The sequence below is a fragment of the Sulfuricaulis sp. genome (assembly GCF_024653915.1).
Classification (GTDB): domain Bacteria; phylum Pseudomonadota; class Gammaproteobacteria; order Acidiferrobacterales; family Sulfurifustaceae; genus Sulfuricaulis.
The window spans coordinates 1-94393 of sequence record NZ_JANLGY010000003.1 but is presented as its reverse complement, the minus strand read 5'-3'; the positions used below and the strand labels follow the sequence as shown (position 1 = coordinate 94393).

90 protein-coding genes, 1 tRNA gene, 1 other RNA gene, 1 pseudogene and 1 riboswitch are annotated in these 94393 nt (G+C 58.9%); of the genes and pseudogenes, 64 read left to right on the top strand and 29 right to left on the bottom strand.

Annotated elements, in window-relative coordinates; all coding sequences use genetic code 11:
- A pseudogene (locus NUV55_RS01090) lies at positions 1-781 on the top strand (hypothetical protein); the annotation flags it as partial.
- 102 nt (positions 782-883) lie between these two features.
- Here NUV55_RS01090 and NUV55_RS01085 read toward each other — a convergent pair.
- The 3 genes from NUV55_RS01085 to speA all read right to left on the bottom strand — a co-directional run bounded on the left by NUV55_RS01085 (position 884) and on the right by speA (position 4189).
- On the bottom strand, positions 884-1165 hold the full coding sequence (locus tag NUV55_RS01085) for a hypothetical protein (RefSeq protein ID WP_296669618.1): 282 nt from the start codon (positions 1163-1165) through the stop codon (positions 884-886).
- A gap of 36 nt (positions 1166-1201) precedes the next feature.
- Positions 1202-1990, bottom strand: coding sequence for a hypothetical protein (locus tag NUV55_RS01080; protein WP_296669616.1), 789 nt, complete (start codon positions 1988-1990; stop codon positions 1202-1204).
- Between the two features lie 306 nt (positions 1991-2296).
- Complete coding sequence (speA, locus tag NUV55_RS01075) at positions 2297-4189, bottom strand: biosynthetic arginine decarboxylase (RefSeq protein ID WP_296669615.1); 1893 nt, start codon at positions 4187-4189, stop codon at positions 2297-2299.
- Between the two features lie 100 nt (positions 4190-4289).
- On the opposite strand from speA, the gene speE reads away from it, so the two are divergent.
- From speE to NUV55_RS01060, 3 genes are all read left to right on the top strand, one after another.
- Positions 4290-5135 (top strand): polyamine aminopropyltransferase, encoded by an 846-nt coding sequence (gene speE, locus NUV55_RS01070; RefSeq protein WP_296669613.1) that lies wholly within the window; start codon positions 4290-4292, stop codon positions 5133-5135.
- 115 nt (positions 5136-5250) lie between these two features.
- Positions 5251-5484, top strand: a complete 234-nt coding sequence (locus NUV55_RS01065; protein WP_296669611.1) for a CDGSH iron-sulfur domain-containing protein — start codon at positions 5251-5253, stop codon at positions 5482-5484.
- A gap of 76 nt (positions 5485-5560) precedes the next feature.
- Positions 5561-6976, top strand: coding sequence for a YdgA family protein (locus tag NUV55_RS01060; protein WP_296669609.1), 1416 nt, complete (start codon positions 5561-5563; stop codon positions 6974-6976).
- 50 nt (positions 6977-7026) lie between these two features.
- Here the strand turns inward: NUV55_RS01060 and NUV55_RS01055 are convergent, their stop codons facing one another.
- Genes NUV55_RS01055 through NUV55_RS01045 form a run of 3 tightly spaced genes read right to left on the bottom strand, consistent with a single transcriptional unit; the run spans position 7027 to position 9924 of the window.
- Positions 7027-8403 (bottom strand): ammonium transporter, encoded by a 1377-nt coding sequence (locus NUV55_RS01055; protein WP_296669607.1) that lies wholly within the window; start codon positions 8401-8403, stop codon positions 7027-7029.
- 17 nt (positions 8404-8420) lie between these two features.
- A complete protein-coding gene (glnK, locus tag NUV55_RS01050) occupies positions 8421-8759 on the bottom strand; it encodes a P-II family nitrogen regulator (RefSeq protein WP_296669605.1) in 339 nt (112 codons plus the stop codon).
- A gap of 58 nt (positions 8760-8817) precedes the next feature.
- Positions 8818-9924, bottom strand: coding sequence for a DUF3138 family protein (locus NUV55_RS01045; RefSeq protein WP_296669603.1), 1107 nt, complete (start codon positions 9922-9924; stop codon positions 8818-8820).
- A gap of 261 nt (positions 9925-10185) precedes the next feature.
- Between NUV55_RS01045 and NUV55_RS01040 the strand changes: the two genes are divergently transcribed.
- Entirely contained in the window at positions 10186-10425 is a 240-nt protein-coding gene (locus NUV55_RS01040; protein ID WP_296669601.1) for an accessory factor UbiK family protein, read from the top strand.
- Positions 10426-10497: 72 nt separating this feature from the next.
- On the top strand, positions 10498-12012 hold the full coding sequence (locus tag NUV55_RS01035) for a YifB family Mg chelatase-like AAA ATPase (protein ID WP_296669599.1): 1515 nt from the start codon (positions 10498-10500) through the stop codon (positions 12010-12012).
- A gap of 63 nt (positions 12013-12075) precedes the next feature.
- Here NUV55_RS01035 and NUV55_RS01030 read toward each other — a convergent pair whose 3' ends face one another.
- The gene (locus NUV55_RS01030; RefSeq protein ID WP_296669598.1) at positions 12076-12594 is read right to left on the bottom strand and encodes a c-type cytochrome; all 519 of its coding nucleotides are present in this window, start codon (positions 12592-12594) and stop codon (positions 12076-12078) included.
- 298 nt (positions 12595-12892) lie between these two features.
- On the opposite strand from NUV55_RS01030, the gene NUV55_RS01025 reads away from it, so the two are divergent.
- The 3 genes from NUV55_RS01025 to NUV55_RS01015 all read left to right on the top strand — a co-directional run bounded on the left by NUV55_RS01025 (position 12893) and on the right by NUV55_RS01015 (position 17294).
- A tRNA-Arg gene (locus NUV55_RS01025) sits at positions 12893-12969 on the top strand.
- Between the two features lie 566 nt (positions 12970-13535).
- Positions 13536-15242, top strand: coding sequence for a PAS domain S-box protein (locus NUV55_RS01020; protein ID WP_296669596.1), 1707 nt, complete (start codon positions 13536-13538; stop codon positions 15240-15242).
- Positions 15243-15257: 15 nt separating this feature from the next.
- The gene (locus NUV55_RS01015) at positions 15258-17294 is read left to right on the top strand and encodes a GGDEF and EAL domain-containing protein (RefSeq protein ID WP_296669622.1); all 2037 of its coding nucleotides are present in this window, start codon (positions 15258-15260) and stop codon (positions 17292-17294) included.
- 35 nt (positions 17295-17329) lie between these two features.
- On the opposite strand, the gene lpdA is transcribed toward NUV55_RS01015, so the two are convergent.
- From lpdA to NUV55_RS00980, 7 genes are all read right to left on the bottom strand, one after another.
- Positions 17330-18766 (bottom strand): dihydrolipoyl dehydrogenase, encoded by a 1437-nt coding sequence (lpdA, locus tag NUV55_RS01010; RefSeq protein WP_296669594.1) that lies wholly within the window; start codon positions 18764-18766, stop codon positions 17330-17332.
- Positions 18767-18768: 2 nt separating this feature from the next.
- Complete coding sequence (gene odhB / locus NUV55_RS01005) at positions 18769-19986, bottom strand: 2-oxoglutarate dehydrogenase complex dihydrolipoyllysine-residue succinyltransferase (protein WP_296669592.1); 1218 nt, start codon at positions 19984-19986, stop codon at positions 18769-18771.
- Positions 19987-20004: 18 nt separating this feature from the next.
- The gene (locus NUV55_RS01000) at positions 20005-22872 is read right to left on the bottom strand and encodes a 2-oxoglutarate dehydrogenase E1 component (RefSeq protein ID WP_296669590.1); all 2868 of its coding nucleotides are present in this window, start codon (positions 22870-22872) and stop codon (positions 20005-20007) included.
- A gap of 172 nt (positions 22873-23044) precedes the next feature.
- On the bottom strand, positions 23045-23686 hold the full coding sequence (locus NUV55_RS00995; protein ID WP_296669588.1) for a thiol:disulfide interchange protein DsbA/DsbL: 642 nt from the start codon (positions 23684-23686) through the stop codon (positions 23045-23047).
- Positions 23687-23754: 68 nt separating this feature from the next.
- A complete protein-coding gene (gene mpl, locus NUV55_RS00990) occupies positions 23755-25113 on the bottom strand; it encodes a UDP-N-acetylmuramate:L-alanyl-gamma-D-glutamyl-meso-diaminopimelate ligase (protein WP_296669586.1) in 1359 nt (452 codons plus the stop codon).
- Entirely contained in the window at positions 25113-25610 is a 498-nt protein-coding gene (locus NUV55_RS00985; protein ID WP_296669585.1) for a hypothetical protein, read from the bottom strand. The genes mpl and NUV55_RS00985 overlap by 1 nt, the downstream gene beginning before the upstream one ends.
- A gap of 64 nt (positions 25611-25674) precedes the next feature.
- Positions 25675-26130 carry a hypothetical protein gene (locus NUV55_RS00980; RefSeq protein ID WP_296669583.1) on the bottom strand — a complete coding sequence of 152 codons (456 nt, stop codon included), beginning with the start codon at positions 26128-26130 and terminating at the stop codon, positions 25675-25677.
- A gap of 75 nt (positions 26131-26205) precedes the next feature.
- On the opposite strand from NUV55_RS00980, the gene rnd reads away from it, so the two are divergent.
- Positions 26206-27324, top strand: coding sequence for a ribonuclease D (gene rnd / locus NUV55_RS00975; protein ID WP_296669581.1), 1119 nt, complete (start codon positions 26206-26208; stop codon positions 27322-27324).
- A 6-nt stretch (positions 27325-27330) separates the two neighbouring features.
- The gene (locus NUV55_RS00970) at positions 27331-28194 is read left to right on the top strand and encodes a hypothetical protein (protein WP_296669580.1); all 864 of its coding nucleotides are present in this window, start codon (positions 27331-27333) and stop codon (positions 28192-28194) included.
- Here the strand turns inward: NUV55_RS00970 and NUV55_RS00965 are convergent.
- A complete protein-coding gene (locus NUV55_RS00965; protein WP_296669577.1) occupies positions 28191-29363 on the bottom strand; it encodes a murein transglycosylase A in 1173 nt (390 codons plus the stop codon). The two genes, NUV55_RS00970 and NUV55_RS00965, sit on opposite strands and share 4 nt — an antisense overlap.
- On the opposite strand from NUV55_RS00965, the gene NUV55_RS00960 reads away from it, so the two are divergent.
- Complete coding sequence (locus tag NUV55_RS00960) at positions 29351-30160, top strand: sulfite exporter TauE/SafE family protein (RefSeq protein ID WP_296669575.1); 810 nt, start codon at positions 29351-29353, stop codon at positions 30158-30160. The two genes, NUV55_RS00965 and NUV55_RS00960, sit on opposite strands and share 13 nt — an antisense overlap.
- A gap of 128 nt (positions 30161-30288) precedes the next feature.
- On the opposite strand, the gene topA is transcribed toward NUV55_RS00960, so the two are convergent.
- The 4 genes from topA to NUV55_RS00940 form a co-directional block, all read right to left on the bottom strand.
- Positions 30289-32640, bottom strand: coding sequence for a type I DNA topoisomerase (gene topA / locus NUV55_RS00955; RefSeq protein ID WP_296669573.1), 2352 nt, complete (start codon positions 32638-32640; stop codon positions 30289-30291).
- 180 nt (positions 32641-32820) lie between these two features.
- The gene (locus NUV55_RS00950; RefSeq protein ID WP_296669572.1) at positions 32821-33312 is read right to left on the bottom strand and encodes a DUF494 family protein; all 492 of its coding nucleotides are present in this window, start codon (positions 33310-33312) and stop codon (positions 32821-32823) included.
- Between the two features lie 28 nt (positions 33313-33340).
- On the bottom strand, positions 33341-34468 hold the full coding sequence (gene dprA, locus NUV55_RS00945) for a DNA-processing protein DprA (protein WP_296669570.1): 1128 nt from the start codon (positions 34466-34468) through the stop codon (positions 33341-33343).
- Between the two features lie 40 nt (positions 34469-34508).
- Positions 34509-35570 carry a LysM peptidoglycan-binding domain-containing protein gene (locus NUV55_RS00940; RefSeq protein ID WP_296669568.1) on the bottom strand — a complete coding sequence of 354 codons (1062 nt, stop codon included), beginning with the start codon at positions 35568-35570 and terminating at the stop codon, positions 34509-34511.
- A gap of 215 nt (positions 35571-35785) precedes the next feature.
- Here NUV55_RS00940 and def point away from each other — a divergent pair, with 215 nt between their 5' ends.
- The 7 genes from def (at position 35786) to NUV55_RS00905 (ending at position 43300) form a co-directional block, all read left to right on the top strand.
- Positions 35786-36367 carry a peptide deformylase gene (gene def, locus NUV55_RS00935; RefSeq protein WP_296669566.1) on the top strand — a complete coding sequence of 194 codons (582 nt, stop codon included), beginning with the start codon at positions 35786-35788 and terminating at the stop codon, positions 36365-36367.
- Positions 36368-36443: 76 nt separating this feature from the next.
- A complete protein-coding gene (gene fmt, locus NUV55_RS00930) occupies positions 36444-37397 on the top strand; it encodes a methionyl-tRNA formyltransferase (RefSeq protein ID WP_296669564.1) in 954 nt (317 codons plus the stop codon).
- A 16-nt stretch (positions 37398-37413) separates the two neighbouring features.
- The gene (rsmB, locus tag NUV55_RS00925) at positions 37414-38718 is read left to right on the top strand and encodes a 16S rRNA (cytosine(967)-C(5))-methyltransferase RsmB (protein WP_367280311.1); all 1305 of its coding nucleotides are present in this window, start codon (positions 37414-37416) and stop codon (positions 38716-38718) included.
- 28 nt (positions 38719-38746) lie between these two features.
- Positions 38747-39304 carry a DUF4390 domain-containing protein gene (locus NUV55_RS00920; RefSeq protein WP_296669554.1) on the top strand — a complete coding sequence of 186 codons (558 nt, stop codon included), beginning with the start codon at positions 38747-38749 and terminating at the stop codon, positions 39302-39304.
- On the top strand, positions 39286-41622 hold the full coding sequence (locus NUV55_RS00915) for an ATP-binding protein (RefSeq protein WP_296669551.1): 2337 nt from the start codon (positions 39286-39288) through the stop codon (positions 41620-41622). The genes NUV55_RS00920 and NUV55_RS00915 overlap by 19 nt, the downstream gene beginning before the upstream one ends.
- Positions 41619-42986, top strand: a complete 1368-nt coding sequence (locus tag NUV55_RS00910; RefSeq protein ID WP_296669549.1) for a sigma-54 dependent transcriptional regulator — start codon at positions 41619-41621, stop codon at positions 42984-42986. The genes NUV55_RS00915 and NUV55_RS00910 overlap by 4 nt, the downstream gene beginning before the upstream one ends.
- A gap of 2 nt (positions 42987-42988) precedes the next feature.
- On the top strand, positions 42989-43300 hold the full coding sequence (locus tag NUV55_RS00905) for a tetratricopeptide repeat protein (RefSeq protein ID WP_296669547.1): 312 nt from the start codon (positions 42989-42991) through the stop codon (positions 43298-43300).
- Between the two features lie 27 nt (positions 43301-43327).
- Here NUV55_RS00905 and NUV55_RS00900 read toward each other — a convergent pair whose 3' ends face one another.
- Both NUV55_RS00900 and NUV55_RS00895 read right to left on the bottom strand, forming a co-directional pair.
- Positions 43328-44251, bottom strand: coding sequence for a lysophospholipid acyltransferase family protein (locus tag NUV55_RS00900; RefSeq protein ID WP_296669545.1), 924 nt, complete (start codon positions 44249-44251; stop codon positions 43328-43330).
- On the bottom strand, positions 44244-45152 hold the full coding sequence (locus NUV55_RS00895) for a hypothetical protein (RefSeq protein ID WP_296669543.1): 909 nt from the start codon (positions 45150-45152) through the stop codon (positions 44244-44246). The genes NUV55_RS00900 and NUV55_RS00895 overlap by 8 nt, the downstream gene beginning before the upstream one ends.
- Positions 45153-45362: 210 nt before the next feature.
- Here NUV55_RS00895 and NUV55_RS00890 point away from each other — a divergent pair, with 210 nt between their 5' ends.
- Genes NUV55_RS00890 through NUV55_RS00880 form a run of 3 tightly spaced genes read left to right on the top strand, consistent with a single transcriptional unit; the run spans position 45363 to position 48673 of the window.
- Positions 45363-47174 (top strand): CHASE2 domain-containing protein, encoded by a 1812-nt coding sequence (locus NUV55_RS00890; RefSeq protein ID WP_296669541.1) that lies wholly within the window; start codon positions 45363-45365, stop codon positions 47172-47174.
- A complete protein-coding gene (locus tag NUV55_RS00885; protein WP_296669540.1) occupies positions 47171-47797 on the top strand; it encodes an SH3 domain-containing protein in 627 nt (208 codons plus the stop codon). The genes NUV55_RS00890 and NUV55_RS00885 overlap by 4 nt, the downstream gene beginning before the upstream one ends.
- A gap of 12 nt (positions 47798-47809) precedes the next feature.
- A complete protein-coding gene (locus NUV55_RS00880; RefSeq protein ID WP_296669538.1) occupies positions 47810-48673 on the top strand; it encodes a M48 family metallopeptidase in 864 nt (287 codons plus the stop codon).
- Between the two features lie 65 nt (positions 48674-48738).
- Here NUV55_RS00880 and NUV55_RS00875 read toward each other — a convergent pair whose 3' ends face one another.
- Positions 48739-49443: an ATP-binding protein gene (locus NUV55_RS00875; RefSeq protein ID WP_296669536.1), complete on the bottom strand. Its 705-nt coding sequence runs from the start codon at positions 49441-49443 to the stop codon at positions 48739-48741.
- Between the two features lie 117 nt (positions 49444-49560).
- Here NUV55_RS00875 and NUV55_RS00870 point away from each other — a divergent pair, with 117 nt between their 5' ends.
- The 9 genes from NUV55_RS00870 (at position 49561) to apaG (ending at position 57226) form a co-directional block, all read left to right on the top strand.
- Positions 49561-49971, top strand: a complete 411-nt coding sequence (locus NUV55_RS00870; protein ID WP_296669535.1) for a rhodanese-like domain-containing protein — start codon at positions 49561-49563, stop codon at positions 49969-49971.
- Between the two features lie 90 nt (positions 49972-50061).
- The gene (metK, locus tag NUV55_RS00865) at positions 50062-51246 is read left to right on the top strand and encodes a methionine adenosyltransferase (RefSeq protein ID WP_296669533.1); all 1185 of its coding nucleotides are present in this window, start codon (positions 50062-50064) and stop codon (positions 51244-51246) included.
- A 39-nt stretch (positions 51247-51285) separates the two neighbouring features.
- Positions 51286-51370, top strand: a riboswitch (S-adenosyl-L-homocysteine riboswitch).
- A gap of 19 nt (positions 51371-51389) precedes the next feature.
- Positions 51390-52808, top strand: a complete 1419-nt coding sequence (ahcY, locus tag NUV55_RS00860) for an adenosylhomocysteinase (RefSeq protein WP_296669531.1) — start codon at positions 51390-51392, stop codon at positions 52806-52808.
- A 75-nt stretch (positions 52809-52883) separates the two neighbouring features.
- On the top strand, positions 52884-53732 hold the full coding sequence (gene metF / locus NUV55_RS00855) for a methylenetetrahydrofolate reductase [NAD(P)H] (protein WP_296669529.1): 849 nt from the start codon (positions 52884-52886) through the stop codon (positions 53730-53732).
- A 79-nt stretch (positions 53733-53811) separates the two neighbouring features.
- Entirely contained in the window at positions 53812-54570 is a 759-nt protein-coding gene (locus NUV55_RS00850) for an RMD1 family protein (RefSeq protein ID WP_296669527.1), read from the top strand.
- A gap of 6 nt (positions 54571-54576) precedes the next feature.
- Positions 54577-55545 (top strand): prolyl aminopeptidase, encoded by a 969-nt coding sequence (gene pip / locus NUV55_RS00845; RefSeq protein WP_296669525.1) that lies wholly within the window; start codon positions 54577-54579, stop codon positions 55543-55545.
- Complete coding sequence (locus NUV55_RS00840; protein ID WP_296669523.1) at positions 55545-56381, top strand: symmetrical bis(5'-nucleosyl)-tetraphosphatase; 837 nt, start codon at positions 55545-55547, stop codon at positions 56379-56381. Before pip ends, NUV55_RS00840 begins: the two co-directional genes overlap by 1 nt.
- On the top strand, positions 56371-56775 hold the full coding sequence (locus tag NUV55_RS00835) for a DUF2784 domain-containing protein (protein ID WP_296669522.1): 405 nt from the start codon (positions 56371-56373) through the stop codon (positions 56773-56775). Before NUV55_RS00840 ends, NUV55_RS00835 begins: the two co-directional genes overlap by 11 nt.
- A gap of 67 nt (positions 56776-56842) precedes the next feature.
- The gene (gene apaG, locus NUV55_RS00830; RefSeq protein WP_296669520.1) at positions 56843-57226 is read left to right on the top strand and encodes a Co2+/Mg2+ efflux protein ApaG; all 384 of its coding nucleotides are present in this window, start codon (positions 56843-56845) and stop codon (positions 57224-57226) included.
- A gap of 26 nt (positions 57227-57252) precedes the next feature.
- Here apaG and gyrB read toward each other — a convergent pair whose 3' ends face one another.
- The 3 genes from gyrB to dnaA form a co-directional block, all read right to left on the bottom strand.
- Positions 57253-59682: a DNA topoisomerase (ATP-hydrolyzing) subunit B gene (gyrB, locus tag NUV55_RS00825; RefSeq protein WP_296669518.1), complete on the bottom strand. Its 2430-nt coding sequence runs from the start codon at positions 59680-59682 to the stop codon at positions 57253-57255.
- 72 nt (positions 59683-59754) lie between these two features.
- On the bottom strand, positions 59755-60855 hold the full coding sequence (dnaN, locus tag NUV55_RS00820; protein ID WP_296669517.1) for a DNA polymerase III subunit beta: 1101 nt from the start codon (positions 60853-60855) through the stop codon (positions 59755-59757).
- Between the two features lie 217 nt (positions 60856-61072).
- Complete coding sequence (gene dnaA / locus NUV55_RS00815; protein WP_367280310.1) at positions 61073-62410, bottom strand: chromosomal replication initiator protein DnaA; 1338 nt, start codon at positions 62408-62410, stop codon at positions 61073-61075.
- A gap of 196 nt (positions 62411-62606) precedes the next feature.
- Between dnaA and rpmH the strand changes: the two genes are divergently transcribed.
- The 10 genes from rpmH to NUV55_RS00765 all read left to right on the top strand — a co-directional run bounded on the left by rpmH (position 62607) and on the right by NUV55_RS00765 (position 69764).
- The gene (gene rpmH, locus NUV55_RS00810; RefSeq protein WP_296669513.1) at positions 62607-62741 is read left to right on the top strand and encodes a 50S ribosomal protein L34; all 135 of its coding nucleotides are present in this window, start codon (positions 62607-62609) and stop codon (positions 62739-62741) included.
- Position 62742: 1 nt separating this feature from the next.
- Positions 62743-63108 (top strand): ribonuclease P protein component, encoded by a 366-nt coding sequence (gene rnpA / locus NUV55_RS00805; RefSeq protein ID WP_296669512.1) that lies wholly within the window; start codon positions 62743-62745, stop codon positions 63106-63108.
- Positions 63093-63344: a membrane protein insertion efficiency factor YidD gene (gene yidD, locus NUV55_RS00800; protein WP_296669511.1), complete on the top strand. Its 252-nt coding sequence runs from the start codon at positions 63093-63095 to the stop codon at positions 63342-63344. Before rnpA ends, yidD begins: the two co-directional genes overlap by 16 nt.
- Entirely contained in the window at positions 63337-64983 is a 1647-nt protein-coding gene (gene yidC / locus NUV55_RS00795) for a membrane protein insertase YidC (RefSeq protein WP_296669509.1), read from the top strand. Before yidD ends, yidC begins: the two co-directional genes overlap by 8 nt.
- Positions 64984-64993: 10 nt before the next feature.
- Positions 64994-66340 carry a tRNA uridine-5-carboxymethylaminomethyl(34) synthesis GTPase MnmE gene (gene mnmE / locus NUV55_RS00790; protein ID WP_296669507.1) on the top strand — a complete coding sequence of 449 codons (1347 nt, stop codon included), beginning with the start codon at positions 64994-64996 and terminating at the stop codon, positions 66338-66340.
- 183 nt (positions 66341-66523) lie between these two features.
- Positions 66524-67006, top strand: a complete 483-nt coding sequence (locus NUV55_RS00785) for a MerR family transcriptional regulator (RefSeq protein ID WP_296669506.1) — start codon at positions 66524-66526, stop codon at positions 67004-67006.
- Positions 67007-67056: 50 nt separating this feature from the next.
- Complete coding sequence (locus NUV55_RS00780) at positions 67057-67677, top strand: BglII/BstYI family type II restriction endonuclease (protein ID WP_296669504.1); 621 nt, start codon at positions 67057-67059, stop codon at positions 67675-67677.
- Positions 67678-67681: 4 nt separating this feature from the next.
- On the top strand, positions 67682-68332 hold the full coding sequence (locus NUV55_RS00775; protein ID WP_296669502.1) for an MT-A70 family methyltransferase: 651 nt from the start codon (positions 67682-67684) through the stop codon (positions 68330-68332).
- Positions 68333-68400: 68 nt separating this feature from the next.
- Positions 68401-69480 (top strand): hypothetical protein, encoded by a 1080-nt coding sequence (locus tag NUV55_RS00770; RefSeq protein WP_296669501.1) that lies wholly within the window; start codon positions 68401-68403, stop codon positions 69478-69480.
- A 50-nt stretch (positions 69481-69530) separates the two neighbouring features.
- Complete coding sequence (locus NUV55_RS00765; RefSeq protein WP_296669500.1) at positions 69531-69764, top strand: hypothetical protein; 234 nt, start codon at positions 69531-69533, stop codon at positions 69762-69764.
- Positions 69765-69922: 158 nt separating this feature from the next.
- On the opposite strand, the gene NUV55_RS00760 is transcribed toward NUV55_RS00765, so the two are convergent.
- The 3 genes from NUV55_RS00760 to NUV55_RS00750 are packed head-to-tail and all read right to left on the bottom strand — an operon-like array spanning position 69923 to position 73757.
- On the bottom strand, positions 69923-71905 hold the full coding sequence (locus tag NUV55_RS00760; RefSeq protein WP_296669498.1) for a DUF3488 and transglutaminase-like domain-containing protein: 1983 nt from the start codon (positions 71903-71905) through the stop codon (positions 69923-69925).
- Positions 71902-72807, bottom strand: a complete 906-nt coding sequence (locus NUV55_RS00755; protein WP_296669496.1) for a DUF58 domain-containing protein — start codon at positions 72805-72807, stop codon at positions 71902-71904. Before NUV55_RS00755 ends, NUV55_RS00760 begins: the two co-directional genes overlap by 4 nt.
- Positions 72807-73757 (bottom strand): AAA family ATPase, encoded by a 951-nt coding sequence (locus NUV55_RS00750; protein WP_296669495.1) that lies wholly within the window; start codon positions 73755-73757, stop codon positions 72807-72809. Before NUV55_RS00750 ends, NUV55_RS00755 begins: the two co-directional genes overlap by 1 nt.
- A 201-nt stretch (positions 73758-73958) precedes the next feature.
- Here NUV55_RS00750 and NUV55_RS00745 point away from each other — a divergent pair, with 201 nt between their 5' ends.
- The 6 genes from NUV55_RS00745 (at position 73959) to NUV55_RS00725 (ending at position 79727) form a co-directional block, all read left to right on the top strand.
- Positions 73959-74357, top strand: coding sequence for a PAS domain S-box protein (locus NUV55_RS00745; protein WP_296669493.1), 399 nt, complete (start codon positions 73959-73961; stop codon positions 74355-74357).
- A complete protein-coding gene (locus NUV55_RS13735; protein ID WP_367280309.1) occupies positions 74326-74466 on the top strand; it encodes an ATP-binding protein in 141 nt (46 codons plus the stop codon). Before NUV55_RS00745 ends, NUV55_RS13735 begins: the two co-directional genes overlap by 32 nt.
- A 3-nt stretch (positions 74467-74469) precedes the next feature.
- The gene (locus NUV55_RS00740; protein WP_296669491.1) at positions 74470-76584 is read left to right on the top strand and encodes a transporter substrate-binding domain-containing protein; all 2115 of its coding nucleotides are present in this window, start codon (positions 74470-74472) and stop codon (positions 76582-76584) included.
- 35 nt (positions 76585-76619) lie between these two features.
- Complete coding sequence (locus tag NUV55_RS00735; RefSeq protein ID WP_296669490.1) at positions 76620-77099, top strand: response regulator; 480 nt, start codon at positions 76620-76622, stop codon at positions 77097-77099.
- Positions 77100-77139: 40 nt separating this feature from the next.
- Positions 77140-79014 (top strand): tRNA uridine-5-carboxymethylaminomethyl(34) synthesis enzyme MnmG, encoded by a 1875-nt coding sequence (mnmG, locus tag NUV55_RS00730; protein WP_296669488.1) that lies wholly within the window; start codon positions 77140-77142, stop codon positions 79012-79014.
- A gap of 77 nt (positions 79015-79091) precedes the next feature.
- Complete coding sequence (locus NUV55_RS00725; protein WP_296669487.1) at positions 79092-79727, top strand: hypothetical protein; 636 nt, start codon at positions 79092-79094, stop codon at positions 79725-79727.
- A 33-nt stretch (positions 79728-79760) separates the two neighbouring features.
- On the opposite strand, the gene NUV55_RS00720 is transcribed toward NUV55_RS00725, so the two are convergent.
- On the bottom strand, positions 79761-80237 hold the full coding sequence (locus tag NUV55_RS00720; RefSeq protein ID WP_296669486.1) for a DUF2914 domain-containing protein: 477 nt from the start codon (positions 80235-80237) through the stop codon (positions 79761-79763).
- Positions 80238-80372: 135 nt separating this feature from the next.
- Here NUV55_RS00720 and rsmG point away from each other — a divergent pair, with 135 nt between their 5' ends.
- The 17 genes from rsmG to glmS form a co-directional block, all read left to right on the top strand.
- Positions 80373-80996: a 16S rRNA (guanine(527)-N(7))-methyltransferase RsmG gene (gene rsmG, locus NUV55_RS00715; RefSeq protein WP_296669484.1), complete on the top strand. Its 624-nt coding sequence runs from the start codon at positions 80373-80375 to the stop codon at positions 80994-80996.
- Between the two features lie 21 nt (positions 80997-81017).
- Positions 81018-81794, top strand: coding sequence for a ParA family protein (locus NUV55_RS00710; RefSeq protein ID WP_296669483.1), 777 nt, complete (start codon positions 81018-81020; stop codon positions 81792-81794).
- 72 nt (positions 81795-81866) lie between these two features.
- Positions 81867-82730, top strand: a complete 864-nt coding sequence (locus NUV55_RS00705; RefSeq protein WP_296669481.1) for a ParB/RepB/Spo0J family partition protein — start codon at positions 81867-81869, stop codon at positions 82728-82730.
- Positions 82731-82871: 141 nt separating this feature from the next.
- Positions 82872-82947, top strand: a non-coding RNA gene (locus tag NUV55_RS00700) — sX9 sRNA.
- Positions 82948-83047: 100 nt separating this feature from the next.
- A complete protein-coding gene (locus NUV55_RS00695) occupies positions 83048-83488 on the top strand; it encodes a tetratricopeptide repeat protein (protein WP_296669480.1) in 441 nt (146 codons plus the stop codon).
- Between the two features lie 181 nt (positions 83489-83669).
- On the top strand, positions 83670-84020 hold the full coding sequence (locus NUV55_RS00690; RefSeq protein ID WP_296669478.1) for a hypothetical protein: 351 nt from the start codon (positions 83670-83672) through the stop codon (positions 84018-84020).
- A gap of 51 nt (positions 84021-84071) precedes the next feature.
- Positions 84072-84935: a F0F1 ATP synthase subunit A gene (gene atpB / locus NUV55_RS00685; protein ID WP_296669477.1), complete on the top strand. Its 864-nt coding sequence runs from the start codon at positions 84072-84074 to the stop codon at positions 84933-84935.
- Between the two features lie 71 nt (positions 84936-85006).
- The gene (gene atpE, locus NUV55_RS00680) at positions 85007-85243 is read left to right on the top strand and encodes a F0F1 ATP synthase subunit C (protein ID WP_296669475.1); all 237 of its coding nucleotides are present in this window, start codon (positions 85007-85009) and stop codon (positions 85241-85243) included.
- Positions 85244-85267: 24 nt separating this feature from the next.
- A complete protein-coding gene (locus NUV55_RS00675; protein WP_296669473.1) occupies positions 85268-85738 on the top strand; it encodes a F0F1 ATP synthase subunit B in 471 nt (156 codons plus the stop codon).
- A 13-nt stretch (positions 85739-85751) separates the two neighbouring features.
- Positions 85752-86288, top strand: a complete 537-nt coding sequence (locus tag NUV55_RS00670) for a F0F1 ATP synthase subunit delta (protein WP_296669471.1) — start codon at positions 85752-85754, stop codon at positions 86286-86288.
- 128 nt (positions 86289-86416) lie between these two features.
- Positions 86417-87958, top strand: coding sequence for a F0F1 ATP synthase subunit alpha (gene atpA / locus NUV55_RS00665; protein WP_296669470.1), 1542 nt, complete (start codon positions 86417-86419; stop codon positions 87956-87958).
- Positions 87959-88064: 106 nt separating this feature from the next.
- A complete protein-coding gene (gene atpG / locus NUV55_RS00660; RefSeq protein ID WP_296669468.1) occupies positions 88065-88931 on the top strand; it encodes a F0F1 ATP synthase subunit gamma in 867 nt (288 codons plus the stop codon).
- Positions 88932-88957: 26 nt separating this feature from the next.
- Positions 88958-90334 carry a F0F1 ATP synthase subunit beta gene (gene atpD / locus NUV55_RS00655; protein ID WP_296669466.1) on the top strand — a complete coding sequence of 459 codons (1377 nt, stop codon included), beginning with the start codon at positions 88958-88960 and terminating at the stop codon, positions 90332-90334.
- A gap of 101 nt (positions 90335-90435) precedes the next feature.
- The gene (locus tag NUV55_RS00650) at positions 90436-90858 is read left to right on the top strand and encodes a F0F1 ATP synthase subunit epsilon (protein ID WP_367280308.1); all 423 of its coding nucleotides are present in this window, start codon (positions 90436-90438) and stop codon (positions 90856-90858) included.
- A gap of 28 nt (positions 90859-90886) precedes the next feature.
- Complete coding sequence (locus tag NUV55_RS00645) at positions 90887-91372, top strand: hypothetical protein (protein ID WP_296669463.1); 486 nt, start codon at positions 90887-90889, stop codon at positions 91370-91372.
- A gap of 59 nt (positions 91373-91431) precedes the next feature.
- A complete protein-coding gene (gene glmU, locus NUV55_RS00640) occupies positions 91432-92811 on the top strand; it encodes a bifunctional UDP-N-acetylglucosamine diphosphorylase/glucosamine-1-phosphate N-acetyltransferase GlmU (RefSeq protein ID WP_296669461.1) in 1380 nt (459 codons plus the stop codon).
- A gap of 73 nt (positions 92812-92884) precedes the next feature.
- The coding region (glmS, locus tag NUV55_RS00635) for a glutamine--fructose-6-phosphate transaminase (isomerizing) (protein ID WP_296669460.1) at positions 92885-94393 on the top strand (1509 nt) is incomplete at its 3' end.

Here is a 94393-nt window from a genome sequence, read left to right as displayed (position 1 = left end):
CTTCGTCGAAGGACAGATTGACAAAATGCTCGCGAGCGCCGGACCGTGCGGCTTGCCGATCGCCGGCCCCGGCGCGGGCGGGTTAGCCGGCATGTTGGGCGGACGCGGGGCAATGCCCGGCCTTCGATCGATACCGGGTGGAGGCAAGATGCCTCGCTCGGGTGTTGCCGGCGCGGCCAAAGGCGCGCTCCCCTCCATGCCCGGTATGGGCGGCGGCATGGCGATTCCGCCGGGCATGGAAGGGATGATGAAAGACCAGATGGCGCAGGCTCAGGCGATGATGGCAAAAGAACAGGCCCAGCACGGCGCCGACGTTCAGGACAAGGAAGGCCGCGAGTCTCCGGGCGCCATGCCGGACATGACGAAAACCATGCAGGCCATGCAGGAGGGCGAGCCACTGACCCATGTTGAAGTCGATGAGTTGGCCACGCTGCTGGAACGCATGTCGACCGCGATGCCCTCGGCCGCGCCCCAGTGCAAACCGGGAGAACTAAAGAAAGTGCTGCAGCAGGCCTCTGACTCGCCCATGACCGGCGGGATGCTGCGCATGATGCTGGAACCGATGCGCGACATGCAGAAAAATCTCGACGAGGCGCGCGTCACGTTCGCGAAGATGCCTGAAGCGCAGCGCAGCGAATACGTGGAAATCATGGCCGCCGAGTTTCGCGGCTGGGACAAGGAAAACAAGCAGGCCTTGCTCGGTATGGTAGAGACCAATTTTCTCGGCATGCCCGATACGATGAAGACGCAGTTACTCGCGCGCCTGAAGCAGGCGAAATAACGCGCCGGTTTCGTGCAGGGTAGTCATATAAAAATGAAGCGGCGAAGAGGAACGGATAAGGCCTGATTCATTGGCACGCCAGCACAAGGACAATCTTATAATTCAAGACCTGACCCTCTTATTCCCCTCAGATGGGAGGCCCGTGACTAATGGGATGTTGCCGTTCAGCCAGTCGGAGATACTAGTGAAATCTGTGCCAGCGAAGGAAATAACAATTTCGTTGCCACGTCGGAAGGAGATGGCTTCGAAGCCGGAGGAGGTTAAATTCGCATAGGAGCCCAGAACTTCCTCCCAACCAAGGGGAACAGGAATCTTGTTAATGTCATCACGAGTCGAAATATAAGCTGCGCCAGCCATTAATGCGTATTCGTGAGTAGAGGCCATGTTTTGATTCCTTAATGTGCGTAAACAATTACCAAATTATTTCGAAATTGAATCCACAAACTTTCTTCCAAAATCACCTTCTGAGCTGATCCATGCATCCTTGTAGTACATCATTTTCGGACAAGTCGTCTTAGCTGTAGTAACTTCTGCACGAGTAAGAGCTCGGCTCCCCGAATCCCTATTCAACTTCTTGATATTTTCAACCGAGACAAAACCATCCTGTGCGATCATGTTCTGGATTTTTCTCTTTTTATGTTCATTGGAATCTGGAGCCAGAATCACATTTAATTCTTTAAACTCTGCTGGGAATTGCTCCAGAAGAATACGCTTCCATTCATTTTCGTATTTAAAGAATACATAAGGTGGGTTCGGTCGGCCCCATTTGTTATACGCCATACAGCCGCCGGGTGTAGTGACTATGTACGGTATGTTGTTCAGGATATCGATCATGTACAAAACAAGATTGTCTTGATACGCCCTTCCAAAATCACTCTTCCACGTCACAGTCTGTTTCGTCCCCGGAACCGTAAACGTGAGCGTGGACTCCTTCAGCGGATCGGGTTGTCCAAGTTCACGGAGGCCTTTGGGATCGTAAGTATTCGTGCGGGTGACGATGATTTTATTGCCGTCGTGAAGTAGCACTTCTTCCTTCCAGGTCATGGAAGAACAGGCGCTTAGCGTGGCTCCCAGCGTTAATATAAAAACAATAGACTGCGCCACACGTAACAGTGACTTTGTAATTTTTATGGTTTTCATATCGCGGCCCTCAAAATCATGATTTTCTTCCATGCAGATAGTCGAGGCTTTGGTAGCGTCATGTTTCACGGCATCCTAGCGCAGGAAGCGATAACTCGCATTGTCGGTTATAGATGTGTCCCCGTTTAAAAAGAGGGACACATCTGTGGGAACATCTCGTATATAACCGCCGGATTCCGTGCTGATTAAATTGCATGGGGGGCCATAGCTTGCGCTTCATGCTCACCATTATTGACCGGCAGTATACCAGTGAAGGTACCCGTTTGAATCGCGTGGCGTATGGCCGCCCATTCCTGGTGAGGAACCTTTTGGGTCAAGAGAAATAGAGTCAAGTCTTGAAATATAAATTTTCTCTCATTAGTGGTTTGTAAATCACTAATCCTCTAAATAGGTATACCCCTTCAACCCTTCCGACAACTCAGCAAGATAGGTCTCGCGGTTTTGCGCGCTGAGTGATTTCGCGCGTTCGATCTTCGCGCGGTAGGCCGCGAGCAGATCGTCGGCGTTGAAGTGCACATAACGCAACACTGAATCCACAGTGTCGCCTTGCTGCGCTTGTGACAATTGATGGCCGCCGTCGGGCTTCAGTTCGACGTGAATCGAATCGGTGTCGCCGAACAGATTGTGCATGTCACCAAGAATCTCCTGATAGGCGCCGATCAGAAAAATCCCGAGCAGATAAGGCTCATTCTCACGCAGCGGGTGCAGCGGCAGCGTGGAGTCGATACCTTCGCCGTCCACATACAGGTCGATGCTGCCGTCGGAATCGCAGGTGATGTCCTGCATCACGCCGCGGCGCGTGGGTGGCTCGTTCAGGCGATTCAGCGGCACCACCGGAAAAATCTGGTCGATGGCCCAGTGGTCGGGCATGGACTGGAACAGTGAGAAATTGCAGAAATACTTGTCCGCCAGTTTTTCATTCAGTTCATCCAGTATCTCGCGATGCGTGCGGCTGCCCGGCTGCAGCAGCTCGCGTACCTTCCAGCAGATGGCGAAGTAAATCTGCTCGGCGCGGGCGCGCTGCGCCAGTGTCAGCACCCCGTGGCTGAACATGCCCTGGGCCTCGGTCAGGCGGTAAGCGGCGTCGTGATAGGCCTCGACCACGGAGCGGTCTGATAGTGTGGCGAGCGTCTGCCACAGGTCGCGGATGATCGCGGGTTCGCTGTCGGTCGCCTTCGGTACCGAATCCGCGCCCGGGGCGGATTCGGTGTCCACGACATTCGTGATGAGCACGGCGTGGTGCGCGGTCATGGCGCGGCCAGATTCGGTCACGATGTCGGGATGCGGTAGTTTCTTTTCGGCGCAGATTTCGGTAATGGCATGCACGATGTTGTGGGCGTACTCATCGACCGAGTAGTTCATGGAGCAGAAGCTGCGCGAGCGCGTGCCTTCGTAGTCCACACCGAGCCCGCCACCGACGTTGAGCACCTTGATGTCGGCGCCGTTGGCGCGGAATTCGGCGTAGTAGCGCGCTGCCTCGCGCATGCCGAGTTGGATGTCCTGGATGTTGGCGATCTGCGAGCCCATGTGGAAGTGCATCATTTGCAAGCTGGGCAACAGCTTGGTTGCGCGCAGACGCGCGATCGCGTCCAGCACTTGGCTGGCAGAGAGACCAAATTTGGATTTGTCGCCACCGGTGTTCTGCCACTTGCCGGCGCCGATCGACGCCAAGCGCATGCGTAGGCCGATCAGTGGCGTGATGCCCAACGCGCTGGATTCCTTGATGACCAGCTCAAGCTCCGTGGGCTTCTCGACGACGATGTACACACGATGCCCCAGCTCCTTGCCGATCAGCGCGAGACGAATGTATTCGCGGTCCTTATAGCCGTTGCACACCACCACGCCGCCGTCCTGGCGCGACAGCGCCAGTACCGCCAGCAGCTCGGGTTTGGACCCGGCCTCGAGCCCGACGCGGCCGTCGTCGCGCGCGAGGATTTTCTCGACCACGCTTTTCTGCTGGTTGACCTTGATGGGGTAAACCGAGGTGTAATGGCCGCTATAACCATCAGCCTTCATGGCGCGGTCGAAGGCGCGGCACAGGGTCTCGACGCGGTGGCGCAGGATGTCGGAGAAGCGTACCAGCACCGGCAGCGACAAACCCGCGGCCTTGATCTCGCGGGAAAGTTCGAACATATCGATACCGGGATGCTCGGCGCGGGCGTCCGGGCGGCACACGAGGTGGCCCTTGGCGTTGATGTCGAAGTAGCCGCCGCTCCAGTGGGCGATGTTATAGGTGTCGCGCGCTTTTTGGATGGACCAGTCGATCATGGAATGAAGTATCAAGTAGCGGTTCGCAAGTATCAAGTAGCCGGCCACGCGTGCGGCGTATAAAATCGCATGACTTCTCACTCACCTATCACAAAAAAACATGGCGCTCGACAAAACCTGGTACACCGAAGAATGGGCCGGACAGGGCTCGGCCATCTCGCTCAAGATCAAGGACAAGGTCCACGACGAGAAGTCGCCCTACCAGCGCATCGAGATTTACGAAACCGAAACCTTCGGCACGCTCATGACGCTCGATGGGCTGGTGATGGTCACCGACCGCGACAACTTCGTGTACCACGAGATGATGTCGCACCCGGCGCTGTTCACCCATCCCGATCCGAAGCAGGTGCTGGTCATCGGCGGCGGCGATTGCGGCACGCTGCACGAAGTCCTGAAGCATAAATCCGTGGAACTGGTCGAACAGGTAGAGCTCGACGAACGTGTTACGCGCGTGTCGGAAAAATTCTTTCCCGAGTTGTGTGAATCCAATAACGATCCGCGCGCGAAACTGCACTTCGCAGATGGAATTAAATGGGTGGCGGAAGCCAAACCCGGAACCTACGACGTCATCATCATTGACTCGACCGACCCGGTGGGCCCGGCGGCGGGCCTTTTCTCCGAGGCCTTTTATAAAAACTGTTTCCGGGCGCTGCGGCCACAGGGCGTGGTGGTCGGCCAGAGCGAATCGCCGCTGTTTCACGCCGAGCTGATTCGCTCCGTGCAAAAATCTTTCAAGGCCGCGGGTTTCCGCGATGTCGCCACGCTGTTCTTTCCTCAGTGCACTTATCCCTCCGGCTGGTGGAGCGCCACGATGGCGAGCAAGAGCGAATCGGTGACGACATTCCGCGCCAAGGCCTCCGCCACGAAAACCTTTGCCACGCGTTATTACAATCACGACATTCACGCCGCGGCTTTCGCCAGTCCTGAATTCCTGCGGACACGCTGAATAGCAAAAAAATAATCCGCCCACTCTGGAATTGAACCCAAACACCGTTCGGCGTATAAACACACCCGCAGACACATCCCCAAAAAATATTCATTCCACCCGGAACAGGATTACCATGGAACCTAATATCGCGCAGAAGGGCCCTTACGTGCTCGACCTCAAGCCCGGCACCTACTGGTGGTGCGCCTGCGGCAAGTCGAAAACCCAGCCTTTTTGCGACGGATCGCACAAGGGCAGCGGCTTCGAACCGGTCAAACTGGAGTTGACCGAGCCCACCAAGATTGCCTTGTGCGGTTGCAAGCACTCCGCCAATAAACCCCGCTGCGACGGCACCCACAAAAAATTCTGACGCTGCCAGACCGTCTCAGTCTCGTGAGGGCGCCCGTACCGCCATGCACTGACTGCCATGGCCAGAAGGCTCACCGATGAAGAAAATTGTTCTCGCCACCGTTCTAAGCATCGCGGCGACGCTGGTGCTGATTGCCCTGGCGCTGCCCTTCTGGTTTGGGCTGGAGACTGAAAAAACCTACGCGGCTATGCTCGACCAGTTGTCGCGCAGCAGCGGGCTGCAATTCACGGGCAAAAACTACGAGCGCGGCTGGCTGAGTTCCACCGCCGAGAGCGTCATCCGTCGCCCGGAAGCCTCCTTCGAAATCGTTGCGCGTCATCACATCAGTCACGGACCACTCCCGCTGGACCGGGTGCTGGAGGGAAAATGGCTCCCTGCACAGGCGCATATCACCAGTCAAATCCAGCTTGATCCCCCCGGCAATAAGGATACTTTCACCCTGCCGCCACTGACCGCTACTACCACCTTTCATTTCAACGGCGCCAGCAGCGTGCACGCCGAGCTATCCCCCGTCAAAAAAGCCGGCGCACAGGGTCAAATCATCGACTGGCGCGGCATGGACGCTGATATGACGTTCGATCGTGAATGGAAAAAAATCCGTCTCGATGTGCGAATGCCGGCATTGGCCTTGGCCACGCCGGGGAAACAGGGTGAGTTCTCTTTGTCCAAAGCAGTGCTGCATTCCGACATGCATGAGGGAACGGCGGGTTATTTCTTCGGCGATGGCGCGCTAACCATCGGGCAGATTGAATTTGGCGGCGCCACCGAGCGCGTCAGTCTGAAAGGTCTGGAAATATCCACCTCGGCGCAGCCCGTGGGCGAGAACGTTACCCTGATCATCCGTTATCAGATCGGTGAAATACGCGCGGGGGACGAACGTTTCGGGCCCGGCCAGCTGGTCATGGAATTGCGCCATCTCGATGCCGCCGCGCTGGTGAAATTCAAGAACGAAATGGACGGTCTCTACCGCGGGAATCTGCCACCACCGCAGGCCGCCATGATGCTGGCAGGCAAAGGGCTGGAACTGATTGGCTCGCTCTCCAAAAAAGCACCGGAGCTGGAAATCACGCGCCTGAGTTTCAAAACCCGGGACGGCGAGATCAGCGGTCGAGCCAAGTTCGTGCTCGACGGACGCAAGACCAACCTCACCCAAAATCCCATGAAGCTGCTGACATCGCTGGTGGGCGACGTGGAGGTTTCCATCCCGTCACCGGTGGTGAAACAAATGCTTGCTCCCCAGATTCGACGGGACATTGAAACCCACTACCGAAACGGTTCGCTGAACGAGCAGGAAATCGCCAAACTCGATCCGGCTAAAATGGCGGCAATCGTCGACCAGGTATTTCCCCAGTACCTCGCACGTAACGAATTCACGCGCAGTCTTGTAGAGGAAAATGGAGCCTATAAATTGACCCTGACCCTCCGGCAGGGTCAGATGCTGCTCAACGGCAAGCCCATCCACCTGCCGACCCGGGCAGCCGTTACTTTGTAAAAAAAAACGGGCGCCCGAGGCGCCCGTCAATATAACTACCCAGGAAAGATTTACAGGTTGTATCCGCGCTCGTCGTGCGACGCAATATCGAGGCCTTCGACTTCCTGCTCCTCGCTTACGCGCAGGCCGACAATCATATCCACGATCTTGAGAATGATATAACTCGCCACGGCCACGAAGCCGATGGTAATCAGCACGCTCTTGATCTGTATCCAAACCTGCGCGCCCATGGCCAGATCGGTCTTCAACCCGTCCATGCTGGTGGCAAAGACACCCGTCAGGATGGCACCGATGATGCCGCCCACGGCATGCACACCGAAGACATCGAGCGAATCGTCGTATCCCAGTGCGCGCTTGATTTTGGCTGAGGCAATGAAGCAGCCCACGCCCGCCACCAGGCCGATGATCAGCGCCCCCATGGGGCCGACAAAGCCGGACGCCGGGGTGATCGCGACCAGTCCTGCGACCGCGCCGGAGGCGATGCCGAGGACGGATGGCTTGCCGTGACTGATCCACTCCGCGAACATCCAGGCCAGCGCCGCGCCGGCCGTGGCGATCTGCGTCACTGCCATGGCCATGCCAGCCGAGCCGTTGGCCGCGACCGCGCTGCCGGCGTTGAAGCCGAACCAGCCAAACCACAGCATCGAGGCACCCATCAGGGTGTAACCGAGGTTATGCGGCATCATCGCGACCTTGGGATAGCCCTTGCGCGGCCCGAGCACCAGCGCCGCCACCAGACCGGCAATACCGGCGTTGATGTGCACCACGGTCCCGCCCGCAAAATCGAGTACGCCCATGTCCCACAAGAAACCGCCGTCACCGCTCCACACCATGTGCGTCATGGCGGTGTAGACGACCGTGAACCACAGCCCCATGAACAGCATCAGCGCCGAAAACTTCATGCGCTCGGCGAAGGCGCCGACAATCAGCGCCGGGGTGATGATGGCAAAGGTCATTTGGAACGTCATGAACACCGATTCCGGGATGGTCCCTTGCAGACTGTCAACTTTCAGGCTCTTAAGGAAAGCCTTGTCGAACCCACCGTAGAACGACGCAAAATTAGTCACGCCTTTGGCCATGCCGGCAGTCGAAAATGCCATACTGTAGCCGTACAGCGCCCATAACACGGTAACCAGCGCCGTGATCGCAAAGCACTGCATCATCACTGACAGCACGTTCTTGGACCGCACCATGCCGGCGTAAAACAGCGCCAAACCCGGGATGGTCATGAACAGTACCAGCGCGGTGGACGTCAGCATCCAGGCAGTGTCACCAGAGTTGAGGGTTGGCGCTGCCGGGGCGGGAGCCGCAATCGCCGCCACCGCCGGAGACGGTGCTTCCTCGCCGAAGGCCAGCATGGGCAAGGCCGTCAACAACACAACGCCCAGAATGCCGAGCAGCTTTTTCAGATCAGAATGCGTAAACATGGATATTTTCTCCTGTATCAAAGCGCATCTTTGCCGGATTCACCGGTGCGGATACGAACGACCTGTTCGAGGTCATAGACAAAAATTTTGCCGTCGCCGATCTTGTCGGTGCGTGCCGACTTGGTGATCGCCTCGACCACCCGGTCGAGCTGCTTGGCATCGATCGCGACTTCAATTTTCACCTTCGGCAGAAAATCCACGACATATTCAGCGCCACGGTAAAGCTCAGTGTGGCCCTTCTGCCGGCCGAAGCCCTTGACCTCGGTGACGGTAATGCCCTGCACCCCGACTTCCGCGAGCGCATCGCGGACGTCGTCGAGCTTGAAAGGTTTGATAATGGCAGTAACGAGTTTCATGTTGTCTCCTCTCGGGCTCCCGGGGCGGCATTTTCCGCCCCGGTCACCGTGACTAAAACTAGAACTTGTAGATGGCCTGAAGACCCAGAGAATCCTGGCTCTTCTTCAACTGACCGTCCTCCGTGAACACGCTCTGGTCAGACTTGTCCTTGCGATACTCGGCACGCATCTCGACGTTTTTCGCCGGCATATACGCCAGCGTCAGCGTGGTTTCCTTTAGCTTCTGCGTGGTGCCCGTGCGATAGCCCTGCTTGTCCTTGAACGACTCGGTGCGCAGCGACAGACGATACTGATCGCTCAACGAGTAGTTCACGTAGCCAGCAAGACCGTCCCACTTGGCGTTGGTCCCAGCAACTTGTTCCTGCTCACCCTTGTCATAATTGAGCACGAAGCTCAAGGCATCCGTCGCGGTGATGGTGGCCACTACGTCAAGCACGTTGCGGTCAGCCGGTGTGGTGGTACCGGTCGATTCCTTGCCTGTGTAATAAGAAGCTGCCAAGGACAGCATCTTGGCCGGCGCAGCGATGACGCCGAGTTCAACAGTCTTGCTCATGGCACGCTGGCCATCGGCCGCCGCGGTTTGCTGTGTTTCGCGCATGACGTCCCAACCGTTATTGATGCCGGCGATCACTTTGAACGCGTCGGTGACAGCATAGGTGGCGCGCATGCCGGTATGGGTAAAGGGAATCGCATAACCGAACAAGATCGAACGCGAAAAGTTGGTGTTACTCGGGCTCTCGATCAGTTCCGCGCCCGCGAGCGTGGCGAATTTACCGGCAATCACGCTGAGGCCACCGTTGGCGTACTGCATGTAAGCCTCCTGCACCTCGAAATCGTCAGCGTTGCTGGTCCCGGACGAGGCAATCGCGCGCGCATCCGACCCGGCGTTAAGCTGGGCAAAGCCGCCGAAGCCGCTGGCCGGCAAATAGCCTATCGACAGGTCCAGCATCTGCAGATTGAAACCGCGGTTCTCGGTGTCGAATACACGGTAGGTGTTTGAGCCGACATCGGTGGACAGATTGTTGTGCGAAAAGTCCACGTAACCATTGACGGTAATACCCGACGCCTTAAGCACTTCACCCAGTGTCGGTACTTTCTCGGCCGCGACCGCGGCGGCGGCGCAAGCGGACAGGCTGACTGCCAGAATTGTTTTACGGAAATTCATGTTTATCTCCTCAAGTAACGGCTCACGGTATCCACACCGCTGCCGGATGTTAAAAATAGAAACTACCCACACGTTTCCCCAAATGACGTGGGCTTAAAAGCAGTTTCTGTGCCATAGTGTTTTCTATTTAAATAACAGTGAGTTAACTGATATTTGAGTAAAGAGCAGGGTGGTTTATGCACCAATATAGAAGTCAATTTTCATGCGATGCACTATTTGAGTGCATCAGAACTATGTCGGAGAGCCTTATAATTCCGCACCATGATCGACACCAAAATCATCGACCAGTTCGTCTCGGCAATAACCCGCGTCCTGCCGGAAGGCCCGAAGGGTTTCGAAAAAAATGTGCGCGCGGCCATGCAGGGAGTTTTCGACCGCATGAATCTGGTCAGCCGCGAGGAACTCGAAGTGCAGGAGGCAGTATTGGCGCGCACCCGTGCGCGTCTGCAAGAGCTGGAAAAGCGTATCACCGAGCTGGAAGAAAAACTGAAGAAAAAATAGACTGGTTTAAAGAAATATAAAAAACGATTTTTATAATTCTTCCCCTTTTAACTGCAATTATCGAGAACACGCATGTCGCTTGCCGTCGTCCACAGCCGCGCCCAAATCGGGCTAGAGGCACCGCCGGTCACGGTCGAGGTGCACCTGGCCAACGGCCTGCCGAGCCTTTCCATCGTCGGTCTGCCGGAGGCGGCGGTGAAGGAAAGCAAAGACCGCGTGCGCGCGGCATTGCAGAATGCACGTTTTGAATTTCCGGCGCGGCGCATCACCGTCAACCTAGCGCCGGCCGATCTGCCCAAGGAAGGCGGGCGTTTCGATCTCCCCATTGCCATCGGCATCCTCGCCGCTTCGGGTCAGATATCGAACCGGGATCTTGAGAAATATGAACTGATTGGTGAGCTGGCACTGACGGGGCAGCTGCGACCGGTGCTCGGCGCGTTGTCCGTGGCACTGGAAACACGCCGCATCAACCGGGCGCTGATCCTGCCGGAACCCAACGCCCCGGAGGCGGCACTGGCCAACGGGGCAGACATTCGCGGCGCGAAACATCTGCTTGAAGTCACCGCCCATTTCAACAGCGAGAGATTCCTGGCGCGACACGAGCCGGTGCTGCCTGTACGGGAGGAATCCGGCGTGCCGAATTTGCGCGATGTCAGGGGACAGCACCAAGCCCGACGCGCGCTGGAGATTGCCGCCGCCGGCGGGCACAGCCTGCTCATGATCGGCCCGCCGGGGGCAGGCAAAACCATGCTGGCCTCACGCCTGCCCGGAATCCTGCCGACTCTCGAAGACGACGAGGCGCTCGAGGCCGCCGCCATCCAGTCATTGCACAAACCGTTCTCCCTCAAACACTGGAAACAGCGTCCGTTTCGCGCGCCGCATCACACCGCCTCCGCCGTGGCTCTGGTCGGCGGCAGCAGCCTACCGCGTCCGGGCGAGATTTCGCTGGCGCATCATGGCGTTCTGTTTCTGGACGAACTGCCGGAATTCGACCGCCACGTGCTCGAAGTGCTGCGCGAACCGCTGGAATCGGGTTGCATCACGATTTCGCGCGCGGCGCGTCAGGCGGAATTCCCGGCGCGGTTTCAACTGGTGGCGGCCATGAATCCCTGTCCCTGCGGTTACTACGGTGATGCTTCCGGACGCTGTCGTTGCTCGCCAGATAAAATTCTGAATTACCGTGCGCGCCTTTCCGGACCCTTGCTGGATCGCATCGACATGCACGTGGAAGTTCCGGCAGTTCCGCGCAAGGTGTTGCTGGATCAGACATCGCACAATGGCGAATCCTCGGAAGCAGTCAGGCCAAGAGTGGAGAAGGCGCGTGAACGCCAACGTAATCGCAGCGGTTGCTACAACGCCCAGCTCAATAATCAGCAGATCGAAAACGTCTGTCAGGTGGATAAATCAGGTCGGCAATTGCTCGAACAGGCCATCGACCGGCTCGGACTTTCAGCGCGCGCGTATCATCGTGTATTGAAAGTTGCGCGCACCATCGCCGATCTGGCACAAGAAAACGCCATACGTCCGGCGCACCTGGCGGAGGCGGTGCAGTATCGCTGCCTGGATCGCGGCGCAGCACTCACCTAAACAAAAAAGCGGCCTTGCGGCCGCTTTTTACAAACATCTTTTTACAAACACTAAATACGAATATTACTTCGCTGCGCCAACCATGTAGTCCACGGCCGCCTTCACGTCTTCGTCCTTGAGGCTCATGTTGCCACCCTTGGGAGGCATCATGCCGGCTTTGCCCTGGTAGCCCTTGATGGCATGTGTGTGCAGCGTGTCGGCACCCTGTGCAATGCGTGGGCCCCAATTCGCCTTGTCACCCAGCTTCGGCGCGCCGGCAACACCGGCCGCATGGCATGCCATGCAGGAAGCATCATAGATTTTCTTGCCCTTGTCCTCCGCACCTGCCGCATTCGCGGAAGGAATGATGGCGTCCATCACCCGATTCGAAGAGCTGGCAACTTTTTCCGTCGGCGCCGTACCAACGGTCAACTCACCCACCGGCTTGATACGCTCGGCGACGGCCTTGGCATCGGCCGTGGCTTCAACCGGCTTAGCCGGCCTGCCGCCAACCATCTGCGCAAGAATAAAAATAACGACCGTCAACGCCACCAGGGCGGCGATCAGGCCCGAAAAAGATTTCCAGAATGCACGATCAGTCATGATTTACCTTTACTCACGTTTGGTATGTTGAAGTTTCTACCCGCCGAACGGCGGAACCCAGAATTTAGCCGTATTAGTATAGCCTAATATTCGTTTTGAAAAAATCCCCTCATTACTCAGGATAGACGCTGTCTACTGCGACAGGTATTCTTGCCTCTCCGCTGCGCCCGGGAAATGATCAAGATCAAATCCTTATCAACACCCTTAGCTCAGCTGGGTAAATCGGAGGTTCCCGGAAGCCCGTTGACGCATGCACTCCGGGGACTGGATGATTCGAGTGTTACCATTGTCAAAATAAGCGCCCTTAGCTCAGCTGGATAGAGCGTCAGCCTCCGACGCTGAAGGTCAGAGGTTCGAATCCTCTAGGGCGCGCCATCAAAGCAAAAAAAGCCCCCACGCGGGGGCTTTTTTTGCTTTGGGTTACGGTCGTTGATGGTTTCGAACCACTGACCGATTTTTCATAAATCCAGAGGTTCGGCAAATCCGCCGAGGGTGAGGAGCGGCGCAGGGATGCACCGATTGCGGAGTCGAGGATGCAATTTGGACAGCGGAGCGCAGCGACACTGGCCCCGAAGGGGCGAAGCCCGTAACGGCCGAGTAATCCTCTCGGGCGCCCCATATAAAACATAAGCCCCCTTGCGGGGCTTATGTTTTATATGGAGTTCCTCGAAGGTATTCGAAGGCTCTGACCAACTTCAACGCTGTTATTCCCCTAAATCAGGGATGTTCCCAATACCCTTTTTGCACAGGCGGAGCCATATGAAACTGGTCTAAAGTTTGCATATACCCATACAAATTTTTTAGGGGAAAGCCACTGGAACAGGGTGACACAAAACCAGAAACCGGCATCGGTACCGGAGTCAATTCCACTTGACCGGGGAAAACAGCGGAACCCCGCACCGTACGGTGCGGCGTAGCCCATAGGTAACAGTAAGACGCACATGAGCCCACATTCAAGCGACATCATATTGCGCGAGATCGCGCAGGCGATTTCGATGGCGAGCGGAGAAGAATTCTTCCGCCACCTCGTGGCGGCTCTGTGCCAGACGCTGGAAGCGGATTTTGCTTTTATCGGCCGGCTGGATGCCGACGACCCCAATCGCATCCATGTCATGGCCGTGTGCGTCCGCGGCGAGATCGGGCAGAACTTCAGCTACCAACTCCACGGCACCCCGTGCGAAAACGTCGTCGGCAGGGAGCCCTGCCACTATCCCCGCGATATTCGCAACCTGTTCCCCGAAGACCACATGCTGGTGGAGATGGGGATCGAGAGCTACATCGGCCATCCGCTGTTCGGCTCGGCCCAGCAGCCGCTCGGGCTGCTCGCGGTGATGCACAGCCAGGCCATGCCCGACGAGGAGCCGGTGAAATCCGTCCTGCGGATCTGCACCTCGCGTGCCGCGGCGGAGATCGAGCGCATACAGGCGGAAGAGATGCTGCGTGCGAGCGAGACAAACCTGAGATCACTCGCGGAAAACGCCGATGAAGGCATTCTGGTCAATCGGGCCGGCCGACATGTCTTTGCCAACCGGCGGATCGCGGAGATGCTGGGGTACCGCATCGATGAACTGCTGCAGACCACGATCAAGGACATTGTTCACCCTGACGAGCAGGAGCGGGTGACCGAGTTGTTCCGCAAGCGCATGACAGGCCATCACGTCCCCAACCAGTATGAAACGGTATTCGTGGCCAAAGATGGCAAGCGCGTTCCGATGGAAATCAGCGCCGCCGCCACCGTCTGGCAGGGAAAGCCCGCGGGCCTGGTGTTCTTGCGCGATATCACCGAACGCAAGCAAGCGGAAGCCGAGACGCGGAAGCTCTCAAGCGCCATCGAGCAGACAGCAGACTCCGTGATCATCACCGACCGCGACGGCATCATCCAGTACGTGAACCCGGCCTACGAAGAAACCACGGGTTTCAGCCGGGAAGAGACGCTGGGCAAAAAATCGAATATCGTCAAGTCCGGGAAACACGAGCCGGCGTTTTATCAGCACCTGTGGGAGACCGTCCGGAGCGGCCAGACGTTCCGCGACGTGTTCATCAACCGCCGGAAAAACGGCGAGCTGTTCTACGAGCAGAAAACCATCACGCCGCTTAAGGACGAAAATGGAAACATCACGCATTTCGTTTCCACCGGCAAGGACATCACCGCGCACGTGCTGGCCGAAAACGAAAACCGACGCATGCAGACATTCCTCAATTCCGTGGTCGAGAATCTCCCCAACATGCTGTTCGTCAAGGATGCAAAAGACCTGCGGTTCGTGCGCTTCAACAAGGCCGCCGAGGAATTGCTCGGCTATTCCCGCGACGAGATGCTCGGCAAGAGCGATTACGACTTCTTCACCAAGGAAGAGGCGGATTTTTTCACCGCCAAGGACAAGCAGGTTCTAAATAGCGGCCAGTTCCATGATGTCCCCGAGGAATCCATTCACACCCGCCACAAAGGCGTGCGCATCCTGCACACCAAAAAAATCCCGATTCTGGATGAGGCGGGAAAGCCGCTTTACCTGCTCGGCATCTCCGAGGACATCACCGACCGCAAAAAAACCGAAGACACCGTGTTGCGCCTGGGCCGCATTCTCGACAAATCTTCCAATGAAATCTACGTGATCAACGCCGAAACCCTGCGCTTTGTACAGGTCAACTAGGGGGCGCGACGCAATCTGGGGTACAGCGCGGAAGAACTCGCGCACATGACACCGCTGGACATCAAGCCGGACTTTACGCGCGAGAAATTCGATTCCCTGATCGCGCCGCTGTGGCGGGACGACACCGGCCGGGTGGTGTTCGAGACCGTGCACCAGTGCAAGGACGGCTCGCTTTACCCGGTGGAGGTGCAACTGCACCTCTCGCGCGCCGAGTCACCGCCCGTGTTTGTCGCCATCATCCAGGACATCACCGAGCGCATGCAGACAATGGAGACGTTGCGCGAGAGCGAGGCGAGCCTGGCACGCGCCCAGCGCATCGCGCATCTCGGCAACTGGGATTGGAACATCGTCACCAACGAGCTGCACTGGTCCGACGAAATCTACCGCATTTTCGGCCTCACACCGCAACAGTTCGACGCGACCTATGAGGCATTCCTGAGTTTCGTGCATCCGGACAACCGGCAATCCGTCATCGACGCGGTCAACAAGGCCATGCACGAGAAGGAACCCTACAGCATCGACCACCGCATCGTGCGGCCCGACGGCACGGAGCGCATCGTGCACGAACAGGCCGAGGTCACTTTCGATGAAAACGGCAAACCGATCCGCATGATCGGGACGGTTCAGGACGTTACCGAACACCGACAGGTGCAGGAGCGCCTGCACAATCTCGCCTTTTACGATTCGCTCACCGGCCTGCCCAATCGCCAGCAGATCAACGACAGTCTTTCCCGTGCCATGCTGGAGGCCGAAAGCCGCGACCGCCTGGTCGCCGTCATGTTTCTCGATCTCGACCGCTTCAAGAACATCAACGACACCCTCGGGCATGACGTGGGTGACGCGCTGCTGAAAGAAGTCGCTGTGCGCCTGAAGGCCAGCTTGCGTCCCGGCGATTCCATCTCACGACTGGGCGGGGACGAATTCATCCTGATACTGGGCAATATTGCGCATATTAACGACGTGACACGCGTGGCGCAGAAAATTCTGGATCAGTTCATACCGCCGTTCCGCATCGCCGGGCGCGACCTGTTCGCGTCGCCCTCCATCGGCATCACGCTCTATCCCTTCGACGACAACAACACCGAGAATCTGCTGAAAAACGCCGACACCGCCATGTACCACGCCAAGTCGCTGGGGCGGAACAATTTCCAGTTCTACACCGCGGAACTCAATGCCCGCGCCGCGCGCCAACTCGAACTGGAGACCGGTATGCGGCGCGCGCTGGAGCGCGAGGAATTCGTGCTGCACTATCAGCCGCTGGTGAACATGCAGAGCGGGCTCATCGTGGGCATGGAGGCGCTGTTGCGCTGGCAGCACCCGGAATGCGGGCTGATCCCGCCGATGGAATTCATTCCGCTTGCCGAGGAAACCGGCCTGATCGTGCCCATCGGCGAATGGGTGCTGCGTACCGCCTGTGCCCAGGTCAAGGTCTGGCACGCGACCGGCTTCCCGGCCCTGCACGTGGCGGTGAATCTCTCGAGCAAGCAACTGCAGCAAAAAGATTTCGCGGAAGTCGTCAAACGGGCTCTCGGGGAAACCGGCCTGGAACCCCGGAATCTCGATCTCGAACTGACCGAAAGCCTGCTGATGCAGGACATGGAATCGGCGGTCGCGATCCTGAAAGAACTGAAGGACCTGGGCGTGATGATCTCCCTCGACGACTTCGGCACCGGCTATTCGTCACTGAGTTACCTCAAGCGTTTCCCGATCGATTTCCTGAAAATCGATCGCAGCTTCGTGAAGGACATCGCCCACGACCGCTATGGTGCGGGCATCGTGCGCGCCATCATCGTCATGGCCCACACGCTCGGCATGAAGGTGATCGGCGAGGGCGTCGAAACCAGCGAACAACTCGGGTACTTGCGTAACCAGGGCTGCGACATCATCCAGGGTTACTTCTGCAGCGAGCCGCTCGCGACCGAGACGTTCACCGACCTGCTGAAGGACTGGCAAGCCATCCGGATGGGAAAGTGCAGCATCAAGAAAGCATCCGGGGCGCCGCACAAGAAAAAGGGCAAATCAACACGCCGTTCCAGCAAAAAGAAAGGCTGAACTTCCCCCGCACCACACTTTGACGCGTTAAGGTTTTACGACTTCCCCCGCCGCGGCTGCGCCATATGAATAGCGTGGCCGGCCACGGCAAGCGACGCCTCGTGCAGCGCTTCGGACAGCGTCGGGTGAGCAAACATGGTAAGCATGATGTCCTCGTTTGAGGCACCAAAAGACATGGCGAGCGCCGCCGGGGCGACGACTTCGGAGCAATGGGGGCCAATCAGGTGTACGCCCAGCACACGGTCGGTACTTGAATCGGCAAGCACCTTGATGAATCCGGAGGCCTGGCCCATGGCCTTGGCGCGGCCGTTGGCCGCGAATGGAAAAACGCCGGTACGACAGGCAATACCCGCCGCCTTCAGTGCCTGCTCGGTCTTGCCCACCCAGGCAATCTCGGGCTGGGTGTAAATCACCGAAGGCACGACGTCGTAGTTCACTGTCGTTTCGCGCCCGGTAATGCGCTCGGCCACCATCACGCCTTCTTCCATTCCCTTGTGCGCCAGCATCGGCCCGCGCACCAAGTCACCCACGGCGTAGACTTTGGGCAGATTCGTGCAACAGTGCTCATCGACATGCACGAAGCCCCATTCATCCAGCAACAAACGATTGTCGTCGCTAGCGAGTCCGACGGTGTTGGGGCGCCGACCCACTGCGACGATCAGACGATCCACGCTTTCCGTGTGATCGCCATCCTTATCCTGATAGCGAACCGTCACGGCGCCTTTCTCGACCTTACTTTCCAGCACTCGTGAGCCAAGACGTATATCGAGACCTTGTGCAGTGAACTGTTTGAGCGCTTCGCGCGCGATCTGCTCATCGGCCATGGACAGGAAATTTTCCTGCGCCTCCAGCAGCACCACCTCGGCACCGAGCCGGCGCCATACGCTGCCAAGCTCCAGACCGATCACACCGGCGCCGATAATGCCCAAACGCTCTGGCACTTCCTTGAACTCGAGGGCCCCTTGCGAATCCACGATGCGATCGCCGTCGAACGGTGCGCTCTTGAGATTGACGGGCGTCGAACCGCTCGCCAGGATCACGTGCTCGGCCTCGATCTGCGATTTCGACTTTGCGGAAATTTCTACAATATTGTTGAGCAACAATTTTCCACGCCCCGGTATAAATGTCACGCCATTGGCCTTGAACAGCGTGGCAATGCCACGCGTGAGTTCGGACACCACCTTGTCCTTGTGCGCCAGCATGGCCGACAGATCCAGGCCGAGTCCCTTGAACTTGAGGCCCAGTGCCGAGCCGTGATCGCGCGCCTGGACAAACAGTTCGGAAGTTTCAAGCAGAGCCTTGGAAGGGATGCAACCGGCGTTGAGGCAGGTGCCCCCGAGTGCGGCTTCGCCGGCGATGGTCTGCCAGTCGTCCACGCACGCCACCTTCAGGCCGAGCTGGGCGGCACGGATGGCCGCGGTGTACCCCGCCGGGCCGGCGCCGATTACAACCAGATCGTAACGGTCAGTCATGGTCACACCTCCAGCAGCAGGCGCGCCGGATCTTCCAGCAGTTCCTTGATCATCACCAGGAACTGCACCGCCTCGCGCCCGTCCACTAGGCGATGGTCGTAGGAAAGCGCCAGGTACATCATCTGTCTGATCACGACCTGGCCCTTTTCCGCCACCGGCCGGTCCTGGATTTTGTGCATGCCCAGGATCGCGCTTTGCGGCGGATTCAGGATCGGGGTGGACATGAGCGAGCCGAACACGCCGCCGTTGGTGATGGTGAAGGTTCCGCCGGTGATTTCCTCAAGCGTGAGCTGGGCATTCTGCGCACGCTCGCCCAAGTCCCGGATACGGGACTCAATCTCAGCCATGTTCAGAGTGTCGGCGTCGCGCAGCACCGGCACCACCAGACCGCGCGGCGAACTGACCGCGATGCCGAGGTCGTAGAAGCCGTGATAAACGACCTCGTCGCCGTCGATCGAAGCATTGATCCCGGGGAAGTGCCGCAGCGCCTCCACCGTGGCCTTCACGAAGAACGACATGAAGCCCAGACGCACTCCGTGTTCTTTTTCGAAACGTTCGCGGTGACGCGCGCGCAACTCCATCACCGGCTGCATATTGACCTCGTTGAAGGTCGTCAGGATCGCGGCCGTGTGCTGCGCCTCGACCAGGCGCTCGGCGATACGCTTGCGCAAGCGTGTCATGGGCACGCGCTTCTCTGGCCGCTCCCCGGCCGGCATGGCGGGAGCTGAGACAGGGGAGGGGGCAGACGGCTTCGATTTCGGTTTCGCTTCCGGGACGGACACAACCGGCACGGGCTCGGTGAAATCAACGTGCTTCAACACATCTTCCTTGAGGACCCGGCCGTCTTTGCCGCTGCCCGAAATTTTTCGTTCATCGATTCCCTGCTCCAGCATTATTCGTTTGGCGGACGGCATGGCAGGGGGGGCGGGGGCGGATGCCGGTTTCCCGGTCGCCGGTTTGGGCGGGGCCATCGTCCCTGACGCGGACTTGTCCAGACGGCCAAGCACTTCACCCGATTTCACGGTCGCGCCGACCGGGGCCTTGATCTCGGCCAACACCCCGTCGGCGGGCGCCGGGACTTCGAAAACGATCTTGTCGGTTTCGATCTCCGCCAGCAGTTCATCGCGCGCGACCTTTTCGCCCGGCTGCTTGTGCCAGGTCAGGATGGTGCCTTCCGTGACGGATTCCGGAAAAACCGGGACCGTGATGTCAGTAGCCATGGTGGTCTCCGCGGAGAATCATGTCATCTGCCCCAGCGCCTGGTCGAGCAGTTCATGCAATTGGGTGATGTGCAGCTGGTAGCTGCCCACCGCCGGGGCGGCGGACAAAGGCCGGCCATGATATTCCAGGGTCGCTGCCGGCGGAACGATGCGCCGCAGATGATGCTGAATCTGATACCACGCACCCTTGTTCTGTCCCTCTTCCTGGCACCAGATGAAACGGCCGGCGTTGGGATATTTCGCCATCTCGTGTTTCAAATCCTCTTCCGGGAACGGGTAAAGCTGCTCGATGCGCAGGATCGCGACATCGAGGCGCTTGAGCGCTTCGCGGCGCTCGATGAGATCGAAATATATTTTGCCGCTACAGAAGATGAGTTCTTTCACCGACTTGTTATCGAGCTCATCCGCTTCGGGCAGAACCGCCTTGAAACGCCCCTGCGTCAGATCCTCAAGACTGCTCACCGAACCGCGGTGGCGCAACAGGCTTTTGGGTGTCATGACCACGAGCGGCTTGCGGCAGGACCAGAGCATCTGGCGCCGGAGCAGATGAAAAAATTGCGCCGGGGTAGTCGGCACACACACGAACATATTCTGCTGGGCGCAGAGCTGCAGGTAGCGCTCCAGCCGCGCCGAGGAATGTTCCGGACCCTGGCCTTCAAATCCGTGCGGCAGAAATAACACTATCCCGCAGAGCCGGTTCCATTTCTGCTCCCCGGACACAATGAACTGGTCGATCACCACCTGGGCATTGTTGGCGAAGTCGCCGAACTGCGCCTCCCAGATGGTGAGCGTGCGAGGATCGGTGGTGGCATAACCGTATTCGAAGGCCAGCACTGCTTCTTCCGACAGCAGCGAATTGATCACCAGAAAACGCGGCTGGCCTTCGTAAAGATTGCGCAGCGGCACGTAGGCCGTGCCGTCCTTTTGGTTATGCACCACGGCGTGGCGATGAAAAAAGGTGCCGCGCCCCGAATCCTGACCGGATAGACGCACGCCATAACCGTCCTGCAGCAGCGTGGCATAGGCAAGATTTTCGGCGAAACCCCAGTCCAGCGGTAGCGCGCCGGCCGCCATTTTGCGTCGGGCGTCGTAAATTTTGGCCACCTGCGGATGCAGTTCCAACCCTTCCGGAACATGCAACATCTTTTCGGTCAGGGAACGGATGGTCTCGAGACTGCTGTGTGTGTGGGTGGAGGGATCGCAGCGACCATTCACGTAAGGGGTCCAATCAGCGAGGTAGTCGTATTCCGCGGTTTCCCGGCTGACGTGATGCGGCGCAACATTATTGCCGGAGTCCAGCCGCGCTTGATATTCCCGACCCATGACAGCGGCCGCGTTCTCGGTAACAACGCCAGCCTGAGTTAGTTTCCCGGCATAGAGGGCGCGCGTTGTCACCAGCTCGCGGATACGCCGGTACATCAGCGGCTGGGTCACGGTCGGCTCGTCGGCCTCGGAATGGCCATGACGGCGGTAACTGTAGAGATCGATCACAACATCCTTGTGAAAGGTCATGCGGTAGTCGAGGGCGATTTGCGTGACCAGCAGCACCGCCTCGGGATCGTCACCGTTGACGTGAAATATCGGCGCACCCACCATCTTGGCAACGTCTGTGCAGTAGAGCGTGGAGCGAGCGTCCTGCTGGTGACTCGTGGTGAATCCAATCTGGTTGTTAATCACGACATGAATAGTGCCCTTGGTTGCATACCCGCGTGACTGCGACATGTTGAAAGTTTCCATCACCACGCCTTGACCAGCGAAGGCGGCGTCGCCGTGGATTACCACGGGCAACACGCGATTGCCGCGACTGTCCTGACGCCGTTCCTGCCGCGCCCGCACCGAGCCCTGCACCACCGGTCCGACGATTTCGAGATGCGACGGGTTGAACGCGAGCGCCACGTGCACGGCACCGCCTTCGGTGCCGATGTCAGAGGAATAGCCCAGGTGGTATTTCACGTCGCCGGTACCGCCACTCGATTGTGCCTTGCCCTCAAACTCGCGGAACAATTCGGCCGGGCTCTTGCCCAGGATATTGACCAGCACGTTGAGCCGCCCGCGGTGCGCCATGCCAATGATCACCTCTTTCGTTCCGTTCGCGCCGGAACGCTGAATCACCTCATCCAGCAACGGAATCAGGCTTTCGGCGCCCTCGAGTGAAAAACGCTTCTGTCCAACGTATTTGGTATGCAGGAAGTGCTCGATACCTTCGGCCGCGGTCAACCGCTCGAGCAAATTTCGCCGCGTCTCGGGAGGATACGCGGGTGCGCCGCGGACGCTCTCGATCCCGCTCTGCAGCCAGCGCTTTTCCGCCGTGTCGTTGATGTGCATGTATTCGATGCCGATCGTGGAAGCGTAGGTGGAACGCAGCTGCGCGAGAATTTCACGCAACGTAGCCTGTCGGGATCCCACCAGCGAACCGGTCTCGAAAACCACGTCGAGTTCGGGATCGCCCAATCCGTAATAACGCGGGTCGAGCTCGGGGATGTTTGGTGGTTCCCGCAGCCCGAGCGGATCGAGCATCGCTATCTGGTGCGCGCGATAGCGATAGGCATTGATCAGCTGCAGTACCTTGACCTGGTTGTGCGCGGACTCGGCCGGCGCGGCTCGTGGCACCTCGCGGGCGGCGCTGGCCGGCAGTGGACGGCGATGTGCGATCTGGCGGAATTCCTCACGCACGTCGGAATGGGAAACATCCCGCTCCACGCCATCGACACGCGGCAGGCTCCCGAAGTAAATGCGCCAGTCGGAAGGCACGGAGGCGGGATCGTGTAAAAACTGCTCGTAGAGCTCCTCAAGATACGCGGCGTTGCCGTCCGCCAGCATCGAGGATCGCCAGCGGGCGCTCAGGCTTTGATCCTTGGTGGTGTTGTTCGTCTGCTTTCTATCCATGACAGCCCGAGATCGCCGGAAACCGGGGAAGTGGCCGGCGTGCCACTCCACCCTAGCTTAGCAGGCGCGACACTCCCTGCCCGTGACAGAATACGCGGTAACCCCGCGAGAAACCTGCCAGCAGCGCGGGGAAAACCGGTGCGACCGTGGCGTTACGCCGTCACTTTAACTGCTACTTTTTTGCCGGTTTTTTCTTGCGTTCCTTGGCAGCCTTGCCGATCAGGTGATCCAGCAATTTCAACATGGCGTCTTCGCCGCCGGCCATGGCGCTGGTAGTCATGTATTTTCCATCCACCACGATCGCGGGCACGGAACTGATGTTCAGGTCCTGGTTGAGTTGCTTCGCCTTCTCCAGTTTCAGGCGCACGCCGAATGAATTAAATGCCTCGTCGAATTTCTTGCGGGCCACGCCGTGGCTCGTGACGAAACCGGCAATGGCCTTTTCGTCATTGAACGCTCCCGGCTGCTCCTGCACCGCCTTGAAAAAAGCGCCGTGCAGTTTTTCCAGCGCGCCCATTGCCTCAAAGGTGTAATAGGCTTGGCCATGAATCACCCAGCGCGGGGCAGTGCCGGGGGAGCGCACGAATTGCGCGTTGGCGGGTATTTTCTTCAGCCATTTCGCCAGTACTGGCTCCAGCACATAGCAATGCGGACAGCCGTACCAGAAAAATTCCCGCACCTCAATTTTGTCGTCGGTCTCGACCGCCGCCGGAAAGGGCAGGACCATATAGTGCTTTCCTTCCTCGAATCCAGCCTGGGCCAGTCCCGGAAGCAGGAACAGAGCCATCAAACAGCCGCCTAAAAATCGTTTCATTATGGTTCTCCGTGGGATATTTTAATTGAGCGTAAAAAAACCGGCCCGGCTATGCAAGTAGTGCACGGCTAGCGCTTCTGTAATTGCTCAAGCAGCCGGGTATGAATGCTGCCGAAAGCGCCGTTACTCATGATCAATATATGATCATCCGGGCGCGCCTCCCGAGACAGCGTCTCGATGATTTCCTCCACCGTCGGGTAGACATGTCCGCGTCCTTGCAGGGCGTTCGTCACCCGTTCCAAATTCCAGTTAAGGTCAGCGGGCCGCAGCATCCATACCTTGTCGGCATGCACCAGAGAGCCGGCCAGTGTGTCACGGTGCACTCCCATGCGCATGGTGTTGGAGCGCAATTCCAGCACCGCCAGGATGCGCGCGTTACCAACACGGGCGCGCAAGGCCTCCAGCGTGGCCGTGATCGCCGTGGGATGATGCGCAAAATCATCATACACCGTGATGCCGCTAACCACGCCGCGCACCTCGAGCCGGCGCTTGACGTTGCGGAACTTCGCCAGCGCCGCGATGGCGGTCTTGACCGGCACGCCGGCATGGCGCGCCGCGGCAATTGCCGCCAGAGCATTGGCCATGTTGTGGTTCCCGAGCAAGTCCCACGAGACCTCGCCCTGGCCCTGCTTATTAAACAACACCTGGTAACGGCTGGCATCTGGCTTGAGCGGAACGGCCTGCCATCCGCTTTCCGATCCGAAATGCTCCACCGGAGACCAGCAACCCACGGTCAGCAGATTGGACAGATTCTCGTCCTGTGCGTTCACCACGATCAGTCCCGATCCGGGTATGGTTCGTATTAAGTGGTGAAACTGCAGGATAATCGCGGCGAGGTCAGGAAAAATATCCGCGTGATCGAATTCAAGATTGTTCAGGATGGCGGTGCGTGGGCGGTAATGGACAAACTTCGAGCGCTTGTCGAAAAAGGCGGTGTCGTATTCATCGGCCTCGATGACAAAAAACGGACCATCGCCCAGACGCGCCGAAACGCCGAAATTCTCCGGCACGCCGCCGATCAGGAAGCCGGGTCTGAGTTTGGCGTACTCCAGTATCCAGGCCAGCATGCCGGACGTGGTGGTCTTGCCGTGTGTGCCGGCCACCGCGAGCACCCAGCGGCCGTGTAAAACATTTTCCGCAATCCATTGCGCTCCAGAGGTATAACGAAGGCCGCGGTCCAGCACTGCCTCGACCAGCGCATTTCCGCGCGACAGCGCGTTACCGATGATCACGAGATCGGGCCTGGCACTGTCGAGATGTGCCGCGACGTAACCCTCCATCAACCGGATGCCCTGTGCCTCGAGCTGAGTGCTCATGGGCGGATAAACCTTGGCATCCGAGCCGCTAACCTCGTGACCGAGATCGCGCGCGAGCAGCGCCACGCCACCCATGAAGGTCCCCCCGATACCGAGAATATGAATGCGCATCAGTTCGTCGCTGGAATTGGATTCATGAAAAGACCCGTCACACCAATCGAAAAAATCAGGTAAAAAAGGCTCGCGGCCAAAGCGGCCGCCAGACTAATAGACAGGGCATGCCGCAATATGTGCCCGAATACCAGCGTATACCACACTAAAAAGGCCGCCCATACCCATTCCGGCTGAAATACTTCACGCACAAGACCGGCGGCACCCCATGCCAGCAGCGACAACAGGGCACCACAACCGGCCAGTGCGGTGAGCGTCTGGGTCAGGCGATTTTCCAGCTGCCGCCACTGCAACACCAAATGTGTTACGGCGGTAAGCAGCAGCGTGTCCACCGCCGCCGCCAGAATGGCGTTTTCGAATGTGAGCACATCGAGCACACCGAGCATGCCCGCCGCGGCGTAGGCAACGAGTGCTCCCAACATCCCGGCGCGCGAGGCCGTCAGGTCCTGGGGGCTGGCGCGCAACAAACAGATACCGATCAATATTTTCAGCGGCATGGTTTTATGAAATTATGATTAGCTACCGCTGAGCACGCGGAGTAAATGCGGTGAAAACTCATTTTCAATTATCGCCCGTGACACGGGCAATGCGCCAGCGGGCTTGAGCGACTTTCTCGATCCGAACCAGGAACCGAACTTCGCCGGTCACAGGCGTTCCGGGCTGCAGATAGGTGACATGAATCATGGCCGCACGGTGTGTGTCATCCGTTCGCCGAGTTTCGCCTTGGACAAATTTCAGCGACACGCCCTGGGCCTGCCGGGCACGCAGAAAATCCAGGCTGATGCGGGCGGAGAGGTCACCGATCAGGGCTTCGGGATTTTCTTCCGGTGGAAGATTGGCGATATCGCGCAGCGGCTGGATCTCTGCCGGGCTGACCACCAGGGCCTCAATGAATTCCCGCGCGCGACCTTCCGGCGTGCTCCAGAAAGGTTCGCAAGCGGCCAAGGCCAATACCAGCCATATCCCGGCAACCCACGTTATTTTCCGGCTGCCCGTCTCGTGCCCACGCCGGTTCATCGTCTAATGATAAACCAAAACCGGCGTGCCTGAACCGCAGTTGGGCAGGACGCGGGAAATGAATACACTTCGTCCATGGAAGAATCCCTGATTCAGGACCTGACGTCGCTCACGCGCTTGTGCGCATCGCTACGCGATCACCCGTGGATAGCGCTGGATACGGAATTCATGCGCACGCGGACCTATTACGCGCGCCTGTGCCTGGTGCAAGTGGCGACCCCGGAGATCATCGCCTGCGTCGACACCATCGCATTGCCGACCATCGAGCCACTACTGGAGATAATCTATTCGCCGGACGTGCTCAAGGTCATCCATTCCGCGCGTCAGGATCTCGAAGTATTCGCGGATATTCGCGGGACACCGCCCGCGCCGGTGTTCGACACCCAGATCGCTGCCTCACTGTGCGGTTACGATGACCAGATCGGCTACGGCTCACTGGTGGAATCCATCACGGGTCACAAGCTTCCCAAGCTGCATACGCGCGCCGACTGGGAAGCGCGTCCGCTCCCGCTAGACCAGCTGCATTACGCCGAAGACGACGTACGCTACCTGCGCGACGTGTATCAATTGCTCGCACAAAAACTTGAAGGCCTCGGACGGACCGATTGGCTGCGGGAAGAATGCGCCGCGCTCACCGACCCCGGGCTTTATCGAAACGACGCGCGCGAGGCCTTCCGGCGCCTGAAGCAGGGCCAGTCGCTGCCGCCCGCCACGCAGATGATACTGCGCGAACTGGCGGCCTGGCGCGAACTGGCGGCGCAGAAACACAACCTGCCGCGCGGCTGGGTCGCTTCCGATGCCGCGCTGGTGGAAACCGCTCTGGCCACGCCGACGACCGTGGAGGCACTCGGCCAGATCGCCGGCATGGGTGGATCGCCAGTGCGCAAAGGGGGCGAGGAAATAGTTCACGCCATTCAACACGGCCTGACGATGAAGCCCGAGCGTCTGTGGGAAGAACCACGACGCCTCGACCGCGGGCAGCAAGCCTTATATGAACATCTGCAAACGCGCGTACGTGCCATCGCCGAGCAGATGAAAATCAGCGCGACCCTGCTGGCACCGCGCCGGGAATTGCTGAAGCTCATCGCTGGCGACAGCTCCGGCAGCCTGGTACGCGGCTGGCGCCGCGCAGTGATCGGCGAAGAGCTGATGCAACTCTGCGGCAATCCGGCGGCGACGGTGACAGCCTCCTGATTCCCCATGCCGCTGAGAAAAGAACTCGGCATCTTGCTCGGCATCGGCATCGCCGGTGCCGTCATTTTCGGACCGCTGTGGTGGCGCGCCGCCACGCCCTGTGTGGCTGGCAACCTGTTGGCGCGTGCGCAGGCGCGAATACCTGACAACGTCAAAGAAATATATCTCGATGCCGGCCATATGCAGTTCGGCATGGGCTCAGCCGCCATCGGCGGTTGGGAGGGCTTGGGTGATGCCCTCGCCGTGGGTGGCTTGGTGTGGGTACGTACCACGCGCGCCGATTCGGCGAAATATTTCGCGACGGTCAGCAATCGTTATTTTCAGTCCAGCGGCTTTGTGTATATCCCGTCCGATCGCGAACATGAATCGAGCTTGCGCCTGGAGCCAGCCACACCGGTTTCACAGATATGGGAAACACTGACAAATAAATATCCGCAAGGCGTGATGTTCAGTGGGTACGTGCGGTTGGCACCGTTGCGACTTATCGCCATTGCGCGTCCGGCCATCGACGAGCGTCCAGTGTTTCAAAACGCACCGGCCTACTACACGCGCCCGATGGAGTCGGCTCAAGAAGCGTGGGCGTACGTCGTCGGCATCGCCACCACCAAGTCCACGGCCTCACGATCGGACCGTGCCTGGTTATCGTCCCTGTTGGCGGCCCACCCTGGCCGTGCCGGCCATAGCATGGGATTGGCGCATGCCTTATGGCTCAAATCGGCGCCAGCCGATAGGCAGCGGCCACCGGCGCGCGAGAACGTACAGGCAGTAGGTCAGCTGGTCGTAGAGATGACGAAAGTGGTCGAAGGTGAGCTCAGGCTTTTTCCTGTGACGCGCGCCGGCAACTGTGGTGACGTGGCCATTGCCCGTTAGTTCAACGAGCGTGCCACCGGCTGCAATACATACATCTTCCCGCGCTGGCGCATGGCGCCCGCCACGCGCTCGGCGGTTTCACCGAATCCGAGAAACAGGTCGGCTCGCACCGGACCGCGAATCGCGCCACCGGTGTCCTGCGCAAAGACCAGGCGCCGATACGGTCGAGCCTCACCATTCCCCGGCAATGAAGTATCGAACCACACCGGACTGCCCAGCGGTATGAAACCGGGATCCACCGCGATAGAGCGTTCCGGAAGCAGCGGCACGTTGAGCGCGCCCACCGGGCCCGAGGCTCCCGGTTCGCGCAGCATGAAGAACACATAACTGGGATTGCTGTTCAAAATTTCCTGGGCCTTGCCCGGGTTGGCCTTGAGCCAGGCGCGAATCGTCGGCATGGTCGCTTCCTCCAGCTTTATGGCACCGGAGTCCACGAGCGTGCGTCCGATCGCAACATAGGGATGGCCGTTCTGATCGGCATAGCCGACATGCAGCATTTTTCCATCCGGCAATTGAATACGGCCGGAACCCTGGATTTCGAGAAAGAACAGCATCACGGGATCGTCGACCCAGGCAATAACGGCATCGTCGGGTGGACGCTTGCCGTTGCTGATCTCGGCACGCGAGTAATAGGGCACCACCCGGTTCCCGCCCAGCCGTCCGCGGTAGCGCTTGCCCTGCAATTCCGGGTAGAGGCCACCGAGATCCACCACCACCAGATCTTCCGGCCGTCCGTAGAGCGGGTAACGGAAGCGCTTGGTCCTGATCAAACTTCCGTGCAGCAGCGGCTCGTAATAGCCGGTGATAAGTCCGTCAGCGGTACCGCCATCACCAGATATCTCGTATGCAACAAAACGCGTCTCGAAAAAGGCGCGCGCCATTTCATCGCCCGGGACGGGAAACAACGCGGCATCGGCGCACAACTCACTCCAGCGCGCGTCGCGCGCGGGCATCTTCTGGCAGCTGTTCAGCAGCGCCGGCCACGCCTGCGCGAGACTGTCGTCCCGCCAACCCGGGAGTTCCGTCCAGGAAACCGGCTGACCGATTCCGGGCATTCGGGTTGGCGCACTGACGCAGGAAGCCAGCAGGCACACCAGTCCGGCAAAAACCAGCTTGCCAACAGTTTTTTTCGCTCGGGAAATCGGGATAAGATGTCTTGTCTCAACCATTGCTTGATTTTCTAGCACGTCCGACCGCTGCGCGCCACCGAGGGCATCGACTGGAATCGCTCGATTCATCCCTGTTTCCGTGGCTGCTCGTCTTTATTGCCGTGGCGGCACTGCTCTATTCTTCCGTCGGCCACGGCGGCGCTTCCGGCTATCTCGCCGCGATGGCGCTCTTCGGCGTATCGGCTACCTTCATGAAACCGGCGGCACTCACCATGAACATCGTGGTGGCGGGGCTGGTGTTCGTGCGCCTGTGGCGTGCCGGCTTTTTCAGCGCCCGGTTGTTCTGGCCGTTCGCGTTGGGTTCAATTCCGCTCGCGTTTCTCGGCGGGGCGATACAACTGCACGAGCGCGCGTATCAGTATCTCGTGGCGGTCGCCCTGCTCGTCGCCGCGTGGCGCTTGCTCCTTGCCAGCCATGAACCGCAGACACGCGCAGCGCCGCGGCCGGGAATAGCGCTGCCGGTAGGCGCCGGTCTCGGGTTTGTCTCGGGGCTAACCGGCGTGGGCGGCGGGATTTTCCTGAGTCCGCTATTACTGTTTCTGCGCTGGGCCAACATGCGCACAACCGCCGCCGTGTCGGCGGCGTTCATTCTGGTCAACTCCATCGCCGGCCTGGCTGGCCTGCTCAGCGCCGGTGCCACATTGCCGCGCGGTCTATCGTGGATGATGCTGGCGGCATTCGGGGGCGCTCTCGTGGGATCGGAACTCGCCGTACGACGGCTGGCGCCGGTGCAATTACGTCAGCTACTCGGTGTTGTGCTGCTCATCGCGGCGGTAAAAATGTTCCTCACTGCATAAGTCCGGGCTAAGCCGCTCCGGCGGATGATGGCGAGGCGCGCCGGCGCGAGGAAGCGGAGTTTACACGACAGTAAATGAGCATTCCGAGCGACGGCGCAACGAAGCCAGCGCCGCCGCAGCGGCTTACTTTAAACTCCGGCTGCGACCTTAGGCGGCTCGGCGAACGGCACCTCACCCTCGTAAGGTTCAGCGAAGCTACATGCCGGTTTGCCTTCGGCATTCCTCGTCGGGCAGACCTTCTCGGTGCCGCGACGCTTGGTGGTCTTGATCATCAGGATCGGCCAACCGCACTGGGGGCAAGGCTCGGCCACCGGCGGATTCCACACGGCGTATTTACAGTCAGGATAACGCGCGCACGAATAGAACACCTTGCCGTAGCGCGACTTGCGCTTGAGCATGGTCGCTTGTTTGCATTCCGGGCATTGCACGCCGGTGTCGGCGGGCTTCTCGAGCGGCTCCATGTGCTTGCAGTTGGGGTAATTGCCACAGCCGATGAAACGGCCGTAGCGCCCGCGCTTGATTACCAGGTGCGATTCGCATTTGGGGCACTTGCGGTCGGGCACGATCTCCGGCTCGTTAGAAGCGCCAACGGCGTCGTCCACGTTACGCGTGTAATTGCATTCGGGATAACCGGTGCAGCCGATGAAATAGCCGTTGCGTCCGAGGCGCTTGGCCACTTTCTTGCTGCATTTGGGGCAGTCCTCATCCATCATTTCGACGCCGGGACGATCCACGGATTCTTTCTCCTTTACCTGGGCTATGAAATCGGTCCAGAAATCCTGCAGCACCGGTTTCCATTCTTTTTCGCCGCGCGCGATCGCATCGAGGTCGTCTTCCATGCGTGCGGTGAAGTCGTAATCCACGTAATGGAAAAAATGTTCCGAAAGGAATTTGTTAACCACGCGGCCGACGTCGGTCGGCTTGAAGCGACGGTTATCGAGCGTCACGTATTCACGGCTCTCGAGGGTGTAGATGATGGAGGCGTAGGTCGAAGGCCGGCCGATGCCGTAGGCCTCGAGCGCCTTGACCAGGCTCGCTTCCGAGTAACGCGGCGGCGGTTCGGTAAAGTGCTGTTCCGGCCGTACCGCTTTTAGCTCCACCCATTCGCCCTTTTCCATCGGCGGCAACAATTTCTCATCCTCGGTCGCGCCCTCGGGCGCATCCTTCGGCTTGTCGTCGATGTCTTCCTGGTACACCGCCATGAAACCGGGTTTCACCACGGTCGAACCGTTGGCGCGGAAGACATTGCCCTCCCCGGCGGCCATGTCCACGGTAACGGTATCGAGTACCGCCGGCACCATCTGGCAGGCCATGGTGCGTTTCCAGATCAATTCGTAGAGTCGCAGCTGATCGGGTTTCAGGTGATCTTTGACCGCATCCGGGTGGCGCGCCGCCGACGTCGGGCGGATGGCCTCGTGCGCCTCCTGGGCGTTCTTGGACTTGTTCTTGTAAGCAATCGGTTCATCCGGGAGATTGTCGGCGCCGTAGCGCTCCTTGATGGTCTCGCGAATTTCCGCCACGGCCTCGGCGGCCAGATTCACTGCGTCGGTGCGCATGTAACTGATGAGACCGACAACTTCGCCGTGACCGAGATCCGTGCCTTCGTAGAGCTGCTGCGCCGTGCGCATGGTGCGCTGGGCGGTGAAACCCAGCTTGCGCGAGGCCTCCTGCTGCAGGGTCGAGGTGGTGAAGGGCGGGGCCGGGTTGCGGCGGCGTTGCTTCTTCTCGACCGACAGGACCTCCAGCTTGCCTTGCGCCTTGGCCTGCAAAGCGGTGTCAATCTCCGCGGCACGCGCGCCGTTGTCGACCGTGAATTGTTCGAGTTTTTCGCCATTGAAATGGGTCAGCCGGGCGACGAAATCCTTGCCCTTGGTGTTGAGGTCGGACTCAATAGTCCAGTACTCGCGCGCAATGAACTTCTCGATCTCCAGCTCGCGTTCGACGATGAGTCGCAGCGCCGGGCTCTGTACGCGCCCGGCCGATAGCCCGCGACGCACCTTTTTCCAGAGCAGCGGCGAAAGGTTAAAACCCACCAGATAATCGAGGGCACGGCGCGCCTGCTGCGCGTTAATGAGATTCTCGGACAATTTGCGCGGCTGCTTGATGGCATGCAGGATCGCGGTCTTGGTGATTTCAAAGAATTCCACGCGATGCACCGGCTTGTCGTCCAGGACGTTCTCTTCCTTCAGAATCTCGTGCAGGTGCCAGGAAATCGCCTCGCCCTCGCGGTCCGGGTCGGTCGCGAGATACAGCGAGTCGGCTTTCTTCATCGCTTTGACGATGGCATCGACGTGTTTTTTGTTCTTCTCGATCAACTGGTACTTCATGCCAAAACCATTTTCAGTTTCCACCGCGCCCTGTTTCGGGATCAAGTCGCGCACATGGCCATAGGAAGCCAGGCAGGTGAAGTCCTTGCCCAGATACTTGGTCATGGTTTTCGCCTTGGCCGGCGATTCCACTACTATCAGATGTTTTGGCATTCGTTTAGCTCATTACCACCGTGAAAGAAAATTCCGCGCCGAATGCATTCCGGCGAATTTATACGCGCGCAAATCGTGTCAGACCCGAATTGTTGACGATAACAGGCGGGGCTTGTCAAGTCGCCGGGCACCGGCAGCGATACGGAAACGATTGGAATAGGGGGCGAATGATGATGGAAATCAATGCAGATGGCCCTGCATTTCGTCAAACACCATGTCCTCGAGCATGTGATACGCGTATTCCTGTCCGGGCTGATTGAAGAGCACGAGCAGCATGACCCACTTGATCTGATCCAGCGCGACATCGTCCGTTTCCAGCGCCATCAACCGGTCGATGATGACCTCGCGCGTGGCGGGACCGATCACGCCGCTGGCTTCCATAAAATGCAGATAACCGCGGCATTCCTCGTCGAGCCGTTCCTGCTCATTGGGCGAGTAGTGGCGTATCGACACGGGCCTTCCCGCCCGCAGTTGGTCGGTATTGTTCTCGCGATTCTCACGCAGCGTTGACAAGCCGTCCAGCCAGGAAAATGCCTTGCGGATTTCACCGCGGTGGAAACCAGCCTGCGTCAGTTCGAAGGTGAGCGCTTCCTGATCGGGATGGAATTCGGTGCCTTCATCCATGTAGTTTTCGAACAAATACATCAGCACATCGAAAACATTTTCTTTCATCAGTCGTTTGCGCTCTGCTCTCGTCGCGTCAGGAAATCCTTTGAACCTTGCCGCCCGGACAACTCAACACGAGTCCGTTCAGCTCCATTTGCAAGAGCATGGAGGAAACGACATCCGCCGTCAATCCGCTGCGCTCAATTAACGCGTCCACGCTGACCGGGTCGTGACCGATTTGTTGCAACAGCACCGCCATGGGTGGATCGAGCGCCAATGTCGACATAGTACTATCCGGCGTTATGTGGCGCGCCACGCTCGCGAGCGGGCCCAACTCTTCAAGAATATCCTGTGCCGTCTCGACCAGCTTCGCGCCTTGACGGATGAGTGCGTGACAGCCGCGCGACTGCGGTGCGTGGATCGAACCAGGTATGGCAAACACCTCGCGTCCCTGTTCGGTGGCGAGCCGTGCGGTGATGAGTGAACCACTTTGCAATGCTGCTTCCACCACCAGCGTGCCCAGCGAAAGACCGCTGATGAGGCGATTGCGGATGGGAAAATTTTCCGGTAGCGGCGGCGTGCCCAGCGCAAACTCGGACACGAGCGCGCCGTGCGTGACGATCTCATGCGCCAGATCGCGGTGTCGCGCCGGATACACACGATCCAGCCCGGTGCCCGCCACCGCGATGGTCATCCCGCCGGCCGCGAGCGCGCCGCGATGGGCGGCGGCATCCACGCCCAGCGCCAGGCCGCTGGTGACGGTCAGCCCCGCGCCGGCCAGACTCCTGGCAAAGGCCTGCGCGTTTTCCCGGCCCATGGGGCTTGGATTGCGGCTGCCCACGATCGCGACTTGCGGGCTCGATAATACCTGCCGGTTACCCATGACGTGCAGCAATACCGGGGGGTCGGCGATTTCACGCAGCAGCCGCGGATAATCAGTGTCTGACCAGACCAGTAGATGGTGGCCGGGTCGATTCAGCCAATCTAATTCAGTTTGGAAGGCTGCTGTTGCGGGGCCGGCGAGAATGGAATTAACAGCTTCGCTCTTTCCTGCCAACGCCTTGTCGAGTTGGCCGCGGCTGGCGGAAAAAATATTTTCGATTGAACCGAAGTTTTCCAACAGTTCATGTTGCGTACGCGTGCCCACGCCGGGCAGTTGGCGCAGCGCCAACCACAGCATCAGTGTATCGCTGGATAATTTAGGAGAGGGCGCCCCGGTCATGGCGCGCAGTCTACTCCAGGAGGGAGGGATTACGTCTAGGTCAGGGCGTGATAACCGCGTCCAGCAAATGCACGGGCCGCGTGGATGTCATGATGAGCCCATAGCTCATTTTTTCGTAGGTGCGGAAAATGAGCACCAGCCCGGAATCCTCGTCCGGCAGGTTGTAACGCTCGCGCGTCAGCGGATCCTTGTGCGTGCCGACATGGCGCATGATGCGCAACACGTTGCCTTCTTCGATTCCTTCGCGCGTTCCGAGCGAAATGCCGACCACGGTTTTCGCGCCAATCTCGGCCACAGCGTTTAGCGCCGAGACGATTCTTCCCTGCACCTGTGTCTTGGGCGCATGCGGGTAGTAATAAGGCAGCGAGGCTTTTTTCGGGGCCACCAGCAAGCGGTCGGTCGGAATGATTTCCTGCTTGACCGCGGTGACGACGAGCTTGCTCGGGTCGCCCGTCTCGAGAACTCTCGCATCGCCCAGATACAAGGCCTCGTAGGCCAGCAACTCGCCGGTATCGGGATGACGAATCGGCTTGCCCGGGCGGAAAATCTGGTAGTACTCGGCACTGTCGTCCTTCAGTCCACGAGCATAGAACTGACTGCTGTCGCCGAGCGCAATGCGGTCATCGAGCCCGGTGGTGATATAACCGGCCTGCTCAAGCTCGTCTTCTTCCACCACCAGCGGCTTTGTCAGAAATGGAACGATGGCATTCGGAGGGATAGTGGGAATGGCCGCTTCGAGTGCTTCGCTGTGTGTGCGCGGAGAGAGTCTCACCGTGCGGTCATCGACAGGCCTTTCCACCACGGGTTCCTTGCCAGCCTCGGGTAACGAAGGCAGGCCCGTTCCCATGTCCTTGCGCTCCACACTCAGCACCGGCTTGCCGTCCACCCAACGCAGCACCACCACGTCACCAGGATAAATCAGGTGTGGATTCTTGATTTCCTGATTGATCTTCCAGATTTTCGGCCAGTGCCAGGGGCTCTTGAGAAAACGGGTCGAGATGTCCCACAAGGTATCGCCCTTGACCACGGTATACCGTTCGGGGTGATCGGACTTGAGCTGCACTTCGTCCGCCCCCACTTGCACGGGGACAGTCAGAAGCAATGCAGTAATAAGAAGGAAAAAACGGGTTCCCAATAGAGGCTTAGGCGACATTCGTCCACGTTCCCTGTAATCTGATGACGTTTTGAGTGTAGTCCATGCTTGGGCGCAACGCCAAGGCTCTCAAAAGGCTAAATTTTGTTGTTATTCAGTGGCATCCAGACTGATAATAAACTTGTTTGGCAGGAAGTAAACCAGGATTTTCTGACTGAAATACCATGACGATTCGCAGCATTCTCCACTATCCGGACCCGCGTCTGCGACACCAGGCCAACCCGGTCCCGGAGGTCACTGACGACACCCGCCGGCTGGTGGATGACATGGCCGAGACCATGTACGACGCACCGGGGATCGGACTCGCGGCCATCCAGATCAACGAACCTTGGCGCATCATTGTTATTGATATCTCGCAGACGCGTGATCAGCTACAGGTGCTCATTAATCCAGAGATCCTTTCACGGGAAGGCGAGCAGACTCTCGAGGAAGGCTGCCTGTCCGTGCCCGGCATCTACGAACCGGTCGAGCGCGCCCACAGCATTCGGGTACGTGCCTTGAACCGCGATGGCCAGGTGTTTGAGATCGAGGCCGAGGAGCTGCTTGCCACCTGCATCCAGCACGAAATCGATCATCTCGATGGCAAGGTTTTTGTCGATTATCTCTCGCGCCTGAAACAAACACGCATCCGGAAAAAATTAGAGAAGCGTGGGCGCGAGCAGGAAGCAGAGGTCCCGCGTAACAGGAATGCGAACGGCCGCGAGATGAACGAAGCCGCCGCAAGCAGGACACATTTAAAAATATAACCACCTCAATCATGCCAAAACCGTTCTCTCCTGGGCACGGCGGCGGCAAACGCCTGACAATGTAAAGGGGCGCCACGTGAATCTCATTTTTGCTGGTACTCCCGCCTTCGCCGTTCCTGCTCTGGAAGCGCTGCTGCGCGCCGGTCATCGCATTCGCGCCGTGTACACCCAGCCGGACCGTCCCGCCGGACGCGGGCGCAAGCTTGCCGCCAGTCCGGTGAAGCAGTGTGCGCTAATCCACGGTCTTGAAATCCGGCAGCCGGAAAAAATTTCCGGTGAGGAAAAAATTCTTTGCCATGACGCGCCCGAGGCCATGATTGTCATCGCCTATGGCCTGTTGTTGCCGCCCGCCGTGCTCGCCATCCCCCGTCATGGCTGTATCAATGTGCATGCCTCGCTGCTGCCACGCTGGCGCGGGGCCGCGCCCATTCCACGCGCCATCGAGGCCGGCGATACCGTGACCGGTGTCAGCATCATGCAGATGGAGGCTGGCCTCGACACCGGTCCGGTGCTGGCGGAGTTGCGAACACCCATTCATGAAACCGACACGGCGCAAACATTGCACGACCGACTGGCGACGCTCGGCGCAGACGTCCTGGTGGCCACGCTCGAACGTCTGACGCGCGGCGCCATCACGCCACAGTCGCAAGACACCGCGGGTGCATGCTATGCCAAGAAACTGCGAAAGGAAGAATCACTCCTCGATTGGGACCTGCCGGCCAAGATTTTACATCGCAAGATACGCGCGCTTATTCCGTGGCCGGTGGCCAGCACCACCTGGGGCGGAAAAACCCTGCGGTTGTGGGAGGCAGGGCCGCTGGAAGCGTCTGGCACTGCAGGCCTGCCGGGCACTATCGTGCAGGCCGATGCCTCCGGTATTCGAGTGCAGACCGGGAACGGCACGCTATCCCTCACACGGTTACAGGCAGAAGGCGGGAAAATCCTGTCGGCCGGCGATTTTCTGAATGGCCATAAGCTGGCGGCCGGCGGCCGGCTGGGCGATGAAACGAAAACCATCACAAACCACTAAGCGCGCCGGAGCGCGGATCAATCCGCGCGCGGCGGCGGCGAAGGTTGTAGAAGCGGTGTTCGTGCGCTCACGTTATCTGGATACGGCGCTCGACGAAATACTCGCTACCTTGCCGCCTGCGCAGGCGCGGGATGCCGCGTTGGTGCAAGAAATGAGCTATGGCGCCTTGCGCTGGTTCGATCAACTCACCGCTGTCGCTGCACTGTTCCTGGACAAACCTCTCAAGACCAAAGATCAGGATGTTTACGCGCTGCTGCTCGTCGGCCTGTACCAGCTGATACACATGCGCGTCGCCCGGCACGCCGCCGTCAAGGAAACCGTGGAGGCGGCAGCAGCGCTGAAAAAACCCTGGGCGAAGAATTTGCTCAATGCCTGTCTGCGTGCCTCACTGCGCGAGGAGGCGCGCGCGCAGGCGGCTATCGCCGCGAGTCCTCAGGCCGCCTTCAGTCATCCGGCGTGGCTGCTGGAGGAAATAAAACGCCACTGGCCAGAGAGCTGGGCGACAATATTGGTAGCCAACAATGAGCGCCCGCCGCTGGTGTTGCGCGTAAATCGATTGCACCAATCGCGCGACCAGTATCTGGCGCGGCTGACGCAGGCCGGCATTGCCGCGACCGCGCACCCGCTCAGCGAAACCGCCGTGGTGCTGGATACGCCCGTGGCCGTGAGTGAACTGCCCGGGTTCGCCGCGGGCGACGTCTCAGTGCAGGACGCGGCCGCGCAACTCGCCGCAACGCTGCTCGACGCCCAACCCGGTGAACGCGTGCTCGACGCCTGTGCCGCACCAGGCGGCAAGACCGGACATCTGCTGGAACACATGCCTGAACTGGTCGAGCTGGTGGCACTCGACCGGGAGCTGAAACGGATCAAATTAATAAAGGAAAATCTGGCACGGCTGGGTCTGTCAGCCAACACCATCATCGGCGATGCGGCAAACCCGGCGCCGTGGTGGGACGGGCGCCCGTTCGAGCGGATCCTGGCCGATGTGCCCTGTTCCGCTACCGGTGTGATTCGTCGTCATCCGGACATCAAGCTTCGCCGCCAGCCCGAGGACTTGGCGCGACTGGCCACCACGCAGGAAAGCATCCTCGACGGCCTGTGGCCCTTGCTCAAACCCGGAGGTAAGCTTCTGTACATAACCTGCTCGATCTTGCCGGTCGAAAACGAAAATCAGATGACGGCTTTCCTGCGGCGTCATCCCGACGCGACGGAGGAGACCCTGTTATTGAACGTGGGGCAGGCACGGGCTGTGGGAAGACAAATTCTGCCGGGCGATTCCGGCATGGATGGATTTTATTATGCGAAACTGCGCAAAAACTGAGAAGTGTGCCAAGAATGGCGCGAAGCCGATGAGACACTGGCGCCGCTGGGCCACGGTCGTGCTGGCGCTGGCCTGCTTAAGCGATACCAGCGCCGAGTTCAAGGTGGCCGACGTACAGCCGAAATTCGTGGATCAGTCGCTGGTACTTACCGGCAATCTTGAACTGGGACTGAATCCCAAAGTAGAAGAGGCGCTGGCCAAGGGCATTCCGCTAGAAGTAATCATCGACGTGCGCCTGTACCGCGAGCGGCGCTTCCTGTGGGACCGCGAGATTGCCTCCTGGCCGCTGCGCCGCCGCATCCAGTTTCACGCGCTGTCCGGGCAGTACCTGATCAGCACATCGGCGCCCGAGGCCGAAACCGGCGAAAGCCTGCTGACGCTTCAGGAGGCACTGAAACAACTGGGCTCCCTCAACGACGTCAAGCTGGCGCTGGAAGAAGCCGCGACGCCGGATGCCCCCCATGCCGTGGACTTGCGCGTCAGCCTCGATATCGAGGCCCTGCCCACGCCCTTGCGGCCGGTGGCCTACACCTCATTTACCTGGCACCTCAATAGCGGCTGGACCTCATGGAAAGTAACGCCCTGAACCGCATCGTCACTCGCTACGTCACCGGCTTCACGCCGCTGTCGGTGCTGTCGGTGCTGCTCATCGCCGCGTTCATCATGATGAACGCGGCGGCCCAGAACTCGGCGCTGTTCGGGCGCATGTATTCGGTACTGCTGCTGGTCAATATCCTCGGCGCGGTACTGCTGATCGCGCTGATCCTGCTCAACCTGTTCCATTTCGCCGAGCAGTACCGCGCGCGGGTCGTCGGCACGCGGTTGACCTTGCGGCTGCTGGTGATGTTCGTGGTGCTCGCGGTGGTGCCGGTGTCGGTGGTGTTCTACTTTTCCATCCAGGCGCTCAACCACGGCATCGACAACTGGTTCGACGTGCGTATCGAGCGCGCCCTCGACGATGCGCTGCTGCTCGGGCGCACGGCGCTCGACGCCCAGCGCCAGGATCTGGTGAAAAATACCCAGGAGATCGCCATCGAACTGGAAACCCTGCCAGTGCGGCAGAAAATCGGCGCCGTGCCCTCGGAGCTTTCCTTGCTGAATGCGCTGCGTGAGCAGTACAACATCACCGAGCTCACGCTGTACACCCAGGACCGCAAGATCATCGCCTCCAGCAGTGAGGCCAATCTTGAGGCCGGCAAGCTGGTGCCGGACCGGCCAAGCGACGCCATGATTACGCAGGTGCGCCAGGGCCTGACCTACGCCAATCTCGACGCCACCAGCAAATCCGGCCTGCGGTTGCGCGTGGTGGTGCCGGTGCATGCGCGCGACGTGGGCGCGCCGCTGCGCGTGCTGCAAGTGCTGCAGGCACTGCCGCCGCGTTACGCCAAGCTCGGCGAGTCGGTGCAATCGGCGTTCGCCGAGTACGAAAAGCTCGTGTACCTGCGCGGCCCGCTCAAGTTCGGTTTCACGCTGACGCTGTCGCTGATTGCGCTACTGACGCTGCTGATCGCCGTGTGGGCGGCCATCTTCTTCGCGCGCCGTCTTGCCACCCCCATCCGCGAACTGGCCGAGGCCACGCACGCCGTGGCACAGGGCGATTACCAGAAGCAGATCCCCGTCACCAGCCACGACGAAATCGGCATCCTGGTCGAATCCTTCAACGACATGACGCGCCGCATCCATCGTGCACAGCTGCAGTCCAAGCGCAGCCAGCAAGAAGCGGAAATCCAGCGCGCCTATCTCGAAACCGTGCTGGGCCACCTTTCTTCCGGCGTGCTCACCTTCAATCAGCGCCTGCTGCTGCGCACGCACAATCCGGCGGCGGGCCAGATACTCGGCACCGACCTGCGCGCCGGCGAGCGCAAACCGCTTGCCTGGCTGACAGAAAACTACCCGGTACTGCAACCGCTGATCGAGGCCGTGGAGCAGGCCGCGGCGGCGGGGCAAGACGAGTGGCAGGTACAGATCCAGTTATCGATCAACAATTCTCGCCGCACCTTGATGTTGCGCGGAACCTCGTTGCCCTCGTGGCGCGAAAAACGCGGCGGTTATGTTGTGGTGTTCGACGACATCACCACGCTGATTCAGGCGCAGCGCGACGCCGCCTGGGGCGAGGTGGCGCGGCGCATGGCACACGAGATCAAAAACCCGCTTACGCCCATCCAGCTTTCTGCCGAACGCATCCGACACAAGTACCTGCACCAAGTGCCGGAGGATGAGCGTGACGCGCTCGAGCGCGCCACGCGCACGATTATCGAGCAAGTCGATTCGCTCAAGTCCATGGTCAATGATTTTTCCGAGTACGCACGCTCGGCCCAGATGCAGTCGCGTCCGGTGGATGTGAACGATCTCATTCGTGATGTGGTTGAGCTCTACAAAAACGCGCGCGGCACCGCCAAGGGCGTCGTGCCGCTGCACGGCGCCAGTAAAACCGGCAAGAGGAAGGCCGCGCGCGCCGTCACTACCAAGCTTGATCTCGACGCCGATCTGCCACACATTCCGGCTGACCCCGGTCGGCTGCGCCAGGTGCTGCACAACTTGCTGTTGAATGCGCGCGACGCATTGATCGCCACGGCCAAGCCCGTGATCCGCATCGGCACGCGCATGGTGGAAGGGGATATTCACCGTTTCGTGGAAATGACGGTGCAGGACAACGGCCCAGGATTCCCGGACGCACTGCTGGCACGCCTGTACGAGCCCTATGTCACCCACAAGGAAAAGGGCACCGGACTCGGGCTCGCCATCGTCAAACGCATCGTCGAGGAACACGGCGGCACCATACGCACCTATAACCTGAAGGAAGGCGGCGCCTGTGTCATCATCCGTCTTCCGGTCAGCGCGGCAACGGGGTCGGCTGAATCACCGGCAGTTTCCAATTCGGCGCGGGGAGAAAACAAGGCATGAATCCCGGTTATATCTTGGTGGTGGACGACGAACCCGACATCCGCCGCCTGATGCAGGAAATTCTCGAGGACGAACACTACAAGGTGACCGCCGTCGAGAACGCCGCGGCCGCGCGTGAGGCGGTGAAAAAACAGCGGCCGGACCTGGTGCTGCTCGACATCTGGATGCCGGGCACGGACGGCATCAGCCTGTTGCGCGAGTGGTCCGAGGCCGGTCCCCTCGAAATGCCGGTGATCATGATCTCGGGACACGGCACCGTCGAAACCGCCGTCGAGGCCACGCGCCTCGGCGCCTATGACTTCATCGAAAAACCGGTGTCCATGGGCAAGCTGCTCGTCACCATCGAACGCGCCCTCGAAACCGACAAGCTGCGCCGCGAAAACCTGCGTCTGCGACGTCAGGCCGAACCCACCGCCACGCTCACCGGCAAGAGCCCGCCCATGCTGCAGTTGCGCGAGAACATCGAGCGCATCGCCGCCACCGACGCCTGGGTGCTGATCACCGGCGAACCGGGCAGCGGCAAGGCCGTGGCGGCGCGCTATCTGCATGCGCACAGCGCGCGCAAAGACGGTCCCTTTGTCGAGGTGAGCCTGACCGCGATATCACCGTCGCAGGTGGCGGCGCAGCTTTTCGGGCAGGAACAAAAGGGCGCGGCCACGCCCGGCTGCTTTGAGCAGGCCGCCAACGGCACGCTGCTGCTCAACGAAATCGGCGGCCTCGACCTGACGGCGCAGGCGCGGCTGCTTAATGCGCTCGAACAGAAACACTTCACCCGTGTCGGCGGCCAGGAAACCATCGACATGGACACGCGCATCCTCGCGGCCAGCGATCAGGACCTGCACAAGGCGGTGGAGGAAAAGCGTTTCCGCGAAGACCTCTACTACCGTCTCAACGTCGTACCGCTGCGCGTGCCGAGCCTGCGCGAGCATCACGAGGATGTGCCGGACCTGATTAATTTCTACGTCAACTGGATGGCGGACAACGAACACCTGCCTTATAGAAAATTTACCACTGGCGCGCTCAACCTGCTGCGCAATTATTCCTGGCCCGGCAACGTGCGCGAGCTGCGCAATATGGTCCAACGGTTACTGATTTTGCATCGTGGGGAAGAAGTCAGCGAATCCGAGGTCGAACAAACGCTCGGCTCTCCGGCGCCGGTATCATCCGACTCCTATCCGCCGACACTCCTGGAAATGCCGCTGCGCGAGGCGCGTGACCAGTTCGAAAAAGCCTACTTGGAACATCACCTCAAGCGCACCGGCGGCAACGTCGCCGAGGTCGCGCGCCTGTCCGGCATGGAACGCACGCATCTGTATCGCAAGCTGAAACAGCTCGGCGTCAATCCCAAGCCACCCAAGGAATAAGCATGGCGATCGTTAACAACCTGGAAGCCATGCTCGCGCGCGGCCAGGACAGCGCGCTGCTGCGTTACAGCCTCGGCGGTGAATATATGAAACTCAATCAGCCCGTCAAGGCCGCCGAACACCTGCGCCAAGCCGTGGTGAAAAACCCGAAATATTCCGCCGCGTGGAAACTACTCGGCAAAGCACTTACCGACGGCGACCACAAAGACGAGGCGATCAAGGCCTACGAAGATGGAATTAAAGTTGCGGAAGAGAAGGGCGACAAACAGGCGGCGAAGGAGATGACAGTTTTTCTTAATCGTTTGCGGAAATGACTAAATAGTTAGGTCGGCTTCGCCGGCTCACCCCTTCTTGTAAAAATCCGGCTCACCCTTCGGGCGTGTCTTGAAGCGCTTGTGCAGCCAGAAATATTGCTCCGGGCTCTCCCGTACGGCGATCTGGATTTCCTGGTTCATGCGTGTAGTGTCCGTCACTGGGTCGCCAGAGGGGAAATCCTTCAACGGTGGACGGAATTCGATCTCGTAACCTCGTCCCCACGACAGCTGGCGCGTGATACAGGGAACCACCACGGCGTCTGTCATCTTCGCCAGCCGCGGCAACACGACAAAGGTCGCTGCCGGCACACCGAAGAAGGGCGCGAATACCGCGTTGCGCAAACCGGCGTCCTGGTCCGGCAGGTAATACAACGGCACGCCTTTCCTGGTTTGCTTCACGAGCGTCGTGAATGACTGGATGTGTTCCACCAGCCGGAGATAGAAGCGCGACCGCGCGCGTTCCATCACCACGCTCAATAATTTATTCGCCGGATGGCGGAACACCGTGACCATCGGCCGTTCGACCGAAAGGCGCATGCCGCCATACTCGAGCCCAAGAAAATGCGGTGCCAGCAGAATGATGTTTTTGTTGTCACGCAGGGCGTTGTCGTAGTGCTCGCGACCACGAAAGCGCGTGAGCCGTTTCAGGCGCGCTGCCGATGACCACCAGGTGATGCCGATGTCGAGCAGTGTCTGGCCGAAGGCACGAAAGTGCTGTCGAGCAATACGCGCCCGCGCCCCCCGAGAAAGCTGCGGAAAACAAAGCTGGAGATTGACGTGCACCACGTGCCGGCGCGGGGCGTGCAGAACGTACAACAGCATTCCGAGTGCGCCGCCGACTAATGCTATGGCCGGCGACGGCAGCCAGCTTATGACGCGCATGAAGCCAAGCCCGACCCACGTCAACCAGTAGCGCGGATGCGCGAAATCACTCAGCCGCGCGTCAGCCATAGGGCGACGGCGCCTGCCCCGGTCGGGTCTTGAACAGCTTGAAGGTCCACAGGTACTGCTCGGGCATGGGGCGCAATCCCTCCTCGATCACGGCGTTCATGCGCGCAGCGTCGCGCGTACGGTCACCGGTCGGAAAATCCTCGAGGGGCGGTTTCAAATTCACCTCATAGCCACCCCCATCCGGCAGCAGGCGCGTGAAGCACGGCACCACCAGCGCGTTGGTGAGGTGAGCGAGCCGGCCGAGCGTGGTAAGCGTCGCCGTCGGCACGCCGAAGAACGGCACGAACACCGACTGGCGATCGCCGAAATCCTCATCCGGTGAGTAATGGAACACAAGACCCTGCTTAAGTCCGCGAATGACGGGACGCAGACCCTGTGTTCGTGAAAGCAGAAAGGAATTGAAGCGTGTTTGCGCGCGGTTGAGCAACCAATTGACCACCGGATTACCCTGCAGCTTGACCATGGTGAATATCGCGCGTTCGCGCGCGATCATGCTCCCGCCAAAATTGATACCAACACAATGCGGTGCGAGCAGGATGACGTTACGCCCACGCAGATCGTGGTAATGCTCCAGTCCGCGGATATGCGTCTTGCGCAGGATGCGACGCTCGGAGGCCCATACCAAATAGGCGAGATCGACGTAACTCTGGCCGCTCACGATGAAATGCCGTCGCCGCAAGTGTTCGCGCTCGCGCAGGCTGAGCCTGGGGAAACACAGCTCGAGATTGATGCGCGCAATTCTTCTTCTTTTTCTGTTGGCCATCATGAGCAGCCCGAGTCCGGCGCCGAGCACGCGCGACCACGCCAGCGGGAGTATCGTTGTGAAACGCAGAAAAAACAGCCACAGCCAGCTCAGCCAGTAGCGCGGGGCGAAGCTGTGCTTTGTCAATTTGACCGTCAAAAAAGAAAGCGAATGGTCCGTGCTTTCGGTCCTGGCTTGCGTCGAGCGTGATGGGTTCATTGAATGTTTGCATGCCGTCGTGCTGCCTGCCCGTCGGCTTGGACTCCGCTCCCTGCTGGGTTAGTCTGTTATCTTATGTCAGGACGAACGAGCGTAGCGAGTAGGGCTTCGTTTTCGATTACAAAAACGGCGCGGCGGCACACCCCGTTTGTGCTCGCCGCCATCGTCTGGTTGGCGGCGCTGGCGGCGGCGCACTGGAACGCCGTCAGCCGCCTCGAAAATCTTTACCTCGATTGGAACCTGCGCAGTCTGGCCTTGCGCCTCCCCGCCGACCCCGGCATCGTCATGATCGATATCGACGAACCCACGCTCGAGGCCATGGTGCCCGAATACGGGCGCTATCCCTGGACCCGCGCGGTGTACGGACAGCTGCTCGAGGGGCTGGCACGCCAGCAGCCGGCGGCTATCGTGTTCGACATCCTGTTCATCGACCCGCAAAGGGAACACATGGCCGATGACCTTTATTTTGTGCGCACGGCGGTGGCGCTGCCCAACGTCTACTTCCCCATGGTGCGCCTGTCGGCGCCGCCGCAGGCTGAACGTGGTAACGGCTACCCGCTGAAAAACCTCAAAAATGCCACGGCCGGCCCCAAGGCCGATACCGAGGCGCGCGCCGCGCTGCTGCTGCCGCTGCAGGGGCTTGCCGAAACCGGGCGCCTCGGCACCATCAACGTTTTTGCAGATACCGACGGCGTGGTTCGCCGCTACCCGATGCAACTCAACGCTTACGGCTGGCACATCCCGTCACTGCCCGTGCGCGTGGCGCGCGACCTTGGTTACGCCGTGCCGGAAACAGAAAGTCTCATGATCACCTGGCATGGACCGCCAAAGTCTTATGCCACGGTATCTTTCTTCGACGTCTTCACGGACTTCGAACGTAAAAACCCGCAGCGTCCCACGGATGAATTTCGCGGCAAGATCGTGATCATCGGTACCACCGCCTCGGGCCTGCACGATCTTAAGGTCACCCCCATGGGTGCGGATTTTCCGGGGACGGAGATACTCGCGACCATGATTGGCAATCTCAAGAATGGTGAACGTCTGCGCAATGCGCCCTCCTGGTTCATGCCCGCGCTCACGGCATTCGTGCTGCTAGCGCTGGCCACAGCGTTTACGCGCGGCGTGAGCCCCCTGCCCCAAGGAATCGGATTGCTGCTGTTGACCCTGACGCTGGTTGTGGGCGGGTGGGCCGGATTGGCATTCGGCCGCACCGTCATTCCCATTGTTAGCCCGCTGCTGTTTGCGTGGATTTTTTTCGTGCCATCCGCCGTGCGCGCCCACTGGCTCGAGCGCCGCGACCGCCAACGCGTCACGCAACTGTTTTCACGCTTTCTCGATCCACGCGTGGTCGCGGGGCTGGTAGAGAAAGGCGAAACCGACGCCTCGCTTTCCGGTCAGAAACGCGAGATCACGGTGCTGTTTTCCGACATCCAGGGTTTTACATCGCTGTCGGAGCGTAAATCGGCGCCGGAGATCGTTGATCTGCTCAATCGTTATTTCAGCTTGCAGGTCGAAGTCATTTTTCGTCATCAGGGAACGCTGGACAAATACATCGGCGATGCGATCATGGCCTTCTGGGGCGCGCCGACGGATCAACCGGATCACGCCCGTCGCGCTCTTGAGTGCGCGCGCGAGATGGAACAGACACTGCTGCGGTTCCGTCAGGAGCTCGGTCCCGAGGGTGAAAATTTCAACATCGGCATCGGCCTCCATACCGGCGAAGCGGTGGTAGGCTTCATCGGCTCTCCGATACATCGTCAGGATTACACCGTGATCGGCGACACCGTGAACACCGCCAGCCGGATCGAGGGCGCCACCCGCGGTCGTTCCCGGATACTGGTTTCGGCTACCGTGCGCGATGCCTGTCATGCGCAATGCGCCTTTACCGATCATGGCCTCGTTACGCTCAAGGGCAAGGAAGGCAAGATTCATCTATACGAACCAACTTGGGAGGCTTCATGAAACGATTAATCACACTGGTATCACTCGTCGGTCTCGCCACGCTCAATGCAGCCTGTGCTGAGGAAACCAGTACCGTAAAAAATGCTGGCACTGCCGCCACTACTGAAACCAGCACTGTCGCCATGAACACTGGTGCGGCGGCAACTGCAACTGCTGCCAAGAGTACCGGCACGGCTGTGCGGGAAACCGGCACCACGCGTTCGGCGGTGGACCTGATGGCGACGCCCTACCGCGACGCCAAGCCTGCCGGCCAACTGCCGGCGAACACCGCGGTGGACATCCTTGAGCGGCAAGGCGGCTGGATGCGCATTTCTTCCAAGGGCAAAACCGGCTGGGCCAAACTGCACCAAGTGCGGGTGGGCGAAGGCCCGGAGGCCAAAAAATCCGGCGGTCTGGCCGTCCTGAAAAATGTCGGCCAGACCGGCCGTTCCGGTTCGCAGGGCATCGTGGCCACCACCGGCATCCGCGGCATGAGCGCCGAGGAACTCAAAAATGCCAAGCCCGATCCGGCCGCGGTGAAAAAGGTCGATGGTTACAGCGTCACAACGAGTCAGGCACGTGAATACGCCAAGGCGGCGGGGCTCAGGGAAAGCAACGTCCCTGCCCTGCCGAAACCTGAATAAACGGAGGCACCCATGAAAATCCGCATTCCTGTTGTTTTGTTGCTGGCAGTCTCGCTGCTGGCGCCCGTGGCCCATGCGCTCAAGCTCGACTTTGACAAGCTGAAGGACGTCAAAGAAAAACTCAAGGTCTTGAAGGAGCCCTCCGATGCCGACGAGATTGAAATCGGCAAAGGCGTGGCAGCAAACCTGCTCGGGGCCGCGCCACCCGTGAATGACGCCAAGCTGCAAGCCTATGTGAATCGCGTGGGGCAGTGGATCGCCATGCACTCCGACCGCCCCAATCTCCCCTGGCATTTCGCCGTGGTCGACACCGACGGCGTAAACGCCTTCGCGACACCGGGAGGTTATATTTTTATCACGCGCGGGATGCTGCTGCGCATGCGTGATGAGGCTGAGCTGGCCGGCGTGCTGGCCCATGAAGTCACGCATGTGGTGGAGAAACACGCGCTTAAGACCATGCGCAAGGGCGCACTCGCCGGGCTGGCCGGGGATGCCCTGAGCAGTTACGCCGAAAAGAAGGGCAAGGAAGAATTCAACAAGATTGTCAGCGCCGGTACCGAGATCTACACGCGCGGACTCGACAAGGAGGATGAATTTGCGGCCGACCGTGCAGGGGTGGTTGTTGCGGCACGCGCCGGATATGACCCTTATGGGTTACCCTCGGTTTTACAGACACTCGCCTCCATCAATCCCCAGGATGATGCGGTTTCATTGATGTTCAAAACCCATCCTGACAGTGGAACGCGGCTGGAATTGGTTTCAAACTCCATGGAAGGCGGGCTAGACCAATATGCTAATCATCCTCGTGTGGAATCACGCTTTTTTTCAATAATAAAATCCCATATTGCAGGTTATAAACCAGTTAAAGTGAATTAATTAACCACTTTTAACATATAAATTTTATTAACGAGCATAGAATGTATACGAGGATAAATTACAATTCATTTCGGTGCTCTTTCAGACATAAGTGGTCGAATTGCAGTCAATAAATTGGAAAATAATCCTTTTTGTGTCTTTTCCTGATCTGAAAGCAGGGACTTAATGTGCATGCGTTGGCTGGGCATGCTGAAACAGGCCGGGCAGTTATCCATGATGGCGGGAAGCCCGGCGCGAAGGGCAAAATCACGAGTCTGACGCTCACGCGCATACACAAAAGGCCGGATGATGCGCAGATCGCCAGCATCATTCACGTAGTGCGCCTTCATGGTGCGCAGGCTGCCGCCATAGAAGGCGCTCATCAGAAATGATTCGGCGAGGTCGTCCAGATGATGTGCCAGCGCCAGCACGTTGTATCCCTGGTCGCGCGCGGTCGCATACAATATGCCGCGGCGCATGCGTGAACAGTAGGCGCAGAAGGAATCCCCGCGCATGGTCTTGAGCGCCCGACCGACAATATCCTGGCGCCGGTAAAAATAGGGAACATCCAGAGCCGAGACGTAGTCTTTCAGGAAGGAAGGGTCGAAGCCCTCGATGCAGGGATCGACCGTGGCCGCGCCGAGCTCGAAGCGTACCGGGGCCTTGTCGCGCAGCTCGAGCAGCACATGCAATAGCGACAAACTGTCCTTGCCACCGGAAAGTCCGAGCAGGACACGATCCCCCGGGCGTATCATGGAAAAATCCATGATCGCCGAGCCGGCGGACCGCATTAATGGCTTGGGCGCGCGCGGTCTGATTATCGGGTTGGGCAAGACAGTGGCAGGGAGCATAATCTGCCTAGTATGCCCAATCGCCGCCCGACTGGGCATACCTGAAGTGAGGATTGAATGACCGAAGCCGTCAAAACCCTGAGCCCCAAAGAGGCGCACAAGTTCGTCCAGGACTATCCGAACGCGCTCTTGGTGGATGTGCGCTCGCACATGGAATTTCTGTTCGTCGGGCATCCCGCGGGCGCCATCCACATCCCCTGGATCGATGAACCCGATTGGAAGGTGAACACTAACTTCGTCAAAATGGTACGCCAGGCCATGCTGGGTGGGGCGGCTGGGGCCGCGCCGGTAGTGCTTATCTGCCGCAGCGGGGTGCGCTCACTGGAGGCCGGCAAGGTCCTGATCGAGGCCGGGATCAGCGATGTCTACAATGTGGCCGAAGGCTTCGAAGGCCAGCTGGACGACAGCCACCATCGCAGCGCGACGGGTGGCTGGCGCTTTCATGGCCTGCCGTGGGAGCAGTGCTGAAAGTGGGTTTTTGGAGTCGGCGTGTCAATTTTGCCCGGGATTGGTAAACTGCGCGGCCTTGCGAAATAGCTAACCAGATCGGGGTTGTTTATGTCGGACAGTTTTCTTTTTACTTCTGAATCGGTATCCGAAGGTCATCCGGACAAGGTCTGCGATCAGATCTCGGACGCCGTGCTCGATTCAATCCTGAAACAGGACAAGACCGCGCGCGTGGCCTGCGAAACCCTCGTCAAGAATAATCTCGTGGTACTCGCCGGCGAGATTACGACCAAAGCCAACGTGGATTTCGACAAGGTGGCGCGCGACGTGATACGCCACATCGGCTACACCGACGAGATGGGTTTTGGCCCGGACAGCTGCACCGTGCTGACGGCGATTGGCCGCCAATCTCCCGACATCGCCGCCGGCGTGGACGAAGGCAAAGGCCTCGACCTTGAACAGGGCGCTGGAGACCAGGGCCTGATGTTCGGCTACGCGACAAACGAAACCGACGTGCTCATGCCCATGCCGATCACGCTGGCGCATCGCCTTGTAAAGCGCCAGGCCGAGATACGCAAAAGCAAACTCAACTGGCTGCGCCCGGACGCCAAGTCACAAGTCACCGTGAAGTACGTGGACAACCGGCCGGCCGGCATCGACGCCGTGGTGCTCTCGACCCAGCACGCGCCAGGCGTCAAGTACGACACCCTCAAGGAAGCCGTGATCGAGGAAATCGTGAAACCGGTGATGCCGAAAGAATGGCTTACCAAGGACACCAAGTATTTCATCAACCCGACCGGCTCGTTTGAAATCGGCGGCCCGGTGGGTGACGCCGGACTGACCGGCCGCAAGATTATTGTCGACACCTACGGCGGCATGGCCCGTCACGGCGGCGGCGCCTTCTCCGGCAAGGACCCGACCAAGGTTGACCGTTCTGCTGCTTATGCCGGGCGCTATGTCGCCAAAAACATCGTTGCGGCCGGTCTGGCCACACGGTGCGAGATCCAGATCGCCTACGCCATCGGCGTCGCCAAACCGGTATCGGTGCATGTCGACACCTTCGGCACCGGCGCAATTCCGGACGCAAAGATTGCCGAACTCGTGACCAAACATTTCGACCTGCGCCCCAAGGGTATCGTGCTGATGCTCGACTTGTTGCGCCCGGTGTACCTCGCGACCGCCGCCTATGGCCATTTCGGCCGCACCGAGGCCGGCTTCAGCTGGGAACGCACCGACAAGGCTGAAGTATTGCGTGAGGCCGCTGGCATCAAGGCGCGGAGCGCCGCCATCGGCTAAAGTTTTTTTACCGTCGCCGCACTCCGCGGCGAGGCGTTGCTCTCCGAGGAGCGTTGCACCCCCATGCTAACACCGGGGCCAGGCTCGGAGGGAACGTCAGTTAAAACAACGGCGCTCGCTCAATCCGTACAGGAGCAAGCATCATGAACGCAGTCATCAATCCGAAGTTCTCCGATTATAAAGTCGCCGACATCAACCTCGCCCCCTGGGGCCGCAAGGAAATCGAGATCGCCGAGACCGAAATGCCCGGTCTCATGGCGTTGCGCGGGGAATACGGCGCCAAGCAGCCATTGAAGGGCGCGCGCGTGGCCGGCTCGCTACACATGACCATCCAGACCGCGGTGCTGATCGAGACGCTCAAGGCGCTCGGCGCCGACATCCGCTGGGCCTCGTGCAACATCTACTCCACCCAGGATCATGCCGCCTCCGCGATCGCCGCGTCCGGCACACCGGTATTCGCCTTCAAGGGCGAGACCCTCGAGGAATACTGGGACTATACCCATCGTATTTTCGAGTGGACCGACGGTGGTGCCCCCAACATGATTCTCGACGATGGCGGCGACGCCACGCTGCTGATCACGCTTGGTTCGCGCGCCGAGAAGGACGCCACGCTCATCAGCAAACCCACCTGCGAAGAAGAACGCGTTCTGTTCGCCTCGATTAAAAAGCGTCTCGAAACCAAACCCGGCTGGTATTCGAACATTCTCAAGAACATCCGTGGCGTCACCGAAGAGACAACCACGGGCGTGCATCGCCTGTACCAGATGGAAAAAGAGGGACGGTTACCGTTCCCCGCGTTCAACGTCAACGATTCCGTCACCAAATCCAAATTCGACAATCTGTACGGCTGTCGCGAATCGCTCATCGATGGCATCAAACGCGCCACCGATGTCATGATCGCTGGCAAGATCTGCCTCGTGCTCGGCTATGGCGACGTCGGCAAGGGCTGCGCGCAGGCCTTTCGCGGCATGGGCGCGACCGTGTGGGTGACCGAGATCGACCCAATCTGCGCACTACAGGCCTCGATGGAAGGTTACCGCGTGGTGACCATGGATGAGGCGGCGGCACTGGCCGACATATTCGTCACCGCCACCGGTAACGTGCATGTCATCAACCATGACCATATGAAAGCGATGAAGAACGAGGCCATCGTGTGCAACATCGGCCACTTCGACTCCGAGATCGACATCGCTTCGCTCGAGAAAAACTACAAATGGGAGGAGATCAAGCCGCAGGTGGATCACGTGATCTTCCCCGACGGCAAGAAGATCATTGTGCTGGCCAAGGGGCGGCTGGTGAACCTGGGCTGCGCCACCGGCCATCCCTCGTTCGTAATGTCGGCATCGTTCTCGAACCAAACTATTGCGCAGATGGAGCTGTTTCAGAATACCGCCAAGTACGAAAAAAAGGTGTACGTGCTGCCAAAGAAGCTCGACGAGAAAGTGGCGCGCCTGCATTTGAAGAAGATCGGCGCGCATCTTACTCCGCTCTCCAAGGTCCAGGCCGATTACATCAGCGTGCCAATCGACGGCCCGTACAAGCCGGACCACTATCGTTATTAAGTCGCCGGACGGAAGCTGACAGGGGGCGCAACAGCGCCCCTTGTTGCCTGTCTCCGACTTCTGCAAGATGGCGTCATGGACTCCCGGAAAAAATCCCCGCGCAGCTTCAGCTTCGAATTCTTCCCGCCACGCAACGACGACGGGCGTGCCAGGCTGCGTGAAACGGTAGAGCAACTGGCGCAACTCCAGCCCAAGTTTTTCTCCGTAACCTTCGGCGCCGGCGGCAGCACGCGCGAGGGCACCTACGAGACCGTCAAAAACATACAAGCCCAGGGCCAACAGGCGGCGCCACATATCTCCTGCATCGGCACCGCGCGCGCCGATATCCTGGCCTTGCTGGACTCCTACCGCAAACTTGGTATTCGCCATCTGGTCGCGCTGCGTGGTGATCTTCCCAAAGACGCGCCCAAAACCGGTGGTGATTTTCATTACGCCAACGAGCTGGTCAGCTTCATCCGCGCCGAAACCGGCGATGAGTTTTATCTCGAGGTGGCGGCTTACCCGGAGTTCCACCCCGAATCGCCCAGTCCCGAATCCGACATCCGCCACTTCGCAAACAAGGTGAAGGCTGGCGCCAATTCAGCCATGACCCAGTATTTTTTTAACGTGGATGCCTATTGGCGCTTCGTCGAAGAGTGCTCAGCGCTGGGGGTAGTGGTGCCGATCGTGCCAGGCATCATGCCAGTCACCAATTACAAACAACTTGCGAAATTTTCCGATGCCTGTGGCACCGAGATTCCGCGCTGGATCCGCCGGCGGCTGGAAGGCTATGGTGACGATCTAGATTCCATCCGCGCCTTCGGCCTCGACGTCACCACCGACCTGTGCGACAAGTTGCTCGAGGGCGGGGCGCCCGGGCTGCATTTCTACACACTGAACCGTGCCGGGCCAACCTGCACCGTGTGGGAGCGGCTCGGACTCTGAAACTTTCGCGGCGGACAGGGATATGGTCTCAAAAACAGCTGAATTAACCGCGAGGTTACCGGCAAGCAAACCTATTGCGGTGCGCGCCTGTTTTTTGGGCGAGCGCCTGAACCTGCGCGGCCTACCTGAGCCCGCCGTCACGCTCGGCCCGCTGACAGTGCCGGCCGGAGAAGCGGGAATGGCGGTGATGTTTCGTTACGGCGCGGTGGTACTTTTCAACCTGAGCGAAACAGAGCAGAAATATTTTCTCAAGGAACTGCGGCCGCGTGTGGAAAGCCCGCTGCGCCGCATGGAAACCGAGGAAGCTCAGCTCTACGTTGTCGGCAAACAACCCGAGGGTGTCACGCCCGAGGGGATTGGCATTGCCGACCTGGCGCAGGCGCGCCTCCAGATCGTGGCCATTGCGCTCGCGCGCAGCGTGGCACTGGCCTATTACGAAAACGCCATGGCGGTCGCCTTCGACCTGATCGAACCATTGGCACGACGCCTGGAGAACCCGCGTGGCGGCGGGCGGCGGCTGCGTGAGTTGCTGCGACACATCGGTGGCAGCCTGCTGGTACAGCAGCGCATAATTGGCCGCGTGGAGATCCAGGACAAGCCCGACCTGCTGTGGGACCACCCGGAGGTCGAGCGCCTGTATTTGCACCTTGAAAATGAGTATGAGCTGCGAGAGCGCAACACAGTGCTCGAACGCAAGCTCGCCCTCATCAATCAAACCGCCGAAGCCGTGTTAAATCTCATGCAGAACCGGAGCATGCTGCGGGTTGAATGGTATATCGTGATACTGATCATCGTCTCCGTGCTGCTGTCGATCTATTCCATGTTACCGGGCCACTAAACCGCCTTGCACAAACTTTTCCCCGCCATTCAGCCTTATGCGACACACCGGCTCCGGGTTAACGAGCTGCACGAGTTGCATGTTGAGGAATGCGGCAATGTTACGGGCCTGCCAATATTGTTCGTGCATGGAGGACCTGGCGCCGGTTGCGAGGAAGCGCATCGCTGTTTTTTTGATCCCAATCTCTACCGCATTATTTTATTCGACCAGCGCGGAGCAGGGCGCTCGACACCGCACGCGGGTCTCGACCACAACACCACACAGGATCTGGTCGCCGACATGGAAAAGATCCGCGAGCATCTCGGCGTGGATCGCTGGGTGCTGTTCGGTGGATCCTGGGGTTCGACGCTGTCGCTGGTCTATGCCGAGACCCATCCCGGCCACGTGCTCGGACTCATTCTGCGCGGCATCTTTCTGTGCCGCCCCTGGGAGATACACTGGTTCTACCAGGAAGGCGCCAACCGCATATTTCCCGATCACTGGCAGGAATTCATCGCGCCGATTCCGGAGTCCGAACGCCATGACCTGTTGCACGCCCATCACCGACGCCTGATTGGCGAGGACGAGATCGCTCGCATGGCCAGCGCCAAGGCCTGGTCGTTGTGGGAAGGCCGCGCCGCGACGCTGTTACCAAACAAACACGTAGTGGAATTTTTCGGCACGCCGCACACAGCGTTGTCGCTGGCGCGCATCGAGGCACATTATTTCGTGCACGACAGCTTTTTGGCGCCTGATCAAATTTTAAATAACGTGTCGGCCCTGAGCGGCATTTCCGGCACCATCGTACATGGACGCTATGACATGGTTTGTCCGCTGCAAAACGCCTGGGAGCTGATGCGGGCCTGGCCCGAGGTCCGGCTCGAAATCATCCCCAACGCCGGACACTCGGCAATGGAAGCGGGCAACGTTCACGCCCTGGTAAAAGCCACCATCGATATGGCTGCTCAGCTGGGGCGGCCGCCCAAGGCCTGCTGATGGCTGTTTACGCGATCGGGGACGTGCAAGGCTGCTACACGCCGTTGCAGCAATTGCTGTCGCGCCTGCAATTTAACCCGGCGCAGGACTGCCTGTGGTTCACCGGCGATCTGGTCAATCGCGGGGCGCAATCACTTGAAGTGCTGCGATTCGTCAAAGACCTGGGTGAGCGCGCCGTGTGCGTGCTTGGCAATCACGATCTGCATCTGCTCGCCGTCGCGGCTGGCGCAGCGAATACATTAAAACGCGATACGCTGGACGAGATTTTAAGCGCACACGACCGTGGTGAATTGCTGAACTGGCTGCGTTCACGACCCTTGCTGCATCACGATCCTGCTCTGGGGTATACGCTGATTCACGCCGGCTTGCTGCCGCCCTGGGATCTCGCGCAAGCACAGCAATTGGCGCAAGAGGCCGAGACGGTATTGCGCAGTGACAAGCACCAGGAATTTTTCCACCACATGTACGGCGATTTGCCCGATCACTGGAACGAAAACCTGCGCGGCTTCGACCGACTGCGTGTGATCGTCAACACGTTCACTCGGCTGCGCTATTGCGACCTCAATGGCCACATGGATCTGCGCCCCAAGGGTCCTCCCGGGAGTCAGCCGCCTAACCTGTCGCCCTGGTTCCAGGTTCCGGGGCGTCGCAGCCGTGAACTAAAAATAATTTTCGGACACTGGTCTGAGCTGGGGCCGTGGCAAGGCAATGGCGTCATCGGTCTGGATAGCGGTTGTCTCTGGGGCCACACACTTACTGCAGTGCGGCTGGATGCCGGCCCAGTGGAATTTTTCAGCGTGGGGTGTGGGCCCTATCCATCTTCACATGTCGTCTGATGCAGATGTCTGGATGTGGCTAGCCGATCTGATTCTGGGTTTGCACGCGATTTTTATTTTGTTCGTCGTCGGTGGACAGATTTTAATCGTAGCCGGTTGGGTGCTGGGCTGGACTTGGCCGCGCCACCGGTTATTTCGTTTGTTGCACCTGCTCGCCATCGGTTTCGTGATGCTGGAGGCCTGGCTCGGCTTCATCTGCCCACTCACGGCGCTGGAAAATATATTACGTACGGCAGCGGGTGCAGTGACATACGGAAACGGGTTTATCCGTTACTGGCTGCATCAGCTGATATTCTATACAGCACCGAGTTGGGTATTCACGCTGATTTATACGGTTTTTACGGGGTTCGTGGCACTGACGTGGTTTATCTATCCTCCACGGCGGAAACTTTAGTGATACCCTAGTGCACTAACGCTAGAGAGACAAAATAATCCTTGCCATGATTTCGGGTGCGTTACACATGACTGCCACCGATAAACACCAGATACAGATTGATGTCCGCACGGCCTACCTCCCCGGCCAGTCAGAACCGGGCCAGAATCGTTACGTGTTTGCCTATACCATCACAATCACCAACTCGGGCTCGGTGCCGGCGCGGCTGGTCACACGCCACTGGATCATCGTTGACGCCAATGAGCAGAAACGTGAGGTACACGGCGAAGGTGTTGTGGGCGAACAGCCCTATCTGCCTCCCGGGACGAGTTTTCAGTACACCAGTGGTACGATTCTGGAAACGCCGGTTGGCATGATGAGCGGTAGTTATCAGATGATTGCCGACGATGGCACCGCGTTCGATGCAGAAATCCCAATTTTTACGCTGAGCATTCCGCGCACACTGCACTGAGCTTCTAGCTTCGGGGGTAACGCGGCTTAAATATCGAGGTTAGAGACGTCGAGCGCGTTCTTTTCAATAAACTCGCGCCGTGGCTCAACCTGTTCGCCCATCAAGGTGGTAAAAACGTCATCGGCGGCCACGCCGTCCTCGATATTGACCTTGAGCAGGCGACGCGTCTGCGGGTCCATGGTGGTTTCCCACAGCTGCTCCGGATTCATCTCACCCAGGCCCTTGTAGCGTTGGATAGTCTGGCCGCGGCGCGCCTCGGCCATCAGCCATTCCAGCATGGCATCGATACTGGCAACCTTGTAGCTTTTGTCGGCTCGCTGGATGGTGGCCTCGCTGGTAAAATATTTTTCCGCTCGCTCTCCCAGCTCACGCATGGCACCGTATTCGCCGGAGGATATAAATTCTGTGTCGATCTTGGTTCGTGTGGTGGTTCCGTGCTCATGCCGCGCCAGAATCATTTCATGCAGATTGTTACGAGTGTCGATGCCGATGGAGATCTCGTAGCGGCTGCCGTGGTTCGCCTCGTGCGTTAAACGGCTTTGGAGTTCCAGCGCTATCTTGCCGGCCTGCTTCTTGTCCTTCAGCAACGCGGGTGTGAGTCGCGGCATGTATACCAGCTGGCGCAAAGCCGCGGCGTCATAGCGGCGCGCGAGGCGCCGTATGGTCTGATCCACGGCGAGATGACTCCGACAGAGCGAAGTCAGTTCCTTGCCCGACAGCTTCTGGTTGTCTGCCGTGTTCAGCACAGCCTCTGTCAGAGCCGCTTCAAGTAGAAAATCCTGAAGTTCGCCTTCATCCTTGAGGTAGCGCTCTTGTTTGCCGTGCTTGATCTTGAACAGCGGCGGTTGGGCGATGTACACATGACCGCGACTGATCATGTCCGACATCTGGCGAAAGAAAAACGTGAGAAGCAGGGTGCGGATGTGCGAACCATCGACATCGGCGTCTGTCATTAAAATAATCCGATGATAACGTAACTTATTGATATCGAAATCATTTTTACCAATTCCCGTCCCAAGCGCGGTGATCAGAGTAGCGACTTCGACGGACGACAGCATCTTGTCAAAGCGCGCGCGCTCGACATTCAGAATCTTGCCCTTGAGTGGGAGCACAGCCTGGAATTTGCGATCGCGGGCCTGTTTGGCAGAGCCACCGGCGGAGTCGCCCTCGACAAGGTACAGCTCACACTTGGTTGGATCACGCTCCTGACAATCTGCTAATTTGCCTGGAAGTCCAGCGAGGTCCAGCACCCCTTTTCGGCGCGTCATCTCGCGCGCCTTGCGGGCCGCCTCGCGCGCCCTGGCCGCCTCTACGATCTTGAGGGCAATGCTACGGGCATCGGCAGGGTTTTCTTCAAGAAACTCGGAAAGCTTTTCGTTAACGATCGATTCGACGACCCCTTTCACTTCAGAGGAAACCAGCTTGTCCTTGGTCTGGGAGGAAAACTTGGGGTCCGGGACTTTAACTGACAGTACGGCAATCAGACCTTCACGGGCATCATCACCGCTGATCTCGACCTTTTCTTTTTTGGCCAGTCCCGTTTTTTCAATGAACTGATTAAGCGTGCGCGTCATCGCCGCGCGCAACCCGGCAAGATGGGTACCGCCATCGCGCTGCGGGATATTGTTGGTAAAACAGAAAATATTCTCCTGATAGGTATCGTTCCACTGCAAACAAAGTTCAACGGTGGTGCCATCGCGCTCTGCCGAGATAAAAATCGGCTTTTGATGCAGCGGGGTCTTGTTGCGATTCAGGTGGCCAACAAAAGCCGCGATCCCGCCTTTGTACTCAAAGACATCTTCCTTGCCGGTCCGCTCGTCCAGCAACGAAATACGTACGCCGGAATTCAGAAAAGATAGCTCGCGCAGACGTTTTGCCAGGATGTCGTAATTAAAAATCCTGTCAGTGAAAATTTTGCTGCTGGGTGTGAAATGAACATCGGTGCCCGTTTCGCTGCTTTCGCCGGTCACTTTGAGTGGGCTTTGTGGCTCACCCAGATGGTATTTCTGCTGATGGACCTTACCGTCACGACGGATGGTCAGCTCAAGCTGGTCGGACAAGGCGTTAACCACAGATATACCCACACCATGGAGACCCCCAGAAACCTTATATGAGTTCTGGTCGAACTTACCGCCAGCATGCAAAACGGTCATTACTACTTCCGCTGCGGAGCGCCCTTCTTCCGGGATTATCTCTGTCGGAATACCTCGGCCGTTATCCGAAACAGTTATCGAATTATCCCCATGGATGGCAACAGCAATGCGATTACAGTGGCCGGCCAAGGTCTCATCAATGGAGTTATCCACAGCTTCAAAAACCATATGATGCAGGCCAGTACCATCATCGGTATCCCCGATATACATGCCTGGTCGCTTGCGCACTGCATCCAGTCCTTTTAGAACTTGGATACTGTGCGAATCGTATGTGGAGGGAGTTCCCTTTTTGGCTTGTGTCATCAGTTGATCAGTGTTGTTCCACGTGAAACGGTTGGGGGTGCTGTGCGTTCCACGTGGAACGTTGTAGCGGCATCAAAGCCGCATTGGCATTATAACGTACTGTGGATACGGCATTTCTGGTGATGCTAGGGTGCAACTGCTGTTTGGATCGTTGAGGCCAAACTCGATATTTTCGGTATGGAGAGCACTAATGGCTTCGATCATATAATTAACATTAAAACCAATTTCCAGCCCTTCACCCGTGTAATCCGCGCTGATTTCCTCTTGGGCTTCTTCCTGCTCCGGGTTATGGGCGGTGAAACGCAGTGTTTTATTGCTCAAACTGAGTCTCACGCCGCGATACTTTTCGCTGGACAGGATTGCTACCCGACCTAAGGTTTCACGGAACAGGTTTCGATCTAATTTGAGTTTTTTGGACTGTTTTCCGGGTATAACCTTGTTGTAATCAGGGTAACGTCCGTCAATCAACTTGGAGGTGAAAATAAAATCGGCTGCCCGTGCACGAATATGGTTCGTTCCGAATTCGAGCTCAATTTGATCGTCCGTGTCGCTGAGTAGTCGCAGCATCTCCTGGACTCCCTTACGCGGCACTATAACCTGTTTCTCAATCTTTACGCTTTTCTCAAGACTCGATTCGCTGATTGCCATTCGATGCCCATCCGTGGCAACACCACGAATTTTATTTTCTGATACTTCGAGCAACAGGCCGTTGAGGTAATAGCGCACATCTTGTTGAGCCATACAAAAGTGGGTCTTCTCCAGCAACCCACGCAGCTGATTCTGTTTAAGAGTGAGTGCTTGCTCCCACTGTGAGGCTTGTACAGATGGGAAATCTGCAACAGGTACGGTTGCCAGCGCGAAACGGCTCTTGCCTGATTTTACGATGGATTTTTCACCTTCTTTTTTGATGGTGATTTCTGCATCGTTGGGCAGGGCGCGACAAATATCAAACAACTTCCGTGCAGGCAGTGTCATTTCTGCGCTACTCCCACCCGCTTTGCCTACTTTGGCAATCACCTCTATTTCCAGGTCAGTTCCTGTCAGTGTCATTTCACCGTCTTTTTGCCGCAGCAGGATATAAGACAGAACGGGTAAGGTCTGACGCCGTTCTACGACACCGGCCACATAACCCAAGGGTTTTAACAAGTCCTCGCGTGTTATGGTGATTTGCATGCTTTCTTATTATTTCCTTTAGTTAAAGATGTTTAATAGTAATTAGTCAGGGGTTGTTTTGTGGATAAACCGGTAATGCCCTACCGAATTCGACAATTATGGAACTGACAGCATGTTAATAACCTCATCGGTGACTGTGTGTATCATCGATGATTGTTGAATGATACCGACTCATGAAAGTTCTACAAATAGAATTCACAGAGTTATCACCAGGCTGTCAGGTAGTCAGAATACGCAGAAGATTCCCGTAGTCTTCGCTCATTCTTGAGTCTTTTGATTTAAGTTCGGCCACCTTGCGACAAGCATGCAGCACTGTGGTGTGGTCCCGGCCACCGAAGGCATCGCCAATCTGGGGCAAGCTATGTTCTGTTAACTCTTTCGCCAGCGCCATGGCTACCTGGCGCGGTCGCGCCACCTGGCGCGACCGACTTTTGGAGTGCAGGTCGGAAACGCGGATCTTGTAATATTCAGCAACCGTTTTTTGGATATTGTTTGTGGTGATCAAACGGTCTTGGAACGAGATGAGGTCTTTAAGGCTCTCGGTAACCAGCGAAATATCTATTGTTCTGCCAGTGAAAAAAGCGCTCGCCAGTATTCGGCGCAGTGCGCCCTCAAGCTCACGCACATTTGACCGGACCCGTTTGGCTATAAAAAAAGCTACGTCATCGGGCAAATCCACTCCCTCCTGTTTTGCTTTTTTTATCAAAATGGCAACGCGAGTCTCAAGCTCTGGTGGCTCTATTGAAACAATCAGACCGGAACCAAAGCGCGAGACCAGACGTTCCTCAACGCCTACCAGTTCCTTGGGGAAACGGTCAGCCGTGATGATTACTTGGCGCTTGGATTCTTGTAACGCATTGAATGTATGGAACAATTCTTCTTGTGAGCGTTCCTTACCAACGAAAAATTGTATGTCGTCAATCAACAAAGCGTCGAGGTTTCGGTACAGTTTCTTGAATTCGTTGATGGCGTTGTGCTGAAACGCCTTGACCATATCAGCAACAAAACGCTCAGAGTGCACGTACGCAATATTGGCCCCGGGCCGATGCTTAAGCATCAGGTTACCTACCGCATGCATGAGGTGCGTTTTGCCCAGACCCACACCACCATAAATAAAAAGCGGGTTATAGGCCCCACCAGGATTTTCACCCACCTGTCGCGCCGCCGCCCGTGCCAGCTGATTTGATTTTCCTTCCACATGAGTTTCGAAAGTGAAATCCTGATTCATTCGGCCAATGATGGAGGGTGCTTTGAGGGTTGTGCTTGCTTCAGTGCGCGTACTGGCCGCTTGAGGTGTAAGCACCACCGGTCGCGACTGACTGCCAACCTCAACCTGGACGCTGAGCGCGCCACCACTGTATTCACTGCTCAGTTCTGCGATCCGTTCCAGGAAGCGCTCGCGTACCCAGTCCACCACAAAGCGGTTGGGCGCTAACAGCCGGAGTATCTGGGTGTCCTGCACCGCATGCAGCGGCCGTAGCCAGGTATTGAACTGTTGCGCAGACAGTTCTTCTTCAAGCCTTTCCAGGCACTTTTTCCACACAGACGACTGCATCTTTTTTCACGCAACAACGAGGGGGAAAGGGAGTCTAGCCAGTAAAGAGTTAGTTATCCACAGGGACTATGCGTCGTCTGTATTTACAAATAGTTAGCGGAATAATGTGTTGACAAACCTTGATAAGAGGCAGTAAGTTTGCCGCCCTTTTGCAGCAACAACGTGTCTGCGACAGCCATCAACCCGAACTGATCCGATGAAACGCACTTATCAACCCAGCAACATTAAACGCAAACGCACACACGGTTTCCGTGCCCGCATGAAGACAGTGGGCGGTCGCCGCGTGTTGGCCGCGCGTCGCGCCAAGGGCCGCAAGCGCCTAGGCGCATAAATTGTCCAGCGCCCACTATGGGCTATCCAGATCGCGCCGGCTGCGCACGCCGGCGGAGTTTAAAGCGACCCTGAAAAGCACGTGGCGTGGGCGAGACGATTTTTTCGGCGTCTACGCGATTCCAAACCTGTTTTCTTATGGGCGCCTGGGCCTCATCGTTTCGCGCAAGGCATCGCCCCGGGCGGTGGTACGCAACCGGATCAAACGTCAGGTACGTGAGACATTCCGTCGGTATCAGGAAAAACTCGGGGGTCTGGACATCGTCGTTGTGGCCAGCGCCAAGGCAGGGCCCGCGCCAGCCGCGGTCCTGCGCGCCTCACTCCAGCAATTGTGGGACAAGGTAGGACAACAGTGCAGAAAATCCTGATTGCCGTTATCCGTGGTTACCGTTACCTGCTGAGTCCTTGGCTGGGTCAGCACTGCCGTTTTCATCCGAGCTGCTCGCATTACGCCGCCGAGTCGATAGAAACCCACGGCAGCCTGCGCGGATCATGGCTGGCGCTGCGACGACTGCTGCGCTGCCACCCATGGCACAGCGGTGGATATGATCCGGTCCCACCCGCCTCCCCATCGCATTCCGGCCAATCGACCCGCCATGGATAATCAACGCCTGTTTCTGTTTTTTGCCTTGGCAATGGTGCTGATGCTGATCTGGCAAGCCTGGGAGCAGCATAATGCGCCGCCGCAGACACCCGCGCCGGTCACCGCCACTGGCGCGCCCGCACCCGCCGCCGCGCCGGGCGTTCCACAGGCACCCATTCCGCAGACTGCAGAGACGGCACCAAGCCTCAAACCGGCTGAAGCACTGGCAAGTGGTACACGCATCCAGGTACGCACCGACGTAATGGAAGCGGTAATCGACAGCCTGGGTGGTGATATGCGCGAGCTCAAGTTGCGCCAGTACCCGGTGGCCATGAATAAACCGGAAGAAGCCTTCCCATTGATGCGCGATGCCGGACCCGAGCTGTTCATAGCCCAGTCGGGATTGATTGGTTTGGACGGCCAGTACCCGAACCACAAAACACCGTTCACTGCCGAGGCCGGCCGTTACACGCTGGCGGACGGTCAGAATGAACTGCGCGTGCCGCTGAGCTGGCGCACAACGGCCGGCGTGCAATTCACCAAGACCTATACATTCCACCGTGGCAGCTACGTCGTGGATGTCGAGTTTGCGGTGAAGAACGACACGCGCCGCGAGTGGAGCGGTTACTTGTATGGCCAATTCCAACGCATGCACACGGCCACGAGCGGCATATTCACCACAGTGCCAAGTTATACCGGTGGCGCCATTTACACCCCCGAAAACAAATACGAAAAAATCGCGCTCGACGACATGGCCAAGACCCCGCTCAAGCGTGAAGCCACGGGCGGCTGGGTGGCGATGCTGCAACACTATTTCGTAAGCTCGTGGTTGCCGGTGAAAGACGAGCGCAACGAGTTCTATACCGATGTGCTGGACGGCACGCGCCACGTGCTCGGCTTTAAAAACCTGACTCCGACCAAGGTCGCGCCGGGCACGAACGGCACGGTTCGTGTCTCGCTCTACGCCGGCCCCAAGGAACAGAAAATTCTCGAGACCTTGCCGGAGGGCATGGACCTCACGGTGGACTACGGATTCCTCACGGTCATTTCCGCGCCGCTGTTCTGGCTGTTGGCCATGTTTCACGGCCTGCTGGGCAACTGGGGCTGGGCCATCATTCTGCTCACGGTGCTGATCAAGGCCGTGTTCTACCCGCTGTCGGCGACGAGCTACAAATCCATGGCGCACATGCGCAAGATGCAACCCAAAATGAAGGCGCTTAAAGAGCGCTTCGGCGATGATCGCCAAAAACTCAATCAGGCGATGATGGAACTGTACAAGACCGAGAAGATTAACCCGCTCGGCGGCTGCTTGCCGATCGTGATCCAGATCCCGGTATTCCTGGCGCTCTACTGGGTGCTGCTCGAAAGCGTTGAAATGCGCCAGGCACCGTGGATCTTGTGGATCAAGGATCTCTCGGCGCAGGATCCGTATTACATCCTGCCGGTCATCATGGGCGCCTCGATGTTCGTGCAGCAGAAGCTCAATCCGCAACCGCTTGACCCGATCCAGCAGAAAGTTTTCATGGTCCTGCCGTTCATGTTCACTGCCATGTTCCTGTTTTTCCCCGCCGGCCTGGTGCTGTACTGGACGGTGAACAATGTCCTGTCCATTGCGCAGCAATGGCGCATCACGCGCGTCGTCGAGGGCAAGACGAAGTAATCGCGCGGCCGTGGCTGATCCCCGTACCATTGCCGCGATAGCCACACCGCCCGGGCGCGGTGGTATCGGTATCGTGCGCATCTCCGGCCCCGCCACACGCCGCATCGCCGAGGGTATGCTCGGCAAGCTTCCGCGCTCACGCCATGCCAGTTTTGAAAATTTTCTCGATGCTTCCAGACAGGCGCTCGATCAGGGCCTGGCGCTGTTCTTTCCCGCGCCGCATTCCTTTACCGGTGAGGACGTACTCGAGCTGCACGGCCACGGTGGGCCGGTGGTACTCGACATGGTGCTCAACCGCGCCCTCGAACTCGGCGCACACGTGGCGCGACCGGGAGAATTTTCCGAGCGCGCGTTCCTGAACGGCAAACTCGACCTAGCGCAGGCCGAGGCCGTGGCCGATCTCATCGAGGCCGGTTCCGAGACGGCCGCGCGCTCGGCGCTGCGCTCGCTCGAAGGCGAGTTTTCGCAACGGGTGTATGCGCTCGTCGAAGGCCTCACGCGGCTGCGCCTGTATGTCGAGGCGGCGATTGATTTTCCGGAAGAAGAAATCGATTTTCTGGCCGATGCACGCGTGAAGCAGGAACTCGATGTGCTCGCACAGGACATGGCAATTCTTTTGGCCTCCACACAGCAAGGCGTGTTGTTGCACGACGGCATGACGGTGGTGCTGGCCGGCCCGCCGAACGCCGGCAAGTCGAGCCTGCTGAACGTACTGGCCGCGCGCGACACCGCCATCGTCAGCGCCATTCCCGGTACCACGCGCGACGTGCTGCGCGAGCGCATACACATTGACGGCATGCCGCTGCACATTGTCGACACCGCCGGCCTGCGCGAGTCGCGCGACGAAATCGAATCCGAGGGTATCCGCCGGGCGCGCGAACAGATGGTGCACGCCGACCGCGTGTTGCTGGTGCTGGACGATTTCGCCCACGACGCGCCGTCCGCCGAGGTGTTACAGCATGTTCCGGCCGGGCTTGCGCGCACCGTGATCCGCAACAAAATTGATCTCACCGGTCGCCAGCCTGGGGTGAGGAAAACAACGAATGAAATCGAAATCGCCTTGTCCGCTAAAACCGGTGAGGGGATGGATGCCCTGCGTCAGCACTTGAAGGAATGCATGGGCTTTCAGCCCGCCGGCGAAGGCACGTTCATGGCGCGCCGGCGTCATCTCGATGCCATCCGCCGCGCGCAGGATTGTCTGGGCCAGGGAAAAGTGCGGCTCAAGGAATCGCGCGCCGGAGAGCTGCTGGCGGAAGAGCTGCGACTGGCGCAGCAGGCGCTGTCCGAGATTACCGGTGAGTTCACCTCCGATGACTTGCTCGGAAGGATTTTTTCCAGCTTTTGTATTGGGAAATAGTGAGCCATTAAAGTCTTACCAAGACATCTGGCCATCCATTTACCCCCTTAACCATTATAAATTTTTCCTGTAGAACCTCGCGACTGAAGGGCATTAACCCATAAATTTAAGGGAAAACACGCAATTTGACGTTAATTGCAGGGTAGAAGAATAATTTATAGTTTAGAGCTAAACTACAAACTAATGAAAACTGAAGCCAAAAACTTCTTCACTGCTAATGAGGCTGCACGCTTAAGTGGGCTTACGCGAACGATGTTGGATTATCTTTGCCGAACGAAAATTTCGGAGCCAACGATGGCATGTAAACGAGGCAAAGGATGCCGGCGGCACTACAGTTTTGGGGATGTAGTCTTACTGCGATCCATTGCGCGCCTGCTTAATGCCGGCATCTCCGTGTTACGTCTCAAGCGCGCACTGCAATCCTTGAGAAAGCACCATCCGGATATCACGCCCGATTCACTGCCGGGTACTCATCTGATAACTAACGGACGCAAGATTTATTTCCGACGAGGTAGTCATTCGGTAGAGGAACTCATCACAGGACAATTTTCGTTTGCCTTTGTAGTTGAGCTTGAGAAGGTTAAGAGCGAGGTGCTTAAGCAGTTGGATGTAAAAACAGTACGGAGAAACACCGGCGAATTTAATTATCGCGTTCGAAGTGGCTAGCAATTTTGGCTAGTGACATTTCGCTGCTGCGTTAATCAAAGGGGACAAAGGTGATTTGGCAGGACCATATTCCGAAGGACATCCAGGCGCTCTACGAGATTTATGACCATCGGCATGCAGCAGCAATATTGCGGATTGAGTTTCCTGAGGAGCTTGATGAACTCTGTAATGCTCTTCGGGAATTTCGATTCACTGTCGAGGACGTAAAGATGCCAGGAGGCAGCGAAAGTATCATCACCAAGAAGTTTGATACCTTACTGCGCCCGTTGAAGTGGGTAGAACAAACACTAAACGCGAAACTGGTTGTTGATGCGACCGAAGTGCAGGTGGACACGCATTGGGTCGATTTCATCAAAAACCGCGTGGCTTTCGATTTTGAATGGAACAGCAAGGATCAGACGTTCGACCGCGATCTATCTGCTTTCCGCGCCTTTTTCGAGTACGGGCGATTGAGCGTCGGCGTCTTGGTTACTCGAGGCCCTGATCTAGACCCGTGGTTTGCAACTCTGGGCAACGTGGTAGGCAGCGACGGTAAGGAGCGCCCACTTAAAGCGAAGTTTGGTGCCAGCACGACCCGATGGGATCAACTGATCCCGCGACTCGAAGCGGGGCGCAGTGGCGGTTGTCCAGTGTTAGCTTTCGGAATATCGACAAAACAAATCGAGAGGTGAAACCATGTCTGGCGGCAAAGAAACTGCAAACGAAAATTTGCTGAGATTCGCGAAGGGCCGAAAGTTCTCAACCTTTCTGGCGGACCCGCCATGGCAATTCACGAATCGCACCGGGAAGATGGCGCCTGAGCACAAGCGTCTATCGCGGTACGGCACGATGAGGCTCGATGAGATTCTCGCTCTACCCGTTGCGCAGCTCACCGGAGATACAGCGCACCTTTACCTATGGGTGCCGAACGCTTTACTCGCCGAGGGCCTGCGCGTCATGGAAGCGTGGGGATTCCAATACAAATCGAACATTGTATGGCACAAGATCCGTAAGGATGGCGGGCCGGACGGGCGCGGCGTAGGATTCTATTTTCGGAACACAACCGAAATAGTCCTATTTGGGGTGAAGGGCAAGAATGCCAGGACCCTTGCTCCTGGTCGCCGCCAAGTAAACATCATAAAGACGCAAAAGCGTGAGCATTCGCGCAAGCCGGATGAACTCTACGACCTCATTGAGGCGTGCAGTTGGGGACCCTTTTTAGAGCTGTTTGCCCGCGGAACTCGCCCAAATTGGGTCGCATGGGGAAACCAGGCCGAGAAATATCATCCGGATTGGCCGACCTATGCAAATCACTCACAATTGGGAGCTCGCCGGGCCACGCCGTAAATCGTTGTCCACGGAGCTATGCTAATTTAAGAGACGCATAGGATTTGTGTTACGCGCAAAGGTGACAGATGCGAAAATGGCTGTTCACTGTCGGTAATCATCCGCTATTCGCTGTTGCAGTCACAGTAATTAGCGTAATCGCTGGGCTGCTCGGATCGATCTATACAGACGCGATCAAACAATCGATTCCATTCAAATTTGGGCCACAAACGGAGTTTGCACCTCACGCCGTTTATTTTTGGTTAACAGTTATAACCTTTGCCGTGCTTTTTTTTGGGCGGCAGTGGGCGACGGACAGAAGCGTACAGGATGCCCAAAACAATTTGATTAAACAGTCTTCTTCGCTAGAAGCGCTAATCAAGACACTGCCTCCAGAAGGATTTCTCAGTCTGTGGTCAAAAAGATATGGCGACTGCCGCAAAGTTGCTCGTTCAGTACTTAACATTAATACCGTCACTACCGATCAGCTAGAAGAGGCAATACGGGTAATCCTCCAAAATATTGTCTACTTGGGTATCGAATTTGATGGAGTTCCTCCGAATACACGTTACGCCACAAATATCATGATCTACCGAGATAGGAATGCTCTGAACGATAAGGAGCGGGAACGGCTTACGGCAATGCTGAAGTTTTTTGATCGTGATCCAGCTACCCTCCAAGGATATCTAGAATTGATACCCACATTATCAGTAGCAAACGAGCCTGGGGAGCGCGCCCCAGATGCAAATCTTGATCCTTTCGCGTTACCCGTCGAAAAACTAGAGGTATCTGAGCACGGAAAATTTCGCCAGCTTCCAGGCGCCCCCCTTACATTCTGGCAAAACGGTCCATCGCACTTTAAAGACGCGACTGAATTAGCGGATTGGTGCGCAGATCACGGGGATTTCTCAAATTCAGTGGTAGAAGCAGTTCGTAGGTATTTTTCAAGCGATAAAGCGCTACGAATCAAGAGTTTTGTTTCCATTCCAATTCCAAACCCTAAAACAACCGATAACACGATGCCGTTAGGCGTTTTGAATATGCATCGAAACCACACAAACATGCTTCGCGGTCCGGATGCGTTCAAGCTTTTTTTCCCTCTGCTTGCTCCTTTTACGGCGGTAATGGGGGAGCTGTTGATGTTACGAAACAAGCTTGAGAAAGCATAAATCAATCACGATATACTGTATCTCGATTTACGATATTGGAGGCCAGCGCGATGACCAAAGCAAATACAGCAATTTCTCTAGATGATCTCTTGGAGCAGAAAGTCGAAAGGCCTAAGCACGGTCCAGCCGGAAACCGGACCTCTTCACCAGTTATCCAAATTGGAAGTCTATCTTTCGTACCTCGAGAAGACTCGCATTTTTTGAGTGACGACACGACAGCCGCATCGGAAGAGAAATCGGCGACCACTAACGAAAAACAGGTCAGCACTTCTGATAAAGCTTAGGGGAGTTTTGCCACAGTTACATCAGCTGCCGAACCGTTCATATTGTTGGTATGGCCCCAAACGGGTAATGTATTAGTAGATTAGTCTTTCAGCTCATCGGCTTACGGCGCTCTCACATTTCCTGCATCGGAAAGTGAAACAACAGAAGATAGTCCCCGTCACACCCTGAATGTCGCTACTTCACGCTTGAAGGCGCGCAGTTCGTCCGCACCGGTTGGTTGACCATAACGCACGCGCACATAATGTTCGGTGATCGCATCCATGCGATTCTTGAGGTCCGGCCTGCGATGTGCACATCGGTGCGCAAAGTCGATGGCGCCTTCGTGCGGCGCGCGCACCATGCCGGCACGCGCGAGCTGGCGGCAGAAGCGCAGATAAAGCGCCAGTGCCGGATCGACGGATTTTTTCGGGCGCAACAATAAGAACGCATAAACCAGCATGACCAGCAGTGCACCGACGAACAGCAGGCCGGTCAACCGGCTCCAGGAAATATCATCCAGCCCCAGTGACGTGAGAAACCGCTCTTGGCGCTCTTTGCCGTAGTCCACCACCCACCGATACCACGCAAGATTCGTGTAATCCCAGTACCAGCGCGTATGGCGCGCGATGAACTCGAACCAGCCCAAGGCCAGGGCCCGCTGCACCGCCTCGCTGGACAGGCTGCCCAGAGCGACGCCCTGTAATTCCAGGCGGCGTACGGCGTCGATCCCGAGTTCGATGCGTTCGGGGGCGATCGCCCCGGTCGGGTCCACGCGCACCCAGCCGCGCTCTGCCAGCCAGATCTCCGCCCAGGCATGGGCGTCGGACTGGCGCACGATCATATAATTGCCCGCGGTGTTAAGTTCGCCGCCGAGATAACCGACCACGACGCGGCTCGGAATGCCGGCGGCACGCATGAGTGCCACGAACGCCGAGGCATAGTGTTCGCAGAAACCGCGGCGCGTGTCGAACAGGAATTCATCCACCGGATCATCGCCCAGCAGCGGCGGGCTCAGGGTGTAGACGAAATTCTCGCGGCGGAAATAATCGAGCGCGGCCTGTGCTACCTGCAGTGGACCGCTACTTTCCTGCTGCCATTGTGCCGCCAGCGCGCGGACGCGCGGACCCAGGTTGCGCGGCAGGCTCAAGGCACCGGCATGTTCCGTCGCATCCAGCGCGCCGGTCCGATACCGGGTATAGGACGTCACAGAATAATTTAATCGCTCGCTGATCGGCGCGCGATGTTCCAGCGTGAAATCCGGATGATAGCGCGCGCCTTTGGGCCGGGTGGCCGGCAGGTCGAGCGCCGGCATCCACGGCTTGTTGCTAGCCTCGAGCGTGACTTGGTAGCTCACCGATTCATTGAGCGGAAAAAAAGATACCTCTTGTTTCGCCGCCTGCGTGGCATTGCGTTGCCAGCCGCGTCCGTCGAAATCCGTCAGCACCAGGCCGCGCCAGTAGAGCTCACGCAGCGGCGGTGGTGTGCCGTCGAAGCTGACGCGGAAAGCGATCTCGGAAGATTCGCTCAGATGGCGGATGCTGCCCGGCTGCATCGAGTCCGGCATGCCGGTGAGGCCGCTGTGGGCATCCGCGGGCAGGCCCCAGAGCGTGCCGCTGATGCGCGGGAACAACAGGTAGACGATGAGCATGAGCGGCACGGCCTTGGCCAGCATCGCTCCTGACAGTCGCAGTCGTCGCCACATGTCCAGGCCTGTGGGCTGTGTCAGATGCACCAACGCGGCCGTGCTCGCGGCCGTCGCGAACAAGGCCCAGCCGCCGAGCCAGAGCGATTGGCCGTAGAGAAAACTGCCGAGGATGATGAGGTAGAACACGAATAGGCCCACGAAAAAATCGCGCGCCGTTTTCAGCTCCAGAAATTTCAAACCCATCAGCGTGATCAGCAGCGCCATGCCGGGATCGCGCCCGAGCAGGGTGTGGAATTGCCGGAACACGGCCACCAGGAGCAGTAGCATCAGCCCGAAGCGGACCAAACCCCCCGGCCGGTACCACCGGAGGAACTCGATGCCATAACGCCAGACGCCGCCGAGGGCAAATACAGCGATGATCCAGGGCGGCAGTTCGAAGCTATGCGGCGCCACGGCCATGGCACCGGCCGCTATCAGGCTCAGCAGCACGCGCCGATCGACGGGCGCGGAATTCATGGTTTCAGTCCAAACAACGCGAGGCGTTTCAGACACTCGTGCTGATGCGGTTCGCCATTCGAAGGATTGAGCGTCTGTTCCGGCAAGCGCAATCCGTAGAGCATCCCATCGTGCTCGGCATCGAGCACCCAGCGCGTCAACACCGACAGGCGCGATTCCGCGTCGAGAACTTCGAGCGTGTCCCAATCGAGCCACACCGTGGCCTGATAGCCGGCCCCGAACTGTTTCACGCGCCAGGGCTCGCCGCGCGCCACCGCCTTCCAGTCCACGTGACGCGGCGAATCGCCCGGCTGGAATTCACGTGCGCCGATGTAATCATCGCCACCGGCCTTGATCCCTGTCGTGGATTCAAGTGATTCCTCTTCGCGGGGTTGTCGCGGTGTCGGGTCTGCCGGCCGCGGGTAAACGAGGCAAAAATGGTCAAGCGCTATACGGCGCGACCAGGAGTAGAGCAGGCCCAACGGAAATCGCGTGGTGACGGTTACCTCCGGCAGCATGAGCCAGCCGCGCTTCACGGCCGAAACGTTCAGGCTGACGTCGGCGGAGCTGCGCGCCGCTATGTCCACGCGTCCGATTTCTTTTTTGGCGTGCATGACCGCGACACCGAAACGCGGCGTGTCGCTGTCGTTCGTAATATGTATCTTGAATATCGCGACCTCCCCTGCAAACACCGGCGCACAGGCGCTGGCGCTGAGTCGCAGCCGGAACAGGTTGCGATGGGTGTAAAGCATGGACACCACGGCGAGCGAACCGAGCAGGAACGTCAGCGCGTAAGCCAGACCATTCCCGTAATTAATCGCCACCAGCAGTTGCACCATCAGCAACAGCGCGAACAACAGGCCGAATCGGGTCGGCAGCATGAACAGCTGGCGGCGCCCCAAAACAACTTCAGCGACGGACATCAGGGGATGGGAACGGATTCGAGCAGGCGCTTGATGTTGGCCGCGCGACCGCCGCCCGCTGGGCGCAGTCGATGGCCGATGACGGAGGGGGCAACGGCCTGCACGTCTTCCGGCAGCACCATGTCACGCCCCGTCAGCAGCGCCCAGGCCCGCGCCGCGGCCAGCAGTGAAAGGCCGGCACGCGGTGACAGACCCTCGGCGAATTCACCGGCGCGGCGCGTGGCATCCAGCAGGTTCTGCACGTAATCGAGGAGCGCATCGGCCACGTGCACGCGCGCGACCAATTGCTGCAGGCTGGCCAGCGTGTCAGCGCTGATCACCGGTTGCAGCAATTCGAGCAGCTCACGCCGGTCGCGACCCTTGAGCAGGGCGCGTTCGGCGGCGCGGTCGGGGTAGCCCATCTCGATGCGCATGAGAAAGCGATCGAGTTGTGACTCAGGCAGCGGAAATGTCCCGATCAGGTGATGCGGATTCTGCGTGGCGATCACGAAAAACGGATGCGGCAGTTTATGGGTCACGCCGTCGGCCGTGACCTGGCGCTCTTCCATGGCCTCAAGCAGCGCGCTCTGGGTCTTGGGGGTGGTGCGGTTTATTTCATCGGCCAGCACCAGTTGCGAAAAAACCGGTCCGGGATGAAAGACAAAGTCTTTGGAATCCGTCTGGTAAATGGACACGCCCAGAATATCCGCCGGCAGCAGATCGGCAGTGAACTGGATGCGCTGGAAATGCAGCCCCAGCACCTTGGCCAGCACATGGGCCAGGGTGGTTTTGCCGACCCCCGGGAGGTCCTCGATCAGCAAATGGCCGCGCGCCAGCAGACAGGCAATGGCGAGACGAATCTGGGGCTCTTTACCCAAAACCACTTCGCCGGCACGGTTAATCACCTGCACCAAATCGGTGCGTGGAGATTTTCCCGGATTTTTCAGTGGTTCAACGCCTGATATCGGCATGGTGCTGAATGGTTAACCCAATTGGGGGAAGACGAGACTGCACCTATCCGTGCAGCAAATTTCGGTTACATTAGACGAATGTAGACCATTACATGCCGGGCGTAATGGACTCAGACCCATATATAACCGCATAACCAACAAGCTGGATCTGTCTGTAGCCGCGGCACCGAACGCCCCACATGAGAAAGGGAGCGAGATCAGGTGCTACCAGAGTCTGACAATCCGTCACCGGAGGAATCGAACGGTCAGGACGACACGCTCGATGACGGGGTGATAGATCCCGTCTGGACGATATACTTCGACGGCCGGCCGCTGGAAGTCAATCGTGCCTTCGGGGGTTATACCCTGGAAGAATGGCGCTACGGCGGCAAGGCGTTTTACCAGCAGGTCTATACCCCGGAATCCTACCAGCGCCTGCGCGAGTTCACGCGCCAGATGCGCACCACACGCCGCCCACAGCACAACGTCGAGGTCGCTTTGCGTGCCAAGGATGGATCGCGGTTCTATATACCGCGAGCGCATCTTCGATCTGTTCCAGCGCGCCGATTCAAAGACCGAGGGTACCGGTGTGGGGCTCGCTATCGCGCGCCGTGTGATTGAGGTCCACGGCGGGCGCATGTGGGTGGATTCCGAAACTGGACAGGGCAGCACATTCTGGATCGAGCTGCCGGCTTCCGTGATTGTCAGCGCTGCTTCAAAATCTGCGTGAGCCATGCGTCCGTCACCCTTATTCATTAATCTTCTCCGGCTCTTGCCGGTGATTCTGTTTTGCCTGTTCGGAACAGCGGCGGCCGAGCCCCTCGCCACCGCGGAGCCGCTCGATGTGATTGCCGCCATCCCACGGAATTCGCCCCCGGAATATCAGCTCGATACCGCCGGACATCCAGGCGGATTTGCCATCGAGCTCATGGAGCTGATCGCACAGCGCGCCGGACTCAGGGTAACTTACCGCGTGGAGGACAACTGGGACGAAGCCATTCGTTCCTTGCGCGAAGGGCGCGCCGATTTGATTCCCAATCTGGGCGACACGGAAGCACGCCGGAAGGAGTTCGGTTTTTCCTCCTCCTTCGAGACCTTTCGCGTTTCCTTGTTCGTCCGTAACGATACTTTTGCGATTCGCGGTTTAACCGATCTCGCCGGGCGGCGGGTGGCCGTGGTTCGCGCCAATGTGGGCGAGACGTTGCTGAAACCGCGCCCGGAGATTCATCTCGAGAGCTATCCGGATTTTCCGGACGCACTGTTCGCGCTTTTGAGCGGCAACGTGGATGCGCTGGCTTATCCCGAACCCTGGACCTGGAATCGCGCGCGTGGCGCCAACGTCGCCGACCAGATCAAGGTGGTGGGTGAGCCGCTGGCCGAGCTTAAGCGCGCGCTCGCGGTTCGGGTGGACCAGCAGGTTTTGCTGGCGCGCATCGAGAAAGCTGTTCAGCAGGTGTTGGCCACGCCCGAATACCGGGCGATCTACGTTAAATGGCTGGGTGAGGCCCGACCGTTCTGGACGGTGCAGCGAATCGCGTGGGCCATGGGCTCGTTATTGCTCCTGACCGTCATGGGGATGGGTGCGTGGCGTTACCGAACAACGACGCGCGCCTACCGCGGCCTGAAGACAGCACTGGATGAGCAGGATCGCACCGAGGCCCGACGGCAGAGGGTTTTCGAGACGGCCTCGGTGTCGTTGTGGGAGCAAGACATCGCCGGGGTACGCCGCCTGATCGAATCACGCCGCGCCGAAGTTTTTGCAGGCTGGGGAAATTATTGCGATGAATACCCGGAACTGGTCGCGGAATGTGCGCGGGCGCTGAAAGTGCTGGATGTCAATCAGGCAACACTCCGGCTCTACGAGGCGGACTCCAGAGAAGAACTGCTGGGTTCGATTGAAATGATTTTCACCGATGGATCTTATGGCATTTTCAAACAGGAGCTGGTGGCCATCGCCGAAGGGCAGCGCCAGTTCACCACCGAGGCCATCAACCGGACCCTGCGCGGGAAAGAGATCAATATCCTGCTGTCTGTCTCGATTCCTCCCGCGGATTCGCCGGTACAGCGCATGGTGGTGGCGGTGCTCGATATTACCGAGCACAAGCAGGCCGAAAAAGAACGCGAGCGATTATTCCACGAGCTCGAACAACGCAACCGGGAAATGGAAAGTTTCGTTTATACCATCTCGCACGACCTGAAGAGCCCCCTCATCACCATCAGCGGTTTCGCCACGATGTTGGCCAGGGATCTCGAGCGCAACGACAAGGAACAGGGACGCGAGTCGATCATGGAAATCCAAAAAGCGACGCAGGGAATGCAGGATTTAATCGAGGACCTGTTGCTGCTGTCGCGCACCGGACAGGTTCAGGGCGAGCCGGAAGATGTCGATCTTCACGCAATCCTGGGCGACGTGCAGGCACGCTGTGCCAGCCACATCGAACGCGAGCGCGCCACCATCCGTGTTGTCTCCCAATTGCCGCGCCTGCATGTGGATCGCGTGCGCTTCGGCCAGGTGCTGCAAAATCTGCTCGACAATGGCGTGAAGTTCCACCGCAAGGGGGTGGACCCGGTGCTCGAAATTGGTGCAGAGCGGACCGACGGAGAGGCCCGACTCTACGTGCGCGACAACGGAATCGGTATAGAAAAACGATACCAGGAAAAGATTTTCGGGTTGTTCGAGCGACTGGATACGGGACGGGAAGGCACCGGAGTGGGGTTGACCATCGCCCGGCGCATCGTCGAACAACATGGCGGGCGCCTGTGGGTCGAATCCGAGCCCGGCCGGGGCAGCACTTTCTGGATATCGCTGCCCGATTCGGTTATCGTTGATGCTGGTGCTGGGGAATAACTTAGGGACATTCGTGCGCTGAGGTAATCATTCTGATGGACAAGCCAGCCAATAAATCCACGCTACCCATTCGCATCCTGTTGGTTGAGGACAACGACGCCCACACCAAATTGATCCTGCGCGCGATGCAGGAAGACCGCCTGGCCAATCCGGTGGATTGCGTGCGCGACGGCGAGGAGGCGCTCGATTACCTGTTCCGCCGCCGCGCCTTCGAAGACCCGTCCACGAGCCCGCGCCCGGACATGATCCTGCTGGATCTGAAACTGCCCAAAATCGACGGCCTTGAGGTGCTCAAGACTATCAAGGAAGACGAGAAGCTCAGGGACATCCCGGTGGTGGTGCTGACCAGTTCGACCGATGCGCGCGACGTCAGCATGGCCTATCGCCACTACGTCAACAGCTATATCTCGAAGCCGGTGGACTTCGACAAGTTCCGCCAGGTGGTGCAGGAACTCGATTACTACTGGACCATCTTCAACACTAAACCCGACCATAAGACTCACCGAGTCAAATAGGGTTTGTGATCGTCTGACCTTCCCTTCTGCCTGAACCACCATGTGGCACCCTGAAACATTTGATGTCATCGTCATCGGCGGCGGCCACGCCGGCACCGAGGCCGGAGCCGCGAGCGCGCGGCTGGGCGCACGCACGCTGCTGCTGACGCAGAACATCGAGACCCTCGGGCAGATGTCGTGCAACCCCGCCATCGGCGGGATCGGCAAGGGACATCTGGTGAAGGAGATCGACGCGCTCGGCGGTGTGATGGCGCGCGCCACCGACCGCGCTGGCATCCAGTTCCGCATGCTCAACGCGCGCAAGGGCCCGGCGGTGCGCGCCACGCGCGCGCAAGCCGACCGCACGCTGTACAGGGCGGCGATACGCGCGGCCTTGGAAAATCAGGACAAGCTCACGCTGTTTCAGCAGACGGTTGAAGACCTGATTGTCGAGAATGGGCGCGTCACCGGCGTGATCACGGCCATGGGCGTGAAATTCCGCGCGCGCGCCGTGGTGCTCACGACCGGCACCTTTCTTGGTGGCAAAATTCACATCGGACTTTCGAATTACCAGGGCGGGCGCGCCGGCGATCCGCCGTCGAATGCACTGGCCGCGCGCCTGCGCGAGTTGATGCCGAATGTCGGGCGTCTCAAAACCGGAACGCCGCCGCGGATTGATGGCCGCACGATTGATTACTCGACGCTCGTGGCGCAGCCGGGCGATGAACCGACGCCGGTTTTTTCCTTCATGGGCTCGCGTGAAGAGCATCCACGGCAGGTGAGCTGCCACATCACCTACACCAATGAACGCACGCACGCGGTAATCCGCGCCGGACTTGACCGCTCGCCGATGTACACCGGCGTGATCGAAGGCGTGGGTCCGCGCTACTGTCCCTCGGTCGAGGACAAGATCATGCGTTTCGCCGACAAGGACCGGCACCAGATTTTCATCGAGCCCGAAGGGCTCAACACGCACGAGATTTATCCCAACGGCATTTCCACCAGTCTGCCGTTTGATGTACAGCACGACCTCGTGCGCACGATTCAGGGTTTTGAAAACGCCGTGATCACGCGTCCGGGCTATGCCATCGAATACGATTATTTCGATCCGCGCGATTTGATGCCGACGCTCGAGACCAAGAGCCTGCCGGGATTGTTCTTCGCCGGCCAGATCAACGGCACCACCGGTTACGAAGAGGCCGCGGCACAGGGACTCATCGCCGGCATCAACGCCGCGCGTCAGGTGCAGGAAAAAGCATCGTGGTGGCCACGGCGTGATGAGGCTTATCTCGGCGTGATGATCGACGATCTCATCACGCGCGGCGTGACCGAGCCCTATCGCATGTTCACTTCGCGCGCGGAGTATCGCCTCGCGCTGCGCGAGGACAATGCCGATCTGCGCCTGACCGAGATTGGTCGCGGGCTTGGCTTGATTGACGACGCCCGTTGGCGGCGCTTCAGTGACAAGCGTGAAATGATCGCACGTGAACAGGAGCGCCTGAAAAAAACCTGGCTGCATCCGGAAGTATTGCCGATGGAAGATGTCGTTCGCGTGATTGGCCAGCCGCTGGCGCGTGCGGCCAGCCTGATGGAACTGCTGCGCCGGCCCGAGGTTACTTATGATGCGTTGATGTCCCTTCCCGGTTGCGGGGAAGCGGTCGCCGATGCCGAGGTGGCGCAACAGCTCGAAATCCAGGCTAAATATGCCGGTTATATCGAGCGCCAGTCGGAGGAAATCGAACTTCACCGCCGGCACGAGGAAACGGTATTGCCGCAGGATCTGGATTATCAGAATGTCCACGGGCTGTCGATTGAGGCGCGCCAAAAACTGGTGTCGCACCGGCCCGCCACGCTCGGCCAGGCCGGGCGCCTTTCAGGCATGACCCCGGCGGCCATCTCGCTGCTGCTGATACATCTGCGCCGCAAGCGCGCCTAGCATCACATCCGTTTTCACCGACTACAATTGGGAAGAAGTTGGCCCCAGGGACAGACTCGCGCACAGGAGGCGACACAATGCAGATCACCCCGGACAGCATGCTGTATTACCTGGTAGTGCTGCTGATCTTCGGCAATGTTTTTGCGCTGATTATCGGCGTGCTGATGCTGGCGGCACCGCAGCAGCTGGGCGCTCTCTTCAAGTTTTCCAATCGCTGGATTTCCACGCGCAAGATAACCAAGCCGCTGGCAAAGCCGCGTCCAACGGACCGCGCCATGTTGCGCTATCCGCGCGTGCTGGGTGCGATTCTGCTGGCGAGCGCGGCGCTGATTCTGATCAAGGGGACAATCTTTGTCACCGGCATGAGTGCCGCGGACGGCGGCAGGCTGTTGGCACGTCTCTACGGCGACGCAGATATTTCAAGCAGCGTGTGGGAAAGCCTGTGGATCAGCTTGATCGCCTTCATCGTTTTGGGGGCGCTGATAGCGATCGTGGTGGGGCTGATGTCGCTGTTCAAGCTTGGCAAGCTCAAGTACTGGGCCGAGTCCATCAATCGCTGGGTGTCCACGCGCCAGCTGACGAAGCCGCTCGACATTCCGCATTATCATCTGGACAAGCTGGTGGTGGCCCAACCCCGCGTATGGGGCGGCGTGATCACTGCGCTCGCGCTTTTTTCCGCCGTGGTGTTGTGGGTGTTCGTGCTCGGCGTCTGAGTTGACCGCCGCTGTAGGTTCGCTCTGCTCCGGTCAGGGCACCGGAGTGGTGGCCACGGAAGTGGGTGCTTCGGGTTTTTTCAGGTAAGTGAAGGTGTTGACGCTGAGGGTACCGCCCGCGGCATCGACCACGGAAACTTTCCAGTCGCCGATCCAGGACGGCATGAGTGTTTTCGTTGAATAGGCGCGCCAGCGCGATGTTCCCACCTTGATCGGTACTTCCAGGATGATCTTGCCGTTAAATTCCCACCGATGTGTGACCGTCTGCCCGGCCATGTCGTGGATCTCGGTGAAATAGACGATACGGATCTGGTTGTTGGTCAATACTGAAATGGTATCGACCGGTTCGAGGTCTTTGATGTCGCGGGTAAACTGCGAACGTGTCACGACGCCGGGAATCAACACCGCCGCTTTGGCTGATGCCTCGGGCAGCGCCGCTTCATCAGCGGCCTGTATTGGCAGGGACCCGCCGAGCATGGCCAAGCCAGGAAACAAATACCAAAATCTCATGGAATTCCTTTTCAAGACCGGTATTTGAAAAGCTTAGTGCAGGCCCCCACGAGCGCATAGCTAAAAAGGGATAGAGGGCTTAAATTGCAGGACGAAAGATGAAAATCGAATAGCCCGAGGAGGGGCAGGGAGGCCATGAAGCTCGAAAAACGCCTGCAACAGGGCCTGCGCGAGATGGGCCTCGAGCTGCCGCCGCCAGCCGAAACAAAGCTGCTGAATTTCCTCGAACTTCTCGAAAAGTGGAATAAGACCTATAACCTCACGGCCGTGCGCGACCCCGAACAGATGGTGCCGCGACATCTGCTCGACAGTCTATCGGTGTTGCCCTATCTGCACGGATTGCGGGTACTCGACATCGGCACCGGCGCCGGGTTGCCGGGCATTCCGCTGGCACTGGCGCGACCGGATCTTGAGTTCACCCTGCTCGACAGCAACGCCAAGAAGACCCGTTTTGCCACGCAGGCGTTGCACGAACTGGGTCTGAAAAACGTCGCCGTCGTGCAGGAGCGCGTGGAGAAATTCCATCCGACGGAAAAATTCGATACGCTGATTGCTCGCGCCTTCGCTTCCATTCCTGATATGCTGGCCGCGAGCCGACACCTATGTGCACCGAACGGCCGGTTCCTGGTTATGAAGGGCGTGTTCCCCCAAGAAGAGCTGGCGGCGGTCACGGACGGATACCGGGCCGAAGTGAAGCAGCTGACGATACCGGGCCTCGATGCCGCGCGACACATGGTCATCCTGGCGACAGTAAATTGACGCGGAAGGAGCAAGTGCCCGATGGGCAAGGTCGTAGCCATCACCAATCAGAAAGGCGGGGTCGGCAAGACCACCACGAGCATTAACCTCGCCGCCTCGCTGGCCAAGACGCGCCGGCGCGTGATGCTGATCGACATCGACCCGCAGGGCAACGCCACCATGGGCAGCGGCGTCAACAAACAGGCCAATCGTGTTACCACCTACGAAGTCCTGATCGGTCTGGAGCCGATCGAGGCCGCACGCGTGACGGTCGAGGGCGGTTACGACCTGGTGCCCGCCAACAGCCAGCTGTCCGGCGCCGAAGTGGAGCTGATCGAGCTGGAGCGTCGCGAACGCCGTCTGCGCGACGCGATCGAAAATGCACGCACGCAATACGATTACATATTGATAGATTGCCCGCCGGCGTTGAACCTGCTGACAGTCAATGCGCTGGTGGCAGCGCAATCGGTGATGATCCCGATGCAGTGCGAGTACTACGCGCTCGAAGGACTCACGGCCCTGCTCAACACGATTCGCAAAATTCGCGAAACGCTGAATCCACAGCTGGAGATCGAGGGACTGTTGCGCACCATGTACGATCCGCGTAACAATCTCGACAACGAAGTTTCGGCGCAGTTGAAACAGCACTTCGGCGACAAACTTTATCGCACTGTCATCCCGCGCAACATTCGTCTGGCGGAGGCACCGTCACACGGCATGCCGGTGATCGCCTATGACATGCAGTCCAAGGGCGCGCAGGCCTACCTGGCACTGGCCGGCGAGATGCTGCGCCGCGAAGAAGAAGTCGCGGCGGCTTGAGCAAGGTGCGGGGATGCTGCGGCGGCAAAAAGTAGCTTGAGAAAGTAATTATCAGGAGGGGATAAAAAGACCATGAGCGCGACCACCACCAGAAAACCACAGCGCCTCGGGCGCGGGCTCGACGCCCTGCTGGGCTCCTACGAGACGTCGAGCGAGAAAGACGAGCTGCGCCAGATTCCCATCGACCAGTTGCAACGCGGCAAATATCAGCCGCGCACACACATGAACCCTGAAGCGCTCGAAGAGCTCGCTGCCTCAATCAAGGTTCAAGGTGTGGTGCAACCGATCGTGGCGCGCCTGCTGTCCCCCGGCAGCTATGAAATCATTGCCGGCGAACGCCGCTGGCGCGCCGCACAACTGGCCGGGCTCGAATCGGTACCGGCCGTGGTGCGCAAGATCTCCGACGAGGCCGCCATCGCCATCGCGCTGATCGAAAACATCCAGCGCGAGAATCTGAGTCCGGTCGAGGAGGCCAACGCCTTCACGCGCCTGATCAACGAATTCCACATGACGCACCAACAAGTGGCCGAGGCCGTGGGCCGTTCACGCGCGGCCGTCACCAACTTGCTGCGCCTGCTGACGCTCAATGCCGACGTGCGTGAGCTGCTCGAAACCGGCAAAATGGACATGGGACACGCGCGCGCCCTGCTCGCCCTCGATGGCAAACACCAGAGCCAGGCGGCGCACCAGGTGGTGGATAAGGGCCTATCGGTACGCGAGACCGAAAATCTCGTGCGTCGGTTGCTGGCCAGCCCCGCCGGGCACAAATCCTCCGGCAGCCGCATGGACGCCGATACCCGTGCGCTGGCGCAGCGGCTTTCGGAAAAATTGGGCACCAAAGTACGCTTCCAGCACAGCGCCAAGGGCAAGGGCCGGCTGCTGATCGAATACAACACCCTGGAAGAGCTGGACGGCATTCTGGCCCATATCCGCTGAAGCCATCTCAAAACCTGCTGCGCGGCCGTGATCCGGGGTCGAGCGGTGCTTGGCCGCCTGCGGCGATCCGGCCCGTCGCTGGCAGGCGGCGGGCGCTGCGAGCGGGCGAAGCGGTGCTTCGCCTATTTCGCTCTCGCCCTCATGTACTGCCGTGTACACTCCGGTTCCTGCGCCCCGGTCTCCCCCGGCTGACGGCCGCTCGCGACGTTTTTGAGATGGCTTCTGGTCGTCGGAAACTCGGCCAGCGCCACTTGCTATCCCCTTGAAACGGCGTCTATAACTAGAAGAGACATTTCGGAACAGGCAAGGGAAGGCTGATGAAACCGGCAATCGTAATTTTGATCCTCGGCTTGAGCGCACCCCTTCTCGCGGGAGCGCAGGATTCACCGTCGCTCGAGCAGATGCACGCCGCCGCGGAACGCGGCAACGCCGACGCGCAGCTGGAAATGGGCATCCTCTACGAGTTCGGTTACAACATGCCGAAAAATCATGCCACCGCACTGGCCTGGTATTTGCGCGCCGCGGATCAGGGCAATGTGCTGGCGGCCAAGCGTCGTGACCAGATCAAGTCCGGCATGAAGCCGGAGGAGATTGATGCGGCGCAGAAGCTTTCGCAGGAACCGGCCGCGCAAAAATCACCGTCTACAGCAACATCTCCTCCGGCTGAACCGGCACCCGCACCCAGAGAGCCGGCACCCGCAGCGGAAGCCCCGCCGGCCGGCCTTCCGGACGTGGACAAACCTTCCGACAAGCCCTAGTTGACCGGCACGGGCGCTGGTGCGCCCAAACTCGGATAGTTCCCTTGTCACATCCGGCAATAACCGGATTCAGTCGGGCGATATTGACCCTCCTTGGGGCTGTCTTTATACTTCGCCGCCTTTGAAAAGGCCGTTTTTCCACCGTTTCCAGGGTTAAAACACGCTACCGCATGGTGCTCGCATGATCTTTGCCGCAGAACAGCTGCGCAAAGGGGTGCGCCGGGTCTTATTGTTCCAGGCCTTGCTGACGCTGCTGGTTGTCGCCGGCTTTGGTATTGCCCGCGGCCGGTACGATTTTTTGTCGGCACTGTATGGCGGCGCGGTAGCGATGTTGTTGAGCGGTTGGTTGGGTCGCGGTGTCTTGCGCTCTACCGGTCTGGGCTCTCTCTTTGCAAACGCGATCACGCGCTATGGCGCGGCGATGCTGTTTCTGGGTCTGGGGATGGGTGTGATCAGGCTGGCACCGTTGCCATTGATCGTGGCTTTCGCCGTGGCCCAGTTCGGGTTTCTGGCGGAGATGCGCAGCCGCTAATAGCGCTTGAAAACCGGATGAACAAATTTTGATTAGCGGGATAACCAAACCATGACGGGCGAAACGCTGACCTCGTCAGAATACATCAAGCATCATCTCCAGAACCTGACCTTCGGCCGGCTCCCCGATGGCACGTGGGGGCTCGCCCACAGCGCCGAGCAGGCCAAGGAAATGGGCTTCTGGTCGCTCAACCTCGACAGCCTCGGCATGTCGGTGTTGCTCGGTTTCCTGTTTATTTTCCTGTTCCGGACCGCCGCCAAACGTGCGACCAGCGGCGTTCCGGGTGGCCTGCAAAATTTCGTCGAGTGGATCGTGGAGTTCATTGACGGTACCGTGCGTGGTTCTTTCACCGGGCGTAACGCCCTGGTCGCACCACTGGCGCTCACCATTTTTGTATGGGTGTTTCTGATGAACTTCATGGACCTGTTGGCGATCGATCATGGTCCGGCAGCGGCGAAATCGGCCGGGCTGCATTTCTTCAAGCTGGTGCCGAGCACCGATCCGAACATCACTTTCGGCATGGCGCTGTCCGTGTTCGCGCTGGTGCTGTTCTACAGCGTCAAGATCAAAGGTATTGGCGGCTTTTTCGGCGAACTCACCATGCAGCCGTTCCAGGCGCAATCGCTGCCCATGAAGATCCTGTTCCTGCCGGTCAATCTGTTCCTCGAAACCGTGAATCTCATCGCCAAGCCGATATCGTTGTCACTGCGACTGTTCGGCAACATGTACGCGGGCGAGATGATTTTCATCCTGATTGCCGTCATGTACGGCGCGAGCTGGCTGCTCGGCTCCTTCGCCGCGCTGCTGCAGATTGGCTGGGCCATTTTTCATATCCTGATTATTACGCTGCAGGCGTTCATCTTCATGACGCTCACCATCGTCTATCTCGACATGGCGCATCAGGAGCATCATTAAGTGAAGGCACGCTTGTACAAAAATAGCCATTTTAGATTTTTTTAATTTTGCAATTTCGATAGGAGAAAACAATGGAACAATCCCTGCTGTATATCGCCGGCGCCATCATGATGGGCCTCGGCGCGCTCGGCGCCGCCATCGGCATCGGTATTCTCGGCGGTCGCTTTCTCGAAGGTGTGGCACGCCAGCCGGAACTGATCCCGACGCTGCGCACCCAATTCTTCATCGTCATGGGTTTGGTGGACGCGGTGCCGATGATCGCCGTCGGTATCTCCATGTACATCCTGTTCGCGGTTGTCGGTGGCTAACACCCGCTGCTACGGAGTAGAGGCATGAATATCACGGCAACCTTGATCGGGCAGTCCATCGCGTTTTTCCTGTTTGTTTGGTTCTGCATGAAGTTCATCTGGCCGCCGCTGACGCGCGCGCTCGATGACCGCAAGAAAAACATCGCCGACGGCCTGGCCGCCGGCGAGAAGGGCCGGCGCGAACTGGAGCTGGGCGAGAAGAAGGCGCTCGAAACCATCAAAAAGGCCAAGCAGGATGCCGCCGAGGTTATCGCGCTGGCTGATAAGCGCGCCTCCGAAATTGCGGACGAGGCCAAGGAAGCCGCCAAGGCCGAGGCCGATCGTATCGTCGCCGCCGCGCGTGCGGGCATCGAGCAGGAAGTGAACCGCGCGAAAGAACAGTTGCGCGTCGCCGTGTCCGAACTGGCCGTGGCGGGCGCCGCGCGCATCCTCGAAAAGGAAGTGGACGCCAAGGCCCACGCCAGGCTGCTCGAAACTGTGATTAAACAACTGTAGGAACAGCGCTGAAATGGCTGAAAAACAGACCCTCGCCCGCCCCTACGCCGAAGCCGTGTTCGAATTGGCGCAGGCGCGCAGCGCGCTGAAACCATGGTCCGAGATGCTGGCCCTGGTCACCGCGATCGCGGCCGATGAAAACATCCAGCGTCTCGCGAGCGACCCACGCGTGGACCGCGCGCGCTTTCGCGATCTGTTTTTGGACGTGTGTGGGAAACATTTGGACGAAGCAGGCGCGAATTTTGTCCGCCTGTTGGTGGAAAACCGCCGCCTGAACCTGCTGCCCGAGATCGTCGCGCAGTATGAGTCACTCAAAGCCGATGCCGAGGCACGCGTCGAAGTAACCGTGACCTCCGCGTTCACGCTGGAACCGGAACAACTGAAATCCCTCAGCGCGGCGCTGAAGCGCAAGCTGGGACGCGAAGTAATTATTACTGCGCAGTTAGACAAGACACTGATGGGCGGGATCGTGATCCGCGCCGGCGACCTCGTGATAGATGGCTCGGTGCGCGGACGGCTCGCGGACCTCGCCACCCACATGAGTTATTAGCAATGAATCTGGAACCACAGATGCACACAGATGAACACAGATTAAGAAACGATGAATTGATATTTATCTGTGTTTATCCGCATTCATCCGTGGTTAAAAAATTATTTTGACACTTTGGGGATGCACCCATGCAACTGAATCCATCCGAAATCAGCAGCCTGATCAAATCGCGCATCGAGAAATTCGAAGCCAAGGCCCAGGCCCGCACCGAAGGCACCGTGGTCGGGCTTACCGACGGCATCTGCCGTGTGCACGGCCTGTCCGACGTCATGCAGGGCGAGATGATCGAATTCCCCGGTAACACTTACGGCCTCGCCCTCAACCTCGAGCGCGACTCGGTGGGCGCGGTGATCATGGGCGAGTACACGCACATCACGGAAGGTGACACCGTCAAGTGCACCGGACGCATCATGGAAGTGCCGGTGGGCGACGAGCTCATCGGGCGTGTGGTGAATGCGCTGGGCGCGCCGGTCGACGGCCGCGGCCCCATCAAGACCAAGCAGTCTGCGCCGATCGAGAAAATTGCCCCGGGCGTGATTCAGCGCCAGTCGGTTTCGCAGCCGGTGCAGACCGGTCTGAAATCCATCGACTCGATGGTGCCGATCGGACGTGGCCAGCGCGAGCTCATCATCGGCGACCGCCAGACCGGCAAGACCGCGGTGGCGATCGACACCATCATCAACCAGAAGGGCACGGGCGTGGTCTGCATCTATGTCGCCATCGGCCAGAAGGCCTCGTCGGTGGCCGGCGTGGTGCGCAAGCTCGAAGAGCATGGCGCCATGGGCCACACCATCGTGGTGGCGGCGACCGCCGCCGAATCCGCCGCCATGCTCTACCTCGCGCCCTACGCCGGCTGTTCGATGGGCGAGCACTTCCGCGACAGCGGACGCGACGCGCTGATTATTTACGACGATCTTACCAAGCAGGCCTGGGCCTATCGCCAGATCTCGCTGCTGCTGCGCCGCCCGCCGGGCCGCGAAGCCTATCCGGGTGACGTGTTCTATCTGCATTCACGCCTGCTCGAGCGCGCTTCGCGCGTGAACGCCGAGCACGTCGCCAAGATCACCGGCGGCAAGGTCACGGGCAAGACCGGCTCGCTCACGGCCCTGCCGATCATTGAAACCCAGGCCGGCGACGTGTCGGCCTTCGTGCCGACCAACGTGATCTCGATCACCGACGGCCAGATTTACCTCGACACCGACCTGTTCAACGCCGGCATCCGGCCCGCGATCAACGCGGGGCTCTCGGTATCGCGCGTCGGCGGCGCGGCCCAGACCAAAATCGTCAAGAAGCTCGGCGGCGGCGTGCGCCTGGCGCTGGCGCAGTACCGCGAGCTCGCGGCCTTCGCCCAGTTTGCCTCCGACCTCGATGCCACCACGCGTAAGCAGCTTGACCGCGGCCAGCGCATCACTGAACTCATGAAGCAGCTGCAATATTCGCCCATGTCGGTGGCGCAGATGGCGGTGTCGCTGTTCGCCGTCAACGAGGGCTTCCTTGACGACGTGGACGTGAAGAAAGTGCGTGCCTTCGAGGACGCGCTGCAATCGCACCTGAAGTCGCAGCACGGCCCGCTGATGGAAAGCATCAACCAGAAGCCGGAGTACTCGGACGAGTTGGCGGCGCAACTGCGCAAGGTCATCACCGATTTCAAGACCAATCACACTTGGTAATCAAAAAGACAGTTATAAACTATGAGTGATGAGTGAAAAGTCAATAAAAGCTGCAATGACCACAACTCATCACTAATCACTTAAAACTTATCACTGACTTCATACGATGGCTGTCGGCAAAGAGATACGCAAGCAGATCAAGTCGATCCAGAACACGCAGAAGATCACGCGTGCGATGGAGATGGTTGCGGCCAGCAAGATGCGCAAGGCCCAGGAGCGCATGCAGGCGGCGCGCCCCTACGCCACCAAGATTCGCAACGTTATTACCCATCTGCATTACGCGCACCCCGAGTACAAGCATCCGTTTGTGGTTGAGCGCGAGGCCAAGCGCGTCGGCTTCATCGTCATCACCTCGGACCGCGGCCTGTGCGGCGGCCTCAATACCAATCTGCTGCGCGGCGTGCTGGCAACCATGAAAGAGTGGGCGCAGAAAAAAACCACCATTGAGATATGCACCATCGGCGGCAAGGGCTTCAATTTCATGAAGCGCCTCGGCTCCAACATCGTCTCACACACCTCGCACCTCGGCGACACGCCGCGCCTCGAAGACCTCATCGGCACGGTCAAGGTCATGCTGGACGCCTACACCAAGGGTGAGCTCGACCGCCTGTACCTGATCTACAACCAGTTCGTGAACACCATGTCGCAGAAACCCACGGTCGAACAATTGCTGCCGCTGCCGCCCTCGGAGTTGGAGGGCAAGCAGCTTGAGCACCACTGGGACTACCTCTACGAGCCGGACGCCAAGGATGTGCTGGACGACCTGCTGACGCGCTACATTGAATCGCTGGTGTACCACGGTGTGATCGAGAACATGGCGAGTGAGCAATCGGCGCGCATGGTGGCCATGAAATCGGCCAGCGACAACGCCGGCGGCCTGATCGACGAATTGAAGCTGCGCTACAACAAGGCGCGCCAGGCGGCGATCACGCAGGAAATCGCCGAGATCGTGGGCGGCGCCGCGGCGGTATAACGAATTTACTTTTGAGGCATTGAAAGATGGCTAACGGAAAAATTGTGCAAATCATTGGCGCGGTCGTGGACGTGGAATTTCCGCGCGAGTCGATGCCCAAGGTCTACGACGCGCTCACCCAGGCAAAGGCCGGATTGACGCTCGAGGTGCAGCAGCAGCTCGGCGACGGCGTGGTGCGCTGCATCGCCATGGGCACGACCGACGGCCTGCAACGCGGCCTCGACGTGGCCAATACCGGCGCGCCGATCCAGGTGCCGGTCGGCATCAAGACCCTGGGCCGCATCATGGACGTGCTCGGCAACCCCATCGATGAAAAGGGCCCGATCGGCGAAGAAAAACGCATGCCCATTCACCGCGCCGCGCCCACGTACGAGGATCAGGCCCCGAGCGCGGAACTGCTCGAGACCGGCATCAAGGTCATCGACCTCATCTGCCCGTTCGCCAAGGGCGGCAAGATCGGCCTGTTCGGCGGCGCTGGCGTGGGCAAGACCGTGAACATGATGGAGCTCATTCGCAACATCGCCATGGAGCATTCCGGTTATTCGGTGTTCGCCGGCGTCGGTGAGCGTACCCGCGAAGGCAATGACTTCTATCATGAAATGAAGGAAGGCGGCGTGCTCGACAAGGTGGCGCTGGTGTACGGACAAATGAACGAGCCGCCGGGCAACCGCCTGCGCGTGGCGCTCACCGGTCTGACCATCGCGGAAAATTTCCGCGATGAAGGTCGCGACGTGCTGATGTTCATCGACAACATCTACCGTTACACCCTGGCCGGTACCGAAGTCTCGGCGCTGCTGGGACGCATGCCCTCGGCCGTGGGTTATCAGCCAACGCTGGCCTACGAAATGGGCATCCTGCAGGAACGCATCACCTCCACGAAGAAGGGCTCGATCACCTCGGTGCAGGCGGTGTACGTACCCGCGGACGATCTGACCGATCCGTCGCCGGCGACGACCTTCTCGCATCTCGATGCCACGGTGGTGTTGTCGCGTCAGGTTGCCGAGCTCGGTATTTACCCGGCCGTGGATCCGCTGGATTCGACCAGCCGCCAAGTCGACCCCCACATCATCGGTGAGGAGCATTACCGCACCACGCGCGACGTGCAGGCCACGCTGCAGCGCTACAAGGAATTGCAGGACATCATCGCCATTCTGGGCATGGACGAACTGTCCGAAGACGACAAGCTCGCGGTATCGCGCGCGCGCAAAATTCAGCGCTTCCTGTCGCAGCCGTTTTTCGTGGCCGAGGTGTTCACCGGCACGCCCGGCAAGTTCGTGTCGCTCAAGGACACCATCCGCGGCTTCCGCGGCATCGTCGACGGCGAATACGACAGCTATCCGGAGCAGGCCTTCTACATGGTCGGTTCCATTGACGAAGTGGCCGAGAAAGCGAAGACTTTATAAGAGTGTTTACCGCAGAGGACGCAGAGTGCGTAGAGGTTTTAAAATTCTGAAATTCTCCGCGTTCTCCGCGCTCTCTGCGGTGAAAAATTAATTTCAAGATTATGACCATGACCATACACGTCGATATCGTTTCCGCCGAGAAGGAAATCTACTCCGGCACGGCGGAAATGGTGTTTGCCCCGCTCGTGACTGGCGAGGTTGGCATTCTGCCACGGCACGCGCCGCTGCTGGCGCGCATGAAGCCGGGCGAAGTACGTGTGCGCAGTGGTAATGAAGACCTGTCGTTCTATGTCTCCGGCGGTCTGCTGGAAGTGCAGCCGCACGTCGTTACCGTGCTGGCTGACACGGCGCAGCGCGCCCGCGACCTCGACGAGGCAGCCGCGCTCAAGGCCAAGGAACGCGCTGAGGAGGCGATGCGCAACCGCAAAACCGACATCGACTACGCCAAAGCCCAGGCCGAATTGGCCGAAGCTATCGCGCAGCTGCGCGCCATCCAGAAACTGCGCGAGCGCACCCGCAAGTAAGCGGTGTCCGTTCACCCCCCTTCCGTTTATGACCGCTGTCGTTGCCAAAAACAAAGTCATTTCCCTCATTTACGTCGTGCGCAATGAGAAGGGGGAAATGTTCGAGTATCGTGATCTGCCGATCGCCTACGTGCACGGCTCCGGCGCCGATCTGTTTCCCAAGATCGAACAGGCCCTGGAAGGACGCGTAGTCGGTGACCGCGTTTCGGTGCAAATGACTCCAGCCGATGCCTTCGGTGATCGTGATCCGAAGCTCAGCTTCACCGACGATATCGAAAGCGCGCCGCCCGAGCTGCGCCGCATCGGCGCCGAGTTCGAGGCGCAGAATGCCAAGGGCGAGAGCATCATGTTGACGGTGACGCGCATAGAGGGTGACAAGATCACGGTGGACGCCAACCACCCGCTGGCCGGCCAGATCGTCAGCTTCGAGGTGACGGTGAAGGATATTCGCGACGCCACCCCCGAGGAAATTCGCAACGGCCGCCCCGTCAGCGATCTGCCGATACTGCAGTAACCCCGCACGCCCGCCTATTTCCTATAGTTAACGGATATGATGAAGGCCACGCCCTGACCATGTCCGCCCCCCTCGAAATCGTCATCCTCGCCGCCGGTCAGGGCAAGCGCATGTATTCCGACATGCCCAAGGTGCTGCACGGCCTGGCGGGCAAACCGCTGCTGGGACATGTGCTCGATACGGCGCGCACCCTGAAACCGGCCGCAATCCACGTGGTTTACGGCCATGGCGGCGAGCAGGTGCGCGAGGCATTTCCAGAGTCCGGGATCAAATGGGCGCACCAGACCGAGCAAAAAGGCACCGGTCATGCCGTGGCCCAGGCCCTGCCCCAGGTCACCGAGCAGGCCACCGTGCTCGTGCTCTACGGCGATGTGCCCCTGATCCGCCCGCAGACCCTCCAGGAGTTGCTATCCGCCGCCGGCAACGGCCTGGCCTTGCTGACGGCCGAACTACCTGATCCTGCGGGCTACGGGCGCATCCTGCGCGACAAGGATGGCCAGGTGACCCGGATTGTGGAGAGCAAGGATGCCAGCCCCAAAGAGGCCGCCGTGCGCGAGGTCAACACCGGATTTTTGGCCGCCCCCGCGGGAAAACTCAGAAAATGGCTGGCCGGCCTCAAGAATCACAACGCCCAGGGCGAGTACTATCTGACTGATATAATTTCTCTGGCGGTGGCGGAAAAGGTGGCGATTGCCACCCGCGCCCCCCGCGACATCGCGGAAATCCTCGGGGTCAACAGCAAACCGGAACTCGCCCAGTTGGAGCGCATGCACCAAAAAAAGCAGGCGGAAAAGCTCATGCAGCAGGGTGTGACCCTGCGCGATCCCGCGCGCCTCGATGTGCGCGGTGAACTCATCTGTGGGCGCGACGTGGTGATCGACGTGAACGTCATCTTCGAGGGCAAGGTAACGCTCGGCGATCGGGTGCAGGTGGGCCCGAACAACGTCATCCGCGACAGCACTGTAGGGAGCGGCACGGTTATTCATCCCAATTGCGTGATCGAGCAGGCCGACATCGGCGCCGACTGCCGCATCGGCCCCTTCGCGCGCTTGCGTCCCGAGACGAAGCTGGCGGCGCACGTGCATGTCGGCAACTTTGTCGAGGTAAAAAAATCCGAGGTCGGCGAAGGCAGCAAAATGAATCACCTGAGCTACATCGGCGACACCACGATTGGCAGCGGCGTCAACATCGGTGCCGGCACCATCACCTGCAACTACGACGGCGCTAACAAACACCGCACCGTGATCGGTGACAATGTCTTCGTCGGTTCGAACACGGCGCTGGTGGCCCCGGTGACCGTGGGCGCGAATGCGACTATCGGTGCTGGTTCAGTGATAACCAAAGAAGCACCGGCCGGCGAGTTGACGCTCACGCGCGCGCCGCAGACGACCAAGCCCGGCTGGAAGCGGCCGGTAAAAAAAGTAAAAAGTGACAAGTGAAAAGTGAGAAGTTTATGAAAAGAATCCTTGCACTTATCACTACCCACTAATCATTTATAACTGGATTTAGAAAATGTGTGGCATTGTCGGCGCGGTCGCGCAGCGTAACGTGGTTCCGATCCTGATCGAGGGACTGAAGCGCCTCGAATACCGTGGTTACGACTCGGCCGGCCTTGCCGTGCTCGGCGATGGCAGCACGCAACGTTTGGATCGCGTACGCGCGATTGGCAAGGTCAAAGCGCTCGAGGAATCTATCCAGCAGCTTAAGACCGAGGGCCAGACCGGCATCGCTCACACCCGCTGGGCCACGCATGGCGTGCCGAGCGAGGACAACGCTCACCCGCATGTCAGCAACGGCGTCATCGCCGTGGTGCACAACGGCATCATCGAAAACCACGAAAAACTGCGGAAAAAGCTGCAAGAACTGGGTTACGAATTCACCTCCCAGACCGACACCGAAGTGGTCGCGCACCTCGTACATCACCATCTGAAGAAGCAGAAGGATTTATGCAAGGCAGCGATGGCCGCGATTAATGAACTTGAAGGAGCCTATGCGCTGGGGATCATCAGCCGCGACCAGCCGCACCGCCTAATAGCGGCGCGCAAGGGCAGCCCGCTGGTGGTCGGGGTTGGCATCGAGGAGCATTTCATCGGCTCCGACGTGTTGGCGCTGGCGCCGGTGACGCACAACGTGATTTATCTCGAGGAAGGCGATGTCGTCGACCTGCGCCGTACCGAGTACAGCATTTACGACGCGAGCGGCAAGAAGGTCGAACGCCCGGTGCGCGTGTCCGAGGCCTCGGCCGACGCCGTGGATCGCGGTCAGTATCGCAACTTCACCGAGAAGGAAATTTTCGAACAGCCGAAAGCGGTTTCCGACACCCTCGAAGGACGCCTCGGCAAGCATCGCATTCTCGAAGAGGCCTTCGGTGTCACCGCCGGACAGATCTTCGACAACACCAAGGCCGTGCAGATCATCGCCTGCGGCACCAGCTTTCACGCCGGATCGGTGGCTCGCTACTGGATCGAGAGCCTTGCCGGCTTGCCGTGCAACGTCGAGATTGCCAGCGAGTATCGCTACCGCAAGCACGTGGTGCAGCCCGACACGCTGGTGGTGACCATCTCGCAGTCGGGTGAAACCGCCGACACGCTGGCGGCGCTGCAACAGACCAAGAAACTCGGCTACGGCCATTCGCTGGCTATCTGTAACGTGCCGGAGAGTTCACTGGTGCGCGAATCGGAACTAACGCTGCTTACCCGCGCCGGCCCGGAAATTGGTGTCGCCTCGACCAAGGCCTTTGTCACCCAGCTCACCGCCCTGTTGCTGCTCACCATCGCGCTCGCGCGCCGGCACGGATTGACGGCCGAGAAGGAAAGGAGCTTGGTGGAAGAACTGGAACAATTGCCGGGGCGCATCCAGAAGGTGTTGGAGCTGAGCGAGGAAATTCGCCAGCTCTCCGAGCGTTTCGTGGACAAGCACCACGCATTGTTCCTGGGGCGCGGTGTGCACTATCCCATCGCCATGGAAGGCGCGCTCAAGCTCAAGGAAATCTCTTACATCCATGCCGAGGCCTACGCCGCC

What these genes read in the sequence shown, in the direction of transcription:
- NUV55_RS01085 (WP_296669618.1), bottom strand. Translation starts at nt 1,165, where the DNA reads ATGGCCTCTACTCACGAATACGCATTAATGGCTGGCGCAGCTTATATT.
- speA (WP_296669615.1), bottom strand. Translation starts at nt 4,189, where the DNA reads ATGATCGACTGGTCCATCCAAAAAGCGCGCGACACCTATAACATCGCC.
- speE (WP_296669613.1), top strand. Translation starts at nt 4,290, where the DNA reads ATGGCGCTCGACAAAACCTGGTACACCGAAGAATGGGCCGGACAGGGC.
- NUV55_RS01065 (WP_296669611.1), top strand. Translation starts at nt 5,251, where the DNA reads ATGGAACCTAATATCGCGCAGAAGGGCCCTTACGTGCTCGACCTCAAG.
- NUV55_RS01060 (WP_296669609.1), top strand. Translation starts at nt 5,561, where the DNA reads ATGAAGAAAATTGTTCTCGCCACCGTTCTAAGCATCGCGGCGACGCTG.
- NUV55_RS01055 (WP_296669607.1), bottom strand. Translation starts at nt 8,403, where the DNA reads ATGTTTACGCATTCTGATCTGAAAAAGCTGCTCGGCATTCTGGGCGTT.
- glnK (WP_296669605.1), bottom strand. Translation starts at nt 8,759, where the DNA reads ATGAAACTCGTTACTGCCATTATCAAACCTTTCAAGCTCGACGACGTC.
- NUV55_RS01045 (WP_296669603.1), bottom strand. Translation starts at nt 9,924, where the DNA reads ATGAATTTCCGTAAAACAATTCTGGCAGTCAGCCTGTCCGCTTGCGCC.
- NUV55_RS01040 (WP_296669601.1), top strand. Translation starts at nt 10,186, where the DNA reads ATGATCGACACCAAAATCATCGACCAGTTCGTCTCGGCAATAACCCGC.
- NUV55_RS01035 (WP_296669599.1), top strand. Translation starts at nt 10,498, where the DNA reads ATGTCGCTTGCCGTCGTCCACAGCCGCGCCCAAATCGGGCTAGAGGCA.
- NUV55_RS01030 (WP_296669598.1), bottom strand. Translation starts at nt 12,594, where the DNA reads ATGACTGATCGTGCATTCTGGAAATCTTTTTCGGGCCTGATCGCCGCC.
- NUV55_RS01020 (WP_296669596.1), top strand. Translation starts at nt 13,536, where the DNA reads ATGAGCCCACATTCAAGCGACATCATATTGCGCGAGATCGCGCAGGCG.
- lpdA (WP_296669594.1), bottom strand. Translation starts at nt 18,766, where the DNA reads ATGACTGACCGTTACGATCTGGTTGTAATCGGCGCCGGCCCGGCGGGG.
- odhB (WP_296669592.1), bottom strand. Translation starts at nt 19,986, where the DNA reads ATGGCTACTGACATCACGGTCCCGGTTTTTCCGGAATCCGTCACGGAA.
- NUV55_RS01000 (WP_296669590.1), bottom strand. Translation starts at nt 22,872, where the DNA reads ATGGATAGAAAGCAGACGAACAACACCACCAAGGATCAAAGCCTGAGC.
- NUV55_RS00995 (WP_296669588.1), bottom strand. Translation starts at nt 23,686, where the DNA reads ATGAAACGATTTTTAGGCGGCTGTTTGATGGCTCTGTTCCTGCTTCCG.
- mpl (WP_296669586.1), bottom strand. Translation starts at nt 25,113, where the DNA reads ATGCGCATTCATATTCTCGGTATCGGGGGGACCTTCATGGGTGGCGTG.
- NUV55_RS00985 (WP_296669585.1), bottom strand. Translation starts at nt 25,610, where the DNA reads ATGCCGCTGAAAATATTGATCGGTATCTGTTTGTTGCGCGCCAGCCCC.
- NUV55_RS00980 (WP_296669583.1), bottom strand. Translation starts at nt 26,130, where the DNA reads ATGAACCGGCGTGGGCACGAGACGGGCAGCCGGAAAATAACGTGGGTT.
- rnd (WP_296669581.1), top strand. Translation starts at nt 26,206, where the DNA reads ATGGAAGAATCCCTGATTCAGGACCTGACGTCGCTCACGCGCTTGTGC.
- NUV55_RS00970 (WP_296669580.1), top strand. Translation starts at nt 27,331, where the DNA reads ATGCCGCTGAGAAAAGAACTCGGCATCTTGCTCGGCATCGGCATCGCC.
- NUV55_RS00965 (WP_296669577.1), bottom strand. Translation starts at nt 29,363, where the DNA reads ATGGTTGAGACAAGACATCTTATCCCGATTTCCCGAGCGAAAAAAACT.
- topA (WP_296669573.1), bottom strand. Translation starts at nt 32,640, where the DNA reads ATGCCAAAACATCTGATAGTAGTGGAATCGCCGGCCAAGGCGAAAACC.
- NUV55_RS00950 (WP_296669572.1), bottom strand. Translation starts at nt 33,312, where the DNA reads ATGAAAGAAAATGTTTTCGATGTGCTGATGTATTTGTTCGAAAACTAC.
- dprA (WP_296669570.1), bottom strand. Translation starts at nt 34,468, where the DNA reads ATGACCGGGGCGCCCTCTCCTAAATTATCCAGCGATACACTGATGCTG.
- def (WP_296669566.1), top strand. Translation starts at nt 35,786, where the DNA reads ATGACGATTCGCAGCATTCTCCACTATCCGGACCCGCGTCTGCGACAC.
- NUV55_RS00920 (WP_296669554.1), top strand. Translation starts at nt 38,747, where the DNA reads ATGAGACACTGGCGCCGCTGGGCCACGGTCGTGCTGGCGCTGGCCTGC.
- NUV55_RS00915 (WP_296669551.1), top strand. Translation starts at nt 39,286, where the DNA reads ATGGAAAGTAACGCCCTGAACCGCATCGTCACTCGCTACGTCACCGGC.
- NUV55_RS00910 (WP_296669549.1), top strand. Translation starts at nt 41,619, where the DNA reads ATGAATCCCGGTTATATCTTGGTGGTGGACGACGAACCCGACATCCGC.
- NUV55_RS00905 (WP_296669547.1), top strand. Translation starts at nt 42,989, where the DNA reads ATGGCGATCGTTAACAACCTGGAAGCCATGCTCGCGCGCGGCCAGGAC.
- NUV55_RS00900 (WP_296669545.1), bottom strand. Translation starts at nt 44,251, where the DNA reads ATGGCTGACGCGCGGCTGAGTGATTTCGCGCATCCGCGCTACTGGTTG.
- NUV55_RS00885 (WP_296669540.1), top strand. Translation starts at nt 47,171, where the DNA reads ATGAAACGATTAATCACACTGGTATCACTCGTCGGTCTCGCCACGCTC.
- NUV55_RS00880 (WP_296669538.1), top strand. Translation starts at nt 47,810, where the DNA reads ATGAAAATCCGCATTCCTGTTGTTTTGTTGCTGGCAGTCTCGCTGCTG.
- NUV55_RS00875 (WP_296669536.1), bottom strand. Translation starts at nt 49,443, where the DNA reads ATGCGGTCCGCCGGCTCGGCGATCATGGATTTTTCCATGATACGCCCG.
- NUV55_RS00870 (WP_296669535.1), top strand. Translation starts at nt 49,561, where the DNA reads ATGACCGAAGCCGTCAAAACCCTGAGCCCCAAAGAGGCGCACAAGTTC.
- metK (WP_296669533.1), top strand. Translation starts at nt 50,062, where the DNA reads ATGTCGGACAGTTTTCTTTTTACTTCTGAATCGGTATCCGAAGGTCAT.
- ahcY (WP_296669531.1), top strand. Translation starts at nt 51,390, where the DNA reads ATGAACGCAGTCATCAATCCGAAGTTCTCCGATTATAAAGTCGCCGAC.
- metF (WP_296669529.1), top strand. Translation starts at nt 52,884, where the DNA reads ATGGACTCCCGGAAAAAATCCCCGCGCAGCTTCAGCTTCGAATTCTTC.
- NUV55_RS00840 (WP_296669523.1), top strand. Translation starts at nt 55,545, where the DNA reads ATGGCTGTTTACGCGATCGGGGACGTGCAAGGCTGCTACACGCCGTTG.
- NUV55_RS00835 (WP_296669522.1), top strand. Translation starts at nt 56,371, where the DNA reads ATGTCGTCTGATGCAGATGTCTGGATGTGGCTAGCCGATCTGATTCTG.
- apaG (WP_296669520.1), top strand. Translation starts at nt 56,843, where the DNA reads ATGACTGCCACCGATAAACACCAGATACAGATTGATGTCCGCACGGCC.
- gyrB (WP_296669518.1), bottom strand. Translation starts at nt 59,682, where the DNA reads ATGACACAAGCCAAAAAGGGAACTCCCTCCACATACGATTCGCACAGT.
- dnaN (WP_296669517.1), bottom strand. Translation starts at nt 60,855, where the DNA reads ATGCAAATCACCATAACACGCGAGGACTTGTTAAAACCCTTGGGTTAT.
- dnaA (WP_367280310.1), bottom strand. Translation starts at nt 62,410, where the DNA reads ATGCAGTCGTCTGTGTGGAAAAAGTGCCTGGAAAGGCTTGAAGAAGAA.
- rpmH (WP_296669513.1), top strand. Translation starts at nt 62,607, where the DNA reads ATGAAACGCACTTATCAACCCAGCAACATTAAACGCAAACGCACACAC.
- yidC (WP_296669509.1), top strand. Translation starts at nt 63,337, where the DNA reads ATGGATAATCAACGCCTGTTTCTGTTTTTTGCCTTGGCAATGGTGCTG.
- NUV55_RS00785 (WP_296669506.1), top strand. Translation starts at nt 66,524, where the DNA reads ATGAAAACTGAAGCCAAAAACTTCTTCACTGCTAATGAGGCTGCACGC.
- NUV55_RS00775 (WP_296669502.1), top strand. Translation starts at nt 67,682, where the DNA reads ATGTCTGGCGGCAAAGAAACTGCAAACGAAAATTTGCTGAGATTCGCG.
- NUV55_RS00770 (WP_296669501.1), top strand. Translation starts at nt 68,401, where the DNA reads ATGCGAAAATGGCTGTTCACTGTCGGTAATCATCCGCTATTCGCTGTT.
- NUV55_RS00765 (WP_296669500.1), top strand. Translation starts at nt 69,531, where the DNA reads ATGACCAAAGCAAATACAGCAATTTCTCTAGATGATCTCTTGGAGCAG.
- NUV55_RS00760 (WP_296669498.1), bottom strand. Translation starts at nt 71,905, where the DNA reads ATGAATTCCGCGCCCGTCGATCGGCGCGTGCTGCTGAGCCTGATAGCG.
- NUV55_RS00755 (WP_296669496.1), bottom strand. Translation starts at nt 72,807, where the DNA reads ATGTCCGTCGCTGAAGTTGTTTTGGGGCGCCGCCAGCTGTTCATGCTG.
- NUV55_RS00750 (WP_296669495.1), bottom strand. Translation starts at nt 73,757, where the DNA reads ATGCCGATATCAGGCGTTGAACCACTGAAAAATCCGGGAAAATCTCCA.
- NUV55_RS00740 (WP_296669491.1), top strand. Translation starts at nt 74,470, where the DNA reads ATGCGTCCGTCACCCTTATTCATTAATCTTCTCCGGCTCTTGCCGGTG.
- NUV55_RS00735 (WP_296669490.1), top strand. Translation starts at nt 76,620, where the DNA reads ATGGACAAGCCAGCCAATAAATCCACGCTACCCATTCGCATCCTGTTG.
- mnmG (WP_296669488.1), top strand. Translation starts at nt 77,140, where the DNA reads ATGTGGCACCCTGAAACATTTGATGTCATCGTCATCGGCGGCGGCCAC.
- NUV55_RS00725 (WP_296669487.1), top strand. Translation starts at nt 79,092, where the DNA reads ATGCAGATCACCCCGGACAGCATGCTGTATTACCTGGTAGTGCTGCTG.
- NUV55_RS00720 (WP_296669486.1), bottom strand. Translation starts at nt 80,237, where the DNA reads ATGAGATTTTGGTATTTGTTTCCTGGCTTGGCCATGCTCGGCGGGTCC.
- rsmG (WP_296669484.1), top strand. Translation starts at nt 80,373, where the DNA reads ATGAAGCTCGAAAAACGCCTGCAACAGGGCCTGCGCGAGATGGGCCTC.
- NUV55_RS00710 (WP_296669483.1), top strand. Translation starts at nt 81,018, where the DNA reads ATGGGCAAGGTCGTAGCCATCACCAATCAGAAAGGCGGGGTCGGCAAG.
- NUV55_RS00705 (WP_296669481.1), top strand. Translation starts at nt 81,867, where the DNA reads ATGAGCGCGACCACCACCAGAAAACCACAGCGCCTCGGGCGCGGGCTC.
- NUV55_RS00695 (WP_296669480.1), top strand. Translation starts at nt 83,048, where the DNA reads ATGAAACCGGCAATCGTAATTTTGATCCTCGGCTTGAGCGCACCCCTT.
- NUV55_RS00690 (WP_296669478.1), top strand. Translation starts at nt 83,670, where the DNA reads ATGATCTTTGCCGCAGAACAGCTGCGCAAAGGGGTGCGCCGGGTCTTA.
- atpB (WP_296669477.1), top strand. Translation starts at nt 84,072, where the DNA reads ATGACGGGCGAAACGCTGACCTCGTCAGAATACATCAAGCATCATCTC.
- atpE (WP_296669475.1), top strand. Translation starts at nt 85,007, where the DNA reads ATGGAACAATCCCTGCTGTATATCGCCGGCGCCATCATGATGGGCCTC.
- NUV55_RS00675 (WP_296669473.1), top strand. Translation starts at nt 85,268, where the DNA reads ATGAATATCACGGCAACCTTGATCGGGCAGTCCATCGCGTTTTTCCTG.
- NUV55_RS00670 (WP_296669471.1), top strand. Translation starts at nt 85,752, where the DNA reads ATGGCTGAAAAACAGACCCTCGCCCGCCCCTACGCCGAAGCCGTGTTC.
- atpA (WP_296669470.1), top strand. Translation starts at nt 86,417, where the DNA reads ATGCAACTGAATCCATCCGAAATCAGCAGCCTGATCAAATCGCGCATC.
- atpG (WP_296669468.1), top strand. Translation starts at nt 88,065, where the DNA reads ATGGCTGTCGGCAAAGAGATACGCAAGCAGATCAAGTCGATCCAGAAC.
- atpD (WP_296669466.1), top strand. Translation starts at nt 88,958, where the DNA reads ATGGCTAACGGAAAAATTGTGCAAATCATTGGCGCGGTCGTGGACGTG.
- NUV55_RS00650 (WP_367280308.1), top strand. Translation starts at nt 90,436, where the DNA reads ATGACCATGACCATACACGTCGATATCGTTTCCGCCGAGAAGGAAATC.
- NUV55_RS00645 (WP_296669463.1), top strand. Translation starts at nt 90,887, where the DNA reads ATGACCGCTGTCGTTGCCAAAAACAAAGTCATTTCCCTCATTTACGTC.
- glmU (WP_296669461.1), top strand. Translation starts at nt 91,432, where the DNA reads ATGTCCGCCCCCCTCGAAATCGTCATCCTCGCCGCCGGTCAGGGCAAG.